The organism is Pseudomonas sp. MF6747, from assembly GCF_963890955.1.
Taxonomy (GTDB): domain Bacteria; phylum Pseudomonadota; class Gammaproteobacteria; order Pseudomonadales; family Pseudomonadaceae; genus Aquipseudomonas.
The window spans coordinates 57,340-172,682 of the sequence record NZ_CAWPSZ010000052.1 but is presented as its reverse complement, the minus strand read 5'-3'; the positions used below and the strand labels follow the sequence as shown (position 1 = coordinate 172,682).

The window sequence follows — 115,343 nt, the reverse complement described above, 5'->3', positions numbered from 1 at the left end:
CTGCACCTGCCCGGCCAACGCTTCGATCAAACTGCCGACTTCCGCCGAAGTACGCGAGTTTTCGTCCGTGGCCTGGCGAATATCCACCACCTGCTGCAACGCCGCCTGCATCGCATGGCTTTCGGCCTGGGCCTCATCGGCCATTTGCGACAGTGCCCGCAAGCTCTCCGCCACTTCATCGCGCTGCAAACCGGCCGCCGCATCGGCGCCGGCATTGCGCAACGTCATCGCGCCGATTTCCACGCCGGTGCGCTGGGCCACATCGCCGGCCTCGCGCACGATGGGCTGCAACTTATCCACAAAGCGATTGACCGCCGAAGCCATGTCGCCGATCTCGTCCTTGCTACTGATTTGCACGCGTTTGGTGAGGTCGCCCTCGCCCGCCGCCAGGTCATCCATGGCCGCAATCAGCAGCTTCAGACGATTGACCACGCGACGCCCAAGCACAACAGCGATCAGCAGCAACACGCCAAACCCCACAATCGCCAGCCCCATGCCGATGCGCCAACGCAAGGTGCCTGCAGCCTCCTGCACGGCGCTGGTGGTGTTGGCGGTCATTTGCGTGGCGGTGGCTTGCGCCGATTGCAGGCGCGCGCCCATGGCAGCTGCGCTGTCTGCGGCAGCGCCCTTGAGGCTGTCGCCCACCAGTTGATCACTGCTGGCGATCAGTGCGGCAAAACGTTTGTCCAGCGCTGCCAGGTCGGTCTCCACCGCCGCGGTCGATACCCCCATGCGGACCTTGCCAATCTCTACGCCATTGGGGCTGATCGACGCTTCGACGTAGAACACGGAAGGGTCGTTTTTCGCCGCGTCCAGGACCTTATCCAGCGCACGGTCGCCCTGACCTTTTGCCAGTAACGCCTGGTTGATCGGGTTGTCACGGTTCAGATAACGGGTCAGATGCTCGCCGGCCGCATCGTCGTAGACCACGAACAGCACGTTGGGATTGCGCTGAGCACGACGGGCAAACTCCGACAGCGTCGGCACGTCGCTGTCCCACATGGCGCGCGGCGCCACTGAGGCCAGCAGTTGCGCCATGTCGTTGGCAGAGTCTTGCAGGTCTTTTTCCAGGGTCGCACGCAGTTGCTTCTGCTCATCCTGCAAGCGCGTGGATAGCCCCGCCGTCAGACGCTGGCGCGTGCTCGAAGACAGACTGTCCAGACTGGAGGTGACTTCCTTGCCGGCTTGCGCCAGCTCGCCGGAGAGTTTCTGGCTGTCGATACCCAGGCGGTTGCCCAGATCAGCTTCCAATGCAGTGACCGTGCTCCGCGTCAGAGCGACGGCGACCAGCACTTGCACCAAAAGAGCGATACCAAGGGTAACGAACACCGGCCGCAACAGCCGGCTTTGTAACAATGAGAGAACGGCAGACACTGGGAATCCCTCCACCACGGGTGCCATTAATTTGATAGCACCGCGAAAGAAAGAACCATAGCAAGGGTCGTGCCGTTTACCAGACAGATACGACAAAGGGCTCCCGAAGGAGCCCTTTGCTTTTTACATCAACAGCTTATTAAGCGAACGGGTGACGCAGAACGATGGTCTCGTTGCGGTCCGGGCCCGTCGAAATAATGTCGATTGGCGCGCCGATCAGCTCTTCAACGCGCTTGATGTAAGCACGAGCGTTGGCTGGCAGCTCTTCGAGGGTTTTGGCACCCACGGTGGACTCGGTCCAACCCGGCACTTCTTCGTACACAGGCTGCAGGCCCACGTAGCTGTCAGCGTCGGTCGGCGCAACGTCCTTACCGTCTGCATCTTTGTAGCCGATGCAGATGTTGATGGTTTCCAGACCGTCGAGCACGTCCAGCTTGGTCAGGCAGATGCCCGAAATGCTGTTCACATCGATAGCGCGACGCAGGATAACCGCGTCGAACCAGCCGCAACGACGAGCACGGCCGGTGGTGGCGCCAAACTCATGACCTTGCTTGGCCAGGTGCGCACCGACTTCGTCGAACAGCTCAGTCGGGAACGGGCCCGAACCTACGCGCGTGGTGTAAGCCTTGGTGATACCCAGGATGTAGTCCAGGAACATCGGGCCGACACCCGAACCGGTAGCAACGCCGCCAGCGGTGGTGTTGGAGCTGGTCACGTACGGGTAGGTGCCGTGGTCGATGTCGAGCAACGAACCCTGGGCGCCTTCGAACATGATGTCTTTGCCGGCGCGGCGCAGGTCGTGCAGCTCAGCCGTCACGTCGAGCATCAGCGGCTTCAGCAGCTCGGCGTACTCTTTGCACTCGGCCAGGGTCTTTTCGAATTCAATAGCCGGCTCTTTGTAGTAACCAACGAGCATGAAGTTGTGGTAATCCACCAGTTCACGCAGCTTGTCTTCAAAGCGCGGCATGTTGAGCAGGTCGCCCACACGCAGGCCACGACGTGCAACCTTGTCTTCGTAGGCTGGGCCGATGCCGCGACCGGTAGTACCGATCTTCAGCTCGCCACGGGCCTTTTCACGGGCCTGGTCCAGCGCAACGTGGAAGGACAGGATCAGCGGGCAGGACGGGCTGATACGCAGGCGCTCGCGCACCGGTACACCCTTCTCTTCCAGCTTGGTGATCTCGCGCAGCAGGGCGTCAGGTGCAACCACCACGCCGTTGCCGATCAGGCACTGCACGCCTTCGCGCAATACGCCCGACGGGATCAGGTGCAAGACGGTTTTTTCGCCATCGATGACCAGGGTGTGGCCAGCGTTGTGGCCACCTTGGTAGCGCACTACGGCGGCAGCATGTTCGGTCAGCAGATCAACGATCTTGCCTTTGCCCTCATCACCCCATTGGGTGCCCAGGACTACGACATTCTTACCCATAACACTTGTCCTCATTCGCGCAAACTTGGTGCCGGCGATGGCCGGCAGGAAAACTCAAGAAGCCAGTGGCGATACTTGCCAAAGCCCGTTCTGCAGAATCAATTGCCGGTCGCAGTCCGCTTCACGGGCGGCGGCCAATGGCTGCCCAGGCAAAGCCTGGACGACACGCTGACCCTCACTGCGCAACTGGCAAACCTGCTGCCAGAGTGCTGCGTCCGTGCTGTCGGGCATCCAGACGCCACCAGACGGCAGCTCGACCTCAGCACGCCCCAGGGTCACCAGGGTTTTCAAATCAGTGGAAAAGCCGGTCGCCGGACGGGCGCGACCGAAGTCGGCGCCGATGTCGTCATAGCGACCGCCTTGGGCGATGGCCTGGCCAACACCCGGTACAAACACGGCAAACACCACACCGGTGTGGTAGTGGTAGCCGCGCAATTCGCCCAGGTCAAAATACAGAGGCAGTTGCTGGAAGCGCGCCGACAAACGCTCGGCAATCGCCAGCACGTCATCGAGCGCCGCCAACACGGGCGCCGGCGCATTGGCCAGGCGCTCGCGTGCAGCCGCCAGCACTTCACGACCACCGCACAGATCAACCAACGCGCGCAGCATGCCGGCGAGGTCTGCAGGTACACCCTCGGTAAGGGCGATCACTTCATCGATTGCCTTGCGTTGCAGAGCATCGAACAACTGCTGCTCAACTTCACCAGACAAGCCGGCCGCGCGGGCCAAGCCACGGTAGATACCGACGTGGCCCAGGTCCATGTGCACATCCGGCACGTCAGCCAGTTGCAGCATGGCCAACATCAAGCTGATCACTTCAACGTCGCTGCTCGGGCTGGCATCACCGTACAACTCGGCGCCCAATTGAATCGGGCTACGCGAAGACGACAAGGCACGCGGCTGCGCATGCAGCACGCTGCCGGCATAGCAAAGACGGCTGGGACCTTCGCGGCGCAGGGTGTGCGCATCGATCCGCGCCACTTGCGGCGTGATGTCGGCGCGAAAGCCCATTTGCCGACCCGATTGCGGGTCGATGACCTTGAAGGTGCGCAGATCCAGGTCCTGGCCCGCGCCGGTCAGCAGGGATTCCAGGTACTCGATATGGGGGGTCACGACAAACTCGTAACCCCAGCTCTGGAACAGATCCAACACCTGGCGACGCGCTACTTCAATGCGCGCAGCTTCTGGTGGCAGTACTTCTTCGATGCCATCTGGCAGCAGCCAGCGGTCTACCGTTGCCATTACGCCATTCCCCTATGATCCGGGCGGCCAGCCCTCGGCCGAGCCCTGAGTGAAGCAGAAAATGCCCGGTCCCTGCATAAACAACGCGCAAGAACGACGTGACGAAATGGCCTGCTAGCGGCCTCGTCGGGCACTTTCCTCGAAAAACCTGTGGCGCCTGCAACGCAGCACAACAATCAAACATGCAGACGCAAAAAAGCCGGGAATTTCCCGGCTGCCGCATCATACACCCGTTTTCTGAAAGGATCACCCCGCCAGGCATTTTAGCCGCCCGACGGAGTGTGCCCTACAGAATCACCGGCTGGTTACTTGGACTTTTCCAGGTAGCGGAAGAAGTCGCTGCTTGGGTCCAGCACCATGACGTCGGTTTTGTTCGCGAAGCTTTCACGGTAGGCGCGCAGGCTACGGTAGAACGCGTAGAACTCCTGATCCTGACCGTAAGCCTTGGCGTAGATCGCCGCAGCTTGAGCATCGCCATCACCACGGGCCTCTTCAGACTCGCGATAGGCTTCTGCCAGCAATACACGGCGCTGACGGTCGGCATCCGCACGGATACCTTCTGCCAACTCGTTACCTTTGGCGCGGTGCTCACGGGCTTCACGCTCACGTTCGGTGCTCATACGCTCGAACACGCTGCGGTTCACTTCCTTGGGCAGGTCGATCGCCTTGACCCGGACATCAACAACCTCGATGCCCAGTTCTTTCTCAGCCATGGTGTTCAGCGAACGCGTGATGTCAGCCATCAGCGCATCACGCTCACCGGATACCACCTCGTGCAGGGTGCGTTTACCGAACTGGTCACGCAGGCCCGATTCCAGACGGCGCGACAAACGCTCGTCGGCAATCTGCTTGAGGCCGGATGTCGCGGTGTAGAAGCGCTCGGCATCCTTGACGCGCCACTTGGCGTAGGCGTCAACCATCACGGCTTTCTTTTCCAGGGTCAGGAAGCGCTGTGTCGGTGCATCCAGGGTCATCAGGCGGCCGTCAAACTTGCGCACCTGGTTCACGTAGGGGACTTTCACATGCAGGCCCGGCTGGACATCCGCCTGGACCACACGACCGAATTGCAGCAACACCGCGCGCTCGGTCTGAGACACGATGTAGAAGCAGTTCCAGGCAGCGATGACCACGACGACGCCCACAATCAGGGCGGTCAGCGATTTATTGCTCATCAACGACTCTCCCTGGTACGTGTTTGCTGTTGCAGCAAGTCAGCGGCCGCACGGGCGCTCGCTTCGTTGGCAGCAGCGGTCGAACCGGTAGCCGGTGCGCTGGTGCTGCTACGACCACCTTCGATCATCTTGTCCAGCGGCAGGTACAGCAGGTTGTTCTGCCCACCTTTGCTACCGGTCACGAGAACCTTGCTGGTGTTGCTGAAGACTTCCTGCATGGTGTCCAGGTACAGACGCTCACGCGTGACTTCCGGAGCCTTGCGGTACTCGGCGACCAGCTTGGTGAAGCGATCCGCCTCACCCTTGGCGCGGGAAACCACTTCGTCGCGGTAACCATTGGCATCCTCGAGGATACGCTGGGCCTGACCGCGCGCTTCCGGCACGACGCCGTTGGCATAGGTCTCAGCCTGGTTGCGCGAACGCTGCTCGTCTTCACGGGCGCGGATCACGTCGTCAAAGGCTTCCTGCACTTCGCGCGGTGCAGCAGCGCTCTGTACGTTCACCTGGGTGACGGTGATACCGGTGCGATAAGTGTCGAGGAACCGCTGCAGGCGCTCCTTGATCTCGCTGGCCATCAATTCACGACCTTCAGTCAGCACCTGGTCCATGGCGGTAGAACCGACCACGTGACGCAGTGCACTTTCGGTTGCGTGTTGCAGGCTGATTTCCGGCTGATCAACGTTCAGCACGAAGTCCTGCAGGTTGCTGATCTTGTACTGCACGGTCAGCGGCACTTCGACGATGTTCTCGTCTTCGGTCAGCATCTGGCCCTGCTTGGTATAGGCACGCTCACGCGTGACGTTTTCCATGTACTTCTTGTCGATCGGGGGGAAGTAGATATTCAGGCCCGGGCCGACAGTCTCGTAGTACTTGCCGAAGCGCAGCACCACGGCCTGCTCCTGCTCGTCCACGACGTAAACCGCGCTGTACAGCCACACGGCTGCGAGCACGACAAGACCCAGGCCCAGCAGGCCATAGCCACCGCCCTTGCTTGTGCGACCGCCGTCGTCACCACCACGTTTTTTCCCACCACCGAACAACCCATTCAGGCTTTCCTGCAGCTTTCGGAAGGCCTCGTCGAGATCCGGTGGCCCCTTGCGGTCGCCATTATTGCGGCGCTTACCACCCCAAGGATCCTGATTATTCGAGTTGCCACCCGGCTCATTCCAAGCCATAGCGCTCTCCATCTGATAAAGCAAAGACGCACCCACGGCGCGCCGACCAATGCTACAGAATGCCTGCTACTGCGGCACAACCGCTTTCGGAGGCTTTTATTGCAAAGTGTGTTGTTCGATGAACTCCGTCGGCACCACACCTTCACGGCTGACCAGCCGATTCAGCTCCGAGCGCGGCAATCGAACGGCCAGCAAGCTGACACCTTCTTCGTCGTATTCTTCTTTCTGTACGGCGCCTAGCTCGAAAAACTGTGCACGCAGTCGAGCAAAACGCTGAGGCAAGCGCAAGGTGCCGACAAACAAATCGCTGCCCAGCAACTCGGCAATGGCTTGTTCAAGCAACTCCAAACCACTGCCATCGCGCGCCGACAGCCAGACCCGCTGGGGCTTGCCGTCTTCATCACGCTGAATTTGCGGCTCAACGCCTTCAAGCAAATCGAGTTTGTTATAGACCTCGAGGATCGGCAAGTCCTGTGCACCAATCTCGCCCAGCACCACCATCACCTGCTCGATTTGCAACATGCGATCCGGTTCGGCCGCATCGATCACGTGCAACAGCAGGTCGGAATTGCTCGACTCTTCGAGCGTAGACCGAAACGCCTCGACCAGCTTGTGAGGCAAGTGACGAATGAACCCCACGGTGTCGGCCAGGACAATCGGCCCCAGGTCGTCCAGTTCCAGACGGCGCAAGGTCGGGTCGAGGGTGGCGAACAGTTGGTCGGCCGCGTACACGTCCGATTTCGTCACGTTATTGAACAGGGTGGATTTGCCGGCGTTGGTGTAGCCCACCAGGGAAACGGTAGGGATGTCCGCCCGCATGCGGCCGCGACGCGATTGCTCACGCTGGCTGCGCACTTTTTCCAGACGGCCCTTGATCTGACGCAGGCGAACCCGCAGCAGACGGCGGTCGGTTTCCAGCTGGGTTTCACCCGGACCGCGCATGCCGATACCGCCACCCTGACGCTCAAGGTGAGTCCAGCCGCGAACCAGCCGGGTGCTCATGTGGTCAAGCTGGGCCAGTTCGACCTGGAGCTTGCCTTCATGGGTACGGGCGCGTTGGGCGAAAATATCGAGAATCAGACCGGTGCGGTCGATCACGCGACACTCGAAAACACGTTCGAGGTTGCGTTCCTGACTGGGCGTGAGGGTGTGATTGAAGATCACCAGATCGGCTTCTTCAGCATGGACCAGGTCGCGCAGTTCCTCGACCTTGCCGCTGCCGATCAGGAATTTGGCGGTTGGCCGATGACGCGGTACGTTAAAAAACGCAACGGTCTCGGCGCCGGCCGAATTTGCCAACTCCTGAAACTCCTGCGGATCTTCGCGCGCCTCAGGGTCCTGTCCATCCAAGTGAACGAGGATTACTCGCTCACCACCACCGTGGCGCTCAAAGAACAAAGGAGACTCCTATCAGGCGTTACCTGGCTCAGCGTCACCCTGTTCGGTATCAGTTGCGCTAGGCAGACGGATAGGACGAACGGGAACGACTGTCGAGATAGCGTGCTTGTAAACCATCTGGCTGACGGTGTTTTTCAGCAGGATCACGAATTGGTCGAACGACTCGATCGTGCCTTGCAGCTTGATCCCGTTGACCAGATAGATGGAAACCCCCACTTTCTCTTTACGTAAAGTATTCAAGTAAGGGTCTTGTAGCGAATGCCCTTTTGACATGTGCCGCACTCCTTTAAGGATCAATAATAAAATTCGGAAAATAGATAGCTTATGGCCGTCACACCCCCAAGGATAGACGGCAATTGCAAGGACTCAGCTCAATATGGAGACCGTTCCCAAGTATTTCAAGGCGCGTGACAGATTGTCGCTGTCCAGGCTGTCCAGCCAGTGCAAATCGCTCCAGCTGCGCAACCAGGTGAACTGGCGTTTCGCCAATTGGCGCGTGGCAATGATGCCGCGCTCCTGCATTTCGGCTGACGTCAGCTTGCCATCCAGATGATCCCAGACTTGGCGGTAGCCAACAGCACGTATCGACGGCAACCCAGCGTGCAGGTCACCTCGGGAACGCAGTGCTACGACCTCATCCACAAACCCCTGTTCCAACATAATTGTGAATCTTTGTGCAATTCGTTCATGCAGCACCTGACGATTTGCCGGAGCAATGGCCAGATTCGCCACAGTATAGGGCAATACTGCCTGTCCAGACGCGCCTGCGTCAGCACTTTGCGCAGTTTGTTTCAGCCGATGTTCAGTCATGGTCTGGCCGCTGACGCGCCAGACTTCCAGGGCGCGAGTGAGGCGCTGCGGGTCATTGGGATGAATGCGCGCCGCCGACACCGGGTCAACCGCCGCCAATTGGTCGTGCAGGGCTTGCCAGCCAAGGCGTACAGCCTCTTCCTCGAGTGCCGCGCGCACTTGAGCGTCAGCCGGCGGCATATCCGCCAGGCCTTCCTGCAACGCCTTGTAGTAGAGCATCGTGCCGCCCACCAGCAGCGGAATATTGCCCCGCGCGGTGATTTCGGCCATGACGGCCAAGGCATCGGTGCGAAAATCTGCCGCAGAATAGCTCTCGGCCGGGTCGATGATGTCGATCAGCTTATGCGGATATTCGGCCAGCAGCGCTTTTGAAGGCTTGGCCGTACCGATGTCCATGTCCCGGTAAACCAGGGCAGAGTCGACACTGATCAGCTCGCACGGCAACACCTTGGTCAGCTCAATGGCCAGGTCAGTCTTGCCGGCAGCCGTGGGGCCCATCAGGAAGATTGCGGGGGGCAAGGCGCTCATCAACGGCCGCGCAAGAACAGTTTGTCCAGATCGTCCAGGCCCATTTGGGTCCAGGTCGGTCGGCCGTGGTTGCATTGGCCGCTGCGCTCGGTGTTTTCCATGTCGCGCAGCAAGCCGTTCATTTCTGGCAAGGCCAGACGCCGATTGGCGCGGATCGCGCCGTGGCAGGCCATGGTGCCAAGCAGTTCGTTGATGTGGGCCTGGATGCGGTCACTGGTGCCGTACTCCATCAAGTCAGCCAGCACGTCGGCGACCAGACGGTTAGCTTCAGCTTGCTTGAGCAGCGCAGGAATCTGGCGGATCGCCAGGGTTTCCGGGCCCAGGCGCTGCAATTCGAAGCCCAGTTTCTGGAACACGCTGTGGTGCTCTTCAGCGCAATCGGCTTCACGCTGGCTGACGGCCAGTGACTCCGGCACCAGCAATGGCTGACCGCTGAGGCCTTCGCTGGCCATGGCGATCTTCAAGCGCTCGTACATGATCCGCTCATGGGCGGCGTGCATGTCCACCAGCACCAGGCCGTGGGCGTTTTCCGCGAGGATGTAGATGCCTTTGAGTTGCGCCAGCGCATAGCCCAGCGGCGGGATATCACCGCCGCCTTCTGGCAACGCGACAGCATTGGGCTCGGCACCCGGCAGCGGCGCAAAAAACTCGCGATAGGCCGCCTGGGCCTCTGCCACCGGCACTGCCGACTGCGGACGCGGTGTGTACTGATACTGATAGCCGGCACCGGAGCCGGAACCCGGTGCCGTATAGCTCGGCTGCGGCTGCGGCGATTGCAGCAGGTTGGCCGCCAGGCTCATTTCGCCTTGAGGGCCAAACTCACCGGCTTCCGGGCCGCTCGGCCGCACCACCGCCGTCACGATCGGCGCAGACAGCTGATCATCCGGGCGCACATCGCCCAGGGCGCGGTGCAAAGTGCCATAAAGGAAGTCATGCACCATGCGCCCGTCACGGAAGCGCACTTCGTGCTTGGTCGGGTGCACGTTGACGTCGACCACCGAAGGATCGACCTCAAAAAACAGCACAAACGTAGGATGCCGCCCGTTGAACAGCACGTCGCGGTAGGCCTGACGCACAGCGTGGGCCACCAATTTGTCGCGTACCGCGCGGCCATTCACAAAGAAATACTGCAAGTCCGCCTGGCTACGGGAAAAGGTTGGCAAACCCACCCAGCCCCACAGCCGCAAGCCATTGCGCTCGATCTCGATCGGCAACGCCTGCTCCAGGAAACCCGCGCCGCAGATTGCCGACACACGCCGAGCACGCGCCGCGTCGTCATGGGCTTCGTGCAGGCTGAGGATGGTCTTGCCGTTATGGCGCAAGTGAAACGCCACGTCGAAACGCGCCAAGGCCAGGCGCTTGATGACTTCTTGCAGATGATCGAATTCGGTTTTTTCAGCCTTGAGGAATTTGCGCCGCGCCGGGGTATTGAAGAACAGGTCGCGCACTTCCACCGAAGTGCCCACCGGGTGCGCCGCCGGCTGAACCCTGGGCGCCATGTCGCGGCCTTCGGTTTCCACCTGCCAGGCCTGCTCGGCGTTGCGGGTGCGCGAAGTCAGGGTCAGACGCGCCACCGAGCTGATAGACGCCAGGGCCTCACCGCGAAAACCCAGGCTCATGACCCGCTCAAGGTCTTCGAGGTCGCGAATCTTGCTGGTGGCGTGACGCGCCAGGGCCAGCGGCAGGTCATCGGAGGAAATGCCGCTGCCGTCGTCGCGTACGCGCAGCAGCTTGACGCCGCCCTGTTCCACGTCGACGTCAATGCGCTTGGCGCCGGAGTCGATGCTGTTTTCCAGCAGCTCCTTGATCACCGACGCCGGGCGCTCAACCACCTCGCCCGCGGCAATCTGGTTGGCCAGGCGTGGGCTGAGCAGCTCGATGCGCGAGCCACTGTTCAAGACTGATTCGCTCATTACTGCGCCGCCAATTCGGTGCCAGGGATGGTCAACACCTGGCCGACTTTCAACTCATCGGTCTTCAGGTTGTTGGCGCTGCGCAAGGTAGCGGCCGACACCTGAAAACGCACGGCCAGCATCGCCAGGGTGTCGCCAGGCTGCACGCGATGATCACGTGGGCCCTGGGCGATTTTCCCGGAGTCACGCAGCCAGGCGATGTAGGTGCCCGGCGGCGGGTTCTGTTGGAAGAACTGACGAATGCCCGCGCTGATCGAGCGCGCCAATGCCTGCTGGTGGCTCGCACTGGCCAGCTTCGAGGCCTCGTTGGAGTTGGAGATAAACCCGGTTTCGACCAGGATCGACGGAATATCCGGCGACTTCAACACCATGAACCCGGCCTGCTCCACGCGCTGTTTGTGCAGCGAGGTGACGCGACCGATGTTGCTCAGGACCTTCTGGCCAACGTTCAAGCTGGAGGTCAACGAGGCGGTCATCGACAGGTCGAGCAGTACGCCAGCGAGCATTTTGTCTTTGTCGTCGAGGGACACGTTGCCAGCCCCGCCGATCAAGTCGGAACGGTTTTCGCTGTCGGCCAGCCAGCGCGCGGTCTCGGACGTGGCGCCGCGATCCGACAACGCAAACACCGAAGCACCAAAGGCGGCGGCCGATGGCGCGGCGTCAGCGTGGATCGACACGAACAGGTCGGCGCCCTTCTTGCGAGCGATCTCGGTACGGCCACGCAAAGGAATGAAGTAGTCGCCGGTACGGGTCAGCTCGGCGCGATAGCCTTTCATGCCACTGACCTGACGTTGCAGTTCACGGGCGATGGCCAGCACCACGTCTTTTTCATGCTGGCCGCGCGAGCCGGAGGCGCCCGGGTCTTCACCGCCGTGACCGGCGTCGATCACCACAATAATGTCGCGCTTGCCCGCAGGTGCGGGCGGCGGCGGTGGCAGCTTGACCTGAGGCTGCGACGGATTGACCGGCACGGCCGGCACAGTCGCCACGCTTGGCGTCGGCGCAGGCGGCGGCGCGGCATCGGCGGCATTGTCGAACAGGTCGACCACCAAGCGGTTGCCGTATTGGGCGTTCGGCGCCAGCACAAAGCTTTTCGGGGTCACCGCCTTTTTCAGGTCGATCACCACCCGCAGGTCGGTCGGCGTGCGCTGCGCCGAGCGCATCGAGGTAATCGGCGTGTTGGCGGTGGAGACTTTCAACGGCGCGGCCAGGGTCGCACCGTTGATGTCGATCACCAGGCGATCAGGCGCCGTGAGGGTAAAGACGCTGTGCTGGACCGGGCCAGACAGGTCAAACACCAGTCGCGTGTTATCCGGCGCTCGCCACAGGCGAACACTTTTCACCTGTGAAGCAGCCAGAGCATTGAAAGTCATTGCCGCAAGCAACACCCCTACGACAGCAACCATCGCGCGAAAGCGCATACCTAACCCCACCAATTTTATTTGAATTCCAGTGCCAGAGCGGCGCACCACGACTCACCGCGCGCGCTCTGGGGCAACAACTTCAGCTGACGTCCGTGGTCATGCGGCGTAATGGTAATGGTCAGGTCCGGCTTTGGCAAAAAGCCTGTGCCTTTATCTGGCCACTCGATCAGGCACAACGCGTCTTCGTCGAAGTAATCACGGATGCCCATGTATTCCAGTTCTTCCGGGTCGACCAGACGATACAGGTCAAAATGGAAGGCGCGAACTTTACCGATCTCGTAGGGTTCGACCAGGGTGAACGTCGGGCTTTTTACCGCGCCCGTGTGGCCCAACCCGCGAATAATGCCGCGTGACAGCGTGGTCTTGCCCGCCCCCAGGTCGCCTTCGAGAAAGATCAGCCCCGCGCCGTTTGTGACGTGGGCGATGCGATTTCCGAACGCAACCATGGCGTCTTCATCGCCCAGAAAAAGCGTTACTTCAGACACGGTGACTGCTCCTCCAGCAATTGACGAATGGCAGGTATCAGGTCGCTGGCAGCCAGCCCGCGACCGAAAGTGCCTTGGCGATCCCCCGCCGTGGCGTGCAACCACACCGCCAGGCAGCTGGCTTCATAAGCCGGCATGCCCTGAGCCAGCAACGCGCCGACCAGACCACTCAACACATCCCCCAGACCCGCCGTGGCCATCGCCGGATGGCCCTGGTCACAGCGCGAAACACGCCCGTCCGGGCTGGCAATCAAACTGCCAGCACCCTTGAGAATAGCCACTGCATTGAATTTCTGGCTCAACGCGCGCGCCACCTTAAGGCGATCGGCCTGAACCTCGGCTGTCTTCATGCCCATCAAGCGCGCTGCTTCGCCAGGATGTGGCGTGATCACCGAGTTGGCCGGCAGGCTGACGCTGCCGGTAGCCAGTTGATTCAAGGCATCCGCATCCCAGACTTGCGCCTGTTTGGCGTTGGCGGCGACGGATAACAAACTTTTGCCCCAGGACGCCTCACCGAGGCCTGGACCGATGACGATCACCGAGATTTTTTCCAGCAGCCCCATCAACTGATTGGCCGAACTCACGCCAACGGTCATGACTTCCGGCAGGCGCGCCAGGGCGGCGGGAATGTGTTCAGGGCGGGTGGCCAGCGAGACCATGCCCGCGCCACTGCGCAAGCCGCTTTCGGCGCTCAGCAGCGCGGCGCCGCCAAAGCCGTGGTCGCCGCCGATGACCAGCAGGTGACCGAACTGGCCTTTATGGGCGTCCGGGGAGCGTGCAGTCAGTTGCGGCAAATGGCCGTGCAATAGAGGCTGTACGTCGGTTATTGCGTGTTTTGTCTGCGGCATGCGTCTTCAAGCTCCGATGTCTGGCAGAATTATACCTATCTAACCTGCGGTTTCCCTTGTCTCATGTCTGCCATCACCACGGATCTGCCCGCCCTCGCCCAATCGATCAAAGACTGGGGCCGCGAGCTGGGCTTTCAACAAGTCGGCATCAGCGGCCTGGACCTGGCCGAGCATGAGCAGCACCTGCAACGCTGGCTCGACGCGGGCTACCACGGCGAGATGGACTACATGGGCGCCCATGGCAGCAAACGCTCGCATCCCGATGAACTGGTGCCGGGCACTCTGCGCGTGGTCTCGCTGCGCATGGATTATCTGCCAGGCGACACCCAAATGGCGCAGTTGCTGGCCAAGCCAGAAAAAGCCTACATCTCCCGTTACGCCCTTGGCCGCGATTACCACAAGCTCATCCGCAAGCGCGTGCAGCAACTGGCCGATCGCATTCAAGCCCAGATCGGCCCGTTTGGCTTTCGCGCGTTTGTCGACAGCGCGCCGGTGCTGGAAAAAGCCATCGCCGAGCAGGCCGGTCTCGGCTGGATCGGCAAAAACACCCTGGTGCTCAATCGCAAGGCCGGCAGCTATTTCTTCCTGAGCGAGCTGTTTGTCGATTTGCCACTGCCGGTAGATCCGCCTCACGCCACCGAGCACTGCGGCCGCTGCACCGCTTGCCTGGACATCTGCCCCACCAACGCGTTTGTCGGCCCCTATGTACTGGACGCGCGACGCTGCATTTCCTACCTCACCATCGAGCTCAAAAGCTCAATTCCTGAAGACTTGCGCCCGCTGATCGGCAATCGCGTGTTCGGTTGCGATGACTGTCAGATCGTTTGCCCGTGGAATCGTTTCGCCCGACCTACCGCCGAAGGCGATTTCAAGCCTCGGCACAACCTGGACAACGCCGAGCTGGCCGAACTGTTTATGTGGGACGAGGATAAATTCCTCAGCAGCACCGAAGGTTCGCCGCTACGCCGCGCCGGTTATGAACGCTGGCTGCGCAACCTGGCCGTTGGGCTGGGCAATGCGCCGTCGAGCATTCCAGTGCTGGAAGCTTTAAAGGCGCGTCGGGATTACCCATCGGACTTGGTGCGCGAACACGTCGAGTGGGCGCTCAACCAGCACGCTGCACGCTAGTGCACGTCGTCGTTGTAGACGAATTTGGGCATTTCCCAGTGAAAACGGATGGCCAGCAGGCGCAACAGAAAGCCGCTGAACAAGGTCAGCAGGATCGCTTGCTCGCTGGGCAACTGCAGATAAAGGCACAGCATGTAGAACCAGGCGGCAAGGAACGACACGCTGGCGTACAGCTCACGGCGGAAGATCAGCGGGATGTCGTTGCAGAAAATATCCCGCAGGATGCCGCCGAATACGCCAGTAATCACCCCGCTCACTGACGCCACCAACATGCCGTGGCCCATTTCCAGGGCGGTCATGCAGCCGATCAAAGTGAACGCCACCAGGCCCACGGCGTCCAGCGCCAGGAACAGTGACCGCAGATGGCGCATCAACGGTGCGATAAAGATCGTCACCAACGCAGCGATGGAGGTCAACACCAGGTATTCCGGGTGTTTGACCCAGGTCAGCGGGTAATGCCCAAGCAATACATCGCGTACCGAACCACCGCCCAATGCCGTGACGCAGGCAATCAGCACCACCCCAAACCAGTCCATGCCCCGCCGCCCGGCGGACAGCGCGCCGGTCATGGCTTCGGCGGTGATGGCGATGAGGTAGAGCATCAACAGCATGATGGCGATCCTTGCAATGAGGCGCGCAGTCTAATCATTTGGTGATGGCACCAAAAGGGGGCGCCAGGCGAAAGACCGCGTCGCGCCCTTCGCGAGCAAGCCCGCTCCCACATTCGACCGCATTCCAAAGGTGGAACTTGGTTAAATGTGGGCGCGGGCTTGCTCGCGAAGGCGACAGGCCAGGCGAATCTTCAAGCCTTGATGAAATGCTTGCGGTAATGCTGCAACTCAGCAATCGACTCGCGAATATCATCCAACGCCAAATGCGTGCTGCCTTTATGGAAGCTGTCTTTGACTTCCGGCGCCCAGCGTGCGGCCAGCTCTTTCAAGGTGGACACATCCAGGTTGCGGTAGTGGAAGTAGCTTTCCAGCGCTTTCATGTGCGTATAAAGGAAGCGACGATCCTGGCAGATGCTGTTGCCGCAGATCGGCGACTTGCCCTTGGGCACCCACTTTTCAAGGAAGGCGATGGTTTCAGCTTCGGCGTCGCGCATGCTGATGCGGCTGTCACGCACGCGCTGGGTCAGGCCGGAGTTGCCGTGGGTGCGCGTATTCCACTCATCCATGGTGGCGAGGACGGCGTCGCTGTGGTGAATGGCGATCACCGGACCTTCGGCCAAGGTGTTGAGGTTGCTGTCGGTGACAATCGTCGCCATCTCGATGATGACGTCGGTGTCGGGGTTCAGACCGGTCATTTCCAGATCGATCCAAATCAGGTTCTGTGGGTTTTGCATGGCTTGATTCTCTTGGCACCTTGGCGTAGCTGCGCAGTTTAGCAGGCAGGGGCGTGCTAGACTCGCGACCGTTTTACCTAACTTTTGCATTATCGACACGGAACACCCATGGCCAAACGCCAGCTCAATCGTCGCCAAAACTGGCGCATCGAAAAGATCCAAGGTGAACGCGCTGCTCGCGCCGCCAAACGTGAATCCTCCGCCGTAGAGGCGCTCGAGGGCGGCGACCTGGGCCCCGAACAGACGGGTCTGGTGATCGCGCACTTTGGTGTGCAGGTCGAAGTCGAGGCGCTGGAAGGCGAACTCGCAGGCTCTGTTTCCCGCTGCCACTTGCGCGCCAACCTGCCTGCGCTGGTGACCGGCGACAAGGTCGTGTGGCGCGCCGGCAACCAGGGCATCGGCGTGATCGTCGCCCAGTTGCCGCGCACCACCGAATTGCGCCGCCCTGACAGCCGCGGCCAGCTCAAGCCGGTGGCCGCCAACGTCGACATGATCGTGATCGTGTTCGCGCCGCTGCCCGAGCCGCATGCCAACCTGATCGACCGCTACCTTGTCGCAGCCGAGCATGCCGGCATTCGCCCGCTGTTGCTGCTGAACAAATTCGACCTGATCGACGAGCAGAACGCCCCGGCGCTCAACGCGCTACTGGCGGTCTACCGCACGCTGGGTTACCCGGTGCTGGAAGTCTCGGCGCATCACGGCAATGGCATGGAACAGCTGCAACAGCAGTTGGACGGGCGCATCAGTGTGTTCGTCGGCCAGTCGGGCGTGGGCAAGTCGTCGCTGGTCAACAGCTTGTTGCCGGAAGTCGACACCCGTGTCGGCCCGCTGTCGGAACTGTCCGGCCAGGGCACCCACACCACCACCACCGCGCGGTTGTTCCACTTCCCGGGCGGCGGTGAGCTGATCGACTCCCCGGGTATTCGTGAATTTGGCTTGGGCCACGTCAGCCGCAGCGATGTGGAAGCGGGCTTCATCGAGTTCAACGACCTGATCGGCACCTGCCGCTTCCGCGACTGCAAACACGACCGCGAGCCCGGTTGTGCACTGCTCAAGGCGCTGGAAGACGGTCGCGTTCAGCAGCAGCGCATGAACAGCTACCGGTCGATTATTGCGAGCTTGCCCGAGAGCAGTTACTGAACCGTTGTGGCGAGCCCGCTCGCCACAATCGCTCTGTTACGACCCAGGCGCCGTAGGATCTTTCACCCCACCATCATCAAACAGGTTCAGCTTCTGCCGCAGCTCGTGGGCCGGCAGCGGTTCCTGCCCTGGCGGAATCGCGTTCGGGTCGGCCGGCACTTCGCCCGGTGCGCCCTCGCCTTGGGTCGGTGCCGCCGGCGCTGCGCCCTGATGGCCTTCGATCGCACGCTGGGCCTTTTTGGTCAGCACGACAATATCAATCCGACGGTTGATCGGGTTGAACGGATCTTTAGGATCAAATAGCTGCGACGACGCAAAACCCACCACACGTGCCACTTGCGGGTCCGGGTAGCTGCCCGCGACCAGCGCACGGCGGGCGGCGTTGGCGCGGTTGGCCGAGAGTTCCCAGTTGCCGAAGTCACCCTGGCCCGCATACGGCTTGGCGTCGGTGTGGCCGCTGATGCTGATCTTGTTCGGCACCGCCTTGATGGTGTCAGCCATGGCCAGCAGGATGTCTTCAAAATAGGGTTTCAGACGCGCGCTGCCAGAGTCGAACATCGGCCGGTTGGCGGCGTCGGTGATCTGGATGCGCAAGCCTTCCGGCGTGATTTCGAAAGAAATCTGATCCTTGAATTTCAGCAGCTGCGGATTCTCTTCAACCTTGGTCTGCAGTTCCTGCAGCAACAATTCCAGGCGTTCCTGCTCGACCTGCTCGGCCATGGCCTCGACGGTATCGCGCTCGATTGGAATGTTTTCCTGCGGCGATTCGGTCTTGACCTCCGGGTTGATGGTGCGCTCGGGCGCCAGCTGCGGCGAGCCGCCCAGGTCGATGACAAACGGTGTGCCGCTTTCCGAAAAGCCAATCGGGTCTTTGAAGTAACCGGCGATGGCGATCTTCTGTTCGGGCGTGGCGGTGGACATCAGCCACAGCACCAGGAAGAACGCCATCATCGCCGTCGCAAAGTCGGCGAAGGCGATTTTCCAGGCGCCGCCATGGTGCCCCGCAGCGAAGCGCTTGACGCGCTTGATGATTATCGGCTGGTTGTTTTCCATGACTTAGCGACCGCGAACCGCTTGTTCCAGCTCGGCAAAACTTGGGCGATGTTTCGGGTACAGCACCTTGCGCCCGAACTCCACCGCCAGCGATGGCGGCATGCCGGACGCCGAAGCCACCAGGCAGGCCTTGATCGCTTCGTACAAATTCACTTCTTCCTTGGCATCGTGGGCCAGGGAAGTGGCCAGTGGGCCGAAGAAACCGTAGGCGGCAAGAATACCGAAGAAGGTACCCACCAGGGCCGCGCCCACGTGCATGCCGATGGCCTTCTGGTCGCCTTCGCCCAGGGACGCCATGGTCACCACGATGCCGAGTACCGCCGCGACGATACCGAAACCGGGCATGCCGTCGGCGATGCCGGTCACGGCGTGGGATGGGTGTTCCAGCTCTTCCTTAAGGCTGAACAGCTCCATGTCGAACAGGCCTTCCAGCTCGTGCGGCGCCATGTTGCCGGAGGACATGATGCGCAGGTAGTCGCAGATGTAGGCGGTCATGCGCTCGTCTTTGAGCACCGCCGGGTACTTGGCGAAAATCGGGCTGGCGGCGGCGTCTTCAATGTCGCCTTCGATAGCCATCATGCCTTCGCGGCGACTCTTGTTGAGGATCTCGTAGATCAGCCCCAGCACTTCCAAATAAAAGGTGTGGGAGAAGCGCGAGCTGAACATGCCCAGCGACTTCTTGATCACGTGCATGGTCATGTAGCCGGGGTTGGCCTGCAGGAATGCGCCAAACGCGGCACCGCCGATGATCAACACTTCGAAGGGCTGGATCAGCGCGGCAATTTTACCGTGGGACAGGACGTACCCACCGAGCACACTTGCGATGACGACGATGATGCCGATAATTTTAGCCATAGGAGATTGGTACTTGCGCCGTCGGGTTCATGGACATATTGGGTGAAGCTGAAAACTCTTGTTCTACTTATCGGCAAAACTGCGCCAGACTATAGCCCGTTAAGGCGAAAAGCCAATTCGGCCCGTTCCGGGCGTGTAGAACGCAAGTGATGATCGCGCCCCAATCATGGCTAATGAAACGACAGCTCCAACGACAAAACCTACTACCCTCGCGGCTTGGATAAAGCGCCTGGACGATGTGCTGCTGCCTGTTCCTCAGGCTAGTCACGAACGCGTGTGCAAGGCCATCCGCGATAGCCGTAGTTCTTTACGGGATATTGCCGAGCTGATGCAACACAGCCCGGCGCTGGTGCTCAGCGTGATGCGCGAGGCTAACGGCCAGGCCCATGGCAGCCTGTCGGGGCCGGCGGAAAACCTCGAAGTGGCGCTCAACCGCCTCGGCCTCAAACGCGCCGAAGAGTTGCTGGCGCGCCTGCCCTCGGTGCCGGAAAAAGACATTCCGGTGGCCCTGCGCCAACTGCTGCTGGTGAGCCAGCACGCGTCCCAGCAAGCCAACGGTTTGTTCGCCAGCCGCCTCGCGCGGTTGTGGCAAGACATTCATTGGGGCAGCCTGCTGTTTCTGTCGCCGCTGTGGCCGATGGCCGTCGCGTACCCCAAGCTTCTGGAAGAATGGGAACTGCGGGTGATCCACAAAGGCCAGTCGGCACACACGGTCGAACAGGCACTGTTCGGTGTGCGCCTGCTGGACTTGTGCCGCGGTTTGACCGAAGCCTGGCACCTGCCGATCTGGGTCTCCCAAGGCTACAACCTGCTGCTGACTGAACAGCGCTTGCTGGTCAAGGCGCTGCGCATCGCCCGTGAAGACGACGCGCTGCGCCAACAGCAATTGCTCGACGCCGAACCCAACCTGCGCCGCTGGCTGAACCAGCCGGCCAACACTGTGCTGCTGGCCAACGGCCTGGCGATGTCGGCGCAGGAATCCTGGACTTGCCCGCACACCGAGCGTTGGCAGTACCTCACGGCGCTGTACCTGCAAGAGCCGCTGAGTGACGTGCAGCAACAGGTTCACCAGCAAGCGGTGACCAGCGCACGCACAACCTTGATGCCTGACCTCTGGCACCCGGCGTTGTCGCTGATCTGGCCGTGGCATGTGCAGAAAATCCATCGCGGCCTGTTGCCGGCGCCGCCGCCCACTGCCGAGGCACTCGCCGTGTGGCGCAAGCGTTGCACCGAGCTGCTGGTCGAACCGAGCCGTTTTGCCAATGCCATGCACCTGACCACCTGCGCCCGAGAAGCCTTGGTCGCCAGTGGCATGCAGCGCGTCTTGTTGTTCATGGCGGACCGCGCCTTGAGCACCTTGCGCGTGCACCAGGCTGACGGCTTGCCCAGGGACGCGGCGAACCTGAGCCTGGACGTGGTCAACAGCACGCTGCTGCAGCGCCTGCTGGAAAAGTCTGCCCAGGTACGCCTCACGCCAGACAACCACGCACAGTTCTCGGCCTTGCTGCCGCCGATCCTGCGCCGCCTGTTCAATGGCGAACACCTGTTGCTGCGTTCGTTGAGCTGCAACGGCAAGGTCGTGATGCTGATGGTCGCCGATCAGGGCGGTGGCCCCTTCTCGGAAACCACCGTGCAGGCCTTCGGCAAAACCGCTCAATGCATCGAGAAAGCGCTGCACAGCTTTACCAACCGCAGCGCTTGATGCTTGCGCTACAATCGCCCTCTTTTATCGCCAACAATTGTGCCCAGGAGACCTCACATGCCTGACTTCTCTGGCTTGCCGCTGGTGATCGAGTCCAGCGACCTGCTCGGTCAACTGGATGCCGAACACCTGATTCTGGTGGACCTCACCAGTGCCGCCCGCTACGCCGAAGGGCATATCCCCGGCGCGCATTTCGTTGACCCCAAGCGCACCCAACTGGGCCAGGCGCCCGCACCGGGTTTGCTGCCGCACAAGGCCGACCTCGAAAAATTGTTCGGCGAACTGGGCCACACCCCGGATGCCACCTACGTGGTCTACGACGACGAAGGCGGCGGCTGGGCCGGGCGCTTCATCTGGTTGCTCGACGTGATCGGCCACCAGAAATACCACTACCTGGACGGCGGCCTGCTGGCATGGCTAGACGGTCAGCACCCGCTATCCACCGAGGTGCCCGCCCCTGTCGGCGGGCCGGTGAGCCTGACCTTGCACGACGGCCCTACCGCCACCCGCGAATACCTGCACAGCCGACTTGGCGCGGCCGACCTGGGTATCTGGGACGCACGCGGCCCCCTGGAATACTCCGGCGAGAAAGTGCTCGCAGCCAAGGGCGGACACATCCCCGGCGCGGTGAACTTCGAATGGACCGCCGGCATGGACAAGGCGCGCAGCCTGCGTATCCGCCGCGACATGCCGCAGATTCTGGAAGACCTCGGGTTGACCAAAGACAAAGAAATCATCACCCACTGCCAGACTCACCACCGCTCTGGCTTCACCTACCTGGTGGCCAAGGCGCTCGGTTATCCGCGAGTCAAAGGTTATGCCGGTTCCTGGGGCGAATGGGGCAACCACCCCGACACCCCCGTTGAGATTTAAGGTTTAAGGACAGTTAATGAAAAAGCAGTTGTTTATCCTCAGCCAGTACTTGCTGCCGCACCACTTGCTCTCGCGACTGGCCGGCTGCATCGCCGAGTGCCGCGTGCGCTGGTTCAAGAACGCCTTCACCGCCTGGTTCGCCAAGCGCTATCAGGTGGACATGTCCCAAGCCCTGGTTGAAGACTTGACCGCCTACGAGCATTTCAACGCCTTCTTCACCCGCGCCTTGAAAGACGGCGCGCGCCCGCTGGATCAAACCCCAGGCGCGGTACTCAGCCCGGCCGACGGCGCCGTCAGCCAGCTTGGCCCAATCGAACACGGCCGCGTGTTCCAGGCCAAGGGCCACAGCTTCAGCGTGCTGGAATTGCTGGGCGGCGATGCCGCATTGGCTGCACCGTTTATGGGCGGCGATTTCGCCACTATTTACCTGTCGCCCAAGGACTACCACCGCGTGCATATGCCGCTGGCCGGTACGCTTCGCGAGATGGTCTACGTGCCAGGTCGAATTTTCTCGGTCAACCAGACCACCGCCGAAAACGTGCCTGAGCTGTTTGCCCGTAACGAGCGTGTTGTCTGCCTGTTCGACACCGAACGCGGCCCGATGGCGGTGGTGTTGGTGGGTGCGATGATCGTCGCGTCGATTGAAACCGTATGGGCCGGGCTGGTGACGCCGCCAAAACGCGAGCTGAAAACCTTCCGCTACGACGAGGCTGCACGCGCACCGATTCACTTGGAGAAAGGCGCAGAACTGGGCCGTTTCAAGCTGGGTTCGACTGCAATTGTGCTGTTCGGGCCGGATCAGGTTAAGTGGGCCGAAGAACTGGTGGCGGGCACGCCGGTACAGATGGGCCAGGGCATCGCCGCTCCTAAAGCCTGACACCAAACCCAATGCGGGAGGGGGCTTGCCCCCTCCCACATTTTCAACTGCGTTTTGCCAGTTACAACTGACCGTCGCGGTCGCGCAAGCCCAGCAGGTACAACACGCCATCCAGCCCCAACGTCGAGATCGCCTGCTTGGCCGATTGCTTGACCAGTGGCTTGGCGCGGAACGCCACACCCAACCCGGCGATTGCCAGCATCGGCAAATCATTGGCGCCGTCACCGACCGCAATGGTCTGTTCCAGACGCAAACCTTCCTTATGCGCCAATTCCCTCAGCAAATCCGCTTTGCGCTGCGCGTCGACAATCGGCTCCACCGCCACGCCCGTCACCTTGCCATCCACCACTTCCAGCTCGTTGGCGAACACATAATCGATGCCCAGCTTGGCCTGCAGTTGCTTGGCGAAGTAGGTAAACCCGCCCGATAGAATCGCGGTCTTGTAGCCCAGGCGCTTGAGCTCGGCGAACAGGGTTTCGGCGCCTTCGGTCAGGCGCAACGAGGCGCCGATCGAGTCCAGCACGCTCACATCCAGGCCTTTGAGCAGCGCCAGGCGCTCCTTGAAGCTGGCACGGAAATCCAGCTCACCGGCCATGGCGCGCTCGGTAATTTCAGACACTTGCTCGCCCACACCGGCAGCCTTGGCCAGCTCGTCGATGACTTCGGCTTCAATCAGCGTGGAGTCCATGTCGAACACCGCCAAGCGGCGGTTGCGGCGGAACAGCGAGTCTTCCTGGAAGGCGATGTCGACATTCAGCTCCTGAGCCACGCTCAAGAACTCGGCGCGCAGGGCTTGCGGATCCGCCGGTTCGCCGCGCACGGAAAACTCGATACATCCCTTGCCCTTGTCGGCTGGCGTATCAAGCGGCATGCGACCCGACAAACGGTCGATATGATCAATATTCAAACCGTACTGGGCGGTAATCGAGCTGACGCGCTGCAATTGCTCGGCGGTGACTTTGCGAGTCAGCAGCGTGACGATGTGGCGTTTTTTGCCCTGGCCTTCCACCCAATGCTGGTAATCGGCTTCGGACACCGGCGTGAAACGCACCTGCTGATCGAGCTTATACGCCGTAAACAGGATGTCCTTGAGCACCGAAGAAGCCTGTTCGGTATTCGGGATTTCCACGAGGATGCCGAACGAGAGGGTGTCGTGGATCACCGCCTGGCCGATGTCGAGAATGTTCACACCACCCTGGGCCAGCACACCGGTAATGGCTGCGGTGAGACCCGGTCGGTCAACACCTGTGATGTTTATCAGGACAATTTCGCGCAAAGCGCACCCCCAGGCTGGAAAAAAACCGCATTCTACCCACTTTCAGTGACCATCGGGCACAGCCAGCGCTTTGCCGGTCCCAGGCCTGTCGCTATACTGCGCGTCAACTTCACGGACTAAAGAGCCGAGCTCAAGTGAACCGGCCTACGCCAGTAAAAACCGATAACTTCTTCCTGCTGATCTTCCGGGCACTGCGCCACCGCCGTGTACCGATCGCATTACGCATCGCCAGCCATAACGTGATCCTGGTCGCTCTGGCCCTGGTGATCTATGCCTGCGTGATGGGCTTGCAGTTCAAGCAGGCCATGCACGAGCAAGCCGACGCCCTGGGCGAGAGCCTGACCACTCAGACCGCCACGTCGGCGACTGAGCTGCTGGTGTCCAACGACATTCTCAGCCTCAACGTGCTGCTCAACAACCTGACCAAGAACCCGTTGGTGGCCCACGCCGCGATTTACAGCGTGGACAACCGGATCATGGCCGAAGCCGGGCAACGCCCGAAAAACGGCCTGCTGGGTGAAGCCGAAGGTTTGTATTCGAGCAACATCACGTTTCAGGATGTGAAGGCCGGCCAACTGCGCATCAGCCTGGACATGCAGCAATTCCAGCAGCCGATGACCATCAGCCTGCAAAGCATGGGCATCCTCAGCGCGATCCTGTTGGCATTGGCCCTGGCCTTGAGCTTGCGCCTGGGGCGGCATATCTCCACGCCGCTGATGCAGTTGCGCATCTGGCTGCGCGATATTGACGAGCACACCCCGGCCACTGATCGCCAGGATGAGATCGGCGACCTCGCCCGCCAGCTTCACGCCAGCTTCGCGCCCGAGCCGGTAGTGCCCGAGGTCGAGCCCGAACCCGAGTACGACGACACCGATTACGACGACGAACCCGAGTTTGAAGTGCGCGACCTGCGTGATCCAGGCTTTGACGAAAGTGCGCCGGTGGCAGGCCTCAAGCCCGCGCCCCGCCAGGTCATCAAGGCGGAGGAAGATGAACTGGATGACGAAGACCCGTTCTCCGACCTGCGCGATACCTCGGCCGCCACCCCAGCCGTCGTGCCTAAGCCTGCGCCGGTGAAGAACACCGAGCCCCAGCACAGCGCCGTATTGGCCGTGCAACTGGGCGCCCAGGACCAACTGCGCCGCCTGCCCCGCGCCCGCCTGACGGAATTGCTGGAACGCTACCGCGACTGCCTGGATCAGGCCGCCTCGCTGTATCAGAGCGAACTGCACACCCTGAACGACGGCAGCACGCTGATGCTGTTCCACAGCGAAGACAGCGGCGAAGATTACCTGACCAATGCTATTTGCTGCGGCGAGTTGTTGCGCGCCCTGGGCCATGCCCTGCAGATCGAAGTGGCCGACAGCGGCATCACCTTGCAACTGCAGCTTGGTTTGACCGTGGGCGATGATCTGTTTGGCATGAGCCAGATCGACCTGCTGCTGACTGAAATCGCCCAGGATGCGCTGGCCTTGTCGCAACACAGCCGCAACCTGCTGCTGGTGGAGCGCAAGATCAGCGAAGACGCGTTGATTCGCCAACGCGCGCGTATCCGCCCGATTGCCAGCCCTGAAGGCGCCAGCTGTGTGGAACGCTTGATGGAGCCGTATCCGTCGATGCTGGAGCGGCAGTTGGCGCGGATGCATGAGACCCGTACCAAGTCCTGAAGACACCGCCCAGCCCACTGAGAAGTGGGCTCGTGAGGGAGCGGGCTTGCTCGCGAAGGCGGCGTGTCAGTGGCCAGGCTTATCGACTGATCCAACGCATTCGCGGGCAAGCCCGCTCCCACATTAATCTGCAGCGCAACTCAAATCCCGGACAAACAAAAAAGGCCTGCTGAATAAGCGGGCCTTTTGTTTGTCTGCGATTCAGATCAGAACCTGAACACTTCCATGTCCGTACGAATCGGCGTAGCCATCGGCATCTTCGGCTTTTCCGGCGCTGCGGGCTTGGCCTGAGCCGGGGCTTGCTTGCGCGGTGCCTCGGCAACCGGCGGCTGGTTGGCCAATGGCTTGAGCGCCACCGACAACTGCTGCGCCAGATGCTGCAACAACACGCCCTGGGCCTGGACCTGGGACGCGGTGGTGCCGCTGTGTTCTTCCTGCAAATGCACGATGCGGTTATCGCGCACCTGGCCACGGCGGTCGATCAGACGCCACTGCGCGTCGAGGATGGCCGGCTGCGAGGCGCCCGAGTCAAGCCGCGTAATGGTCAGTAACACCTGCACATCCGGAGTAAAGCCGGTTGGCGCAGGCGCGAGCACCACACGCTGACTGTCCAGATGACCGGCCACTTGGCGCAACATCAACTGGTTGATGTCGGACGACAAACTGCCCGCCCAACGGCCGTCAGTGGAACCTTGCAGGCTGCCGTCGTTCTGACGTTGCAGCAGGGTTTCGCGTTGCAGGTAATCGGCAACGACTACCGGGCCAAGCAATACGGCCATGCCAGCGGTTTGCGCTGGCTGAGCTGGACTTCCGCTGTCCAGCTGGTACAGCGACACCGGCTGGTGCGTGCTGCAACCCGCCAGCCCCAAAAGGCCAGCGAGCATCAAAAATAAAGGAAGGCGTGGAGCAGTCATCATCCCATCCAGGTGGCTGCCACAAGGCGAACCACAATGTAATACTAAAAATAACCTAAACACGCTCGGCCACGCCGGCGCTGGAAAGGCCATATCATCCGTGAATATGCGCCATGACTCCAGCGCGAAAGCGTCGATCTACGCGTTAAATCGTAGATCGAGGGCTCTAATACGCCTTAAACCGGCGTTTCGACCAACAAAGCATCCACTCGCTGGAAGCCCCGCGGCAGTTTGTTACCGCGCCGCCCACGCTCACCCTTGTAATGTTCCAGGTCGTCAGCACGCAGCGACAGCGTGCGTTTGCCAGCCTGAAGTACCAGGGTTGAGCCTTCCGGGATCACCGCAATGTCGGTCACGTACTCTTCGCGACTGGCCACCCGCTCCCCTGGAATCCCAATAATCTTGTTGCCCTTGCCTTTACCCAGCTGCGGCAAGTCACTGATCTTGAACACCAGCAGACGCCCTTCGGTGGTCACCGACGCCAGCCAGTTGCTCTCGCGGTCTTCCACTGTGCGCGGCAGGATCACCTTGGCGTTGTTGGGCAAGCTCAGCAACGCCTTGCCCGCCTTGTTCTTGGCCTGCAGGTCTTCACCCTTGACCACAAAACCGTAACCCGCGTCGGACGCGATCACATACAGCGAATCATCATCGGGCAGCAGCACGCATTCGAAACTCGCCCCCGGTGGCGGTGTGAGTCGCCCGGTCAGCGGCTCGCCCTGGCCACGCGCTGAAGGCAACGTGTGCGCCGGCACCGAGTAACTGCGCCCGGTGGAATCGATAAACACTGCAAATTGGTTGGAACGCCCGGCAGCCGCGGTCTTGAAGCCATCACCGGCCTTGTACGAGAGGCCAGTAGCGTCAATATCATGCCCTTTGGCGGAGCGAACCCAACCCTTTTCCGACAGAACGACGGTAATTTTCTCGTTAGGCAACAGCTCGGTTTCTGTCAGAGCTTTCGCTTCTGCGCGCTCGACGATTGGCGAGCGACGGTCATCACCATAGGTTTCGGCATCTTTGATCAGTTCGCTGCGCACCAGCTTCTTGAGCTTGGCTTCGCTGCCCAGCAGCGCTTGCAGCTTGGCTTGTTCCTTGAGCAATGCATCCTGCTCGTCGCGCAACTTCATCTCTTCCAGGCGCGCCAACTGACGCAGGCGGGTGTCGAGAATGTAGTCGGCCTGGATCTCGCTCAGCTCGAAGCGCGCGATCAGCTCGGCTTTCGGGTGCTCGGCGGTACGAATGATGTGGATCACTTCGTCCAGGTTGAGATAAGCAATCAGCAAGCCGTCCAACAGGTGCAAGCGACGCTCGACCTTGTCGAGGCGAAATTGCAGGCGGCGGCGCACGGTTTGTATGCGGAACTCCAGCCACTCCACCAGCAAGTTGCGCAGGTTTTTCAGCTGCGGCTTGCCGTCCAGGCCGATGATGTTGACGTTGACCCGGTAGCTCGACTCCAAGTCGGTACTGGCAAACAGGTGCTGCATCAGCACCTCGTGGTCGACCCGGCTGTTGGTCGGGATGATCACGATGCGGCATGGGTTCTCGTGGTCGGACTCGTCACGCAGGTCAGCCACTTGCGGCAGTTTCGACGGTTTGGCCTGCATCAGCGCGGCGATCTGTTCCAGCACCTTGGCGCCGGACACCTGGTGCGGCAGCGCGGTGACAATAATGTCGCCGTCTTCGATGTGGTACACGGCGCGCATGCGCACCGAGCCCTTGCCGGTTTCGTACATTTTCAGCAGGTCGGCGCGCGGCGTGATGATTTCCGCTTCGGTCGGGTAGTCCGGGCCCTGGATATGTTCGCAGAGCTGCTCGACCGTGGCCTTGGGTTCATCCAGCAAGCGTACGCAAGCGGTGGCCACTTCGCGCAGGTTATGCGGCGGCACGTCGGTGGCCATGCCGACCGCGATGCCGGTGGTGCCATTGAGCAGGATATTCGGCAAACGTGCCGGCAACACCAAGGGTTCGTCCAGGGTGCCGTCGAAGTTCGGGCCCCAGTTCGCGGTACCCTGGCCCAACTCGCTGAGCAGCACTTCGGAGTAACGCGACAGGCGTGCCTCGGTGTATCGCATGGCGGCGAAGGACTTGGGATCATCCGGCGCACCCCAGTTACCCTGGCCGTCTACCAGCGTGTAGCGGTAGCTGAACGGCTGGGCCATCAGCACCATGGCTTCGTAGCACGCCGAGTCGCCGTGCGGGTGGAACTTGCCGAGCACGTCACCGACGGTACGCGCCGACTTCTTGTGCTTGGAATCAGCGTCCAGCCCCAACTCACTCATGGCGTAGATGATGCGCCGTTGTACCGGTTTCAGGCCGTCGCCGATATGCGGCAAGGCACGGTCCATGATCACGTACATGGAGTAGTTGAGGTAGGCATTTTCGGTGAAGTCAGCCAGCGACCGGCGTTCTACGCCATCTAAGCTGTCTGCGAGGATGTCACTCATGCGGGCCTCATCATTGTTTGGTCTGGCGCAGCAGCAATGTGCCGCTGCGCTGGGTAAATTCAAGTTGTTTCAATGCGCTCATGCCCAGCAGCACCTGTTCCCCGTCCAAGCCCGGCGCCACGATCGCGCGGACGTCCTGCAGGACGATATCGCCCAGCTTCAGGCGGTCAAGGTGGGTGCGGTAGCCCTGAACACGGCCGTTGGCGGTGCTCAAGGTCACCGGCAGGCCACGTTTAAGCCCGAGGCGGTCGGCTAATTCGGCCGGCACCGCCACATCGGTCGCGCCGGTATCGAGCATAAACTCCACCGGCTGACCATTGATCTGGCCACTGGCAACAAAATGCCCTTGGCCGTTGCCCAGCAATTTCACCTCGATGTACCCCTCGTGTTGCTGCGAGGTCACCACCGCATTGGGATTTTCCTGACGTGCTTCCCACTGCCCAAAAAACCGTGTGGCCAAAAACAGCCCGGCGCCCCATGCCACAAACATCAGCACACGTCCGGCGCGCTTGCCAGGCGGCTGCCCGCTCATGGCTGGGCGCTCCAGCCGCCGGCAGGCGCGGCGAAACGATAGACCACAGGGCGTTTTTCACCATCGGCACGCGGGCCAAAATTGTTGTCGATCCCCAGCCAGGCGCCGTCTGCATCCACCACCAGGGCTTCGGCCAGACCGTAGGGCTGGGCATAGCGCCGTTTCGGCATCAGGGTTTCGTCGGCAAACGACCAGCACAGCTCGACTTTGGCGGTGACCGCATCGCGCCGGCAAATCTGAAACGCATTGCGCTCCAGGGTAAACAGCTTGCCGTCAAACAGCGCCAGGTCGGCAAAATCCTTGGACACAGCCTTGGCGTTGGTGAACTGCGCCGGTTGCACTTCCTGGCCAGCCTCGCTCAACAACACACAGGGACCGTCACAGTCCCATACGCTCTGCCCGCGCTTGATCGAGATTAAGCCACGCCGCTCACGCTCGGCCGCCAGCCAAATCTGATTACCAGCAGGATTCACCGCCAGGCCTTCGAACAAAGCGTTGAAGTGCAGCAACATGCCACTGGCGCGGGCTTCACGCACCATGCCAGGGGCGATTTTCAACCATTCAGGGGCGCCCGCCATCGGCACTTGCAGCACCGCAGCGTGGGCTTCGCTGACAATGTAGCGGTTGCCGGCGGCATCGCAGGTAATGCCTTCAAAATCCAGGTCGCCACCGCGGATGAACGACGCCGCCTTGGTGCGCGAGCGCAACCCCCAGGGCAACCCGGACTCGGGCACCGGCGGCACGTCAATTTTCACGGTTTCGGCCTGCCAGGTCGGCGCACTGATGTCGAGCCGGTAAATCTGGTCGTCATCGCGATCGGACACCGTCCACAGCTCCTGGCCACATACCGCCAGGCCCGAGAGGTTACCGCCGCGCATGCCGTCCACCGGATGCTCGGATATCAGCTTTAGCTCAGCCACGGGCTCGGCGACCACTTGGGCCGCCGCCAACCCGCTCAACATCAGGATCGCCAGGGCGAAACCTGTGCGCATCAGCCCAGAACCTCGGCCAGGTTGCCTTTGGACTCCAGCCAGGCCTTGCGATCCGGTGCACGTTTTTTCGCCAGCAACATGTCCATCATTTCCGAGGTGCCGGCGAAGTCTTCCAGGGTCAACTGCACCAGGCGCCGCGTGTTCGGGTCCATGGTGGTTTCGCGCAGCTGCGGTGGGTTCATCTCACCCAGGCCTTTGAATCGCGTGACCTGTGGCTTGCCGCGTTTCTTCTCGGCGACCAGGCGGTCGAGGATGCCATCGCGCTCGGCTTCGTCGAGCGCGTAGAAAATCTCTTTGCCCAAATCGATACGGTACAGCGGCGGCATGGCAACGTAGACGTGACCGGCATCCACCAATGGGCGGAAGTGCTGGACGAACAGCGCGCACAGCAGCGTGGCGATGTGCAAACCGTCGGAGTCGGCGTCGGCGAGGATACAGATCTTGCCGTAGCGCAGCTGGCTCATGTCTGCCGCGCCCGGGTCGACGCCGATGGCTACGGCGATGTTGTGCACCTCTTGGCTGGCGAGGACTTCGCTGCCATCGACTTCCCAGGTGTTGAGGATCTTGCCGCGCAACGGCAGGATCGCCTGGAACTCCTTGTCTCGCGCTTGCTTGGCAGAACCGCCGGCGGAGTCACCTTCGACCAGAAACAGCTCGGAACGCATCGGGTCTTGCCCGGCGCAATCGGCCAGCTTGCCCGGCAGTGCCGGCCCTTGGGTAATGCGCTTGCGCTCGACCTTTTTGCTGGCCTTCAAACGGCGGCCGGCGTTATTGATCGCCAACTCCGCCAGGGCCAGGCCCAGCTCCGGGTGCTCGTTGAGCCACAGGCTGAACGCATCTTTGACCACGCCGGAGACAAACGCCGCCGCTTCACGCGACGACAGGCGTTCCTTGGTCTGACCGGAGAATTGCGGCTCCTGCATCTTCATCGACAGCACGAACGCGATGCGCTCCCACACGTCTTCCGGCGCCAGCTTCACGCCACGTGGCAACAGGCTGCGGTATTCGCAGAATTCGCGCATGGCGTCCAGCAAACCCTGGCGCAAACCGTTGACGTGGGTGCCGCCCTGGGCGGTGGGGATCAGGTTGACGTAGCTTTCCTGCACGCTGTCGCCGCCTTCAGGCAACCACAGCAGCGCCCAGTCAACGGCTTCTTTATTACCGGCCAGGCTGCCGCAGAACGGCTCGTTGGGCAGGCGTTCGAAGTCGCTGACAGAGTCTTCGAGGTAGGAACGCAGGCCGTCTTCGTAATGCCACTCGACCTTCTCGCCGGTGCCTTTGTCTTCAAAGCTGACCAGCAAACCCGGGCACAGAACGGCCTTGGCCTTGAGCACATGCTTGAGGCGGCTGATGGAGAATTTGGGTGAATCGAAGTATTTCGGGTCCGGCGCGAAGTACACGCTGGTGCCGGTGTTGCGCTTGCCAACGCTGCCGATCACTTCCAGGTCGGTGGCTTTGTAGCCATCGGCGAAGGTCATCTGGTACTCGTTACCGTCGCGCTTGACCTTGACCCTGACCTGCGTGGACAGGGCGTTGACCACGGAAATACCCACACCGTGCAAGCCACCGGAAAACTGGTAGTTCTTGTTGGAGAACTTGCCGCCGGCGTGCAGCTTGGTGAGGATCAGCTCGACGCCCGACACCCCCTCTTCGGGGTGGATGTCCACCGGCATGCCGCGACCATCGTCGGACACTTCCAGGGAATGGTCGGCGTGCAAGATGACTTGTACCGACTTGGCATGCCCCGCCAAGGCTTCGTCGACGCTGTTGTCGATGACTTCCTGGGCAAGGTGGTTCGGCCGGCTGGTGTCGGTGTACATGCCTGGGCGTTTACGCACCGGGTCGAGGCCCGAGAGGACTTCGATGGCGTCGGCGTTATAAGAGCTAGCGCTGGGAGTGGCCATGGGGTCTCGTCGTGAGTCGTTCGATTAAAAAGTAACCTGCGGCTTTACAGGGCTGCAAAGTCGAAGGATTGATACTGATCTGCACCAATGCCGGCAAAGCTCAACATCGCCGGCAGTTGCTGGGCGAACCCTTGGTAGCCATGGTCGCCACCGGCCTGGATGCGCAAGGCACAGGCCCGGTAATACTGTTGGGCGAGGCGATAATCCAGGGTTTCATCCCCGGTCTGCAACCACACCTGATAACGCGCGGCGTCCTGCGGGGCTGGCACTTCCAGTTCGGCCAGGGCCGAGACGTGGTCGTGGGTCAGCTCCCAGGTTTCATCGGTGTAGAGGTTCTTCTGGGTCCCCAGGTAACCGTCAAACATCCGATGCGGGCTGACCGCCGGGTTGACCAGCAGCGCCTTGAGGCCATGGCGTTCGGCAAGATGGGTTGCATAGTAGCCGCCGAGTGAGCTGCCGACCAGCAGCGGCCGACCCAGCTGCGCAATCGCTTCTTCCAATTGAACAATTGCCTTGCGCGGGTGGTGATGCAGGGCCGGCACGCGCAATTGGTCGGCCAGGCCGAGGCTGTCCATCACGGTCATCAACTGACTGGCCTTGTTGGAGGCCGGCGCACTGTTGAAACCGTGGATATACAAGATCGAAGCAGACATGCCGGGCTCTCCGTGCGTCAGCCAAAGAGGCGCAGTTTACAGGGATCGGGGTGGTGTGTGAGTACCCTGTCGTCCAGCTACCGCACAACCCATGTGGGAGCGGGCTTGCTCGCGAATACGGCGCGTCAGTCAGTACAGCTGGCGACTGATACACCGCCTTCGCGAGCAAGCCCGCTCCCACATTTTTGATCAGTGTTTGCAGCGGTTAGTAGCCGTTGCTGCCGTAATCGATGGTAAACGCGAAACCTTCGACCCGCTCTACGCCGGTCTCCAACCGCCCGTCGGCGTGCAGGCGCAGCCAGCGGTAACCCGGCGCTTGCTCGCTGACCTTGAAGTCTTCGCTACCCGGCGCGAACTGAATGCAGGTAGACGGCGACGCCAGCAAGCGCACGCCGTTGCGATCGCGGTCGATTTCCTGATGCACATGGCCCCAGAGCAGCGCCTTGACCTGCGGAAAGCGGTCGAGCACCGCAAACAAAGCCTCCGGGTTGCGCAGGCCGATGGGCTCCATCCACGCACAGCCAATGGGCACCGGATGATGGTGAAAACACACCAGATGATGACGGGAAGGCGCCACGCTCAAGGCCTGGGCAAGCAATTGCAGTTGCTGATCTTGCAAGTAACCGGGCACCGAGCCTGGAACAGCCGAATCCAGCAAGGTGACGCGCCAGTTGCCGATGTCGACGACCGGCTCCAGCAAATCACTGTGTTCGGCGGCGTGGGCCATGATCTGCGGCTCGTCGTGATTGCCGGGAATCCAGCGCGCCGGAGCGTCGATCTGTCGGGTCAGGTCGCGAAACTGTTGATAGGACTCAAGCGTGCCGTCCTGGGACAGGTCGCCGGTGGCCAGCAGCAAATCGATCTGCGGCTGTTGCGAGCGCACCAACCCGATCACTCGCTGCAGGCTTTCGCGGGTGTTCATGCCCAGCAGCGCGCCGTCGGCCTCGGCATACAGGTGGCTGTCGGACAGCTGCACCAGCAGCGCTGGCGCGTCAGGGTTCACGGTGGATACGCTCGGCAAGGCGCTCTCCCAAGGCAATCACAGAAAAGGACATATGGGCGATTATGCTAGGGCAGGACGCAAAGAGGAAAGACGCAGTTCACATCTACCGCACGACTTCAAACTCATGGCCCAGGGCCAGGCAGTGGCTCAGCCATTCACCGAGGAACACATTGAGCTGTGCTTTCTCATCGGGTTGGTGCATGAACACGTTCGGGTAAGGATAGATGCTGCGAAAGCGTCGTGCATGTTCGGCGCTGATCACTTCGGCCATGCGCGCATCGTGGTAGACCTGCACCTCCAACTGCGGCACCGGCAGCCACGGCAGGCTGTGCTCCTGGCGCACGCGCAGGGTGGTGGTGTACGGGCAGTTGACGATGACTTCAAGGGTCAGCACGCCAAGCATCTGGTCGCCGTGGGTCACGGCAATACGCCGTGCCTCGGGGGTGTGGCGCATGTCGGGCAGCAAGCGCATCAGCCGCGCATAGTTGGCCTCGCAGGCGGCTTGCAACCCGATCAAGTCAACGCGATATCGTTCCCGTGCCTTTACTGCCATAACCCCCTCACTTCCGCGCGATTAAGCGCAAGCCATTGCAGGGCGATAATGCTGGCTGCGTTGGAAATTTTGCCGTCACGCACCGCTTGCAAGGCATCTTCAAAGGCCCAGGTGGTGACGCGGATATCTTCTGCCTCTTCTTCCAGTCCATGGACGCCACCGGCCCCGGCGCTGTCGCAACGGCCCAGGTACAAGTGGACAAATTCGGTACTGCCACCGGGCGATGGGAAATACTGGGTGATTGGCCACAGCGCAGAGAATGTCAGCCCAGCTTCCTCCTCGGCTTCTCGGTGTGCAACCTCCTCCGGCGCTTCATCCTTGTCGATCAGGCCGGCAACCATTTCTATCAGCCACGGGTTGTCGGTACGGCCCATGGCGCCCACGCGGAATTGCTCGATCAGCACCACTTCATCGCGCTGCGGGTCATAAGGCAACACGCACACCGCGTCGTGCCGAACAAAGACTTCACGGTTGATCACCCGGCTCATGCCGCCGTCGAATTTCTCGTGGCGCAGCTGCACGCGATCAAGCTTGTAGAAGCCCTTGTAGGCATTGTCGCGCTGAACAATCTCGATTTTGTTCGGCGTCGATTTGGCAATGTCCGTCATATTCTTCCTCGTTTACGCGGGTGCAATTCGCGCCATCCTAACGCGCCCTTGCCACTTGATGCAGCCCCTTTCCAGTTGCCGGGATAGACGGCGGAGGTCAAACTCACTCTAATCAGCTTAGTGGCGAACTGACGGCTCTGTTCGCAGTCGAAGCGCTACTCTTTTTCGCTTTCCATCGATTTCCGAAGGACGCACATGTCGCTTTTAAAAATCGCCTCCGTGGCTTGTATTGCCTTGACCCTGGGTGCCTGCCAGAGCCTGTTCCAGCCCAGCTACCTGAAGCCGCTGGACACCAAATCGGACGCCTCCGAACAGATCAAACCCGGCTGCGGCAGCCCTGACTGCCCGCTGGTGAACATTGATACCGTGCACTTCCCCAGCGAGCCGCAGCTCGACACGATTGTGGAGCAACGCCTGCTGCAAATGACCCGCACCACGCCCGGCGCCAGCGTGCCGCCGACGCTGAATGCCTACCGGGACAAGTTCCTGCGCGAATCGCCGGACCGTAACAGCATGTACTTGCAGGCCAAGGTACGTGACCAGCATGACGGACTGGTGATCATTGAAGTTTCGAGCTACCTGGACACCGGAGCCGCCCACGGTGAGCCCGGCCGTGGTTTCATCAACTATTCACGCCTGCAGCACAAAGAGCTGAGCCTGACCGACATGCTGCTGCCGGGCCAGGAACAGGCGTTCTGGAACACCGCGAAAGTCGCCCACAACAGCTGGCTGATCAATTCGCAGATGGACCGCGACCCGGAGTTCGTCAAGAACTGGCCGTTCCAGAAAACCCCGAACGTGGCCTTGACCAGCGACGGTGTGGTGCTCAAGTACAACGTGGCCACCATCGGCCCTTACGCATTGGGGCTGATCGAAATGACCATCCCCTATGCGCGTCTGACGGGCGTGCTCAAGCCTGAACTGATGCCCGCGCGCCACTGAAGACCCGGCCCAATATCAACTGCAACAGCCCTGCCAGCACCAGTGCCGGCAGGGTCGCGCCGATATCCGGATACAGGTTGGCCAGCACGTGATACGTGGCAATGCCACCCAGCCAGGCCACCAGCGCCGCCCAGTGCAGGTTGCCAACTGAACCCTGGCCACGGCGACGCAGGATAAAGTGATCCACCAGCACCACGCCGAACAGCGGCGCGAACACCGAGCCGATCAGCAACAGGAAGTTCTGGTATTGCGCCAACGGCGCGAAGCAGGCGATCAGCGTGCAGATAACGCCGATGGCCAACGCCAGGTGTTCGACCTTCCAACGCAGCAAAATCCCGCTGGAGACTGCCGCCGAGTGAATATCGGCAAAGGCGTTTTCCGACTCGTCCAACAGGATCAGCAACAGCGGAATGCCCAGACCTGCACCGGCCAGCGCCAGCAACAGCGCATTCACCTCACCACTGGGCGCAAACGCCAGGGTATAGGCCACCCCCAAACTCATCAGCCAGAAATTGCCGATAAAAAAGCCCAGCGCCGTGCCGCCGAATACATTTTTTGCGCGTTTGCCGAAGCGCGAGTAATCGGCAATCAACGGCAGCCACGACAGCGGCATGGCGATGGCGATATCGAAACCCACCGCGAACGGCATCGAGCCGTCACCGGGTGTTGCCCACAACGCGGCGAGGTCGGCCTTGGCGAACAGGTTCCAGGTCAGCCACAGGCAGGCGGCCAGCAGCAGCCAGATGCCCCACTTGCGCAGGATCTGGCGCACAAAAGTCAGCGGGCCACTGACGGCCAGTAACGTCGCCAAACCACCGAAAAACAGCGTCCACAGCAAAGGACTCGCCAGCAGGCTACCCTCGCTGAATGCTCGCGTGCCCAGCAAACTGGCGGCATCGCGCATCACGATGATTTCGAATGAGCCCCAGCCGACCAGCTGCAGCAGGTTCAGCAATGCCGGCAGGCTGGCGCCCTTGGCGCCGAGACTGAGTTTGAGCGCGGCCATGGCGGACAGGCCAGTGTCGCTGCCGATCACGCCGACGGCGGCCAGCAACAGCACGCCCACCAGCGTGCCGAGAAAAATCGCCAACAGCGAACCGGACAAGCCCAGGCCCGGAGCGAGCAACGCGCCGGTTTGCAGGACCATCAGGCCGATGCCGAGGGAAAACCACAGGGAAAACAGGTCGCGGGCGCCGAAGACGCGTTTGTCGCTCGGCACCGCGATATCAGGGGAGTAGGTACTCGGTTGAATGCTCAAGGGTGTTATCTCTGAGGGACATGTGTTGTTTGAGAGATTGCATTCGCGGGCAAGCCCGCTCCCACATTCGACCGCATTCCAAAGGTGGAACCCGATCAATGTGGGAGCCGGGCTTGCCCGCGAAGAGGCCCTTACAGGCGCCCGCAACCCCGGATCAGACCTTTCTTGTACAGCTGACTGCCTCCCACATTCGACCGCATTCCAAAGGTGGAACCCGGTCAAATGTGGGAGCGGGCTTGCCCGCGAAGAGGCCCATACAGGCGCCCGCAACCCCGGATCAGACCTTTTTGTACAGCTGACCGCCTCCCACATCCGACCGCACTCCAAAGGTGGAACCCGATCAATGTGGGAGCGGGCTTGCCCGCGAAGAGGCCCTTACAGGCGCCCGCAACCCCGGATCAGACCTTTTTGTACAACTGACTCCCTCCCACATTCGACCGCACTCCAAAGGTGGAACCCGATCAATGTGGGAGCCGGGCTTGCCCGCGAAGAGGCCCTTACAGGCGCCCGCAATCCCGGATCAGACCTTGTTGTACAGCTGACTACCTCCCACATTCGACTGCATTCCAAAGGTGAAACCCGATCAATGTGGGAGCGGGCTTGCCCGCGAAGAGGCCCTTACAGGCGCCCGCAATCCCGGATCAGACCTTTTTTGTACAGCTGACTGCCTCCCACATCCGACCGCATTCCAAAGGCGGAACCCGATCAAATGTGGGAGCCGGGCTTGCCCGCGATGACGGCAGTGCAGGCACCACCGTCTCTGGATCAGACCTTTTTGTACAGCTGACTGCCTTCCTGCTTGAACCGCTCCGCCTGCTCGGCCAAGCCCTTGGCCACGTCCACATCCACCGCTTCAATGCGCTGGTTGGCGGCGTACTCACGCACTTCCTGGGTGATCTTCATCGAGCAGAATTTCGGCCCGCACATCGAGCAGAAGTGCGCGACCTTGGCCGAGTCTTTCGGCAAGGTTTCGTCGTGATACGAGCGCGCGGTGTCCGGGTCCAGGCCGAGGTTGAACTGGTCTTCCCAGCGGAACTCGAACCGCGCCTTGCTCAAGGCGTTATCGCGGATCTGCGCCCCCGGATGGCCCTTGGCCAAATCCGCAGCATGCGCCGCGATCTTGTAGGTGATGATCCCGGTCTTCACGTCATCCTTGTTCGGCAGGCCCAAGTGTTCCTTGGGCGTGACATAGCAAAGCATCGCGCAACCGAACCAGCCGATCATCGCCGCGCCGATGCCCGAGGTGATGTGGTCGTAGCCTGGTGCAATGTCTGTAGTCAGCGGGCCGAGGGTGTAGAACGGCGCCTCGTCGCAGCACTCGAGCTGCTTGTCCATGTTCTCTTTGATCAGTTGCATCGGCACGTGGCCGGGGCCTTCGATCATGGTTTGCACGTCGTGCTTCCAGGCGATCTTGGTCAGTTCGCCCAATGTCTCCAGCTCACCGAATTGCGCAGCGTCGTTGGCGTCGGCAATCGAGCCAGGACGCAGGCCGTCGCCAAGGGAGAAGCTGACGTCATAGGCCTTCATGATTTCGCAGATTTCGTCGAAATGCGTGTAGGTGAAGTTCTCTTTGTGGTGCGCCAGGCACCACTTGGCCATGATCGAACCGCCACGCGAGACGATGCCGGTGACGCGCTTGGCCGTCAGCGGTACGTAGCGCAGCAGCACGCCGGCGTGGATGGTGAAGTAGTCGACGCCCTGCTCGGCCTGTTCGATCAGGGTGTCGCGGAACAGCTCCCAGGTCAGGTCTTCAGCGGCGCCGCCGACTTTTTCCAGGGCCTGGTAGATCGGCACGGTACCGATCGGCACCGGCGAGTTGCGGATGATCCATTCGCGGGTTTCGTGGATGTGTTTGCCGGTGGACAAGTCCATGACGGTGTCCGAACCCCAGCGAATGCCCCAGGTCAGTTTCGCCACTTCTTCTTCGATGGACGAACCCAAGGCGCTGTTGCCGATATTGCCGTTGATCTTCACCAGGAAGTTACGGCCGATGATCATCGGTTCCAGTTCGGTGTGGTTGATGTTGGCCGGGATGATCGCGCGGCCACGGGCGATTTCTTCGCGCACAAATTCGGGGGTGATGATTTTCGGCACGCTGGCGCCGAAGCTGTGGCCGGCGTGTTGCTGATCGAGCAGGCCGCTGGCGCGGGCTTCTTCAAGCTTCATGTTTTCGCGGATGGCGACGTATTCCATCTCGGCGGTGATGATGCCTTTGCGCGCGTAGTGCATCTGCGTGACGTTGGCGCCGGCCTTCGCGCGGCGCGGGTTCTTCACGTGGGCAAAACGCAACGCGGTGAGTTCGGCGTCGCTCAGGCGCTGTTGGCCGAAGTGCGAGCTCAAGCCCGACAGGCGCTCGGTGTCGCCACGCGACTCGATCCACGGCGAGCGCACATCGCCCAGGCCTTTGCGCACGTCGATGATCACATTCGGGTCGGTGTACGGGCCGGAGGTGTCGTAGACCACCACGGGCGCGTTGATTTCGCCGCCGAAGTCGGTGGGGGTCACGTCCAGGCTGACCTCGCGCATCGGCACACGAATGTCCGGACGCGTGCCTTGCACGTAGATTTTTTGCGAGCGGGTAAACGGCTGCACGGAGCCGGAGTCGACCTTGGCCGATTCACTCAAGTGCACGGTGTTTTTCAGTTTTGTACTTTTTATATCTGTGCTCATCACGGGCTCTCCAACTATCCAGGCGGTGGATTTTTGTCGGAGCGAACCTGTGACGGATGGACGCACTGAAACCAGTGCTGTGCAAGGCACGAGGGCTGTTCGATTGTCGAACAACATCCCGGACGAAGCACAAGAGGACTCGCCGGGTGACGAGAAATCTTGTTCCCTACGCAGGCGCTAACCTGATCAGGTTCAACGGGATCCGGTATTTACCGATCTCAGCCTTCCAACAAGGCACCCCGACAAGAACGCGGCCAGTCTAGACCATGCCGTGGGCAAATTGCCAATGGCGGTGCATTCAGCGTGATGAATGGCGTGATTGCGGGATTGTTGCGCCGAGTCAGCAACACTACACTCGGGTGCCGCCACAATGGCTTGACGCCAGAAATGGTCAGCCTTAGCCTTGGGCGCTAAATTATCGCCGTAATATTCACACTAGGGATCGCCTCATGCTGCGCAAACTCTCACTGGCTCTTGCCGTGTCTTGTGCGACCAATGGAATGGTCTGGGCAGCTGAAGCGCCCTTGTCCGCCAAAACCGATTTGGTCAGCGTCTACCAGGAAGCGGTGAACAACAACGCCGACCTGGCCGCCGCCCGCGCCCAATACGGCGCGCAGAAAGAAGTGGTGCCCCAGGCCCGTGCCGGCTTGCTGCCGAACCTGTCGGCCGGTGCCGACAGCAATAACGTGCGCACCCAGATCGACCAGCCGGCGGCCACCGCCAACCGTGATGCGCACTCCTGGCGCGCAACCTTGAGCCAGCCGCTGTTCCGTGCCGACCGCTGGTTCCAGCTGCAAGCCGCCGAAGCCGTCAACGAGCAGGCCTCGCTGCAGCTCTCGGCCACCGAACAGAACCTGATCCTGCAAAGCGCCGAGAATTACTTCGCCGTGCTGCGCGCCCAGGACAACCTGGCGTCGACCAAGGCTGAAGAAAATGCCTTCAAGCGCCAGCTCGATCAGTCCAACGAACGCTTTGACGTGGGCCTGTCGGACAAGACCGACGTGCTGCAATCCCAGGCCAGCTACGACACCGCCCGCGCCAACCGCATCGTCGCCCAGCGCCAGGTGGACGACGCGTTTGAAGCGCTGATCACCCTGACCAACCGCGAGTACAACGCGATCCAGGGCATCGTGCACACGCTGCCGGTGCTGCCACCGGCGCCGAATGACGCCAAGGCCTGGGTCGAAACGGCCGGCCGCCAGAACCTCAACCTGCTGGCCAGCAACTACGCGGTCACCGCCGCCGAAGAAACCCTGCGCCAGCGCAAGGCCGGCCACTTGCCGACCCTCGACGCCGTGGCGCAATACGAAAAGGGTGACAACGACGCGCTGGGTTTCAGCAACCCGAATCAACTGCCCATCCCTTACGGCGGTGATGTGTCGCAACGCACCATCGGCCTGCGCCTGAACATCCCGATCTACAGCGGCGGCCTCACCAGCTCGCAAGTGCGCGAATCCTATTCACGCCTCGACCAAAGCGAGCAACAACGCGAAGGCCTGCGCCGCCAAGTGGTGGAAAACACCCGCAACCTGCACCGCGCGGTGAACACCGACGTGGAACAGGTGCAGGCACGCCGCCAGTCGATCATCTCCAACCAGAGCGCGGTGGAAGCCACGGAAATCGGGTATCAGGTGGGCACGCGCAACATCGTCGACGTGCTGGATGCACAGCGCCAGCTCTACTCGTCCGTGCGCAACTACAACAACAGCCGCTACGACTACATCCTCGACAACCTGCGCTTGAAGCAGGCGGCGGGCACGCTCAGCCCCGGCGATTTGCAGGACCTGACGCGCTACCTCAAGGCTGACTACAACCCGGACAAGGACTTCCTGCCACCGGACCTGGCCAAGGCCGCTGCCGAACAGCTCAAGGCTCGCCCCGGTTACTGAGCACAGCACAAAACCAATGTGGGCGCTGGCTTGCCTGCGATAGCATCACCTCGGTCTACCTGATGGACCGAGGCGTTTGCATCGCAGGCAAGCCAGCTCCCACCTTTGGATCAGCGTTGAATCAGTCTGTCCAACCCATCCAGCAGGCGCTTCAGTGCGCCCTGGTTGGCCTGCATCACTGCCAGCCCCGCCTGCGCCATCTTGCGCGCATCCTGCGGCAGCTCGAACAGCTGCCGCACCGCCTCGGCCAAGCCCTCGGCGTCATCCACCTCCCGCAACGCCCCGGCCTCGCGCATCATTGCGCTGATTTCGAGGAAGTTGAACAGGTGCGGCCCCATGATCACAGGCTTGGCCAGCGCTGCCGGCTCCAGCGGGTTATGCCCGCCCGTCGGCACCAGGCTGCCGCCGACAAACGCGCTGTCGGCCAGGGCGTAGAGAAACAGCAACTCGCCCATGGTGTCGCCGAGCAGTACCGACGTTTGCGCCGTCACAGGCTCGCCACTGGAGCGGCGCACCGTGGTGAATCCTTGCTGCCCGCACAGCTCGAACATCGGGCCGAAGCGCTCCTGATGACGCGGCACCAGAATCAACAATGCATTGGGATAACTTTCGAGCAGCTGGCGATGCGCAGCCAGGACCACGTCGTCTTCGCCTTCATGGGTGCTGGCGGCGATCCACACCGGGCGTTCGCTGGCGCCCCATTGCTCGCGCAAGGCGGCAGCGCGCGCCGGCAGCTCGGGGTTGATGGTCAGGTCGAACTTGATCGAGCCGGTCACCTCGACGGTTTCCGGGCGCGCGCCCAGGCTCAGGAAGCGCTGGGCTTCGGTGTGTGTCTGCACGGCGAACAGGCTCATTTGCGCCAGCATCGGTGCGGTGAGCTTGGCGAATCGTGCGTAGCCCTTGGCCGAACGCGCCGACAACCGCGCATTGGCCAGCGCCACCGGAATACCGCGTTGGGCGCAGGCGTGAATATGGTTGGGCCACAACTCGGTTTCCATGATCACGGCGAGCTTAGGCTGCACGCGATCTAGAAAACGCTTGGCCGCGCACGGCAAGTCATACGGCAAGTAGCAATGCTGTACGCGCGGTTCATTGGCGAACAGCGCCTGGATGCGCTCGGAACCGGTGGGCGTCATGCAGGTGACGGTGATCGGCAGCGTCGGATGCCGCGCCATCAGCCCGCGAATCATCGGCGCGGCGGCGATGCTTTCACCTACCGATACCGCATGCACCCAGATCCCGCCCGGCTGCATCACCGGCAGGCCATAGGAGAACCGCTCGCCGACGCGCTTGGCGTAGGCCGGCGCCTTGCGCGCACGCAGCCACAGACGTAAAGCCACCAACGGCAGCGCCAGGTAAAACAGACAGCTGTAGAGAGTTCTATTCATGGCGGCGGAGTTTATCGGCTTTTTCAGTCGATCGCCTGCAAGCACTCGGCAAATCGTGCGGCCAGGAAGCGCGCTGCGGGACCGAGGTGCTCGTCACGGCGCCAGACCAGTTCCACCACCAGCGCGGGCGGTGTCCATTCGCTGTCCAGCTCAACCATTTGTTGTTGATAAGTCGGGTACTGCACGATGTGCCGCGGCAGCCAGGCCCAGCCCAGGCCACTCATCAGCCATTCGGCCAACACGTAAAAGCTGTCGGCGCGCCATACCAGTGGGCTGGCGGCTTCACTGCCGGGGTAGACGCTGGTCTGTGTCGACATCAACAGTTGGCGAAACTGCGCCAGATGCTGGCAGGTCACGTACGGTTGCTCGGCCAGCGGATGATTCACACCGCACACGGTGACCATTTCCACACTGCCCACCACCCGCCGCTCAAGCGCCTCAGGGATTTGGTCGTGGTAAAACAACAGGCCCAGGTCGGCCTTGCGTTCCACCAACTTGCGCGCCACATCGCCTTGAGCGGCGCTGGAAAGCTGCACCTCCAGCTGCGGGTATTGCCCGGCCAGCGCCTCAAGGCTGTCGAGTACCGGCTGGAACAGCATGGCCTCGTCCTGGGCCAGGCGCAGGCAGGCTTCCTCGCCACGGGTCAGTGACAGCGCGCGGCCATTGAGCCGTTCACACTGGCGCAATACCTCACGGGCTTCCTCCAGCAACACACTGCCGGCTTCGGTCAGGCGCGGCTGGCGGCCACTGCTACGCTCAAACAGGCTCAGCCCCAGGTCCGCTTCCAGCAGGGCGATACCGTTGCTCACCGCCGATTGCGCCTTGCGCTGGTCGCGGGCCACCGCCGAAAACGAACGCTGTTCGGCAACGCTGACAAACAGGCGCATCTGGTCCAGGTTCCACTGCACGCTCATGGTTCAACCCATCTTGAATTCGGATAGGTAATGACTTTATCCCATCTGCCGAAGCGTTAGAATGCTGACCTTATTCAAGTACGTCACACACCGAGGATTACCCCATGAATGCCGCCTACCTCTACCTGGCCATCGCCATTTGCTCGGAAGTGATCGCAACCGTATCCATGAAAGCCGTCAAGGGCTGGAGCACACCGCTTCCACTGGCGCTGGTCATCGTCGGCTACGGCATTGCGTTCTGGATGTTGACCCTGGTGGTGCGCACCGTGCCGGTGGGCGTGGCGTATGCGGTGTGGGCCGGCATGGGCATCGTGATGGTCAGTGTCGCCGCGCTGTTCATCTATGGGCAAAAGCTCGACCTGCCGGCGATGCTGGGCATGGGCCTGATTGTGCTGGGCGTGGTGGTGATTCAGCTGTTCTCGAAAACCGCCGGGCACTGACCGCCACTCAACAGCCTGTATACTGCGCCTCTTGTCTTGAACACTGAGGTCGCCGATGCCATCCGTTATTTCCACCGACGTTCTGATTGTCGGCGCCGGGGTTGCTGGCCTCTGGCTTAACGCGCGCCTGCGCCGCCAGGGGTTTTCCACGGTGTTGGTGGAAAGCGCCACGCTGGGCGGCGGGCAAAGCGTGAAGTCCCAGGGGATCATCCACGGCGGCGCGAAATACGCCCTGCACGGCGCGCTCACCGGCGCGTCCGAAGCGATTGCCGACATGCCGCGCCGCTGGCGCGAGGCGTTGGCGGGTGATGGCGAACTCGACCTGTCGGGCGTGCACCTGCTGTCCGAAGCCCATTACCTGTGGTCGCCCGGCACACTCGCCGGCAACCTCACCAGCTTCTTCGCCAGCAAGGCCGTGCGTGGCCGTGTCGACCAGGTCAAGGGCGACGAATTGCCGCCGGCCCTGCAGGACCGTCGCTTCAAGGGCAAGGTCTACCGCCTGGCCGAGCTGGTGGTCGACGTGCCGAGCCTGATCGAGCGTCTGGCCCAACTGGCGGGTGACGGTTTGCTCGCCGGCCAGCACATCGAACCGCTGCGCGATGGCGATAGCCTGGTGGGTTTGAAGGTTGACGGCCGTGAGATTCGCGCCCAGCGCATCGTGCTCAGTGCCGGTGGCGGCACGGCTGATTTGCTCAGCGCCCTGGGCCTGAGCCAGCCCGCCATGCAAAAGCGCCCGCTGCATATGATCATCGCCAAGGGCCCGGGCTTGAAGCCGCTGTATGCGCACTGCCTGGGCGGCGGCACCAAGCCACGCCTGACCATCACCACCCACCCGGCCGCCGATGGCAACTGGGTGTGGTACATGGGCGGCGATATCGCCGAGGCCGATGGCGTGGCGCGCACACCTGAAGAACAGATCGCCACTGCGCAAAAAGAGCTGGCGCAATTGCTGCCGTGGATCGACATGAGCCAGACGCAATGGGCGACCTTGCGCGTGGACCGCGCCGAGCCGCTGCAATCGGGCCTGACCCGCCCCGACAATGCGTTCCTTGCCGAAGAGGGCCGCCTGCTGGTGGGTTGGCCGACCAAACTGGCGCTGGCGCCAGACTTCGCTGACCGCGTACTCAACGCTCTGCAACGCGACGGTATCCAGCCGAGCGCCAACAACGACGCCCTGCCCGAGCTGCCAAAACCAGCCCTCGGCCAACCTGCCTGGGAGCACCTGTTGCCATGAGTCTGCCCACCCTGCACGACCTGCATCGCCCCTTGGGCAGCACCGGCCTGCTGGTGTCGCCACTGGGCCTGGGCACAGTAAAACTGGGCCGCGACCAAGGGGTGAAATACCCCAACGGCTTCCAGATTCCTGATGATGACGAGGCGCGCACGCTGCTGCGCCAGGCACGCCAGCTGGGCATCAACCTGATCGACACCGCGCCGGCTTACGGCCGCAGCGAAGAACGCCTGGGGCCGCTGTTACGCGGCCAACGCAATGACTGGGTGATTGTCAGCAAGGTGGGTGAAGAGTTTGCCGATGGCGTGTCGCAGCATGATTTCAGTGCGGCCCATACGCGGATGTCGATCGAGCGCAGCTTGAAACGACTTGAAACGGATTTTATCGACCTGGTGCTGGTGCACTCCGATGGCAATGACCTGCATATCCTCAATGATTGCGAGGTGTACCAGACCCTGGCAGCGCTGAAAAAAGAGGGCAAGATTCGCGGTTTCGGCTTCTCCGGCAAAACCGTCGAAGGCGGCGTGAAGGCTCTGGAACAAGGTGATTGCGCAATGGTCACCTACAATCTGAACGAACAGAGCGAGAAAACCGTCATTGATTACGCCGCTGCCCATGGCAAAGGCATCCTGGTGAAAAAAGCCCTGGCCAGCGGCCACGTGTGCCTGGAGCCTGGAATGGATCCAATTCACGCCAGTTTCATGTTGTTGTTTGCGCAAACGGGCGTCGCCAGTGCTATTGTCGGGACCATTAATCCGCTGCACCTGGCCCATAACGTGGCGACCGCTGCCAAGGTCATTCGTCAACTCTGATGCCGCCGACGCGGCCGACCCCGTCGCAAGAAGGAGCCGACATGCCGCGCACGCTTATTAGAAAAAACCCCAGCAACTTTAAAACACTGCCGCTGCACGTCGAAGCCACCCCCGAAGGCCTGAGTTACCAGAGCGTGGGCATGCCGCTCAACTTCGCCCAGACCCTGCAACGGCGCAAGCCGGTGGAGGTGGCGGACCCGGAGCGTTTCGCCCTGGAACTGGCGAATCTCGGTGTGTCGGTGCGACTGACCCTGCACTGGCAAAACAAGGATTACTGGGTATTGGTCCGCCAACGCCGCCAGGACCGTGGCGACGTGGTGCTCAAGCTGATCTCGGGCTATGTGCCGGCCCACGAACTGAACCTGCCGCTGCACACCGCCATCCAGGAAATTGCCGAAGAATGCCTGCTGGAGACGCCTGAAGGCTGGCTCGGCGGACGCTTCAACGACACCTGGCTGCCGGCGCCCTACTCCACCGCCCTGCATTACCGTGAAGCACTGCCATTTCGGTTGAGCCCTTTGTCGGGCGCCGCCCGCCCGGTGCGCTGCGCGACCACGCAATTGATCGAGCGGCCACGGGCCTACGTGCACCTGCCGACGGCGTCGCTGCAATTGATTTATGACTTGCGCCTTGAGGTGCCGAAGGAAGCCAAATCCCTCAGCCTGTTTCATGTGGATGAGCGACTTGAAGGCGACCAGTTGGTAGCCCGGCTGGACCGCAAGCGCCCGGATTTGTACCTGATGCCGCTCAAAGATGGCCAGCCTGTAGCAGAGCTGTACACCGTCAAGAAAGACCAGCTGTATCCCGCCAGCACACGCGGTTTATACCTGGCCGAAAGCTTTGCTCAGCAAGACGGCTGGTTGGTACGTGATGAGCGGATTCGCTGGAAGGATTGGCTCAGGCAGCAAGGCCTGGCCCAGCCTGAAAAAGAGTCGAAACTGAAGCGATTGACCGGCAAGGCGCGGCAGATGCTGCGCAAGATTGTGCCGAAGAAAAAAGCCAAGGGGTGAAACCGCTCTGATCCGGGCGCTGGCTTGCCCGGCTCCCAGATAAAGCGGCTCCTACAGTTGACGGTTCAGCCCGTGAGCAACCGCTCCAGGCCCACCTTCAACGGCGTGGGCTCAGGCAGCGTGAAACTCGCCAACAGCCGCTGGTTATTGGCCCGCGAATGCCGAATATCCCCCGAGCGTGCCGGCCCGTAAGTGATCGTCGGCAACTGACCCACCACTTCTTCCAGCGCCTGCAACACCTGCTTGAGCGTGGTGGTGCGGTTCCAGCCTACGTTGATCGCACCCAGCGGCGCGTCGGGCGCTTCGATGGCCTGTACCAGCACATCGACCAAATCTTCCACGTACATGAAATCGCGGGTTTGCTCGCCATCACCAAACACGCTGATCGGCACACCCTGCTGCACACGCTCGCTGAAAATACTGATCACCCCGGAATACGGCGAGGACGGATCCTGGCGTGGCCCGAAGATGTTGAAGAAGCGGAAGATCACCGGCTCAAGGCCATGCTGGCGGCGGTAGAAATCGAAGTAATGCTCACCGGCCAATTTGTCCGAGGCATAAGGTGTCAGCGGCGCCTTGGTGGTCTCTTCGTCAATCGACGCGCCCTCACCATTGTTGCCATACACCGCCGCGCTGGACGCAAACACCACGCGCTTGACCCCGGCCTTGCGCATCGCTTCGCAGACATTCAGGGTACCGACGAAGTTGCTCTGGTGAGTGCTCACCGGGTCATCCACCGACGCCTGCACCGAGGCCACTGCGGCCAGGTGCACCACGGCGCTCACGCCAACGGCGGCTTGCGCCACCAGCTCGGCATTGGCCACATCACCCTCAATCAGTTGCACACGCGGGTTGCCCAACGCCAGGTTGCTGCGCTTGCCGGTGGACAGGTCATCCAGCACCCGCACGGCGTAGCCTTTGGCAAGCAACGCATCAACCAGATGCGAACCGATAAAACCGGCACCGCCGGTGATCAGGACCCACTTATCAGCGTTACTCATTGTTGCGGATCTTCTCGACAATAGCGGTGGTCGAGCTGTTCTCGACCAGGCCCAGCACCTTCACCGTACCGCCGTAAGCGCCGACGATATCGGCACCCACGACCTGATCGACGGAGTAGTCGCCGCCCTTGACCAATACATCGGGCTTGACCTGGGCCAACAGGTTTTCCGGAGTGCCTTCGGAGAAGCTGATCACCCAGTCCACCGCGCCCAGACCGGCCAATACCGCCATGCGCCGATCAACACTGTTGATCGGACGGCCAGGGCCTTTCAGGCGGCTGACCGAAGCGTCGTCGTTGACCGCAACGATCAGGCGATCGCCTTGGGCTCGGGCCTGCTCAAGATAGGTCACGTGACCGGCGTGCAGGATGTCGAAACAGCCGTTGGTGAACACAATGCTTTCGTTGTGGGCCCGCGCATCGTCAATCGCCAGCAGCAATTGCTCAATGGTCAGCACACCACGCTCGGAGCCTTCGGAGCGCTGGATAGCCCGGCGCAATTCCGGCGCGCTGATGGCCGCGGTGCCCAGCTTGCCGACCACAATGCCCGCCGCCAGATTGGCCAGGGCCACGGCGTGGGGCAATTCCTCACCGGCTGCAATCGAGGCAGCCAGGGTGGAGATCACGGTGTCGCCGGCGCCGGTAACGTCGAACACTTCACGCGCACGCGCCGGCAAGTGCATCGCCGGGTGGCCCGGACGCAGCAGCGTCATGCCATGCTCGCCACGGGTCACCAGCAAGGCGCCCAGGTCGAGGTCGGCCATCAACGTGGCGCCCTTGGTCACCAGCTCGTGCTCGTCGGCGCAACCGCCGACGATGGCTTCGAACTCGCTGAGGTTTGGCGTGATCAGGCTGGCGCCCCGATAAATCGAGAAGTCCTTGCCCTTGGGGTCGGCCAGTACCGGAATGTTGCGGGCCTTGGCGGCCTGGATCAGCATCTGGTGGTTCTTCAGGGCGCCTTTGCCGTAGTCGGACAAGACCAGCACCTTGATGCCTTCGAGCAACGTGTCGACTTGCTCGCTCAGCGCCAAGGCGTCGGTGGCGAAGGGTTCTTCAAAATCAATACGCAGCAGTTGCTGGTGACGGCTCATGACCCGCAGCTTGACGGTGGTCGGCTGATGGGCGATGCGCTGGAACAGTGCGCGCACGCCGGCACCGCGCAGGCTGTTGGCCAGGCTGTCGGCGGCTTCGTCGTCGCCGGTCACACCCACCAGGGAGGCCGGGGCGCCGAGCGCGGCAATATTGAGGGCAACGTTGGCAGCGCCACCTGGACGGTCTTCGATTTGCTCGACCTTGACTACCGGTACCGGTGCCTCAGGGGAAATCCGTGAGGTACCGCCATGCCAGTAACGGTCGAGCATGACATCGCCGACCACCAAGACAGGGGCTTGATCGAATCGCGGCATGGACAACTTCATGGAGCAACCCACATACAAAATGAACAGGGGCGCGATATTAGCACAGGGTTACAGGAGGCTTGTGGAGGGCGTGACAGAAGATGGTACGGGAGACGGAGAGCGAATCCGCTGATGAAACAAATGTGGGAGCGGGCTTGCCCGCGAAGACGGCGTGTCAGTCGACATCTCTATGACTGATCTACCGCATTCGCGAGCAAGCCCGCTCCCACGCTGGGCCGGTGGCCCCTGACTCAGGTGATGTCGGCCGGTACCGGCGCATCCAGGCCCATGGCATGCAAGCGGGTGTAATAGCCGTTCTGGGCCAGCAGCTCGGCGTGAGTGCCGCGCTCGACAATCCGGCCGTCGTCCATCACCAGGATCAGGTCGGCCTTCTCAATGGTAGAGAGGCGATGCGCAATCACTAACGTCGTGCGGCCCTGCATGACTTTGTCCAGTGCGGCCTGGATGTGCCGCTCGGATTCGGTGTCGAGGGCCGAGGTGGCCTCGTCGAGAATCAGCAACGGCGCGTTCTTGAGCAACGCCCGCGCGATCGCCAGGCGCTGACGCTGGCCGCCGGACAACAGCACGCCGTTCTCGCCAACCTGGGTGTCGAAACCCTTCGGCAATTGGTCGATGAAGTCTTTGGCATAGGCATCCGCCGCCGCCGCTTCAACGTCCGCACGTGGCGCGCCGGCCAGGTCGCCGTAGGCGATGTTGTTGGTGACGGTGTCGCTGAACAAGGTCACATGCTGGGTCACCTGGGCGATGTGCCGGCGCAGGTTTAGTAGTTTGTAATCTTCGATCTCTACGCCGTCGAGCAGGATTTCACCACTCTCGTGATGGTAGAAACGCGGAATCAGGCTGGCCAGGGTCGACTTGCCGCTGCCGGAACGCCCCACCAGCGCGATCATCTGCCCAGGCTCGGCGGTGAAGCTGATGTCCTTGAGCACATGGCGCTCAGTGCCTGGGTAGGTGAAGTTCAGGTGACGCACTTCCAGGCGGCCGCTGACCTTGTCGCGCTCAACGGTGCCGCGGTCGATTTCCTGCTCTTCGTCCAACTGCTCGAAAATGCTCTCGGCACCGGCCACACCTTTCTGGATGGTCGAGCTGACTTCCGACAATTGACGGATCGGCTTGGGCAACAGCCCGGCCAATGTGATGTAGGCCACCATGTCACCCGCCGACGCATCACCGCGAAGGTAAAGCACCAGGAACATCAGCACCGCCATGGCGGTGTAGATCACCAGTTGCAGCAACGGAGTGTAGATCGCCCCAGTGCGGGTCATGCGCAGTTGCTTGTCGGTGTTGCCTTGGCTGGCCTTGAGGAAACGCTTCTCCTCGTAGACTTCGCCGCCGAAGCTGCGCACCACACGGTAGCCCTGAATGGTTTCCGAGGCCACGTGGGTCACATCACCCATGGCAACCTGGATCTTCTTGCTCTGCTTGCGGAATTTCTTGCTGGCCGTGCTGACCATCACCGCAATCAACGGCAGGATGGCGATCATCACCAGCGTCAGGCGCCAGTTCATGAACAGCAGCGAGGCGAACAGGAAGATCACCGTCATGCCTTCGCGGATCACCACTTTAATGGCATCGGTCGCCGCGCCCGTGACCATGGTCACGTTAAAGGTGATGCGCGAAATCAGGTGCCCGGAGTTGTGGTTGTCGAAGTAGCGGTTGGGCAGCGTCAGCAGGTTGTTGAACAACTGCACGCGCAGGTCGTGGACCAGGCCCAGGGAAACCTTGGCCAACAGGTAGTTGCCCAGGAACGAACCCAGGCCCTGCCACGCTGCGATCAGAATGATCAACAACGGCACGGCTTGCAGCAATTGCAGGTCACGCAGGAACGGTACGCTGGGAAACAGCACCGCTTCAGGGTTGGACAAACCGTCGACGAAGTACTTGAGGATGTACCCCAGCATGGGCTGGGTCGACGCGAAAATCAGAAATCCGACAATACTCAACGCGAACAAGCCGGCGTAGGGCTTAACGTACATGAGCAGGCGGAAGTATATTTTCAAGCTCGAAGGGCTTGCGCTCGGACTGGAGTCGGTCATATCACGCGGCGTTTTGAAAAAGGAGGCTGACTTTAGCACAGCTTCTCTGTTGTACTTGCACCCGGTATGACCCTCGGCCTGGTTGGATCCAGCCGACGACATTATATAGCCACTACTTTAAGATGGTCGGCTTTCTCTATTCTGGAATGGCTTTTCTGTATGCACTCCAAGCGCCTTATTTATGGCTCAAATCGCGTTTTCGACTTCCTGGTCCTATGGATTTTGCCCATTGGCTTGTTGTTGCTTCTGAGTTCATTGTTCTACGTCACCAACCGCAACGTCATGCACCGTCTCTACTACGGCTTTTTCAGTGTGCCGACCTTGTTCCTGCTGTGCCTGCGCCCGCGGGAAATCAAAGAACTGCTGCGCGAACCTTTGATCATTGCGCTTCTGGCATTTTGCGCCTGGGCGCTGATCACCGTGCTGTGGAGCCCGCAACCCACCGGCGACTCCAACCTGTTCAAGGTGCCGCTGCAAACCTTCATGCTGTTTGCCGGCTGTGGGCTGTTGCTGCACTACCGCAGCGAGCTGTTCAAACCGATCTTTTTCAGCGCCGCCGTCATTGCCCTGGTGGTGTGCCTGTTCAACCTGATGGCGTTCGCCAAAGGCTTCGTGCCCGGCGTGAGCATGCGCATGATCGGCGGCCTGGGCGCTCTCGATAACCCACTGCTGAGCTCCCATCTGTTCGGCTTTTTCTGCATCTATTGGCTGTATGTCTGCATCACCACCCAGCGCTTGCAGGTGTTGTTGTTCAGCGCGCCTGCGCTGGCGGTCATGACGCTTGCAGTCCTGGCCACCGGCTCTCGCACGCCACTGGTTGCGCTGACGCTGGCCGCCGTGTGGATCGCATTTGTCAGCCGCAATCGCCGTTCAGCACTGATGATCGCGGCCCTGGTGCTTGGCGCTGCAGCGCTGCTGCTGTTTTATCCTGAAGCGATTACCGAGCGTGGCAGTTCGTACCGTTTTGAATTGTGGGGCATGACCCTGCAGCGTATCGCCGACCATCCGCTGATCGGCCACAGCTACGACTCCGAACTGTCCTTGATCGTGGACGGTTACGAACTGATGGAACCGCACAGCTTTGCTCTCGGCGTGCTCTATTACGTCGGCATCATCGGCTTTATCCCGTGGATCTTCATGCTCGGCTGGGGCCTGTACAAAGGTTTCAAAGAGCGCGCACAACCGCTGTTTCTGCTGGCGTCCGCCCTGCTGGCCTATGGCATCGGCGCCGGTCTGACTGAAGGCGGCGGGATCCTGTCGCGCCCTAAAGAGCATTGGTTCCTGCTGTGGATTCCGCTGGCGCTGATCGCCGGCCTGAGTATCGCCAAGCGCCGTCGCAGCCTGCTCGGCATGCGTGTGCAAACGCCCGCACCGCTGGCGTTCGACGCCCTGCGTAAAGGCGCTGCCGTCATCGAGGAAGATGGTCTTGGGCCCAAGGTCCTGCGCCTTGAGGACGGCAGCTTCCTCAAGCTGTTCAGGGCGCGCCGCTGGTACACGTCCGGGGGTTTCAATCCGTATTCGGAACGCTTCGCCAGCAACAGCGAACACCTGCAGCAACTGGGTATCGCGTCACCGCGGATTCTGGATGTGTACAGCTTGCGCGATGGCAGCAGTGCCGTGCGCTATCAGCCCCTGCCCGGCCTGACCCTGCGCCAGGCGCTGCAGAGCCTGGACAGCAGCCTGCGAGAATCGCTGATAGAACGCTTTGGCAGGTTCATGGCCCAACTGCATGAGCGCGGCGTGTACTTCCGCTCGCTGCACTTGGGCAACGTTCTGCTGATGGACGATGGTGAGTTCGGCCTGATCGACGTGGCCGACATGCGCATTTATCCGTCGCCGCTGCGCAACACGCTGCGCCAGCGCAACGTGAAGCACATGCAACGCTACACGCAGGACCGCAACTGGTTGTTCGAAGCTCACTTTGAACAGTTGGCCAGTGGCTATGCGTTGGTTGCGTCGCCGCAAGCCACGGTCAAACTCCGTGAGCACGTGCTGACCCTGGCACGCCCGGCCGCTTGATACATGCCAAGTGCGCCCCGGCGAGGGGCGCACACTGGCGTGTCAGTCTTTTTCCAGCGGCGAAAAATACAGCCGCGCCAAACCCCGCCAGGTTTTCTTGTTCCAGGCCCGAAACGGGATCTGCGCCAACAACTCTCGCGCCAACACGCGATTGCGGTTGGAGGTCTTGAGGAACATGGAGCTGAGAAACTTGTAACGCACCTCGTCATAGAGCGGGTGGTCACTGAACAACGCGTAAGAGCGCAGGATATTGTCGATCATGAATCGGTGGTTCTTGTACGAGTTGGTGGCGTGCTTGCGGTAGCGGGCCATGACCACGTTCAGACCATCGATGAAGTACCCGGCATGGGTGATCTTCAACTCGATCAACAAGTCTTCCAGGCGAATCTCGGGGTCAAACCCACCGACCTTTTCCAGCGCCTCACGCCGAATCATCAGCGTGGGTGCCGGCGGATAGGGTTTGCGCTCCAGGAACATGTCGTCGAAGTCCAGGCGCCGAAACGGCACGTCGCGGCGCTGGCGCTTCTCGGGAAGCAGTTCGCCTCGCGAATCGATCAGCTCGATGTTACCCGCACAGATACCCACATCCGGCTTGCCGTCCATGTAAGCCACCTGAATCGCAATGCGCTCTGGCTTCATGATGTCGTCGGAGCCAAACGGCACGATCAGCGGGCCTTGGGAGCGTGCAATAGCGCCATTGAGCGTATTCGTCAGGCCTTGATTCTGCTGGACGCGAAAGTCGAAGGTGTGGCGCTCCTGCAGGCGGCGGATGCGCTCGACACTGTCGTCTGTCGAGCCGTCATCAATCACCAGCAGTTCGATGTTGGGGTAGGTCTGGTTCAGCACACTGAGGATGCTTTCCTCGATGTACGGGCCGTGGTTGTACGAGGCGATGATCACCGTGACCAAGGGCTGACTTGGGTTCATACATTGTTCCTGCGTGCTTGGGCCAACCCGGATTCGATCAGCTCCAGGTATTGCTGGCGGAACACCTCAATGTCATGTTGCGCCTGAAGGTACTGGTAAGCCTGCTCGCCCTTTTGTGCGAGCGCTTCATCGGACAGCGCCAGATACGTGTCCAGCGCCTGGGTCAATGCGGGCACGTTGGCCGGCTCCACTGCCAGGCCACCGGCGCCTTCAATCAAAGGCAGCATGGCCGGCACACTGGAGGCGATCACCGGCAGGCGACCGCTCATGCCTTCGAGCAGCGCCAGGCCCAAGCCTTCTGCCAGCGAGGGCATGGCCCAGATATCGAAAGCGCGCACGTACTGCAGGGCGTTTTCCTTGAAGCCCAGCAAGTGCACCCGCCCATCAAGGCCAAGGCTCTGGATCTGCGCGGCCAGGTTGGCCTGCTCGCGCCCCGCGCCAATGATGGCGAGTTGCGCCGCAGGGTATTTATCCTTGAGCGCTGCAAACGCCTGCAGCAAATAGGTGTGCCCCTTGACTGGAACCAGACGGCCCAGGGCGCCGATCAATCGCACCGAAGGGTCGATGCCCAGTAACTCACGCGCGCGTTCGCGCGAATGCTGCAAGCCTTCGGCCTGCTCGATGTCGATGGCGTTGGTAATCGCGTAGGTATTGCTGTCGGTAAACCCGCACTTGCAGTCCAGCAAGTACTGTTTGACCGCCGGCGACACCCCGACAAACCGCCAATGCTCGTCGATCCAGCGCTGCGCCTGTTTACGGCGGTAGAGACGGTCATACTCGCCAAAGCCGTGGGAGATCCCGATACACAGTGGAATCTTCAACCAGCGGTTGAGTTGCAACATCATGTTGACCGGCTTGAAGCGGTTGCACACCACCACGTCAAACTGTTCCTTGCGACAGAACTTATACATCTGCCACATGGCGCGCAGCCTCAAGCCCTTGAGCGCCTTGTCGGAGAAATCGAAGTAGACCGACGTTGCCGCCCGGCTGACCGGGTCCGCGGGCCCGGGTCGGCCACGCAAAAACGCGGCGGTGACTTCATAGCGGTCCGCAGGCAATGCCTTGACGATCTGTTCGGCCAGGTCGGCAAAATCATGGGATTTAACATTGTAGTCAGGCTGCAATTGCAGGACCTTGAAACGCCGACTCATAACTCTCCTCGATGGAAACCTGTGGCATCAACGACCCACGACGGTTCAGCCGCCAGCGCCTCGACGTACTCGCTGTCGGGCTCCGGTAACCGTGGCCACTGATTACGCTTCCAGCAGACAAAATGGAAATAGGGAAATTCGCGCTCGCCATCCCTGTCATTGGTCAGACGACCGTTATTCCAGAACCACTGATGCGGGAAGCGATCACTGCCGTCGTGCCATTTGATCACACCGCCCGGCGTACTGAACGCCTCGGTGAACTCACTGCGGCGGCGCCAGGGATTGAGCTTGCCGACCAACTCGAACAACGGTTTCGGAAAATTCTTGCGCCACAGGAAAATCCTGCTGAACGCGCCTTCATCCAGCGCATGATGCGCCTGATCAGTGAAACGCGCCTCCCAATCCTTGATCTGCATGAACACCTGGCGCTTTCTGGCCGTGTTGCGCATCAGGCACAAATGGCCGGCGACCCGTCGTTCGTGGGTCGAAAACAAATCATAGCCAGCCAGTCGATCGGGCGTGAAATAGCGACGCAGATTGCCGTAAACAAGGTCCAGGTCGCCAAACGCCCAGAAGTCGTAACCTTGGAGGCGATCAGCATGGATATGCCCCAGCGCAGGCTTGATGTCACACAACTTATAAGCCGCTTGCGGGGCAAACGGGATGTTCAACCGTTGCGATACCAACGCGCAGTAATCGGAGAAGGTAATGCTTTCAATCCTGACGTTGTCCGGCACATTGCTCGGTATCGGGCAGTCGCTGAATAACAGCCAGTCAATATCGGCATTGTGTCGGCAGCTTTCGAGAAAAAACGGCATCCAGAATGGCCAGCGGCCAAAGTAAGGAATGAGGAAGAGGATGCGGGGGCACTGATTGATCAAAACGGACTCACTGTCATTTTTTGCGGGAGCGCACTGCGCCCCTCCACGTTACGTAACCTTACTTGTGCTTGATGAACCAAAAAAGTTCATGTCGCCTTACAGCCTTGCGGTAAAACTCATTTCCCCCCCAGGGTGAAATGGCCCTTGCGGCCAGCAACCGTTGGATCGCACGCCGCACGCGCCGCTTGAACGGCATCCTGGGCTGCAAGTCATGCATCATGCCCAGCGACATGGCCTTGTCACGCTGTTGTTCGGCAGACACCGGCACGCAGAAGGGCTGCAAGGTGATGGTCGAATCAAAACAGGGCGGCAACGCGATGCCGTTGCCCGAATCGCCCATCGGCCAGCGGTCGTTGTCATGCAGGTGATTGGCGTAGCCGAGCAGCGTGGTCGGCTGCCACTCCAGCCCTTGCAGGGCTTGCAGCACGGCATGCTGTGCGCAGACATGGTCAGGGTGCGGGTCGAGCACCGGATGCGGCAGCACGATAACGTCAGGACGCGCCATCAGCAGCACCGCGCGCAGATCTGCCAGCAGATTGTTCCAGGTCGGCCGACCATCGGCATCCGCAGGCAAGGGGAACGGGTTGAATTGGCGAAACACGCGAATGTCGCTCAACTCGGCTTCTCGTGACGCCACCGCGCGATCAGGCTCGGCCCTCATCGCCGCCAGCTGCAGGCAGAAGTACCCCAGCTGCACGCAGTTTTCCTGCGGCACACCCGCCCAACGCGGCACGGCGATACTGTCCCAGGCGCGCAACCGGCCCTTGAGGCGTGCAGCCTCGGGCTTGCCCAGGCCCATCTGTTGATAATGCTCGGCTTCGATTTCGCCGGCCGTCAACGTCACGATCCAGGGCTGCGCCGCCTGACTGTACAGGCCAAAGGCGGCAAGCTCGGCATCATCGGCATGGGGCGCAATCACCATCACCCGCTGCTGACGCACGTCGGGCTGGCGAAATACCGACAACACCGGCGTGCCTTGCACACGGCAGAACCGGCCGCTCAGGCGCAGTTGCCCCGCGAGCAGCGCTTGCGCCTGGCCGGTGAGATTCAAGTAGCGCAAGCCGTTGACGCCGCGCTCGAACACCTGCCGATCGCCCTGTGGCAAGGCGATAAACGGATCAATAAAGCGCCCCAGCAAGCCGCTCTTGAGCCGCAGCGCAAGGATCAGCGTCTCGTCGCCCGACAGCTCCAGCGCCTGCTCCAGCAGCAATCGGCCGTTATCCAGAACAACCTTGGGTTGCTCGGTCTCCGCCGCAAAGGCGTACTGATAGTCGTCGCCGGGCGAGTAAAACAGATGGTCGGCAAACCAGGCTTCATGGGCCACCCAGGCCAGAATTGCCAGCAGCAGCGGCAGCCACCAGGCCACCGCCACGCCGACGCCGATCAACACCAGCAAACCGACCAGCAGCGCCGTACGCTTGTTGCGGCGATGGCGTTTGAGCAGGGCTTGCTTGCGGCTGGGAGAATCACTCATACCTTAAACACCGGCACCGGGTTGCACCAACGGTCTTTATACTCGCGGTCTGCCCGGCCAAACGAAAATCGCAGCGGCTTGCCGGCTTCCCGCGCCTGTTCCCAGGCACTTTGCGTGTTGAGGAAACTCAGCACGCTGCCGGGGCTGAACTCACGCGTCTGAGGGTCTACGCCGCCATTGACGTACTCGACGCTGACCCACTCTGGCGCTTCAACGCGGTAAACCAGCTGAATCGCGATCGGCGCATCGTTGAGGAAAATCACCGAGCCGATCAACCATTCACGCAGCAGTTCGATCACCTGCGCCATGCGCTCGGCGCCGGTGGCGGGAAAGCCCCAGCGGCGTTGGAACAAATCACAGTAAATTGCCGCCAGCTCGGCACTGGTGAACGTCTGGACCGCACGCACAACACCGCCCGCCTCTTCCAGCAGACGCAACTCGCGGCGCTGGTTATAGCGAAATTTCTTCGAGAGTTCTTCCGGGGTACGCGCCATGGCCAACTGCTCGGTCTGCAGCTTGATGCCGGCAAAACGGCCTTCATTCAGCGCCGACAGGTAGCGCGCGCGATGACGCAAAGGGGCTTGAGCATCGGCGGCGGCCGGCAGAATCAACTCGGCATTGCCCAGGTCGAACAAGCCCTTCTTGCCTTTGCGCTTGAGCACATCCTTGGATAACGCCAAGTCCTGGCCCCAGGTCGCAATACAGGCCTTGAGTTCGCCGCCGTGTTCCCACGCCAGGTAGCGCACAGGAATCTCGGCCAGCCCGGCAAGACGCTCAACCACCTGCGGATGGGTGGCAACACTGCCACCATAACGCTGCCAGGCGTCGCTGTAGGTGGACGCGTCAACGACGGACCAGCCACGCTCGCGCCAGCCTTGGAATCGATTGAGCATCACGCCCTCGCGGTCAGTTCAGTAACGTGCGGCAGCTGCCAGAAGGCAGCGCGAACCGCCTGGTCCGAGAACTGCTCGTGCAAGCGCTCCAGCATCATCTGGGCGCATTGCGCGTGCTGCTGACGATCCATTGCCGCCAGGTGCCGAAGCCCCTGGCCCAAGTGTTCGGCATCGCCGAAGGGAAACAGGATCCCCACGCCTTCGACCACTTCCCGGGCGCCACCACACGCTGTTGCCAACAGCGGCACGCCGGCGGCCATCGCCTCCAGCAGTACCATGCCGAAAGGCTCGTGATCGGAACTCAGGGCAAAGGCGTCGAAGGCTCGGAAGTAACGGCGCGCATCCGGCACCTGGCCAAGGAACAGCACCTGCTCGGCAATCCCAAGCTCACGGGCCAAGGCCTTGAGGTCTTTCTCCAAGCGGCCGGTGCCGAGGATGGCCAGACGACTTTGTGCCGGCAAATGCGGCAGCGCCAGGGCAAACCCTTTGAGCAAGGTCGCCTGGTCCTTGTCCGGGTGCAGGCGGCCAACGTTGCCGACCACCCACTCATCCGGCGACAGCCCCAACGCATCACGCGCCGCTTCGGCCGGAACCTGCAGGGCCTGCATGGCGTCGACGTCGATGCGGTTGTACAGCGTTTGAATCCGCGCTGCCGGCCAGGCCGGCAAGCAACGGCGTATGTCGTCACGCACCGCATCGGACACACCAAGCAGGCTCAAACGCTTGCGGAAAATCGACGCAAACAGCTTGCGGCTGCGGCGCTGATAATCACCAAAAGCGTGATGCACACCGATCACCGGCAAGCGCGTGCCGAGCAAGGCGATATAGATCGGCTTGAACCGGTGAGCAATGCAGAAACTGAAATTGCGTGACGCCGCGATCTTGCGCAGCTCACCGATGGCGCCCAGCTTCAGGCCACGAATGGCCTTGGAGCTGAATTCCATGAACAACACTTCATCAGAGGCACAACCGGCCGCCACATCGGGGTCGGCGACCCCGGTGAGAAACACCGTGGTCACCTTGTAGCCCGAGCCTGCAAACAGGCTGGCGTACTGCCGCGCGCAATCGAGGAACGGCCCGTCATAGCCGTGGCAGAACTGCAGGACGTGGCGATCAGCCGACCGAGTCATAAGGGTCCACGCCGTCTTTGACGACCAGGATGTCTTCCATGATCAGGTACTGCAGGTCGGAGCCGAAGAACATGTTCAGCGCGTCGGTCGGCGAGCAGATCATTGCTTCGCCGCGACGGTTGAGCGAGGTGTTCAGGGACACGCCGTTGCCGGTCAGTACTTCCAGCTCTTTCATCATGTCGTAGTAACGCGGGTTGTATTCGCGCTTGAGCACCTGGGCACGGGAAGTGCCGTCTTCGTGCACCACTTCCGGCACACGGGTTTTCCATTCTTCCGACACTTCAAAGGTGAAGGTCATGAACGGCGCCGGGTGATCGACCTTGATCATCTGTGGCGCAACGGTGTCGAGCATCGACGGGCAGAAAGGCCTCCAGCGCTCGCGGAACTTAATCTGGTGGTTGATGCGATCCGCCACGCCGGTGGCGCTTGGGCAACCAATGATCGAACGACCGCCCAACGCGCGCGGGCCAAACTCCATGCGGCCCTGGAACCAGGCCACCGGGTTACCGTCGACCATGATCTTGGCGATGCGCTTGGGCATGTTCTCGATCTTGCGCCACACCGGTTTGCTTGCGTGCTTGGCGCACGCGGCGATCACGTCTTCGTTGCTGTAGGACGGGCCGAGGTAGACGTGTTCCATCTTCTCGACCGGTACACCACGGGCGTGGGACACGTAGGCGGCGGCACCCACCGCGGTGCCGGCATCGCCGGACGCCGGCTGCACGAACAGCTCCTTGACGTCATCGCGGGCAATGATCTTCTGGTTCAGCTTGACGTTCAGCGCGCAGCCGCCGGCGAAGGCCAGCTTGCCGGTGTCTTTGAGGATGTCGCCCAGGTAGTGGTCGATCATCTGCAGGGCCAGCTTCTCGAACAGCGCTTGCATGCTGGCCGCGTAGTGGATGTACGGCTCGTCGGCGATATCGCCTTCGCGCTTGGGACCCAGCCACTCGATCAGTTTTGGCGAGAAGTAGAACCCCTTGCCCTTCTCTTTGTAGCGACGCAGGCCGATGACGTTGGCGTAGTCGGTGTTGATCACCAGCTCGCCGTTCTCAAACGAGGCCAGACGCGAGAAATCGTACTTGCTGGCATCGCCATACGGCGCCATGCCCATGACCTTGAACTCGCCGTCGAGCATCTCGAAACCGAGGAACTCGGTGATCGCGCCATACAGGCCGCCGAGGGAGTCCGGATCGTAGAATTCCTTGATCTTGTGGATCTTGCCGTTTTCGCCGTAGCCGAAGAAGGTGGTGGCGTACTCGCCCTTGCCGTCGATCCCGAGAATCGCGGTTTTCTCCTGGAAGCCGGAGCAGTGGTAAGCGCTGGAGGCGTGGGCCAGGTGGTGTTCAACCGGTTCGATCTTGATTTTCTTCGGATCGAAGCCCAGTTGCTCCAGGCACCAGACGATCTTGTTGCGGTAGCGCTTGTAGCGACGGTTGCCCATCAGGATCGCGTCAAGGGCGCGGTCCGGGGCGTACCAGTAACGCTTGGCATAGTGCCAGCGCGCCTCGCCGAACAGGCTGATCGGGGCGAACGGAATCGCCACCACGTCAACGTCGGAAGGCTTGATACCGGCTTGTTCCAGGCAGAACTTCGCCGATTCGTAGGGCATGCGGTTCTTTGCATGTTTGTCGCGTACGAAGCGCTCTTCTTCGGCGGCCGCGATCAGCTTGCCGTCGATATACAAGGCTGCGGAAGGATCATGGCTAAGGGCGCCGGACAGGCCAAGAATCGTCAATGCCACAGGGGTCTAGCCTCTTTTAGTCTGCATGCAGGCGGGTTGCGCCTGAAAAAAGTGTGCCTCTCGCCTGGACGAGAAACAGCTAAAGGGCGGGATTATAGCGTAAACACGCCACGTGATGATCTAGGGAATGTGGCGACCGGTTGTCACTGCGCCTAGCGGTAGATCTCAATGCTGCCGTCCTTGTTCTGGCGGTAGATCGTGTAGGGCAGCACCAGCGTGTCCATTACACCGGAGGCAATCGCCTCAATGGCAATGACCGGGAACGCATTGCTTTCGCGCGGCGCAAAGGTTGGGTTGTTAATGCCTTTTTCAGGCTGGGGCTCACTGTTCAAGTAACAAAACCCGTAGATCACGCCGCTGTAGATACGCGGCACGTTTTCGCAGTGGCTGTGCGCATCCTTGAGGCTCTGGCTGGCCACAGCGTCCGGGCGAAACACGGTATTGATGGTGCCGCAGCCGGTGAGCAGTGCGAGCGTCAGCATCCATGGAAGGGTGAAACCACGATTCATAGACAACTCCATTTGTCATGGCCAGCTTATGCACAGCCTCGCTCAAGAACCGCCAGGGCGCCAATAGACGCTGATGTTGCCGTCGTTTGCCTGGCGATAAATCGTGTAGGGCAACACAACGGTATCGGCAATGCCGGACGCTGCAATGTCCAGCAGCACGAAGGGTATCAGTATGCCGGTTGGATCGGGAGCCGCGTGCAGCGCGCAGAAATCAAAGGCCACGCCACTGTAAACGCGGGGTATGGACTGGCAGTACGTTTTGATAAGCCGCAGCTCACGCGCGGTGTCGCCGTCTTTGCGAATGACGCTGTTGACGGTCCCACAACCGCCCACCAGCAGTGCGGCAATACCCATTGCAGCCGTGATTTTCATTGTGATTGTCCTGTGATCGCCAACGGCCGGCCACGCTATCAGCGAAAGGTCGGATCCCCCACCCAAGCGCATCGCCAAATTGCGTGCGAAAAATCCGAAATGGCAAAAACTCAGCATTTCACTAAACTCGCGCCCTTTTGCGCGTTTATGTCTTATGCGCCACGGATTCGGGCTGCCCCATGAAAACCCTTGCTCGCCTCACCCTATTGCTGCCAAGCCTGTTCACCTTGTGCGACACCGCCCGGGCTGAAGACGCAGCGCTGGTCCTCGACCCCAGCGTGGTAACCGGTTCACGCAGCGCCAGCCCAACGTTCGACCTTCCGTATTCGGTCGACAGCATCAGCCGTGAGCAGATCAGCGAGGGCCAACTCGGCATCAATGCCTCCGAAGCCCTGTCCCGCGTGCCTGGCCTGGTGGTGCAGAACCGTCAGAACTACGCGCAGGACCTGCAGATTTCCTCACGCGGCTTCGGTGCGCGCTCGGCGTTTGGCGTGCGCGGCATCAAGCTGATCGCCGACGGCATCCCCGCCAGCACTCCGGATGGCCAGGGCCAGGCCGCCACGTTCAACCTCGACACCGCCGAACGCATCGAAGTGCTGCGCGGCCCGGCCGCCACGTTGTATGGCAGCAATGCCGGCGGCGTGATCCAGATGTTCTCGCGCGATGGCGAAGGCCCGCCGCGCATCGGCGCCGAAACGCTGGTGGGCAGTGACGGCCTGAACAAGAACCACCTGACGGCCGAAGGCGCGGCGAATGGCGCCGGTTTTGTACTCGACGCCTCGCGCATGGACACCGACGGCTACCGCGACCACAGCAGTGCCCGTCGTGACCAGACCTTTGCCAAGCTGAATGTCCAACCCGATGACGACAGCAAACTGGCACTGATCTACAGCAGCCTGGAGCAAAACGGCACGCAAGACCCGCTGGGCCAGACCTGGGCCGCGTACAAGGCGGACCCGCGCTCGGTAGCACCGGCCGCGCTGCAGTACAACACGCGAAAAAGCATCGATCATCAGCAATTGGGCCTGAATTACGAGCGCTATATCGGTGATGCCACGCTGCAGGTGAATGCGTATACAGGGCGGCGCAGTGTGATTCAGTACCTGTCGATTCCCGGCGGAACGGCGTCAGACAAACGCGGCGGCGTGGTGAACTTCGACCGCACACTCTACGGCGGCTCCGTCCACTGGCTGCAGCCGATCACCAGCGTTCCCGGCGACCTGACCCTGATCACCGGCCTCGACTACGACCGCAGCCAGGATGATCGCCAAGGCTACTCCAACACCCTCAACGGCGTGCACGGCGTCAAAGGCGCGCTGGGCCGCGACGAAATCGACACCGCCACCAGCCTCGACCCGTTCGTGCAGGCCAACTGGCTGCTGGGCGACTGGACCCTGCAAGCCGGCCTGCGTCACAGCACCATGAAGATGGACGTGGACGACCATTTCCTCAGCGACGGCGACGACAGCGGCAACAAGACCTACCAGAAGAACACCCCGTCAGTGAGCGTGATGTATGCGTTCACGCCGGACCTGCATGGCTATGTGAGCGCAGGCAAAGGGTTAGAAACCCCGACCCAGGCGGAGTCGGCGTATTCCAGCAGCTCGAACGGCTTCAATTTCGCGCTCAAGCCGTCGGTCAGCAAGCAGTATGAAATGGGGCTCAAGGCCCGGATCGGCCAGGACACACGCGTGAATGCTGCGGTGTTCCAGATCACCACCGATGACGAACTGGTCGTGCAGCAATCCAGCGGCGGTCGCACCACCTACCAGAACGCCGGTCGCACCTTGCGCCGTGGTTTCGAACTGGGCCTGGAAAGCCAATTGACCGAACAGTGGAGCACCCACCTCGCCTACACCCGCCTGCAAGCCACCTATGACAGCGACTTCGTCAGCGGCGCCAGCACGGCGGTCGACAAAGGCAACTACCTGCCCGGCGTCCCCCAGACCACGCTCTTCGCCGAGCTGAACTGGAAACCACGCGACTGGGTCAGCACGGCCCTTGAAGGCATGTACCGCAGCAAAGTCTACGTGGAAGACACCAACCAGCAACGCGCCGCGCCGGCCTACAGCGTGTTCAACTGGCGTGCGCGCTTCGAGCAGAAGGTCGAGCACTGGACCTTCCACCAGACCCTGCGCCTGGATAACTTGCTGGATCGCCAGTACGTGGGTTCGGTGATCGTCGGCGACGGCAACTTCCGCTATTACGAAGCGGCGCCGGGAAGGTCGTGGTACGCGGGGGCGGGGGCTGAATATCAGTTTTGATCAGCCAGCGCGGCGCCTGGGCGCCCGTCATCGCGGGCCAGCCCGCGCCCACATCAACCTGTAGGAGCGGGCTTGCCCGCGCTAGAGCCGAAGGCCCGTCTTAACTGGCGGCGCCGATCGCTTTGGGCAAACGCTGATCGATCAGTTGGTACAGCGCGCTGCTCTCGGGCCAGTTGCGCATAAACCGCGCGCGGTCCTTGGCATACGCCGGCGCGAAGCTGGCGAGTGAACTGTGCTGACACATGGCGTCCAGGTCGATCAAGGCCCAGCGGTCTGCATGCCAGAACAGGTTATGGCCTTTGAAGTCACCATGACTGATGCGCTCACGAATCAGCTCGGCAAACAGATGATCCAGCGCCAGCAGCTCATTTTCTGGCGCATCACCGCGCTCAACGTACGGCGCAAAACGCTCGATGATGTCCGGCCCCGGCAAGTATTCAGTCACCAGGTACGCCCGACTGCGCAGCCACAAAAACCGCTTCTCCAACACCGCCAGCGGCTTGGGCGTAGCAATCCCCAGAAACGCCAGGCGGTTGCCTTCGCGCCACGAATGCCAGGCGCGGCTCGGGCGCCAGAAGCGCTTGAGCCAATGGGCAAAACCCTTGATGTTGTAGCGCTTGATCACCAGCGGCCGACCGCCCACCTCGACCTTGCCCACGCTGGCGGCCCCGCCGGTTTTGTACAGGTGGCCCTGATCCAGCAATGCATCGGCCTGCTCCAGCACCGGCAGCATGGCGGCCTCTTCCTCACGGCGAATGGCGCGCAAGGCAAAGGCGCCACGCACGACACTGAACAGCGTGCAGTCGCGGCCAACCTTGTTCAAAAAGTCCTTCAAGCGCCAGGCGCTGACCTTGCGCACCTGCTTTTCGAGCGCTTCCAGCGGCACGGCGTGCTCGCCATTGCTCAGCAGGTAATAGACCAATAATTCTTCGGTAAAGGGTTCGAGTTTTTTCGGCAACTGTGCAAAAAACACCCCGAGGTTTTCCAGTACCCGGTTGCGCGACAGCGGCTTGCCTGCGGCTTCGACACGAATGCCGGCGCCGTCAATCAGGTACAGCTTGCCGTCCTGACGCAGCAGGTTGTCCAGGTGCAGGTCTTCCTGCCACAGCCCTTTGGCATGCATGTGGGCAATCGCCCCCAGCGCCTCGGCGAGCACGGCTGTTTGTTCGTCCGCCAGCGGCGGCAAGTCTTCAACTGCTTGCCAGGCATCGGCGAGGCTCTGGGCGCCTTCAATGAAGTCGAACAGCAGCCAGCCGCCCTCGCCTTCCTGCAAGCCATCGGCCAACAGCTGCGGCGTGGTCAGGCCTTGCTGGGCGAGCAAGCGTACGCCGCTGAGCTCGCGCTGAAAATGCCGCGCCGCCTTGCTGCCCACCAATAACTTGGCCAGCACCGTACGCCCGCGCCAGACGCCGGCGCCCACATAACGCTCGCCCGGCAACACACGCAACAGACTGAGCAGTTGCAACTGCCCCGGGCCGGCGGCATCTGCCAGTTCGATGGTCAGCGGCAGGCTGGGCGTGCGGCCGGCTTTTTTCAGCTCGGACAAACGCATCAGCGGTTCTCCTTGTGGCTGCGACGCGCCGTCAGCCGTTCAAACCAGGCGCCCACCTTTGCGCTGTTTTCAGGCTCTGCCAGGTAGGCCGCCAGCAACTGCCGCACCTGCGCGTCCGTCCACTGCGGCGCGCGGCGCAGCAGCGGCTCCAGGTCTTTGACCCGGTCACGCTGGCCGAACAACAGCGGGCGGGTTTTCTCCAGGTCGATCAGCTGCGCGGCGTAACCGTCGCCCAAGGTCTGCAGAAAAATATGCTTGGGATAAAAACAGCCATGTACCTGACCTACGCTGTGCAGATGACGGGCCAATTGACCGCAGGCCAGCAGAATTGCGCGGTGCTGGGCGTCAGTCAGTTGCGACCACTGCTCCAGCAACGAATCCAGGTCGTTCCAACCGTCCAGGGCACGGGTCAGCAACATCGCGCGGTGCTCGCCGTTGACCTTGCGCTCACCGAAAAAAGCGGCCTGCAACGCCGGAATACCGAGTTTCTGATAACGGCTGATATTGCGAAATTCGCGCGCAAAGGTGGGCTCGCCAAACGGCTTGTGCAGCGTGCGTGTCAGGTAGTTGCTCTGGCGCTTGAGGTAGTAACCCTGCCCTTCAAGCTCCAGGCGAAACACGCTGCTCCAGCCACCCTTGCTGGTATTGGGCTCATCCACCGCGTCCAGTTGCCTGGCCCACAGGGCGTCAAAGGTTGCCAGACCGTGGCGCTCCAGCAGAGCGCGGTCTTCGGCCGCCAGGAAATCACTCATTCGCGTCCCTCGAAAAACTTCACCACGTGGCGAATTCGCTGTTTGTCTGACGCCGTCAGGTGCGTGCGTTGGCGGTATTGCATGTAGAAGCGCAGGCGCTGCGTGGCCGACAAGTGATACTTGGCGACCTTGTCCAGGCAGGCCAGGTCCTTGGTAATTCGGTACTTGAGCCAGAAACCGCGCCAGAAATCACCGTTGGGGCAATCGATGAGGTACAGGGTCTGCTGGTCGTCGACCAGCAGGTTGCGCCACTTCAAATCGTTATGGGTGAAGCGATGCTCATGCATGGTGCGCGTGTATTCGGCGAGCTGGCGACTGATCACGCTGACCCAGTTGGGGTCTTTCAAGCGCGGATCTTTGCGATCAGCCAGCACCGACAAGTCTTCAGTCTTGGGCAATTCGCGGGTGATCATCGCGCCCCGCGCGTAGGCCAGGCCTTTGCGTTCCAGCCCCCAGGCCACCACGTCGGCGGTGGGAATGCCCCACTTGGCGAAACGCTTGAGGTTCTGCCATTCGGACTTCACCCGAGGCTTGCCCAAGTAGCGGCGCAGCCCCTTGCCGGCACCGACGTAGCGCTTGACGTAGTAATTGATCCCGCCGCGCGCCACCCGAATCACTTCCGACAACGGGTCGCGGGTCAGGCGCTCGCCTTGCAGGGCGAATACCGCTTCAAGGCTGCCGAAATCATCCGCCAGGGCGGCATAAGCAGGTTCCAGGTTCCAACCCGCCATCAGAGCGCATCCCCGTAGCGTTGTTTACGTGCATACAGCTTGTCGGCCTTGGTTTGCAGCCACTGCAACAAGGCATTTTCTTCAGCGAGGATCTGGCGCAACGGCTGCTGGAAGTAGCCTTTGAGGAAGCGCAACTTGTCACGACGCGTCAAGCCGATGTCCAGCGCCGAGAAGTACAACGCGGCCAGGTCTTTGTCGCGCCAGCGATGACTGATCTTGTCGCGGGTCTGGGCGCGGTGCAGGTCGATCACCGACAACTTGAAGGTGTCAGCCGTCACCGGCGTATCGGTGTGCAACAGGAAGTGGCAGATGTAGCAATCGCGATGGTTGACCCCACCGCGATGCATCATGCCGGTCATGCGCGCCACTTCGGCGATCAGCGCGTGCTTGAGGCGCGGCGCGGGCGGCTGCTTGAGCCAGTCGATGCTGAAATCTTCCAGGCTGACAGTCGGCGCCAGTTCTTCAGTGATGATGAACGAGTGCTGGTCGGCCGGGTTGCTGCCGCGCTCGCCGTACGCCACCGCGGTCATGGTCGGCACGCCGATCTCCTGCAAGCGCTGGATGGCCTGCCACTCCTGGCCCGCACCGAGCACCGGCAGCTTGGCGGTGACCAGATTCTTGACGATCTCGCCCCAGCCGATGCCACGGTGGATTTTCACGAAATAGCCACGCCCATCCACCTCGGTGCGCAAGGTGCGCCGGGCTTCAAGTTCGCGGTACACCTCGCCTTCCAGCCGCTCGACTTCGGCGAAGGCATCACGCCCGGCCCAGAGGGTCTTGAACGGTTCGGCAAGCATCAACTTCATCGTTTTGGCTCCGCCAGAATCACATCCGCCGCGTGCTGCGGCATGCTGTAGAGGTCGGCCGTCTCGGCGTACGCCAACCCATTGCGGCCCCAGGCCGCACGCTGTGCAGTGTCGGTAAGCATGCGTGTCAGGTAGTGGTTGAGCTGCGTTTGATCGAACGGCTCGTCCAGCACCAACCCACTGTCGGCCTCACTGATGTAATGGGCGTAACCACACACCGCCGAGACCAGCACCGGCAAGCCGGCCACCAGGGCTTCGAGCAACACGGTGCCGGTGTTTTCGTTGTACGCCGGGTGGATCAACAGGTCGGCGCCCAGCAGGAAACGCGGAATATCGCTGCGCCCTTTGAGGAACTGCACGTTATCGCCCAGCCCCAACGTAGCACTCTGCAATTGGAATACTTTGGGGTCGTCCTGGCCAATTACAAATAGACGCGTGCGTTTTTTCAGTTCCGCCGGTAAGGCGGCCAGGGCCTTGAGGCTGCGATCAACGCCCTTGGTCTTGAAGCCCGAACCGATTTGCACCAGCAGCAAGTCGTCGTCGGCGAGCTTGAATTCCTGGCGGAAACCTTCGCGGATTTCGGCGGCATTCGGCGGCGCGCGGCGGTCTTGGGCGATGCCCGGCGGCAGCAGGTGGAAACGTTCCAGCGGGGTGTCGTAATGCTTGATGAACAGCGGTTGCTGCACTTCAGAGATCATCAGGATTTCAGTCTTGGCGTCCTTGGCGAACACCGCGCGCTCGTACTCGGCAAAGTGGCGGTAACGGCCAAAGCTTTTGTACAGCGAATGACGCAGGTTTTGCGCCTTGTCTTCAAAGCAGCCATCGGCGGCGTAGTACACGTCCAGGCCGGGCATTTTGTTGAAGCCGATCAGACGGTCCACCGGGCGTTTGGCCAGGTCGGCTTCCATCCAGGCGCTGAGCTTTTCATTGCGCCGATGGTTGAAGAACGCCTTGACCGGCGCCACCAGCACTTCGAAGCCCGGCGGAATGTCGCCTTCCCAGATCAGCGTGTAGACACGAATCTGATGGCCGCGCTGCTGGCACTCCAGGGCGATGCGCATGAAGTCGCGCTGCAGGCCACCGAAGGGAAAATATTTGTACAGAACAAAAGCCAGTTGCATCAGTGCAGCTCCTCAGCCAGTAACAACGTGCTCAGTCGGCTTGCCACACGCTCAGGGTTCAGGCGCGTGAAGCACAGGGGCGACTCGCGCTTGATGTCGAACCGACGCAGGTCGTCGGCCGTTGGTTGATAGGTACAGTGTTTTTGCAGGCACGGCGCGCACGGGAAGTCGCTGGCCAGATGAATCTGGCCCTTGCCATAGGCGCCGGTCAGGCCGGGGTTGGTGGGGCCGAACAGGGAAATGGTCGGCACGTCCAACGCAGCGGCCAGATGGCCAAGGCCAGTGTCCACCGCCACGCAGGCACGGGCGCCGGCCAGCACGCGGGCCACGCCGGCCAGGTTGAGCTTGGGCAGCACTTCGGCGTTTTGCAGGCCATGGGCCAGGCGCTCGGCACGGGCTTTTTCGTCGGCATTGCCCCACGGCAACTTCACGTCCACACCCAGGCGGCCCATGCGCTCGGCCAGCTCGCGCCAATAGGCTTCGGGCCAGTGCTTGGTGTCCCAGGTGGTGCCGTGCAGCAACAGCACAAAAGGTTTTTTCGGCGGCAGGCCGAGCAGCTTGTCGGTGCTCAGGCCGTAGTCGCCCAACCCCTTGGGCAGGTCGTAGCCCAGCGCAACGGCGAACAGCTGGCGCAAACGCTCTACCGCATGCTGCCCACGGGCCACGGCCAGGCGGCGCGAGTAGAAACGCGCAGCGATGGGTTCGCGTGCAGAATGCTTGTCGAAACCCGCTACCGGAGCGCGCACGTAGCGCGTCAGCCAGGCACTTTTCAGCAGGCCTTGGGCGTCAATCACCAAGTCATACTTGGTCGACTGAACACGCTGCTTGAACCGTCGCCACTCGCCGCTCTTGATGGTTTGCCAGATGTTTTTGCGCCAGCGACGAATCGCCACCGGAATCACCTGGTCCACCGCCGGGTGCCAGGTGGGGATCTCGGCAAAGCCTTCTTCCACCACCCAGTCAAAGCGAATGCCGGGGATCGCCCGCGCCGCGTCGGTCAGTGCCGGCAAGGCGTGGATCACGTCGCCCAGGGATGAGGTCTTGACTACCAGTACTCGCAAACTAACGGACCTCGACCACAGAGCCTTGCAACCGCTGCAACGCGTCGCTGACCGGTTGCGGCAGCAGTTGGCGCAGGCAATTGTAGTGGCCGAAACGGCAGGTACGCTCAAAACACGGACTGCAATCCAAGCCCAGGCGCACCACTTCGACCTTGTCGGCCAACGGCGGTGTGAAGCCAGGCGAGGTCGAGCCGTACACCGCCACCAGTGGGCGATTCAACGCGGCAGCCACGTGCATCAGGCCGGAGTCGTTGGACACCACCGAGTCGGCGCAGGACAGCAGGTCGATGGCTTCGGCCAGTGACGTGTCGCCGCTGAGGTTCACCGCTTCTTCGCGCAGCCCAGGGATCAGGCGCTGGCGGATGTCCTCGCCCACCGAGTGATCGTTTTTCGAACCGAACAACCACACCTGCCAGCCTTCGCGAATCTTCATCTCGGCGACTTTGGCGTAATGCTCCGACGGCCAGCGCTTGGACTCGCCAAACTCCGCGCCTGGGCACAGCGCCAGCACCGGACGGTCGAGCATCAGGCCGAACTTGGCCAGGGCCGCGTCACGGGTCACCGGGTCGATCTGCAAGCTGGGGCGCGGGTACGGCGTCGGCAGGTCGGCACCTGGCTCGTAGGCCAGGGCCATGAAGCGCTCGATCATCAGCGGGTAGCGTGCTTTGTCGAGGGTGCGCACATCGTTGAGCAAGACGTAGCGAAACTCGCCGCGCCAGCCGGTGCGTTTGGGGATGCCGGCGAAATACGGCACCAGCGCCGACTTGAGCGAGTTGGGCAACAGGATCGCCTGGTCGTACTGGCCGACCATGGATTTGCCGATGCGCCGGCGCGTCGCCAATTCGAGGGCACCGTGGCCGAGCGGGAAGCTCAAGGCCTTGCGCACCTGGGGCATGCGCTCGAGGATCGGCCGGCTCCACTCGGGGGCGAGCACGTCGATTTGGCAGTCGGGATGACGCTGTTTCAGGCACTGGAACAGTGTCTGCGCCATCACCATGTCACCGACCCAACTGGGCCCAACGATCAGAATATTCATGTAGTTTCCACAAACGATGCGGGGAGGCTTATGCCTCCCCGCATCGATAATTATCCCAGGTTGCGGTAGCCACGGAACCGCTTTGTGTGAGAGCGGGCTTGCTCGCGAAAGCATCACCGCGGTCCGCCAGACAGACCGCAGCGTCTGCTTCGCGAGCAAGCCCGCTCCCACACAAGGCTGGTTTCCACATTAGATTGGCATCGCTCAATTAATCGAGTATCAGCTTAACCCCAGCGCCTGCCAGATTCGCATCACCTGGCGCCGTTCGTCGGCGAACTGATCCCCGGCTACCGTGCCAGCCTCATTTTGCAAGGCCTGGCGGTGCGCGGCGGAACGGTAGGCTTTATACACCTCGCGCAGCAGATGGGCATCGGCGGCGGGCATCAGCCCGGCCTGCTCCAGGCCCTCCAGAATGCGGATATTGTCGGTGTAGCGCAGCAACGATGGATGTTGCGCAGACCACGCCAAAGCCGCGTATTGCACCATAAATTCAATATCGACGATACCTCCGGCGTCCTGCTTGAGGTCGAACACCACCGTGGGCTCAAAGGCATTGGCGCCGGTGCCGGCCGCCGTAGACCGGGTGCCCAGGTTGTCGCGCATCTTGGCGCGCATCTCGCTGACCTCCTGGCGCAGCTTGGCCAGGTCACGCTCACGCCCCAATACCCTGGCGCGTACGTGCTCGAACGCCTGGCCCACATCCTGACTGCCCACCAGCACCCGCGCGCGGATCAGCGCCTGATGTTCCCAGGTCCAGGCCTCATTTTGCTGATAGCGCTCGAAGGCTCCGAGTGAACTCACCAGCAAACCGGACGCGCCGGATGGGCGCAGGCGCATGTCGACCTCATACAGCTGGCCGGAGTTGGTCTGGGTGGTCAGCAAGTGGATGATGCGCTGGCCCAGGCGCGTGAAGAACTGCGCGCCGTCGATCGGCTTGGCGCCGTCAGTCTCGGCCTGCGGGTCACCGTCGTGGATAAACACCAGGTCCAGGTCGGAACCATGCCCCAGCTCGATGCCGCCAACCTTGCCATAACCGACAATGATGAACCCCGGGTCGCACAGCGTACCGTCAAGCCGCTGCGGCGAGCCGTGGCGGGCCACGGTCTGGCGCCACGCCAGGGCCAGTACTTGTTCGAGAATGGCTTCGGCAAGCCAGGTCAGGTAGTCGCTGACTTTCATCAGCGGCAGGCTGCCGGCGATTTCCGAGGCGGCCACGCGCAGACGGTGAGCCAGCTTGAAGTGGCGCAGCGCCTCCATCTGCTGCTCAAGGTCATCCTCAGGGATGCGCGTGAGGCGCTCGCGCAGCTCGGCGGCGAGTTCCGGCGCCAACGGCGGCTTGAACAGGCGGCCTTCGTTAAGCAGTTCGTCGAGCAACAGCGGGAAGCGCGTGATCTGTTCGGCGATCCACGGGCTGGCGGCGCAGAGCGTGAGCAGACGGCGCAAAGCGTCGGGGTTTTCCGTGAGCAGCACCAGATAAGCGGAACGGCGGGCGACGGCTTCGACCAGCGGCAGTACACGTTCAAGCACCAAATCCGGGTTGGCATGTTCAACCGCCTGGGCCAGCAGACGCGGAATAAAGGCATCCAGCCGCTCCCGCCCCAGGCGCTGCATGGCACGCAATTGCGGGCTGCCGCGCAAGCCGGCCAGGGCTTTGAGGGCTTTGGGCGCGTCGGTAAAGCCACCTTCCTGCAATTGCAGGCGAGCGGCGTCTTCGTCCTGAGACTCTTCCCACAGTGGCAGCCACTCGCCGCCTACGACCAACTCACTCTCTGCGCCTTCTTCTTCGTCAGGGTCGGCGATGACCTGGCGGAAGTGCCAATCCACCCGACCACGCCAATACATCAGGCGCTCATGGAACGCGGACCAATCGGCAAAGCCCAGCATAAAGGCAATGCGCGCCTGATCTTCCGGGGTGTCCGGGAGCATTTGCGTCTGGCGGTCGGCGATCGCCTGGATCGCATGCTCGGTGTAACGCAAGAATTCGTAGCCGTTGCGTAACTCGGCAATCACTGCCGCAGGCAAATAACCCTGCCCTTCGAGCGTGCCGAGCACCTTGAGCAATGGCCGTTGTTGCAGGCTCAGGTCGCGGCCGCCGTGGATCAACTGGAACGCCTGGGCGATAAATTCCACTTCGCGGATGCCGCCCGAGCCCAGCTTGATGTTGTCGGCCATGCCTTTGCGCCGCACTTCCTGCTGGATCAGCTGCTTCATGGTGCGCAGCGCTTCGATGGCCGAAAAGTCCAGGTAACGCCGATAGACGAACGGGCGCAGCATATCCAGCAGTTGCGCACCGGCCACCTGGTCACCGGCAACCACGCGCGCCTTGATCATGGCGTAGCGTTCCCAATCACGGCCCTGGTCCTGGTAGTACTGTTCCAGCGCGTTGAAGCTGAGCACCAGGGCGCCAGCCGAACCGTAGGGGCGCAGGCGCATGTCGACGCGGAACACAAACCCGTCGACCGTCATCGGGTCGAGCGCCTTGATCAGTTTTTGACCAAGCCGGATAAAAAACTCCTGGTTATCCAGCGCGCGCTTCACGCCCACCGTCTCGCCGCCCTCGGGGTAGGCGAAGATCAGGTCGATATCAGAGGACAGGTTCAGCTCCACGGCGCCGAGCTTGCCCATGCCGAGGATGACCATGTGCTGGGCTTCGCCGCTGCGTCGGCCGGTGGGTGTGCCAAATTGCACGCAATGGCGTTGGTACAGCCATTGGTAGGCTTGGTCGATGCTGGCGTCGGCCATGTCGGAAAGGTCGCGACAGGTTTGCACCAGGTCGGCCTGGCGCGTCAGGTCGCGCCAGATGATGCGCACTTGCTGGCGGGTGCGCTGGCGACGCAGCACGCGACCCAGCTCATCTTCTGTTTCTGCCTGTTGCACGGCGCCGGCGATCTGACCGCACAGCTCGCCGGGCGCAAAGCCGCGGTCCAGCTCGCCCCAGGCCACCAGCTCGAGCAACATCGAAGGGTCACGCAGGCTCTGTTCAATGACAAAATCACTGGCGGCGCACACGCGGGCGAAGTCAGCCCACCGTTGCGGCGTCCATGCAGAAAGTCCATGATCGTCGTCCAGCGCGGCCACTGCGTCACGAAATGACTGCTCGGCCCGCTGGGCAAAAGGCAAGAGAATGGCCGGTAATGGGGCCAGTGTTGGAAGGCTCATGGTCTATCCTTGATCGGCGCGTAAAAGGCTTGTTGCTGTGAACGCAAGAACCACGCTCGGTGAAGGACTGTCGAACAAAGGTTATAAATAGCTGAAATTAAATTAATCTTGGCAGGCAACATCAAACTTTCACCTTTTCTTGTTCGCAAAAGATCAACAATAACGATTATGCTCACCAGCCAGACCGAGCAATCCACTCGGTCTTGTGTAGTTTTACTACTCGTATATACATTCGAAAGGCTGAAATGGCCGACGATTTGTAGTAAAACTACAGGACGCCGAAGCAACCTTCGGCCATCCAAGAATTTATGTCGTCTGCCCACAAGGCCAGTCGCAAACTTCAGGCAACCGATTCTGGTAGCCTTTCCGCCCTGGAGCAAGCCATGCAAGACCTCGATCCCGTCGAAACCCAGGAATGGCTGGACGCCCTGGAATCGGTTCTCGACAAAGAAGGCGAAGACCGTGCTCACTACCTGATGACCCGTATGGGCGAACTCGCGACCCGCAGCGGCTCGCAATTGCCTTACGCCATCACCACGCCATACCGCAACACCATCCCCGTTACCCACGAAGCACGCATGCCTGGCGACCTGTTCATGGAACGCCGCATTCGCTCGCTGGTACGTTGGAACGCCATGGCGATGGTAATGCGCACGAACTTGAAAGATTCTGACCTGGGCGGTCACATCTCCAGCTTCGCTTCCAGCGCAACCCTGTATGACATCGGCTTCAACTACTTCTTCCAGGCCCCGACCGACGAACACGGCGGCGACCTGATCTACTTCCAGGGCCACACTTCTCCAGGCGTTTACGCCCGTGCGTTCATGGAAGGCCGCATCACCGAAGAACACATGAACAACTTCCGCCAGGAAGTGGACGGTAACGGCCTGTCGTCGTACCCGCACCCTTGGCTGATGCCTGATTTCTGGCAGTTCCCGACTGTGTCGATGGGCCTTGGCCCGATTCAGGCGATCTACCAGGCACGTTTCATGAAGTACCTGGAAGCGCGTGGCTTCATCCCTGAAGGCAAGCAGAAAGTCTGGTGCTTCCTGGGCGACGGCGAGTGTGACGAGCCGGAATCCCTGGGCGCCATCTCCCTGGCTGGCCGCGAGAAGCTCGACAACCTGATCTTCGTCATCAACTGCAACCTGCAGCGCCTCGACGGCCCGGTTCGCGGTAACGGCAAGATCATCCAGGAACTCGAAGGCGTGTTCCGCGGTGCTCAGTGGAACGTGACCAAAGTGATCTGGGGCCGTTTCTGGGACCCACTGCTGGCCAAAGACGTCGACGGTATCCTGCAGCGTCGCATGGACGAAGTCATCGACGGCGAGTACCAGAACTACAAAGCCAAAGACGGCGCGTTCGTCCGTGAACACTTCTTCAACACGCCTGAACTCAAGGCAATGGTTGCAGACCTGTCCGACGACGAGATCTGGAAACTCAACCGTGGCGGCCACGACCCGTACAAGGTCTACGCGGCGTACCACGAAGCGGTCAACCACAAAGAACAACCGACCGTCATCCTGGCCAAGACCATCAAGGGTTATGGCACCGGTGCCGGCGAAGCGAAAAACACCGCGCATAACACCAAGAAGGTTGATGTTGAAAGCCTGAAGCTGTTCCGCGACCGCTTCGACATCCCGGTCAAGGACGAAGAGCTGGAGAACCTGCCGTTCTTCAAGCCGGAGCCAAACAGCGCCGAAGCCCGCTACCTCAGCGAGCGTCGCACTGCACTGGGCGGTTTCGTGCCACAGCGCCGCGCCAAGAGCTTCAACATTCCGACGCCGCCACTCGATACCCTCAAGGCTATCCTGGACGGCTCGGGCGACCGTGAAATCTCCACCACCATGGCCTTCGTGCGCATCCTGGCGCAGCTGGTCAAGGACAAGGAAATCGGCTCGCGTATCGTCCCGATCATCCCGGACGAAGCCCGTACCTTCGGTATGGAAGGCATGTTCCGTCAGTTGGGCATCTACTCCTCCGTCGGCCAGCTCTACGAGCCAGTCGATAAAGACCAGGTGATGTTCTACAAGGAAGACAAAAAGGGCCAGATCCTCGAAGAAGGCATCAACGAAGCGGGCGCCATGAGCTCCTTCATCGCTGCCGGTACTTCGTACTCCAGCCACAACCAGCCGATGCTGCCGTTCTACATCTTCTACTCGATGTTCGGCTTCCAGCGTATCGGCGACCTGGCGTGGGCAGCAGGCGACAGCCGTACCCGTGGCTTCCTGATCGGCGGTACTGCCGGGCGGACCACGCTGAACGGCGAAGGCCTGCAACACGAAGACGGTCACAGCCACATCCTGGCTGCCACCATCCCGAACTGCCGCACCTTTGATCCAACCTACGGCTATGAGCTGGCGGTGATCATCCAGGACGGCATGAAGAAGATGACCGAAGAGCAGCAGGACGTTTTCTACTACATCACCGTGATGAACGAGTCCTACCAGCAGCCAGCCATGCCGGCCGGTGTCGAGGAAGGCATCATCAAGGGCATGTACCTGCTCGAAGAAGACACCAAGGAAGCGGCGCACCACGTACAGCTGATGGGCTCCGGCACCATCCTGCGCGAAGTGCGTGAAGCGGCCAAGATCCTGCGTGAAGAGTTCAACGTCGGCGCTGACGTGTGGAGCGTTACCAGCTTCAACGAACTGCGTCGCGACGGCCTGGCAGTGGAGCGTAACAACCGCCTGCACCCAGGTCAGAAGCCAGCGAAAAGCTACGTCGAAGAGTGCCTGGCCGGCCGTAAAGGTCCAGTCATTGCCTCTACCGACTACATGAAGCTGTTTGCTGAACAGATTCGCCAGTGGGTCCCGTCCAAGGAATTCAAAGTCCTGGGCACCGACGGTTTCGGCCGCAGTGACAGCCGCAAGAAGCTGCGTCACTTCTTCGAAGTTGACCGTCACTTCGTGGTGTTGGCAGCCCTGGAAGCCTTGGCTGACCGTGGTGAGATCGAACCTAAGGTGGTGGCTGACGCTATCGTCAAGTTCGGGATCAACCCGGAAAAACGCAACCCACTGGACTGCTGAGGAGATTTTTTGTGAGCGAACTCATTCGCGTACCTGACATCGGCAGCGGTGAAGGTGAAGTAATCGAGCTGTTTGTGAAGGTCGGCGACACCGTCGAAGCCGACCAGAGCATCCTGACCCTGGAATCGGACAAGGCGAGCATGGAAATCCCTGCTCCCAAGGCCGGCGTGGTCAAAAGCCTGAAAGTGAAGCTGGGCGACCGCCTGAAAGAAGGCGACGAACTGCTGGAACTGGAAATCGAAGGTGCCGCTGACGCGGCCCCTGCGCCAGCGCCTGCTGCCGCTGCAGCACCCGCACCGGCTGCTGAAAAGCCTGCCGCCGCTGCCGAGGCGCCTGCAGCCCCGGCCGCTGCTCCGGCTGAGGCCTCTGTTCAGGACATTCACGTCCCGGACATCGGCTCGTCGGGCAAGGCCAAGATCATCGAGCTGCTGGTCAAGGTCGGCGACACCGTCGAAGCCGACCAGTCGCTGATCACTCTGGAGTCCGACAAGGCCTCCATGGAAATCCCATCGCCGGCGGCCGGCGTGGTGGAAAGCATCGCGGTCAAACTCGAAGACGAAGTCGGCACTGGCGACTTCATCCTCAAGCTGAAAGTACAAGGCGCTGCGCCGGCTGCTGCTCCAGCACCGGCTGCGGCCGCTCCTGCTGCAAAAGCTGACGCGGCTCCGGCTGCTGCTGCTGCCGCCCCTGCACCTGCTGCAAAAGCCGAGGCCGCTCCGGCCCCTGCTGCTGCCGCACCTGCGCCAAGCGGTGCCAAGGTTCACGCCGGCCCAGCCGTGCGTCAGCTGGCCCGTGAGTTCGGCGTTGAGTTGAACGCTGTGTCGGCCACCGGCCCGCACGGTCGCGTGCTCAAGGAAGACGTGCAGGTTTACGTCAAGGCCATGATGCAGAAGGCCAAGGAAGCTCCGGCTGCCGGCGCTGCTACCGGTGGCGCTGGTATTCCGCCGATCCCGGTCGTGGACTTCAGCCGCTTCGGCGAAACCGAAGAAGTGCCGATGACTCGCCTGATGCAAATCGGCGCGTCGAGCCTGCACCGCAGCTGGCTGAACATTCCGCACGTGACCCAGTTCGACCAGGCCGACATCACCGACCTGGAAGCTTTCCGCGTTGCGCAGAAAGCCGTGGCCGAGAAAGCTGGCGTGAAACTGACCGTGCTGCCTCTGCTGCTCAAGGCGTGCGCGCACCTGCTCAAGGAACTGCCGGACTTCAACAGTTCGCTGGCGCCAAGCGGTAAAGCGATCATTCGCAAGAAATACGTGCACATCGGTTTTGCAGTTGATACCCCGGACGGCCTGCTGGTGCCTGTGATCAAGAACGTTGATCAGAAGAGCCTGCTGCAACTGGCTGCCGAAGCTGCTGCACTGGCCGCCAAGGCCCGTGACAAGAAGCTGACCGCAGATGATATGCAGGGCGCCTGCTTCACTATCTCCAGCCTCGGGCACATTGGCGGCACTGGCTTCACGCCAATCGTCAACGCGCCGGAAGTGGCGATCCTGGGTGTGTCCAAGGCCACTATCCAGCCTGTGTGGGACGGTAAAGCGTTCCAGCCGAAGCTGATGCTGCCGCTGTCGTTGTCCTACGATCACCGTGTGATCAACGGCGCCGCCGCTGCACGCTTCACGCAGCGTCTGAGCCAACTGCTGAACGACATCCGCACCATCCTGCTGTAAGCCTCAAACGGGCCTCCCTTTCACCGGGGAGGCCTGGCTGCACCGATTTCCGAGCGCCACGCTCGTACCTCAACCCCGCCAACTGGCGGGGCTTTTTTTGGCCTGCTTTTTTGTCGGGGCAAGGGGCGTAGCGCCTGCGTCAATGCGCCACCCATCACCTGGATTGTAGAAACCGCTCCCGCGGCCGATAACAGCCATATAGCACTTAGCCTTCATCCTCTCTTGTCAGTGCGTGCTGCATGATGCAACCTTGCCGCAGGCGACAGTAAAGAGGGCGTGAGCCCGGCGCCGTGCGCATTTTTCCAAGCGAGTTTCCCCATGAAAAGCCAACCCGATGTCGCCCGTATGGCGGCCGAGGTAGTGACGCAGTTACCGGTGCCTTCGCGCCTCGGCATGCTGCGTTTCGAACGGCTTAATGAGGCAAGCTGGGCGCTGCTGTACCTCGACCCCAATTGCGAGCGCCAATTTGGTCTGCCGGCGGTTGAGCTGTGCGCCCTGGTCGGCACGCCCTATGCCAGCCTGATGGAACCGCAGGCGCGCTACCAACTGCACGACGCCATCCAGCAACAACTGACCCAGAGCCCGCATTACCTGGTGCGCTACACCTTGCATACCAGCGACGGGCCTTTGAGCCTGCTGGAGATGGGCGAGGCCTACAAACAACACAATCGTCACCTGCTGCGCGGCTACCTGATGGTGGTTGACGGGCTGTTCAGCGAAATCCCCACTGCCGCCCCGACCGCAGACCTGGAAAACCAGAACAGCCGCCTGCAGATCGCCCTGGAACTCAACCAGCGTGCCCAGCAGGAACAGTTGCAGCATCTGGAGCGTGTGCGCGCCCAACAGGAGCTGATCCTGCTGCTGGCACGCCAGCGCTACACCACGCCCAACTCGCTGCAGGAAGCCGCCGAGCTGATCACCCGCAGCGCGTGCGACATCTACCAGATCGATTGCGCGAGCATCTGGAACCTTGAAGGCCAGCGCCTGGTGCCGATTTCGGCGTACCACCGCGACGACCAACAGCATCACTTGCCTGAAGCGATCGACGCCAGCGGCTTCCCGGACTACCTGGAAGCCCTGCACTCGAGCCGCGCCATCGACGCCACCCACGCGTTGCGCGACCCGCGCACCCGGGAAATGGCCGAAAGCCTGCGCGCCAAGGACGTGCACGCGATGCTCGACGCGAGCATCCGTGTGGACGGCCAAGTCATCGGCGTGCTGTGCCTGGAACAAAGCGGCAGCTCGCGTGCCTGGCAGGCGGATGAGATCGCCTTCGCCGGCGAGCTGGCGGACCAGTTCGCGCAAGTGATCAACAACCACAACCGGCGCACCGCCACCAGCGCGCTGCACTTGTTCCAGCGGGCTGTGGAGCAAAGCGCCAACGCGTTTCTGCTGGTCAATTGCGACGGCGTGGTCGAGTACGTCAACCCAAGCTTTACCGCGATCACCCAGTACAGCGCCGAAGAAGTCCACGGCCATCGACTGGCGCAGTTGCCAGCCCTGGAAAACCTCAGCGAGTTGCTCTTCGATGCACCGTCGAGCCTGGCCAAAAGCAACAGCTGGCAGGGTGAGTTCAAGAGCCGACGCAAAAACCTCGAACCCTACTGGGGCCAGCTGTCGATTTCCAAGGTGTATGGCGACAACCGTGAGTTGACGCACTACATCGGCATCTACGAAGACATCACCCAGACCAAGCTGGCCCAGCAGCGCATCGAGCGCCTGGCCTACACCGACAACTTGACCAACCTGGGCAACCGCCCGGCGTTTATCCGCAACCTGGATGAGCGCTTCGCGCGCGACAGCGACAGCCCGATCAGCCTGTTGCTGGTGGACATCGACAATTTCAAGCGGATCAACGACAGCCTCGGCCACCAGACCGGCGACAAGTTGCTGATCAGCCTGGCCCGGCGCCTGCGCAACAGCCTGAGTGCCAGTGGCAGCCTGGCGCGGTTTGCCAGTAACGAGTTCGCGGTGTTGCTCGACGACACCGACCTGGAGAGTGGCCAACAGGTTGCCAGCCAGTTGCTGGCAACCCTCGACAAACCGATGTTTGTCGACAACCAACTGATCAGCGTCACCGGCTCCGTGGGCCTGGCCTGTGCGCCGCTGCACGGTCGCGACCCGCAAACCCTGATGCGTAACGCCGGGCTGGCCCTGCACAAGGCCAAGGCCAACGGCAAACACCAGGTACAGGTGTTTACCGAGGCGCTGAACGCCGAGGCCAGTTACAAACTGTTCGTGGAAAACAACCTGCGCCGCGCCCTGACCCAAAACGAGTTGGACGTGTTCTACCAGCCCAAGCTGTGCCTGCGCAGCGGCCGGCTGCTGGGCATGGAAGCACTGTTGCGCTGGAACCATCCGGAAAAGGGCATGATCCGTCCCGACCAGTTCATCAGCGTGGCGGAAGAAACCGGGCTGATCATCCCCATCGGCAAATGGATCGCGCGCCAGGCCTGCCGCATGAGCAAGCAATTGAGCGCCGCCGGCATGGGCAATTTGCAGGTGGCGATCAACCTGTCGCCCAAGCAATTCTCCGATCCGGACCTGGTGGCCTCGATTGCCACCATCCTCAAGGAAGAACAGTTGCCCGCGAACCTGCTGGAGCTGGAGCTGACCGAAGGTTTGCTGCTGGAAGCCACCGAAGACACGCGCCTTCAGCTGGACCAGCTGAAGAGCTTTGGGCTGACCCTGGCCATGGATGACTTCGGCACCGGCTATTCGTCGCTGAGCTACCTGAAGAAATTCCCCATCGACATCATCAAGATCGATCGCAGCTTTATCCACGAAATCCCGGACAACCAGGACGACATGGAAATCACCTCGGCAGTGATCGCCATGGCCCACAACCTCAAGCTCAAAGTGGTGGCCGAGGGCGTCGAAACCTCCGAGCAACTGGCCTTCCTGCGCCGGCATCGTTGCGATGTGGGCCAGGGCTATTTGTTCGACCGGCCGATCCCCGGTTCAGAGCTGCTCGAGAAGCTTAAACGTTACCCGCGCGGGCCAATCGCCTGACAGCGCTGTAACACTCGGGCACACTGGCTGTCTGAATCTTTACCGCTAACTCAACCTGACGAGAGGACTGATCATGGTCTTGCGCTCGGAAATTCTGGTGAACAAAAACGTGTTGCCCACTCAAGAACAAGCTTTGCCTGGCCGTGAAACCCCGATGGCACTGCCAGAGACGCATTTCGTCAACGGCAACCCGCTGCTCGGCCCCTTTGTCGACAACGTCGAGTTCGCGATCTTCGGTCTCGGTTGTTTCTGGGGTGCCGAACGCCGGTTCTGGCAGCGCGACGGTGTGGTCAGCACCGTGGTCGGCTACGCCGGCGGCTACACGCCGAACCCAACTTACGAAGAAGTTTGCTCGGGCCTGACCGGCCATAGCGAAGTGGTACTGGTGGTGTTCGACCAAGACAAGATCAGCTACGAAGAGCTGCTGAAAATGTTCTGGGAGCTGCACAACCCGACCCAGGGCATGCGCCAGGGCAACGACATCGGCAGCCAGTACCGTTCGGTGATCTACGCGGTGAAGCCTGAGCACCTGGAAGCGGCCAAGGCCAGCGCCGAGGCGTATCAGGGCGAACTGACCAAGGCCGGCCTGGGCACCATCACCACAGAAATCGAAGAGGCACCGACGGTGTACTTCGCCGAGGCGTATCACCAGCAATACCTGGCGAAGAACCCGCAGGGCTATTGCGGGATCGGCGGCACAGGCGTGACCTGCCCGATCTAAGCACTACGCAGATCAAAAAATGTGGGAGCGGGCTTGCTCGCGAATGCGGTATATCAGTCGACATATCTGTTAACTGACACTCCGCTTTCGCGAGCAAGCCCGCTCCCACATTTAGTTTTGTGCTTGGCTTGAGATCTGATTACTCAGCGATGAGCCAATCCATCTGCCACCCACCCTGGGTCTGGCCAAGTTTCTTGGACAGCCACGGCAGCAGCTCACGCAACTCCTCTTCCAAACCCCACGGCGGGTTGGCAATCGCCAGGCCCGAGCCGGTCAGGGTGTTGGGCGTGTCCAGCGGATGCACCAGCAACTCCACCCGCAGCAACTTCGGCGCACCCGTGCCGGCCAGGTCCTGGTAGAAGCGGCGCAGCATGCGCTGGTCTTTCACCGGGTACCAGATCGCCGCAACGGTCTGACGCATGCGGCTGACCGCTTCCTTGAGGGACGCTGCGCAGCGCTGCATTTCGTCGAGCTTTTCAAACGGCGGATCGATCAGCATCAACGCACGTTTTTCCGGCACCGGCAGCAAGGCGCGTGGCACATGCCAGCCTTCGCCCAAATGTACTTTGACGCGGCGATCGCCCTTCATGTTGTCTTTGAGCAGCACGCCGTCTTCCGGGTGTTTTTCATTCAGCAGCACACGGTCCTGAGGCCGCGTAAGGCGGCGCGCCAGCTCCGGCGAGCCCGGGTAGTAGCGCAACTGGCCATCCGGGTTCATCTCATGCAACACGCGCATGTAGTCGTCGGTCAGCGGCGGCAGGTCGCTCTCGCCCCACAGGCGCGCAATGCCTTCCAGGTATTCACCGGTGCGGTTGGCCTGATCACCTTGCAGGTCGTACAGCCCGATCCCGGCGTGGGTGTCGAGGTAGGCGAACGGCTGCTCCTTGCGCGACATCAGGGCGATGAGGCGGGTCAAGGTCAGGTGTTTGAAGACATCGGCGTGGTTGCCGGCGTGAAAGGCGTGACGATAATTCATGGTTGCTCCTGCGCAGGGGGCGAAGTTTACCTTCTACAGGCGCAAAGGGGCAGAGTGTGGCGAGCGGGCTCGCCTCGCGTTGGGCTGCGCAGCAGCCCTGATACGATCACCGCGTTCTTTTTTTGCCAGAACTCATTGACAGGTTTTGGGGCCGCTACGCAGCCCGACGCAGGGCAAGCCTGCTCGCCACAACCACCCCTCACACCGATGACTGTTTCCAGCAGGCGCTGCGTCAACTCAACTCTGAGGCCAGATAGTCGGCAAGCGCCCCATGGCTGACATCCGCCCCGCGCGCAAAGCAGGCTACCTTGTGGCGCAAGATCGCAGGCTTGAAAGCGGTCTGCAGGTCGGGGCGCTGCTCTTCGAGCCATTGCAGCAAGTTGTCGATCAGCACGTGGGGGGACTGCTCTGCCAGATGCTCCAGCAACGAGGCAGTCACTTGCCACCATGGGCTGGTGTTGGCGGCAGTGACCGGGCCAGTCGCAACCGTTAGCGGTTGGCCGTTGATCAGGTAACGCTGAAATACCGGCAACACCTTCCCCGCCTCATCGCCGATGTTTTGCACAATCGGCAGAAATTGACCGCCATCCCAGAAGCGCAAAAACACTTCCTGCCCCTCGGGCAACAGCACCTTGGTCAAGCTTCGCAGGTGCGCGACCACTGTTTCCAATGGGCTGGACGATACGGCCAGCCATCCCCACTCCGTAGATTCGGTGGTTGCTATCCAGTCGAGGAATGGGCTTTCGGGCTCGATGATGGCGACGTAAGGCATGACCTCAGTCCACTCAGCATAGGCCGTGCTTGCCCAGACGGGCTGGGGCGGCATGCCAGCTGCCATTTTTCGCCAGACATCTACCGGCTTTGCGTCGCTGGCGTTACTAAGAATGACGAACGCATTCTCAGTCGTCCGAAGGGGACAATGGGTTAACCAAGTTTTTGGTAACAACTGATTCGGCATTAGATACATTCCATTCAAAGGAGGACGCAAGCAATGATTCGTCGTTCAAAACAATTTCTGCCACAAACAAAGCGTCAACAATTTCATTTTGAAAAGCTCTCGCCTAATCTAGAGCCAATCAACATCCTCCCACCCCACAAGCTCTCCTATTACAAGCAGAATAAAAATGCCAAGGACGGAGGCCACTGAACAGACACCTAGACTTTTCAAAATAAATTTGAGCATCTTCGAAAACTCAGCGTAGTCCTCAGCACTAAGACGTCCGTGCTTAATAGAGTGTTCGTGAGAGGCGAAAGCACCGATCACATCTCTTATCGCCCACGACCGGCTTATAGGGCCCCAACCAATAGCTTCGATTTCACTTATAATCTGCCAACTTCGCTTTAAATGCACCCATATTACTTCAATCTTAAAACAAGCAAGATATAACGCCCACACAGGCACGATACACATCAATAAAAAAACAAAATCAAAAAAATAAAATAGACATCCTGCGCGCCACTTATATGCACCTTACCCCCTCACTCAAAAGAGAGTCACCCAAGCCAGCCAACATATTTACCTATACCCCACAATGCAACAGCGTACCCTCCCATGCCCATCAAAAAAAAACCCCACAGCCTTAACTCAAGCATTAGTCGACGAGGGACGTTATCCAACTCCTCACGCGTGACGGCGCCATCCTTAATGTGCAACTTTTGAAAGACAAACATTCCCGCGACAGTATTTACGAACAACATCTTGCTGAAAAAATCAGCACCCACAAAAATCTTACGATAAGAGACCAGTCTTGAAGTACCCAAACACTGCAATATTTCATCGATTTTACGATATGAAAAATATACCTGCCCTATTAAAACAAGAACACCCCATGCCGCCGCAACCAATAGGCAATACGAATATAAAACGCTAGCGTCTTCCATAATTACTTTATCCCTTCCTATACGATCTCCCCCAACTTCCCCCCCAGGCCAGACCCGGCACTCCCCCCGATTGCCGATGCAGCTCCCACCACCACCACGCCGCAAACTAACCCACCAACACCAAGCGTTCCTACACCTATAGCTATACACATAGAAGTGGCCCCTAATGCGCCCAAATACGCACCCGCCCCACTGCCTCCAACAGAACCTAAAAAGCTTCCGCCCTCCATGAGCTTCACTTTCTTACACTCTGCAGAACTTCCAACTCGACACGTTTCCTTCACCTTCAATGCTGACGCTGATCCCCCTAGCCCAATACCGATAAACCCGCCGACCTTCATATACTGGATACCGCCAGCCAGCCCCAATCCGTAGATTCGGTGGTTGCTATCCAGTCGAAGAATCGGCTTTCGGGCTCAATCATGGCGACGCAATGCATGACCTCAGTCCATTCGCTGTAAACCGTGCCTGCCCAGATGGGATGGGGCGGTAGACCGGCTGAAAGGGTTCGCCAAGCGTCCAAAGGTCTCGCGGCGCTGGCGCTGCTGAAAATGACGAAGAGTTTTTCGGCTGGTTGAATCGGGGAGTGGAATAGCCATGTGCGGGGTATGAACTGCATTAGCATAAAATAATGCTCCTTTACCACAAAATATGGCAAAACAACCGGCGAATAACCGAGCGTCTAAGAATGTTCATTAAGCCAACCCATATACTCACCCATACACAATAAAGCGATGCAAACCCCAACCAAAACAAACAAAACATACACCAGTGCTTTTAGTTTAAATCTAAGCCGATAAGGAACGCCTTCAAACTCCTCACGAGTAAACCCGCCGCCTTTTATATGCGTTTCAGGAAACACAAGCATCCCCGCAATCGACAGTACAAAAAACGACCTACTGAAAACCCCGTCCCCAAGAAGAAATTGACGACCCAATACACTATTTGACTGACCTAGGCATTCCAATATTTCATTAACTTTAGAGTAAGAAAAATAAACTTGAACCAAAAATGTAAAAAAAATTAACACAAATACGCCTAACCAGCACCACATATAAAATGCGTAAAATTCACCCTTCATTACTTCCCCACCTCATAAATAAAATCTCCGACCCTCTCTCCAGCAAGCGCACCAACGGCGCCACCGGCAGCAGTGCCTGCACCTACAACAACCAAAATACATAAAATGCCTCCTAAACCCGCAGTACCTGCACCTATAGCAACACACACTGTTCCTGCACCCGCTGCTGCGGAAGCACCACCTAACCAGCCAACCGCGGCGCTCCCGACAAAATTCCCTCCTTCTGTATATTTCACTCTTTGACAATTATCTTTACTTCCAACTCGACACGTTTCCTTCACCTTCAATGCGGACGCTGACCCCCTAGCCCAATACCGATAAACCCGCCGACCTTCATATACTGACTTGCCCGCGCCACACGTTGAATATGCGTCGCATATCCAGGAATCCCCCCTGACACACCCGCTTTGCTCCAATGATGAACCAAACTGCGACTGGAAATCCCCAATGCTTTTTTGAGCTTTGGGTGATCGGCAATGCCAATTCCTTTGCGTACCAGAGGCCCGAGCCTGTTATCCAGTTGAGTTAACAGCTTCTGACGTTTAGCGAAAAATTCTGCACCTTGCAAATTGCCATGAGCCTGGAAGGTTTTGACGTGCAACTTTTCAAGATCCACGAGGACGGACTTGGTCCGCGTTAAATGATTTTCCACCATGCTTGATCCCACCCCCAACGCCATCGAACTCTGCGCCAAAAAAAGCACCAACCTCTTGCTGGTGCTCAACCATAAACGCCGCCTCGTCATCGCTCATCGGCGTCAGTGCATCGTTCACCTCTTTCGCCGCCTCCATCAGCAATGCCTCTTCACGCGTGCATTGGCTGTTAAGCGGGTCGCTGAGGACGAGCATTTGCCCCGGCCTGGCGTACTGCGTGAGTTGTGGATTGAGGCTGCGAAACCGCTCCAGTACGATCGCACTGGGCGATTCGAACAGCGACTTTTCCAAGGCATCCCGAGACATTGCGCGCTGCACGATATGAAACCCCGGCTCGACGCCAGCAGCTTTCCCGGCAGAAGGTCCCGGACCTTTATTCCCATGCTGCGGGAGGTCGCACTGGTCGTTCTTGCAGCGCTCGCACTCTTCGCAAAAAGGTGCACTACGTTTCAGGCTGGCCACTTGCACGCGGCTTAACGGGGCAGGAACAACCGCCAGCAGCGTTTCCTTTATTCCCGGCATTAACGGCGCAGTCGCGGCAGCCGGCGCGCCGCCAAGCTGGATCGGCACGCTGCTGAAAATCCCACCCGCCGACAGCGTGATCGACTGCCCTCCGGCCTGGATTGTCACGCTCGCACCGGCGTCGATGACGATGCTCTGCCCCGCTCCGATCTGGATGGTGCGACCTGCACGCATCTGCTGCGAACCGCCAACCGTCAGGTGGTCATCCTGCTTGAGTTCGGTGAGGCGATTGCCATGGGTAATGCGCTGCTCTGCGCCTTGCAGCTCGTGATGCGACTCGCCGCCCACCTTCACCCGGCGCCCGTTATCGACCTGCACCTGCTGGTCATTCAGCACGTGCTGGGTCCAGTCACGCTGGGCACGCAAGTAGATTTCCTCGGCGCCTTTGCGGTCCTCAATGCGCAGCTCGTTGTAGCCGCCACCGCCCGGGCTGCTCTGGCTGCGAAAGATACTGCGGGTCTTGTCCGCTGGCAGATCGAGGGGCACCGGCGTTGCCGCGTTGGGCAGGCAGCCCATCACCAGTGGCATGTCCAGGTCACCATTGGCGAATCCCACCAGCACTTCCATACCGACTCTGGGTATCAGCACCGAGCCGTAACGATCATGCGCCCAGCCACTGGCGACACGCAGCCAGCAGCTGGAGTGCTCGTTGTGTTGCCCGTCACGGTCCCAGGCCAGTTGCACCTTGACCCGACCGTATTCGTCGCAATGGATTTCACTGTCGGCAGGCCCGGTAACCACCGCGTGTTGATAACCGCCGATGCTCGGGCGCGGCAACTCAGGCAAGGGTGGGCGGAAAATCACATCCCATGGCACGGCGATAAACGTGTTGTGGTAGCCCTGACGAAAATCTCCCCCTGCCACCTCAGTAACAGCCTCTTCCAGCACCTGGGGTTGTTTGCCCTGATGGGAGACCTGGGTGACCAGCCACAAATCATTCCAGCTTTCTCGCGGGTGCCCGCCAAGCCTGAGGAACCGACCACTGACCAAGGCAGGATCATCGCCTTCACCCCGGGCGGCTCTCGAGTCCGTGCGCAGGCGCTCCAAGCCTCGCTGCGCAAGGTATTTGCCATGGGGGCGATCGGAAAAGTGGCCGGGATACTGCTGCATTTCAAGGCTCGGAAGCTGCTCGCCAGCCACGGCACTTTCCAGCGTCAGGCGCGGCTTACGAAAATCATAATCGCGCAGGTTTATCCCTGTTGTGCGGGTTTCCAGTTGCATCGCAAAGCGCTTGATCGCCGGAGTCGCCGCCACCATCCCGGAACCGGGGCTGTAGGGAGTGGGCTGTTCGGCCCGGGCGAACACCGTCTGGTCATCACCGAATACCAGCAGGTGCCCATCGGGCGAATGCTGGAAGTGGTAGTGGATGCCCACCTCGGCGCACAGACGTTGAATGAACGCCAGATCAGTCTCGCCGAACTGCACGCAGTACTCGCGCGGTGGATAAGTACCGCTCAGGCGAAACTCAAAGCGGTCGCTCAGGATGCCTTGCCCGACCAACACCAGCGCCACAATCTGCGGCACACTTTTGTGCTGAAAAATACGCTGATGACTGCTGTGCGCCAGGTACTGCAGATGCGGCACAAGACGGATCTGATAACGCGTCAGGCGCCGCCCCGACTCGCCCTGCCCGACTCGATAGACCAGGCCATGCACACCATGCCCCTGCTCATCGAACCCCAGATAGGCCTGGCGATGCAGCAAGCTTTCCAAATCGAGATCGGGCTGTTCGCTGACCAGTTCAAGGTCGATACAGTAAGGCTGACTCAGCGCCTCCTCACCCTGGAAGCTGTAGACCTTGAGGTCGCTGGCAACCCCATCCAGGGTCAGGTTAAACGCACTTTGATTGGCAGGAGCGAACATCCGGTGTTTCTCTGCGAAGGGTAGGCGGCCGATTCTGCACTACGGGTGCGCCCTGCTGAGCACGCCCCAGACAAATCAGTAAATCCCTACACGCTCGCATCAGAATCTTCTTCGGACCAACCCAAATCACACGCAAAAAAAGGCCCGCCATCCGTAGGACGCGGGCCTTTTTCTAATTCAACGGGCGCTTATCACCCGACGAATTATTTGTTGAGGTTGTAGTCTTTTTCCGCCGCGTCAAAACGCTCGACCATACCGGCAGTCGGTGCGCCCAGCTTGCTGACGAAGTAGATCGCCAGGCTGGCGAAGATAAAGCCCGGAATGATTTCGTACAGGCCCAACAGCTCGAAGTGCTTCCACACAATCACAGTGACCGCGCCGACCAGGATGCCGGCCAGTGCGCCGTTGCGCGTCATCTGTTTCCAGATCACCGAGATCAGCACCACAGGCCCGAACGCGGCGCCGAAACCGGCCCAGGCGTAGCTCACCAGGCCCAGTACGCGGTTGTTCGGGTTGGCTGCCATGGCAATCGCGATCAGGGCAACCAGCAGCACCATCGCGCGGCCGACCCACACCAGCTCAACCTGGGAGGCGTTTTTGCGCAGGAAAGTTTTGTAGAAGTCTTCGGTCAGCGCGCTCGAGCACACCAGCAATTGGCAGCTCAGGGTGCTCATGACGGCAGCCAGAATGGCCGACAACAGCACGCCCGCGATCCATGGATTGAACAGCAGTTTGGCCAGTTCGATGAACACACGTTCGTGGTTCTCGTTGACCGGGCCGGCCACTTCCGGGTGCGCCGAGAAGTAAGCGATGCCGAAGAAGCCCACCGCCACGGTGCCGCCCAGGCACAGGATCATCCAGGTCATGGAGATGCGACGCGCCTTGGCAATCGACTTCACCGAATCCGCCGCCATGAACCGCGCGAGGATGTGCGGCTGGCCGAAGTAACCCAGGCCCCAGCCCATCAGCGAAATGATGCCGATGAACGTGGTGTTTTTCAGCATGTTGAAGTTGTCAGGGTTCTTGGCTTCGATCGCCAGGAACGTGGTGTCGATACCTCCGGTGGCCAGCAACACGATGATCGGCGTCAGGATCAGCGCGAAGATCATCAGCGTGGCTTGTACGGTATCTGTCCAGCTGACCGCCAGGAAACCACCGACGAAGGTGTAGGCAATTGTCGCGGCAGCACCGGCCCACAGCGCGGTCTCGTAGGACATGCCGAAGGTGCTTTCAAACAGACGGGCGCCGGCCACGATGCCGGAAGCGCAATAAATGGTGAAGAACACCAGAATCACCACCGCAGAGATGATTCGCAGCAGGCCGCTTTTGTCTTCGAAACGGCTGGAGAAGTAATCCGGCAGCGTCAGGGCGTCGCCATTGTGTTCGGTTTGCACCCGCAGGCGACCGGCCACGAACAACCAATTCAGGTACGCGCCGACGATCAGGCCGATGGCAATCCAGCTTTCCGACAGACCGGACATGTAGATGGCGCCCGGCAGGCCCATCAACAACCAGCCGCTCATATCGGAAGCACCGGCGGACAATGCGGTGACCACGCTGCCGAGGCTGCGACCGCCGAGGATGTAGTCAGAGAGGTTGTTGGTGGAGCGATAGGCCATGAAGCCGATCAACACCATTGCTGCGATGTAGATCACAAATGTGATCAGGGTGGGATTACTAACGCTCATAAGAGTGACGCCCTGGCTTTGTTTTTATGTAGCGACGGTCTGTGTCAGACGGCCACCCGTTGATAAGCGGATAGACGAGACTGCGTGCCGCGCATTTATGACTGGCGTTTCCCCAGGAAAGCCGCCAGCCGATGAACCGAACCTTGCAGGCGGTTGCACCTTGGGCGCGAATGCTATTCAACAAAGCAAATAAGGTGCAACCAGTTTCTTGAGAATAAGTTGCACCTAAGCGTGTTTACGCCCAAACAACGGTTTTTTGCTTCTTTTCGGAGCAAGAACAGCCGACCTCAGAAGCAAATGCACCAAGGGAGAGCGGATTCTGTTGAAGGCCGGATTTTTTCCCGATCGCGATCAAAAATTTCCTGAACAATTTGGGTTGCACCCGGTTGCACCTCTGCATGCGCAAAGCTAATCTTGCCGCCAGCAGATGCCACGCAGTAGTGGCACCCATGAGGATAAAAAGATGGCAACGACCACCCTTGGGGTCAAACTCGACGACCCGACCCGCGAACGCCTCAAGGCCGCCGCGACCTCCATTGATCGCACGCCGCACTGGCTGATCAAGCAGGCGATTTTCAATTACCTGGAGAAACTGGAGGGTGGTGCAACCCTGAACGAGATTAATGGCTTGGGCAGCAAGGACGCGGAGGACGCTGGAGAAATTCAGCCAGACCACGCCCACCAGTGCTTCCTGGAGTTCGCCGAAAGCATCCTGCCGCAGTCCGTACTGCGCGCCTCGATCACCGCCGCCTACCGCCGCCCGGAACCGGAAGTGGTGCCGATGCTGATCGAGCAGGCCCGCCTGCCGCAGCAGATGGCCGAAGCCACCAACAAGCTGGCCGCCTCGATTGCCGAGAAGTTGCGCAATCAGAAGAGCGCCGGCGGCCGTGCCGGTATTGTTCAAGGCCTGCTGCAAGAATTTTCCCTGTCGTCCCAGGAAGGCGTGGCCCTGATGTGCCTGGCCGAAGCGCTGCTGCGCATCCCGGACAAGGGCACTCGCGATGCACTGATCCGCGACAAAATCAGCACTGGCAACTGGCAGCCGCATCTGGGCAACAGCCCGTCGCTGTTCGTCAACGCCGCCACCTGGGGCCTGCTGCTGACCGGCAAACTGGTCGCCACGCACAATGAAGCCGGCCTCACCTCGTCCCTGAGCCGCATCATCGGCAAGAGCGGCGAGCCGATGATCCGCAAGGGCGTCGACATGGCCATGCGCCTGATGGGCGAGCAGTTCGTCACCGGCGAAACCATCGCCGAAGCCCTGGCCAATGCGAGCAAATTCGAAGCCAAGGGTTTCCGCTATTCCTACGACATGCTCGGCGAAGCCGCGCTGACCGAACACGACGCCCAGAAGTACCTGGCCTCGTACGAACAAGCCATTCACTCCATCGGCAAAGCCTCTCACGGCCGTGGGATTTATGAAGGCCCGGGCATTTCCATCAAGCTCTCGGCACTGCACCCGCGTTACAGCCGTGCGCAATACGAGCGGGTGATGGACGAGCTGTACCCGCGCCTGCTGTCGCTGACCTTGCTGGCCAAGCAATACGACATCGGCCTGAACATCGACGCCGAAGAAGCCGACCGCCTGGAGCTGTCGCTCGACCTGCTCGAACGCCTGTGCTTCGAGCCGCAACTGACCGGTTGGAACGGCATCGGGTTCGTGATCCAGGCCTATCAGAAACGCTGCCCGTATGTGATCGACTACGTCATCGACCTGGCCCGCCGCAGCCGCCATCGCCTGATGATCCGCCTGGTAAAAGGCGCGTACTGGGACAGCGAGATCAAGCGCGCCCAAGTTGAAGGCCTGGAAGGCTACCCGGTGTACACCCGCAAGGTGTACACCGACGTTTCCTACATTGCCTGCGCACGCAAACTGCTGTCGGTGCCGGAAGCCATCTACCCGCAGTTCGCCACGCACAACGCCCACACCCTGTCGGCCATTTACCATATCGCCGGCCAGAACTATTACCCCGGCCAGTACGAGTTCCAATGCCTGCACGGCATGGGTGAACCGCTGTACGAGCAGGTTGTAGGCAAAGTTTCCGAGGGCAAGCTGAACCGTCCGTGCCGCGTGTACGCCCCGGTCGGTACCCACGAAACACTGCTGGCTTACCTGGTGCGTCGCCTGCTGGAAAACGGCGCCAACACCTCGTTCGTCAACCGCATCGCCGACCACACTATTTCGATTCAGGAGCTGGTGGCCGACCCGGTGGCCAGCATCGAGCAGATGGCCACGCTGGAAGGCGGCTTCGGCCTACCGCACCCGCGTATTCCACTGCCGCGTGACCTGTATGGCAGCGACCGCGCCAACTCGGCCGGTATCGACCTGGCCAACGAACACCGCCTGGCGTCGCTGTCTTGCGCGCTGCTGGCCACCGCGCACAACGACTGGAAAGCCGCGCCGATGCTGGGCTGCGCCTCCAGCAACGAGCCGGCCGCACCTGTGCTGAACCCCTCCGACCTGCGTGACGTGGTCGGCCATGTACAGGAAGCCACCGTCGAAGACGTCGACAACGCCATTCAATGCGCGATCAATGCCGGCCCGATCTGGCAGGCCACCCCGCCCGCCGAGCGCGCCGCGATTCTGGAGCGTGCCGCCGACTTGATGGAAGGCGAGATCCAGCCGCTGATGGGCCTGCTGGCCCGCGAGGCCGGCAAGACCTTCGCCAACGCCATCGCCGAAGTGCGCGAAGCCGTGGACTTCCTGCGCTACTACGCGGTACAGGCCCGTAACGATTTCACCAACGACGCCCACCGCCCATTGGGCCCCGTGGTGTGCATCAGCCCGTGGAACTTCCCGCTGGCAATCTTCAGCGGTCAAGTGGCTGCGGCACTGGCTGCCGGTAACCCGGTATTGGCCAAGCCTGCCGAGCAAACCCCGCTGGTGGCGGCACAAGCCGTGCGTATGTTGCTCGAAGCCGGTATTCCGGAAGGCGTGCTGCAACTGCTGCCGGGCCAGGGCGAAAGCGTCGGTGCCCGCCTGGTGGGTGATGATCGCGTCAAAGGCGTGATGTTCACCGGCTCCACCGAAGTGGCGCGCCTGCTGCAACGCAGCGTCGCCGGTCGCCTGGATGCCCAGGGCCGCCCAATTCCGCTGATCGCCGAAACCGGTGGCCAGAACGCAATGATCGTCGACTCTTCGGCGCTGACCGAGCAAGTGGTCATCGACGTTGTGTCCTCGGCCTTCGACAGCGCCGGCCAGCGCTGCTCGGCGCTGCGCGTTCTGTGCCTGCAGGAAGATTCGGCAGACCGTGTGATCGAAATGCTCAAGGGCGCCATGGCTGAATGCCGTCTGGGCAACCCGGAGCGCCTGTCGGTAGACATCGGCCCGGTGATCGACGCCGAAGCCAAGGCTGGCATCGAAAAACACATCCAGGCCATGCGCGACAAAGGCCGCAATGTGTACCAAGTGGCGATTGCCGACGGCGAAGAGATCAAGCGCGGCACCTTCGTGATGCCCACCCTGATCGAACTCGAAAGCTTCGACGAACTGCAACGCGAGATCTTCGGCCCGGTGCTGCACGTGGTGCGTTACAAGCGTAAAGAGATCGACCAGCTCATTGCGCAGATCAATGCCTCCGGCTACGGCCTGACGCTGGGCGTGCACACCCGCATCGATGAGACCATCGCCAAGGTGATCGACAATGTTCACGCCGGTAACGTCTATGTGAACCGCAACATCGTGGGCGCCGTGGTTGGCGTGCAGCCCTTCGGCGGCGAAGGCCTGTCGGGCACTGGCCCGAAAGCCGGTGGGCCGCTGTACCTGTACCGTCTGCTGTCGACTCGTCCTACCGATGCGATCGAACAATCCTTCGTGCGCGGCGACAAGCTGACCGCGCCGGACGTGCGTCTGCGCGATGCCATGAGCCAACCGCTGACCGCCCTGAAAACCTGGGCCGACAGCAGCAAGTTCAGCGAACTGAGCGCCCTGTGCAGCCAGTTCGCCGCGCAGTCGCAAAGCGGTATTACCCGCCAACTGGCCGGCCCGACCGGCGAGCGCAACAGCTACGCAATCCTGCCCCGCGAGCACGTGCTGTGTCTGGCGGACGTGGAAGGTGATCTGCTGACGCAACTGGCGGCAGTATTGGCCGTCGGCGGTTCGGCGGTATGGCCGGAAACTGACCTGACTAAAGCTGTGTTCCCACGCCTGCCGAGGGAAGTTCAGGCGAAGATCAAGCGCGTGGCTGACTGGACCAAGGATGACGTGGTATTCGACGCCGTCCTGCACCACGGTGATTCCGACCAATTGCGTGCGGTGTGCCAGCAAGTGGCGCAGCGTGGTGGTGCGATTGTCGGGGTGCATGGTTTGTCGCAAGGTGAGACGGCGATTGCGCTGGAGCGTCTGGTGATCGAGCGGGCGTTGAGTGTTAACACCGCTGCGGCGGGCGGTAACGCCAGCCTGATGACCATCGGTTAACTGGCTAAATGCAGTAAAAATGTGGGAGCTGGCTTGCCTGCGATAGCGGCGAGTCAGTGACAGAAATGTCGGCTGGCACGGCCTCATCGCAGGCAAGCCAGCTCCCACACTGACCGCACCCCACCTTCGGCCCTTGTTCTGCCCTTCCATCACTTAGATCAATCTTGCTATCCAGCCTCTATTGGCGCACTTAGACTCCGGCCATTCCCTTAAAAGGTAAGCCGCCATGTCCGAGACGCTGCTCAGTTCCCGCAATCTGGCTTTCGAGCTGTACGAAGTCCTCGATGCCGAGGGCCTGACCCAGCGCGAGCGGTTTGCCGAGCACAACCGCGAAACGTTCGATGCCGCCATCAGCACCGCGCGCAGCATTGCCGAAAAGTATTTCGCGCCGCACAACCGCAAGAACGACGAAAACGAACCGCGCTATGAAGACGGCAAGGCGATCCTGATCCCGGACGTCAAACCTGCCGTGGACGCCTTCCTCGAAGCCGGCTTTCTGAACGCCGCGCGCAGTTTCGACGCCGGCGGCATGCAGTTGCCGACCCTGCTGTCGCAAGCCTGCTTTGCGCACTTCCAGTCGGCCAACGCGGCCTCGACCTCCTACCCGTTCCTGACCATGGGCGCCGCCAACCTGATCGAAAGCTTCGGCACCGAGGCGCAGAAGCAGCGCTTCCTGCAGCCAATGATCGAGGGCCGCTTTTTCGGCACCATGGCACTGACCGAGCCGCATGCCGGTTCATCCCTGTCGGATATTCGTACGCGGGCAGAGCCAGCGGCTGACGGCAGTTATCGCCTCAAGGGCAACAAGATCTTTATCTCCGGCGGCGACCACCCGCTGTCGGAAAACATCGTGCACATGGTGCTGGCCAAGCTGCCGGACGCGCCGGCCGGGGTGAAGGGCATTTCGCTGTTTATCGTGCCCAAGTTCCTGGTCAATGAGGATGGCAGCCTGGGCGCGCGCAACGATGTGCTGCTGGCCGGGTTGTTTCACAAGATGGGCTGGCGCGGCACCACGTCCACGGCGCTTAACTTCGGCGATAACGGCAATTGCGTCGGCTATCTGGTAGGCAAGCCGCATCAGGGTCTGAGCTGCATGTTCCAGATGATGAACGAGGCGCGCATCGGCGTGGGCATGGGCGCAGTCATGCTCGGTTACGCCGGCTACCTCTACTCGCTGGAATATGCCCGCGAACGCCCACAAGGTCGCCTGCCCGACAGCAAAGACCCAGGCACCGCGCCGGTTTCGATCATCCAGCACGCCGATATCAAACGCATGCTGCTGACACAAAAAGCCTATGTCGAAGGCGCTTTCGACCTCGGCCTGTATGCCGCGCGGTTGTTCGATGACACCACCACGCTGGAAACCGACACCGAGCGCAAGCAAGCCCACGAACTGCTCGACCTGCTCACGCCCATCGTCAAATCCTGGCCGTCGGAGTTCTGCCTCAAGGCCAACGAGCTGGCGATCCAGATTCTCGGCGGCCACGGCTACACCCGCGAGTACCCGGTGGAGCAGTACTACCGCGACAACCGCCTGAACCCTATCCACGAAGGCACCCACGGCATCCAGTCCCTGGACCTGCTCGGGCGCAAGCTGGCGCAGAATGGCGGCGCGGGCCTCAAGCAACTGATCCGCCTGATCGCCGAGACAGGCGCACGCGCACAGCAATACCCATCACTGACCGCACTGCGAGAACCACTGGAAGAGTTAGTGACCAACCTGCAGCGCGTCACACTCGGCCTGCTGACCGATCTCGCCCAAGGCAAGGTCAACAGCAGCCTGGCGAATTCGGCACTGTATTTGAAGGTGTTCGGGCACACGGTGATTGGCTGGCGCTGGCTGGAACAGGCAATTCGCGCCGAGGAAGGCCTGGCCAAGGGCAATGCGGCGGATGCTGCCTTCTATAAAGGCAAGCTCCAGGCCGCTCGGTACTTCCTGACCTGGGAAGTGCCGAGCTGCCATCATGAACTGGCGATTCTGGAGGCACGCGATGACACGTGCCTGGGGATGCAGGATGCGTGGTTCTAAGGCGTTCCGATCGCCTTGGAAATCACTTCGACCGTGGCGCTGACTTGCTCTTGGTAACGGTCGAGTTCCTGCTGGTGGTGCTTTTGCATTTCGATCTGCTCGGCGCACAGGTTCAGCGCAGCCAGTACCAATAATTTGTCACCGATCAGGGTCGGGTACTTTTTCTTGGTGGTGGCCAGGGAGGCCTTGAGCATGGTCACGGCGTGCATCAGGGTTTGATCTTCCCCGTCCGGCGCCTTGATCGAGTAATCCTCTCCGAGAATCGAAACGACCTTTATCCCTTCATTCATGCGCCGACAGGACCTGCGCTCACACGCTCAACCAGGGCCTGGATGCGCGCGGCGGTTGCGCCGTGCTTTTCTTCCTGTTCCATCAGGTTCAGTTGCAGGCTGTCGTTTTCATCCTTGGCGCGGGCCAGTTCGGCCTTGAGGGATTCATTGCTGCCCAGTAGGTCCTGGTTTTGCTGTACCAGGTCGCTGACCAGTTGTTCGAGTTGGCTGAGGGATGCTTCTAACATTTTGATTTCTCGGGCTTTTTCAAAGGGCGGTGACGATAAAGAAAATTCACCTCGGATGCCAGGGTTATCCCAGGCGCGCAGCCCGATATTTAAGGGCCGGGCCGCACTTTCGAGCCTTAGTGACTGCATTTACCCCATCTGGTTCCTGAATCCGCCCAACCCCTCGTCTGATGCGACAAAAGCGCGCGCCCCCTTAAGACTTTAGTCGCATGGCCGATAGCTGATGCACACCCCGTCTCATGGCCGCACGGATCGCGCTTCTCCCCAGGACTTCAGCATGTCTCTTCGTAATATGAATATCGCGCCGCGCGCCTTTCTTGGCTTCGCGTTTATTGGTGCGCTCATGTTGTTTCTCGGTGTGTTCGCCTTGAACCAAATGAGCAAGATCCGTGCTGCCACCGAAGACATCACACTGTCCAGCGTACCGAGCATTCGTGCCCTCGACGAGTTCACCCAGCTGACCCTGCGCCTGCGGGTGTTGTCGTATCGCTTGCTGACCAACCGTGAGCCAGACGTGCAGCAAAAGACCCTGGAAGCCTTTGAACTGCGCAACCAGCAGATCCGCACCGCCCAGGGCGTCTACGAAAAACTCATCGAGAGTGGCGAAGAACGCTCGACCTACGACGAATACGTGCGCTTGCTCGGTCAGTACCATCAGATCGAAGAGCGCATGAAGAGTTTGTCTCGCGCCAACCAGATCGACGACCTGCGCAACTTGCTCAACACCGAATTGCTGAGCAACTCCGAGCAAGTCAACGCGGTGCTGACACGCCTGCTGGACATCAACAACAAGATGGCCAACGCCACCAATCAGCAAGCCAAAGACCAATACGACATGGCCTTTGACCTGGTGGTGGGCCTGCTGATCATTGCCACGGCGCTGACCCTGCTGTTTGCGTGGCTGCTGACCCGCAGCATCACCCTGCCAATCGCCCAGGCACTGGAAGCGGCCGAAGAAGTCGCCGAAGGCAACCTCACGCGCCCGATCAAGGTCGACGGCAACGACGAAGCCGGCCGCCTGCTGGCCGCCATGGCCAAGATGCAGGAAAAATTGCGCGACACGCTGCAACGCATCGCCGGTTCCGCCACGCAGCTGGCCTCCGCCGCCGAGGAGCTGAATGCCGTCACCGACGAAAGCGCCCGTGGTCTGACCCAGCAAAACAACGAAATCGAACAAGCCGCCACCGCCGTCAACGAGATGACCAGCGCCGTCGAAGAGGTGGCGCGCAATGCGGTCAGCACCTCCGAGGCCTCGCGCAATGCCACCACGTCAGCGGGTGACGGCCGTGACCTGGTGCAGGAAACCGTCAGCGCCATCGAGCGCATGAGCGGTGACGTACAGGCCACCGCCACACTGATTGGCGACCTGGCCAATGAATCGCGTGACATCGGCAAGGTGCTGGACGTGATTCGCGGCCTGGCCGACCAGACCAACCTGCTGGCGCTGAACGCCGCAATTGAAGCCGCACGCGCCGGTGAAGCCGGTCGCGGGTTTGCCGTAGTGGCTGATGAAGTGCGCGCCCTGGCCCATCGCACCCAGCAGTCGACCAGCGAGATCGAGCGGATGATTGGCAGCATTCAGGCCGGCACCGAGCACGCGGTGGATTCGATGCGTAACAGCACCGAACGCGCGGAGTCGACACTCAATATCGCCAAAGGCGCGGGCCTGTCGCTGGATACCATCAACACCGCGATTGTCGAGATCAACGAACGCAACCTGGTGATCGCCAGCGCGGCAGAAGAGCAGGCGCAGGTGGCGCGGGAAGTGGACCGCAACCTGGTGAACATTCGTGATCTGTCGGTGCAGTCGGCTACCGGTGCCAGCCAGACCAGTGCGGCGAGCAGTGAGTTGTCGCGCCTGGCGGTGGATTTGAATGGGATGGTGGGGCGCTTCAGGCTGTAAGTCGATTCCTGTGGGAGCTGGCTTGCCTGCGATAGCATCTCCTCGGTGAACCTGACCCACCGAGTTGCCTGCATCGCAGGCAAGCCAGCTCCCACATTGGATTGATGTAGGCCGGCAAAAGCTTTTTGACAGCACAGCAATTCAACAGGTTAGAATCGCTGGCACGCAGACTGCATGGTCAGTTTGCGCCCTGTCTTCCCCGTTCTGGAGTACTGCCTTTGAATGCGACGACCATCAACAGCCTGTTCTTGATCGGCGCGTTGCTGGTGGGTGCGAGCATTCTGGTGAGTTCTCTTTCGTCCCGCCTGGGTATCCCGATTCTGGTGATCATCCTGGCCGTGGGCATGATCGCCGGCGTCGATGGCGGCGGCATCATCTTCGACAATTACCCGACCGCCTACCTGGTGGGCAACCTTGCCTTGGCAGTGATCCTGCTCGACGGCGGCTTGCGCACACGGGTGGCGAGTTTTCGCGTGGCACTCTGGCCGGCGTTGTCGCTGGCCACGGTGGGGGTATTGATCACCACCGGGCTCACCGGCATGGCCGCGGCCTGGCTGTTCAACCTTAATATCATTCAAGGCTTGCTGATCGGCGCCATCGTCGGCTCAACCGATGCCGCCGCGGTGTTCTCGCTGCTGGGCGGCAAAGGCTTGAACGAGCGGGTGACCGCCAGCCTGGAAATCGAATCCGGCAGCAACGACCCGATGGCGGTGTTTCTCACCGTGACCCTGATCGACATGCTCGCCACCGGCCAGACCGGCCTGCACTGGAGCCTGCTGACCCATCTGATCCGCGAGTTCGGCATTGGCGGCATCGTCGGCCTGGGCGGCGGCTGGCTGATGCTGCAGATGGTCAACCGCATCAACCTGGCCACCGGCCTGTACCCGATCCTGGTGATCGCCGGTGGCCTGGTGGTGTTCGCCCTGACCAACGCCCTGCACGGCAGCGGCTTCCTCGCCGTGTACCTGTGCGGTCTGGTGATCGGCAACCGCCCGGTGCGCAGCCGCCATGGCATTTTGCATATGCTCGATGGCATGGCCTGGCTGGCACAGATCGGTATGTTCCTGGTGCTGGGCCTGCTGGTCACGCCGCATGACTTGCTGCCCATCGCCCTGCCCGCCCTGGGCCTGGCACTGTGGATGATCCTGTTTGCGCGGCCGCTGTCGGTGATGGTCGGCCTGCTGCCATTTAAAGCGTTCCACGGGCGCGAAAAAGCCTTTATCGCCTGGGTCGGCCTGCGCGGCGCGGTACCGATCATTCTGGCGGTGTTCCCGCTGATGGCCGGCCTGCCGCACGCGCAGCTGTACTTCAACCTGGCGTTCTTTATCGTGCTGGTCTCGCTGCTGGTGCAGGGCACAAGCCTGCCGTGGGTGGCCAAGCTGCTGAAAGTGACCGTACCGCCGGACCCTGCGCCGATCTCCCGCGCCGCCCTGGAAGTGCACGTTACCAGCGAGTGGGAGCTGTTCGTCTACCGCCTGGGCGCGGAAAAATGGTGCATCGGCGCGGCCCTGCGCGAACTGAAAATGCCCGAAGGCACGCGGATCGCCGCGCTGTTCCGTGGCCAGCAACTGCTCCATCCGTCGGGCAGTACGGTGCTTGAAGTCGACGATTTGCTCTGTGTGATCGGCCACGAACACAACCTGCCGGCCCTGGGCAAACTGTTCAGCCAGGCGCCGCAACGCGGTCTCGACCTGCGCTTCTTCGGCGACTTTGTGCTCGAAGGCGACGCCCAGCTGGGCGCGGTGTCGGCGCTCTACGGCCTCAAGCTCGAGGGTATCGACCCGGATATGCCACTGAGTCGCTTCATTACCCAGAAGGTCGGCGGCGCACCAGTGGTAGGCGACCAAGTGGAATGGAACAACACGCTGTGGACCGTCGCGGTCATGGACGGGAACAGAATCGGAAAAGTCGGCGTCAAATTCCCCGAAGGAAGTCGTCCAGGCCCTGGACTCTTCCTCTAAACTGCGGGGCTACGGCGCCACGCCCCCACCTTTTTTACCTTGCTCGACCGGTATCCATGACAACTCTGCGCACCTTTTTAGCCACTGCCCTGCTGGGCCTGACCCTCTGTGTCGGCAGCGTTTACGCCGCCGACCCGCCCAGCGCCGAGTCCATCCAGCAAACCCTGGACAAACTGCCCGACCGCAAGCTGCCTGACGCCGACATGAAGGCGCTGCAAACCATCCTGCAACAGACCCTGACCTACCTGGGCAACAAGCAGGATTACGAGCAGCGCCTTGTCGACCTCAAGCGCCAGCTCGAAGACGCCCCGCGCCAGACCACTGAAAACCAGCGCGAACTGGTACGACTCAAGGCCACCAAAATCATCCCGGTGGCGCAGCGCTACGCCACCCTGCCGGTGCCGCAGCTTGAGCAGTTGCTGGTGCAACGCACCACCCAGCAAGGCGATCTGCAAAAAACCGTGGCCGACGCCAACAGCATGTCCGTTGCCGCCCAGACCCGTCCCGAACGCGCCCAGACCGAAATCAGTAACAGCCAGACCCGCATCCAGCAGATCAACTCGATCCTCAAGGCGGGCAAAGACAACGGCAAGACCCTCACCGGCGACCAGCGCAACCAACTGAACGCCGAACTGGCCGCCCTCAATGCCCTGATTCCACTGCGCCGCCAGGAACTGGCCGGCAACAGCCAACTGCAAGACCTGGGCAATAGCCAGCGCGACCTGGCAACCGAGAAAACCAGCCGCCTGGAGCAGGAAATCCAGGACCTGCAAACGCTGATCAACCAGAAACGCCTGGCCCAGTCCCAGCAGACCGTGACCCAACAGTCCATCGAAGCGCAGAAGGCCGGCGGCAGCAGCCTGCTGGCCTCGGAAAGCGCGGCCAACCTTAAACTGTCCGACTACCTGCTCAAGAGTACCGACCGCCTCAACGAGCTGACCCAGACCAACCTCAAGACCAAGCAGCAACTGGACGCAGTGACGCAAAGCGACTCGGCCCTGGACGAGCAAATCAACGTGCTCAAGGGCAGCCTGCTGCTCTCCAAGATTCTCTACAAGCAGAAACAGGCGCTGCCCCGTCTCACGGTCGACCGCGACCTGGCAGACGATATCGCCAACATTCGCCTGTACCAGTTCGAGATCAACCAGCAGCGTGAGCTGATCAACTCGCCCAGTGCGTATGTGGATAACTTGCTGGCCAACCAGCCGCCGGAAGACGTGACGCCGCAACTGCGCCGCACCTTGCTGGAGTTGGCGATCACCCGCAGCGACTTGCTTGAGCGCCTGAGCCGTGAGCTGAGTGCACTGCTGAACGAATCGATCACCCTGCAACTTAACCAGAAACAACTGCTCAGCACCGCCACCACCCTGCGCGCGACGCTGGACGAGCAAATGTTCTGGATCCCCAGCAACAAGCCGCTGGACACCGAGTGGCTGGAAACCGTACCGGCGCACCTGAACAAACAGATCACCACCCTGCCGTGGGCCTCCAGCGTCAGCGAACTCTACGACGGCCTGACCCAGCGCCCACTGTTGTTCCTGCCACTGCTGCTGTTGATCGGTGCATTGTTGTGGCGGCGTAAAGCGCTATACCAGCGCCTGAACAAGGTTCACCTGGACATCGGCCACTTCAAGCGCGACAGCCAGTGGCACACGCCGCAGGCCATCCTGATCAACATCCTGTTGGCGATGCCGGTGTCCCTGGGCCTGGCGCTGTGCGGCTACGCGCTGCAGATCGACGCCCGCGGGCAAAACGCCAACCTTGGCGATGCACTGCTGCAGATCGCCCAAGCGTGGCTGGTGTTCTACACCGCCTACCGCATCCTGGCGCCGGGCGGCGTGGCGGAACTGCACTTTCGCTGGGAGAAACCCCAGGTTGAATTCCTGCAAGGCTGGGTGCGCAAACTTGGCCTGGTAGTGCTGGCATTGGTGGCCGTAGTGGCCATCGCCGAGCACCAACCCGAGGCGCTGGCCGACGACGTGCTGGGCATCGGTGTGGTACTGACGTGCTACGCGCTGATGGCCTGGCTGCTGGGCCGCCTGCTGCTGAACAGCCCGACCCACGAGAAAGCTTCACTGTTTCGTAAAGCCGTGGGCCTGGTGTTCACCGCCCTGCCCGTCGCCCTGTTTCTGGCGGTGTGCTTTGGCTACTACTACACCGCGCTCAAACTCAGCGACCGCTTGATCAATACCCTGTACCTGCTGATGTTCTGGCTGGTGATCGAAGCCACCTTCGTGCGCGGCCTCGGCGTCGCCGCACGGCGACTGGCCTACGCGCGTGCACTGGCCAAACGCCAGGCCGCCAAGGAAGCCGGTGATGGCGAAGCGGTGATCGAAGAACCGACCCTGGACATCGAACAGGTCAACGAACAGTCCATGCGCCTGATTCGCCTGGCCTTGCTCGGCGGCTTTATCGCGGCGCTGTACTGGGTGTGGAAAGACCTGATCACCGTGTTCTCCTACCTCGACAACATCACCCTGTACGAGTACACCAGCGGCACCGGCGCCAACATCAGCATGGTGCCGATCAGCTTCGGCGACTTGCTGGGTGCGTCGATCATCGTCGGCATCACCTTCGCCCTGGCGCGCAACTTGCCGGGTTTGCTGGAAGTGCTGGTGCTGTCCAAGCTGGACCTGGCTCAAGGCAGCGCCTACGCCACAACCACCTTGCTGTCTTATGTGATTGCTGGGGTCGGCTTCGTCTCCACCCTGTCCACGCTCGGTGTGAGCTGGGACAAGCTGCAATGGCTGGTGGCAGCGTTGTCGGTGGGGTTGGGCTTCGGGATGCAGGAGATCTTCGCCAACTTTATCTCCGGCATCATGATCCTGTTCGAACGCCCGGTGCGTATCGGCGACACCATCACCATCGGCAACCTGTCGGGCACCGTCAGCAAAATCCGCATCCGTGCGACGACCATCACCGACTTTGACCGCAAAGACATCATTGTCCCGAACAAGACGTTTATTACCGGGCAACTGATCAACTGGTCGCTCACCGACACCATCACCCGCGTCACGCTAAAACTGGGTGTGGACTACGGCTCCGACCTGGACCTGGTGAAGGAACTGCTGCTCAAGGCCGCGCGAGAAAACCCACGCGTGCTGAAAGAGCCGGAACCCCACGTGTACTTCCTCAACTTCGGCGAAAGCACCCTCGACCACGAATTGCGCATGCACGTGCGCGACCTCGGTGACCGCAACCCGGTGATCGACGAGGTGAACCGCTTTATCAACCGCGAGTTCAAGAACCACCACATCAACATCTCGTTCCGCCAGATGGAGGTTTACCTCAAGAACCTCCACGGCCAGGAATACAAACTGGTGGAAGTCGACACCCCGGCCAAACCCGCCAACGACGGCGGCGTGCAAGAACCACCGCCGAGCAAACTCGACTAACGCGTCTATCCCCAGCAGAATGCTCGGACATTCTGCTGGAGATGGCCGGTGAAAGCCCTCGACGAACTGACCTTCGACAACCGCTTCGCACGCCTGGGCGACGCGTTCTCAACCCACGTATTGCCTGAGCCGCTCGACGAGCCGCGCCTTGTGGTCGCAAGCAATGCCGCCATGGCCCTGCTCGACCTCGACCCGGCAGTGGCCGACACGCCGGTGTTTGCCGAGCTGTTCAGCGGGCACAAACTGTGGGCCGAAGCGGAGCCGCGGGCAATGGTCTATTCCGGGCACCAGTTTGGCGGCTACACCCCGCAACTGGGCGACGGCCGCGGGCTGCTGCTGGGCGAGGTGTACAACGAGGCCGGCGAACACTGGGACCTGCACCTCAAAGGCGCCGGGATGACGCCTTATTCGCGCATGGGCGACGGCCGCGCGGTGCTGCGCTCTTCGATCCGTGAGTTTCTCGCCTCCGAGGCGTTGCATGCGCTGGGCATCCCCAGCAGCCGCGCCTTGTGCGTGATTGGCTCCAGCACACCCGTGTGGCGCGAGAAACAGGAGCGCGGCGCCATGGTGCTGCGCCTTGCGCACAGCCATATCCGCTTCGGGCATTTCGAATATTTTTACTACACCAAAAAGCCCGAGCAGCAGGCTGAACTGGCCGAACACGTGTTGAACCTGCACTACCCCGAGTGCCGCGAGCAGCCCGAGCCGTACCTGGCGATGTTCCGCGAAATCGTCGAGCGCAATGCCGAGATGATCGCCAAATGGCAAGCCTACGGTTTCTGTCACGGCGTGATGAACACCGACAACATGTCGATCCTGGGCATCACCTTCGACTTCGGGCCGTTTGCGTTCCTCGATGACTTTGACGCGCACTTCATCTGCAACCACTCCGATCACGAAGGGCGCTATTCCTTCAGCAATCAAGTGCCCATTGGGCAGTGGAACCTCAGTGCGCTGGCCCAGGCGCTCACGCCGTTTATCAGCGTTGAAGCCTTGAAAGAGGCACTTGGCCTTTATCTACCGCTGTACCAGGCCCATTACCTGGACCTGATGCGCCGTCGGCTTGGATTGACCACGGCTGAAGACGATGACCAAAAGCTGGTGGAGCAGTTGCTCAAGCTGATGCAAAACAGCGGCGTGGACTACACGCTGTTCTTCCGCCGCCTGGGTGATGAGCCCGCAGCGCAAGCTGTGGCGCGGCTGCGCGATGACTTCGTCGACCTTGCAGGGTTTGATGCCTGGGCCGAACTGTACACAGCCCGAGTTGCGCGCGACGGGGACTACAGCGAAGCGCAGCGCCGTGAGCGCATGCACGCGGTAAACCCGCTGTACATCCTGCGCAACTATCTGGCACAAAACGCCATCGCCGCCGCCGAGTCAGGCGACTACAGCGAAGTACGGCGGCTGCATGAAGTGCTGAGCAAACCGTTTGAAGAGCAGGCGGGAATGGAGCAATACGCCCAACGGCCGCCGGATTGGGGCAAGCATTTGGAGATCAGTTGTTCGTCGTAAGTTCGCAAAAGCGATACGTTCACGGTGGCGAGCGGGCTTGCCCCGCACTGGGCTGCGCAGCAGCCGCAAAATCTGCAATGAAGATCCGCCTGATACAACTCGGTTACTTTACTGGGGGCTGCTCCGCAGCCCAACGCGGGGCATGCCCGCTCGCCACAGTTATGTATTTGCCTTGATAAATAGCGGCGCTGGCTCCAAATAGAAACTATTGGCCATCTCCAGGAGCCCTCCATGTCCGAACCTCTCGTCATTCCCTGCCCCCATTGCAACGGCCTCAACCGCATCCCCGGCGAACGCCTGGGTGATGCGCCAAAGTGCGGGCGCTGTAAACAGCCGGTGTTGTTGAACAAGCCTTTTGAATTGAAACAGGGCGATTACGCCAGCCAGATCAAGGGCGACCTGCCGCTGCTGGTGGATGTGTGGGCTGAGTGGTGCGGGCCCTGCAAGTCGTTTGCGCCGGTGTTTGAGCAGGCGGCTGGGCAGTTGGAGGGCAAGTGCCGGTTGGCCAAGCTCGACAGCGAGGCCAATCAGCAGCTGTCGGCGCAATTGGGGATTCGCTCGATTCCCAGCTTGATTCTGTTCAAGAACGGCCGCGAAGTAGCGCGCCAGAGTGGGGCATTCCCGTTGCCGCAGTTGATGAGTTGGTTGCGTAGCCAAGGGGTGTAATCCAAACCCAATATCAACTCGGTCAAATGTGGGAGCTGGCTTGCCTGCGATGGCATCACCACGGCTTGCCTGACAGACCGAGTTGTCTGCATCGCAGGCAAGCCAGCTCCCACACTGACCGTGTTTTAGGCTTGGGCTACGGGGGTTTCGCGGTCCATTATCTGGCCTACGAGTTGTATGCCGAGTTCGCTTAATTGATGGATGGCCAGGGCGACGTCGCGGTGTTCGCCGGTTAGATCGTTGGACAGCTTGAGTAATAGCGTGCGCACGGAAGAGAAGGTTTCGTAGCTGTTGAGCACGAGGGTTTCGGTGGGGAGGCCGGGTGATACGCAGAACAGGTTGGTAGCGTTTGGCATAATCGACTTTTCCTGAATTTGGCTGCTATCACACCGCTACTAAACGGAGGGGTGGCAGCTGTACGCAGGTTAGTAGACCGGTGGAAAGCCGAAGACCGGCGCACCCGAGGGTGCCCTACGCACAGCCACCATCATGCTCAGACCAGAAGGTCCGATAGACGACACTTGTACGTTCGGCGATCACACTCGGGCTACTAAACCCGACCATTGAGAATTCAGCGGTCCGAGAACCTTAGAGACGCCCATCCAGACGCACAAGCCGGCGGATTCTGGCTTATCTGTAGGCAGCGAGACAAGGCGCAACCCCGCTTGCCAGACCCTTCCTACAGCCTCTGTGGGAACAATCTAATTCCCCCTGCAGGAATGCAAAACAAATGTGGGAGCTGGCTTGCCTGCGATGCAGGCAACTCGGTTTGCCAGTTAAACCGAGGTGATGCTATCGCAGGCAAGCCAGCTCCCACAGGGCCAGGCGGTGCCGGCAAGGATCACGCGCTTTCCAGCAAGTTATGCAACTCCACAAACTGCTGCGTCAGCTTGTGCCGTGGGTCCAGGTGGATCAGCGGCTTGCTCTCCTGGTGCGACTCGCGCATGCGCACGGAGCTGGCCAGGTACACCGGCAGCACCGGCAGGCCTTCGGCTATCAGCTCATCGAGTATCTGCTGCGGCAGGCTTGCGCGCGCCTGGAATTGGTTGACCACGATGCCTTCCACTTCCAGGCCTTCGTTGTGGTCTTCCTTCAATTCTTCGATTTCCGCCAGCAGGCCATACAGCGCCTGGCGTGAAAAACTGTCGCAATCGAACGGAATCAATACACGATCAGCGGCAATCAGCGCCGAAACCGCATAAAAATTCAGCGCCGGCGGCGTGTCCAGGTAGATCCGGTCGTAGTCCTCGCTCAGTTCATCGAGCAGCTTTCGCAGCTTGTTGATCTTGTGCTTGGCCTCAAGCTTGGGCTGCAGGTCGGCAAGCTCGGCCGTCGCGGTAATGACGTGCAGGTTGTCGAACGGCGTTTCGTAGATGTCCACGCGGTTTTTCTTGGAAAACGGCCCGGATGACAGGGTTTGCTTGAAGAATTCGGCGATGCCCATCGGGATATCGTCGCCGGTCAGCCCGGTGAGGTACTGAGTCGAGTTGGCTTGCGCATCGAGGTCCACCAACAGGGTTCGATAGCCTTCACTGGCGCTGACCGCCGCCAGGTTGCAGGCAATGCTGGACTTGCCAACGCCGCCTTTCTGATTGAACACCACACGCCGCATGGAAAAACCTCTGTGTATCAATGAATGTCCGAGTGTAGAGGGCAAAAGCGCCTGTTAGCTACCTCGTTCATCCATGCACTGGCGCATTGCGCGGCCGGATGCGCGATACGCGTAATCCAGCGCTCACAAACTAAAAGGAATACTCCGACAACCCCGCCAGTCCTCGGGTAAAGGACAATCTGCAAATCTTTCCCAGTAAATTGTAATCAGCCGTGAACAATTCTTTACCAAAGTTTGCTAGAAGCCCACAGCACCGGGATAATGCGCGCCATTCGGCCTGTGTTCCCTGTCCCGGTATTCGGGGCCAACGGCCGCACATGGAAGCCCGCAGGGGCGGGATAACTTCTCAGTGATCACTTTCAACATCGCCCAATGGCGCGCCTGGGCTCCCGGCCTGGAGAGTGCGCACGACTGGCACGCCTGGTGCCAGGCCCCAGTGGCGCTGCCTGGCAGCGATGCTTCGCCTGACGTGTCCTTTTTGCCTGCCATGCAGCGCCGACGCCTGAGTCGCCTGGCACGCATGGCGTTCAGTGTCGGTTGGCCCCTGGCCGAAGGCCTGCAAGACCTGCCGCTGGTGTTTATTTCCCGGCACGGCGAAACCCCGCGCACCCTCGACATCCTCAGTGATCTGGCCGATGGCCAACCCCTGTCGCCGACCCAGTTCAGCCTATCGGTGCATAACGCGGTGATCGGCCTGTGGTCAATCCTGCGCAATGAAACCAGCGAAATGACCGCACTCGCCGCCGCAGGCGACGGCCTGGAGCACGGCATGCTCGAAGCCGCTGCGCTGCTCAACGAAGGTGCCCCGGCGGTGTTGCTGGTGATCACCGAGGAGCAGCCCCCCGAAGCCTATGCTCGCTGGATTCATGACGTGCCCTTCCCTTACGCCCTCGGCCTGCTGCTGACACCGGGCGACGAGTGGCGATTGGAACTAAACAGCGGCGCTGTCCAACTCACTCAAACCCAGTGGCCCCACGCCCTGAACCTGCTACGCACCCTGCTCACCGAACAGGTTGCCTGCCAACATGCCTGGAAGAACCGTGTATGGAACTGGCAACGCAAGCCCTGACCGAAAAACCCCGGGACGCCTATTACTGGCGCCTGTTCGCCACCGCCGCGAGCTTTTTCTTCTTCGGCGTCGGCGGGTTGTGCCTGCGCTTGCTGGTGTTTCCGCTGCTCAGTTGCCTGCCAGGCAGCGCTGAAAAACACCAGCGCCGCGCCCGCCACACCATCAGCAAACTGTTCTGGTTCTTTATCCGCCTGATGCAGCGCGCCGGCGTGCTGACCTACAGCGTCGAAGGCGCAGAAAAACTCGGTCGCCCAGGCCAGATGATCATTGCCAACCACCCGTCGCTGATCGACGTGGTGTTCCTGATCGGCCTGATGCGCCAGACCAACTGCGTGGTCAAGCAGAGCCTGTTTCAAAACCCGTTCACCCGTGGGCCGGTGCGCGATGCAGGCTATATCAGCAATGACGGCAGCGCCGACATGCTCGACGCCGCCGCCGAGGCGTTGCGCCAGGGCCAGACCCTGATCATTTTCCCCGAGGGCACCCGCACCACACCCGGCGCTGCACCCGCCTTTCATCGCGGTGGCGCCGCGATTGCGCTGCGCGGTGCGACAATCATCACCCCCGTGGTGATCAAGGTCAGCCCTACGACGTTGACCAAGGCAGAACCCTGGTACCGCATTCCCAAACGTCGATTTCATTTCAGTTTGCGCGTGGGTGCCGATATAGAACCACACACCTTTGCCGCACTCGGGCCCGCGCCCCAGGCTTCACGCAAGCTCAACGATTACCTGCATCACTATTTCATTAAGGAGCTCGCCGAAGATGAGCGACCAACACCGCCTTGAGCACGACATAAAGATGCTGATCATCGAGGCCCTGGGCCTGGAAGACATCAGCGTCGACGACATCGGCAGCGAGCAGACCCTGTTCGGCGAAGGCCTGGGCCTGGATTCGGTAGACGCCCTGGAATTGGGCCTGGCGATCCAGAAAAAGTACGGCATCAAGATCGATGCCGACGCCAAAGACACGCGCAATCACTTCACCAACGTGGCCAGCCTTGCGGCGTTCGTCACGGCCAGACAGGCAGCTTGAGACCGGACCATGCAAACTCGTGACGATATTTTCAACACCCTGCGCGACGCCTTGGTGGAACTGTTTGAACTGGAGCCTTCGCGCGTCACCCTCGACGCCAACCTGTACCAGGACCTGGAAATCGATAGCATCGACGCCGTGGACTTGATCGATCACATCAAGCGCCAGACTGGCAAGAAGATCGCCGCCGAAGAATTCAAGGCAGTGCGCACCGTAAACGACGTGGTTGAGGCGGTGTACCGTCTGGTCGCACCTGCCGCATGAGCCGGCTGATCGGCCTTGGCCTGTTGCTGGCGGGGCTGTTGTACCCTTTTGCGGTGTATTACGGCACCGAGCACTTTGCGCCGTGGCAATTCGGCCTGCTGCTGGGCAGCCTGTGGTTGCTGCGCGCGCTGACCGGCGCACGCCGCCCTGGCAGCCGCTGGATGGCGATGGCGGTGATCGTGTTTTGCCTGCTGCTGGCCTGGTTCGACAACCCGCAGCTGCTGCGCTGGTACCCCAGCCTGGTCAGCGCATTTATGCTGGCGCTGTTCGGCTTGAGCCTGAAATACGGCCCGCCGATGGTCGAGCGCCTGGCACGCATCACTGAACCGCAACTGCCGCCCGAGGCCATCCGCTATACGCGCCAGGTCACCGTGGTGTGGAGTGTGTTTTTTCTGTGTAATGGCCTGCTGGCCGCCGCCCTCACCCTGTGGGCGCCGCTGAGCTGGTGGACGTTGTACAACGGCCTGATCGCCTATGGGCTGATGGGGTTGTTGTTTGCCGTGGAATGGCTGGTACGACAAAGGGTTCGAGGCCGCGTATGAATGGGTTGAAACTTGAGCACCTGCTGCTTGAGCCGCTGCAACAGCGCTTGGTCACCACCGAGCCTGAAATGAACCATGCCCAACTGTGGGCGCACTCACTGAGCCTGGCGGCGGGCCTGCAAGCGCGCGGCATCCGGCGTTTGGCCGTGCACCTGGAAGACGCCGGCCTGTTGGCCATTGCCCTGCTGGGCGCCTGGCGGGCCGGGGTCAGCGTGCTGCTGCCGGCCGACCTGCAACCCCAGACCCGCCAGCGCTGGGACGACGCTGTAGATGCCTGGCTGGTGGAAGCCGCTGACCTCGACGCGCTGTACCAGGCGCCGTTGAGCGCCGCCGCACTCGACCTGGACGCCTGCCACTTGAGCCTGTGCACCTCCGGCTCCAGCGGCGAGCCCAAGCGCATCGACAAGACCCTGCGCCAACTTGCCAACGAAGTGGAAGCGCTGGAAGCCTTGTGGGGCGCGGACCTTAACGACGCCTGCATCATCGGCAGCGTCGCCACCCAGCACATCTACGGGTTGCTGTTTCGGGTGTTGTGGCCGCTGTGCGCCGGGCGCACGTTTGTACGCAAACAACTGGCCTTCCCCGAAGACCTGCAGCGCGCCAGCCGCGAACACTCAACATTTGCCTGGGTGGCCAGCCCCGCGCTGCTCAAACGCATGGGCGACAACCTCGACTGGCCCGCCCTGAGCCACGTGTCGCGGGTGTTTTCGTCCGGTGGCGCGCTGCCCATCGAGGCTGCCGGCAGCCTGTACGACCGCCTGCAGCAATGGCCGACCGAAATCCTTGGCAGCTCGGAAACCGGCGGCATTGCCTGGCGTCAGGGCGCGCAGCCGTGGCAGCCGTTTGCCGAGGTAGAACTGAGCCAGGATGCCGACGGCGCCCTGCGCATTGCCTCACCTTATCTACCGGCCGGGCACATTGAACAAACCGCCGACGCTGCCCGCATCCACTCCGACGGGCGCTTCGAACTGCTCGGCCGCCTGGACCGCATCGTCAAGCTGGAAGAGAAACGCATCTCTCTGCCGATGCTCGAACAGGCGCTGATGGCCCACGCCTGGGTCGCCGAAACCCGCCTGGGCGTGGTGCAGGAAAACCGCGCCTCGCTCGGCGCGCTGGTGGTGTTGAGCGCCGATGGCCTGCATGCCCTGCGCAATCAAGGCCGCCGCGCCGTCACCCAAACCCTGCGCCAGCATCTGAGCCAGCATTGCGAAGCCCTCGCGCTGCCACGGCGCTGGCGGTTGCTGCGCCAGTTGCCGCTGAATGCCCAGGGCAAACTGCCTCAAGCCGACGTCACAGCGCTGTTACTCGCCCCACGGCCCAAAGCGCCGGACGTGCTGGCGCAAGTGCAAGCCAACGGCGAATGGACCGTGCAACTAAGCATCCCGCCAGACCTGGCCTATTTCAGCGGCCACTTCCCTGTCACG

At 61.1% G+C, this 115,343-nt stretch carries 91 protein-coding genes, 3 pseudogenes and 1 riboswitch (1 of these 95 running past the window's edge); of the genes and pseudogenes, 33 read left to right on the top strand and 61 right to left on the bottom strand.

Annotated elements, in window-relative coordinates; all coding sequences use genetic code 11:
* Positions 1-345: 345 nt before the first annotated feature.
* From AACW30_RS31680 to AACW30_RS29350, 12 genes and pseudogenes are all read right to left on the bottom strand, one after another.
* Positions 346-399 (bottom strand): annotated as a pseudogene (locus AACW30_RS31680) (hypothetical protein); the annotation flags it as partial.
* A gap of 1,114 nt (positions 400-1,513) precedes the next feature.
* Entirely contained in the window at positions 1,514-2,803 is a 1,290-nt protein-coding gene (locus AACW30_RS29400; RefSeq protein ID WP_106577628.1) for an adenylosuccinate synthase, read from the bottom strand.
* A 54-nt stretch (positions 2,804-2,857) separates the two neighbouring features.
* Positions 2,858-4,045, bottom strand: a complete 1,188-nt coding sequence (locus AACW30_RS29395; protein WP_200624032.1) for an ATP phosphoribosyltransferase regulatory subunit — start codon at positions 4,043-4,045, stop codon at positions 2,858-2,860.
* 305 nt (positions 4,046-4,350) lie between these two features.
* Entirely contained in the window at positions 4,351-5,217 is an 867-nt protein-coding gene (gene hflC / locus AACW30_RS29390) for a protease modulator HflC (RefSeq protein ID WP_017138460.1), read from the bottom strand.
* Positions 5,217-6,392, bottom strand: a complete 1,176-nt coding sequence (gene hflK, locus AACW30_RS29385) for an FtsH protease activity modulator HflK (protein WP_106577626.1) — start codon at positions 6,390-6,392, stop codon at positions 5,217-5,219. The genes hflC and hflK overlap by 1 nt, the downstream gene beginning before the upstream one ends.
* Before the next feature lie 96 nt (positions 6,393-6,488).
* Positions 6,489-7,790 (bottom strand): ribosome rescue GTPase HflX, encoded by a 1,302-nt coding sequence (hflX, locus tag AACW30_RS29380; protein WP_106577625.1) that lies wholly within the window; start codon positions 7,788-7,790, stop codon positions 6,489-6,491.
* 12 nt (positions 7,791-7,802) lie between these two features.
* Positions 7,803-8,063: an RNA chaperone Hfq gene (hfq, locus tag AACW30_RS29375; protein ID WP_083355553.1), complete on the bottom strand. Its 261-nt coding sequence runs from the start codon at positions 8,061-8,063 to the stop codon at positions 7,803-7,805.
* Between the two features lie 93 nt (positions 8,064-8,156).
* Positions 8,157-9,128, bottom strand: coding sequence for a tRNA (adenosine(37)-N6)-dimethylallyltransferase MiaA (gene miaA / locus AACW30_RS29370; RefSeq protein ID WP_200624031.1), 972 nt, complete (start codon positions 9,126-9,128; stop codon positions 8,157-8,159).
* Positions 9,128-11,041, bottom strand: a complete 1,914-nt coding sequence (mutL, locus tag AACW30_RS29365) for a DNA mismatch repair endonuclease MutL (RefSeq protein WP_434223079.1) — start codon at positions 11,039-11,041, stop codon at positions 9,128-9,130. Before mutL ends, miaA begins: the two co-directional genes overlap by 1 nt.
* The gene (locus tag AACW30_RS29360) at positions 11,041-12,462 is read right to left on the bottom strand and encodes an N-acetylmuramoyl-L-alanine amidase (RefSeq protein WP_106577622.1); all 1,422 of its coding nucleotides are present in this window, start codon (positions 12,460-12,462) and stop codon (positions 11,041-11,043) included. Before AACW30_RS29360 ends, mutL begins: the two co-directional genes overlap by 1 nt.
* Before the next feature lie 17 nt (positions 12,463-12,479).
* The gene (tsaE, locus tag AACW30_RS29355; RefSeq protein ID WP_106577621.1) at positions 12,480-12,950 is read right to left on the bottom strand and encodes a tRNA (adenosine(37)-N6)-threonylcarbamoyltransferase complex ATPase subunit type 1 TsaE; all 471 of its coding nucleotides are present in this window, start codon (positions 12,948-12,950) and stop codon (positions 12,480-12,482) included.
* Complete coding sequence (locus tag AACW30_RS29350; RefSeq protein ID WP_200624030.1) at positions 12,938-13,798, bottom strand: NAD(P)H-hydrate dehydratase; 861 nt, start codon at positions 13,796-13,798, stop codon at positions 12,938-12,940. Before AACW30_RS29350 ends, tsaE begins: the two co-directional genes overlap by 13 nt.
* Before the next feature lie 63 nt (positions 13,799-13,861).
* On the opposite strand from AACW30_RS29350, the gene queG reads away from it, so the two are divergent.
* The gene (gene queG, locus AACW30_RS29345) at positions 13,862-14,926 is read left to right on the top strand and encodes a tRNA epoxyqueuosine(34) reductase QueG (protein WP_106577619.1); all 1,065 of its coding nucleotides are present in this window, start codon (positions 13,862-13,864) and stop codon (positions 14,924-14,926) included.
* Here the strand turns inward: queG and AACW30_RS29340 are convergent.
* Together AACW30_RS29340 and orn are read right to left on the bottom strand one after the other, a co-directional pair.
* Positions 14,923-15,540, bottom strand: coding sequence for a trimeric intracellular cation channel family protein (locus AACW30_RS29340; RefSeq protein WP_177410090.1), 618 nt, complete (start codon positions 15,538-15,540; stop codon positions 14,923-14,925). The genes queG and AACW30_RS29340 overlap by 4 nt on opposite strands.
* Positions 15,541-15,728: 188 nt before the next feature.
* On the bottom strand, positions 15,729-16,271 hold the full coding sequence (gene orn / locus AACW30_RS29335; RefSeq protein ID WP_124416282.1) for an oligoribonuclease: 543 nt from the start codon (positions 16,269-16,271) through the stop codon (positions 15,729-15,731).
* Between the two features lie 108 nt (positions 16,272-16,379).
* Here orn and rsgA point away from each other — a divergent pair, with 108 nt between their 5' ends.
* Positions 16,380-17,411, top strand: coding sequence for a small ribosomal subunit biogenesis GTPase RsgA (gene rsgA, locus AACW30_RS29330; protein WP_003171340.1), 1,032 nt, complete (start codon positions 16,380-16,382; stop codon positions 17,409-17,411).
* Positions 17,412-17,447: 36 nt separating this feature from the next.
* Here rsgA and motB read toward each other — a convergent pair whose 3' ends face one another.
* Complete coding sequence (gene motB, locus AACW30_RS29325; RefSeq protein WP_200624029.1) at positions 17,448-18,464, bottom strand: flagellar motor protein MotB; 1,017 nt, start codon at positions 18,462-18,464, stop codon at positions 17,448-17,450.
* Between the two features lie 3 nt (positions 18,465-18,467).
* Positions 18,468-19,319, bottom strand: coding sequence for a flagellar motor stator protein MotA (gene motA, locus AACW30_RS29320; RefSeq protein ID WP_003217532.1), 852 nt, complete (start codon positions 19,317-19,319; stop codon positions 18,468-18,470).
* 166 nt (positions 19,320-19,485) lie between these two features.
* Between motA and AACW30_RS29315 the strand changes: the two genes are divergently transcribed.
* From AACW30_RS29315 to asd, 3 genes are read left to right on the top strand one after another with little or no spacing between them, the layout of a single operon-like run.
* The gene (locus tag AACW30_RS29315) at positions 19,486-21,021 is read left to right on the top strand and encodes an HDOD domain-containing protein (RefSeq protein ID WP_106577616.1); all 1,536 of its coding nucleotides are present in this window, start codon (positions 19,486-19,488) and stop codon (positions 21,019-21,021) included.
* 57 nt (positions 21,022-21,078) lie between these two features.
* Positions 21,079-21,894 (top strand): rhodanese-like domain-containing protein, encoded by an 816-nt coding sequence (locus tag AACW30_RS29310; RefSeq protein ID WP_200624028.1) that lies wholly within the window; start codon positions 21,079-21,081, stop codon positions 21,892-21,894.
* 16 nt (positions 21,895-21,910) lie between these two features.
* On the top strand, positions 21,911-22,771 hold the full coding sequence (asd, locus tag AACW30_RS29305) for an archaetidylserine decarboxylase (protein WP_106577614.1): 861 nt from the start codon (positions 21,911-21,913) through the stop codon (positions 22,769-22,771).
* Between the two features lie 61 nt (positions 22,772-22,832).
* On the opposite strand, the gene serB is transcribed toward asd, so the two are convergent.
* The gene (gene serB / locus AACW30_RS29300) at positions 22,833-24,047 is read right to left on the bottom strand and encodes a phosphoserine phosphatase SerB (RefSeq protein ID WP_200624027.1); all 1,215 of its coding nucleotides are present in this window, start codon (positions 24,045-24,047) and stop codon (positions 22,833-22,835) included.
* A gap of 134 nt (positions 24,048-24,181) precedes the next feature.
* Between serB and AACW30_RS29295 the strand changes: the two genes are divergently transcribed.
* Positions 24,182-25,714, top strand: a complete 1,533-nt coding sequence (locus tag AACW30_RS29295; RefSeq protein WP_169368075.1) for an AhpA/YtjB family protein — start codon at positions 24,182-24,184, stop codon at positions 25,712-25,714.
* Positions 25,715-25,920: 206 nt separating this feature from the next.
* Here AACW30_RS29295 and AACW30_RS29290 read toward each other — a convergent pair whose 3' ends face one another.
* The 9 genes from AACW30_RS29290 to AACW30_RS29250 all read right to left on the bottom strand — a co-directional run bounded on the left by AACW30_RS29290 (position 25,921) and on the right by AACW30_RS29250 (position 35,314).
* Positions 25,921-26,628, bottom strand: a complete 708-nt coding sequence (locus AACW30_RS29290) for a PqiC family protein (RefSeq protein ID WP_164487902.1) — start codon at positions 26,626-26,628, stop codon at positions 25,921-25,923.
* A gap of 176 nt (positions 26,629-26,804) precedes the next feature.
* Complete coding sequence (gene parC / locus AACW30_RS29285) at positions 26,805-29,069, bottom strand: DNA topoisomerase IV subunit A (RefSeq protein WP_106577610.1); 2,265 nt, start codon at positions 29,067-29,069, stop codon at positions 26,805-26,807.
* Between the two features lie 10 nt (positions 29,070-29,079).
* Positions 29,080-29,601 carry a retropepsin-like aspartic protease family protein gene (locus AACW30_RS29280; RefSeq protein ID WP_119737939.1) on the bottom strand — a complete coding sequence of 174 codons (522 nt, stop codon included), beginning with the start codon at positions 29,599-29,601 and terminating at the stop codon, positions 29,080-29,082.
* Positions 29,598-30,593 carry an esterase-like activity of phytase family protein gene (locus tag AACW30_RS29275; protein WP_106577608.1) on the bottom strand — a complete coding sequence of 332 codons (996 nt, stop codon included), beginning with the start codon at positions 30,591-30,593 and terminating at the stop codon, positions 29,598-29,600. Before AACW30_RS29275 ends, AACW30_RS29280 begins: the two co-directional genes overlap by 4 nt.
* Entirely contained in the window at positions 30,593-32,497 is a 1,905-nt protein-coding gene (gene parE / locus AACW30_RS29270) for a DNA topoisomerase IV subunit B (RefSeq protein WP_106577607.1), read from the bottom strand. Before parE ends, AACW30_RS29275 begins: the two co-directional genes overlap by 1 nt.
* Before the next feature lie 44 nt (positions 32,498-32,541).
* Positions 32,542-33,150, bottom strand: a complete 609-nt coding sequence (locus AACW30_RS29265) for a YqiA/YcfP family alpha/beta fold hydrolase (protein WP_200624026.1) — start codon at positions 33,148-33,150, stop codon at positions 32,542-32,544.
* Between the two features lie 205 nt (positions 33,151-33,355).
* Positions 33,356-34,171 (bottom strand): 3',5'-cyclic-AMP phosphodiesterase, encoded by an 816-nt coding sequence (gene cpdA, locus AACW30_RS29260; RefSeq protein ID WP_200624025.1) that lies wholly within the window; start codon positions 34,169-34,171, stop codon positions 33,356-33,358.
* 85 nt (positions 34,172-34,256) lie between these two features.
* Entirely contained in the window at positions 34,257-34,706 is a 450-nt protein-coding gene (locus AACW30_RS29255; RefSeq protein ID WP_003209507.1) for a DUF1249 domain-containing protein, read from the bottom strand.
* Positions 34,697-35,314, bottom strand: a complete 618-nt coding sequence (locus AACW30_RS29250; RefSeq protein WP_200624024.1) for an NUDIX domain-containing protein — start codon at positions 35,312-35,314, stop codon at positions 34,697-34,699. The genes AACW30_RS29255 and AACW30_RS29250 overlap by 10 nt, the downstream gene beginning before the upstream one ends.
* 195 nt (positions 35,315-35,509) lie before the next feature.
* Here AACW30_RS29250 and AACW30_RS29245 point away from each other — a divergent pair, with 195 nt between their 5' ends.
* Positions 35,510-36,256, top strand: coding sequence for an RsiV family protein (locus AACW30_RS29245; RefSeq protein ID WP_106577603.1), 747 nt, complete (start codon positions 35,510-35,512; stop codon positions 36,254-36,256).
* Here AACW30_RS29245 and cytX read toward each other — a convergent pair.
* Both cytX and thiC read right to left on the bottom strand, forming a co-directional pair.
* On the bottom strand, positions 36,225-37,514 hold the full coding sequence (gene cytX / locus AACW30_RS29240) for a putative hydroxymethylpyrimidine transporter CytX (protein WP_169368071.1): 1,290 nt from the start codon (positions 37,512-37,514) through the stop codon (positions 36,225-36,227). The two genes, AACW30_RS29245 and cytX, sit on opposite strands and share 32 nt — an antisense overlap.
* A 765-nt stretch (positions 37,515-38,279) precedes the next feature.
* The gene (gene thiC, locus AACW30_RS29235) at positions 38,280-40,184 is read right to left on the bottom strand and encodes a phosphomethylpyrimidine synthase ThiC (RefSeq protein WP_106577601.1); all 1,905 of its coding nucleotides are present in this window, start codon (positions 40,182-40,184) and stop codon (positions 38,280-38,282) included.
* A gap of 146 nt (positions 40,185-40,330) precedes the next feature.
* A riboswitch (TPP riboswitch) is annotated at positions 40,331-40,436 on the bottom strand.
* A 197-nt stretch (positions 40,437-40,633) separates the two neighbouring features.
* Here thiC and AACW30_RS29230 point away from each other — a divergent pair.
* Entirely contained in the window at positions 40,634-42,073 is a 1,440-nt protein-coding gene (locus AACW30_RS29230; RefSeq protein ID WP_106577600.1) for a TolC family outer membrane protein, read from the top strand.
* A gap of 110 nt (positions 42,074-42,183) precedes the next feature.
* On the opposite strand, the gene waaA is transcribed toward AACW30_RS29230, so the two are convergent.
* Together waaA and AACW30_RS29220 are read right to left on the bottom strand one after the other, a co-directional pair.
* The gene (waaA, locus tag AACW30_RS29225; RefSeq protein ID WP_200624023.1) at positions 42,184-43,461 is read right to left on the bottom strand and encodes a lipid IV(A) 3-deoxy-D-manno-octulosonic acid transferase; all 1,278 of its coding nucleotides are present in this window, start codon (positions 43,459-43,461) and stop codon (positions 42,184-42,186) included.
* Between the two features lie 23 nt (positions 43,462-43,484).
* Positions 43,485-44,375 (bottom strand): LysR family transcriptional regulator, encoded by an 891-nt coding sequence (locus AACW30_RS29220; RefSeq protein WP_200624022.1) that lies wholly within the window; start codon positions 44,373-44,375, stop codon positions 43,485-43,487.
* Positions 44,376-44,479: 104 nt separating this feature from the next.
* On the opposite strand from AACW30_RS29220, the gene AACW30_RS29215 reads away from it, so the two are divergent.
* From AACW30_RS29215 to AACW30_RS29200, 4 genes are read left to right on the top strand one after another with little or no spacing between them, the layout of a single operon-like run.
* Complete coding sequence (locus AACW30_RS29215; RefSeq protein WP_106577597.1) at positions 44,480-44,815, top strand: DMT family transporter; 336 nt, start codon at positions 44,480-44,482, stop codon at positions 44,813-44,815.
* Between the two features lie 55 nt (positions 44,816-44,870).
* Positions 44,871-46,049 (top strand): NAD(P)/FAD-dependent oxidoreductase, encoded by a 1,179-nt coding sequence (locus AACW30_RS29210; RefSeq protein WP_200624021.1) that lies wholly within the window; start codon positions 44,871-44,873, stop codon positions 46,047-46,049.
* A complete protein-coding gene (locus AACW30_RS29205; protein ID WP_200624020.1) occupies positions 46,046-46,858 on the top strand; it encodes an aldo/keto reductase in 813 nt (270 codons plus the stop codon). The genes AACW30_RS29210 and AACW30_RS29205 overlap by 4 nt, the downstream gene beginning before the upstream one ends.
* A 41-nt stretch (positions 46,859-46,899) precedes the next feature.
* Positions 46,900-47,868 carry a metal ABC transporter ATPase gene (locus AACW30_RS29200; protein WP_106577594.1) on the top strand — a complete coding sequence of 323 codons (969 nt, stop codon included), beginning with the start codon at positions 46,900-46,902 and terminating at the stop codon, positions 47,866-47,868.
* A gap of 65 nt (positions 47,869-47,933) precedes the next feature.
* On the opposite strand, the gene AACW30_RS29195 is transcribed toward AACW30_RS29200, so the two are convergent.
* From AACW30_RS29195 to msbA, 3 genes are all read right to left on the bottom strand, one after another.
* Complete coding sequence (locus AACW30_RS29195) at positions 47,934-48,869, bottom strand: NAD-dependent epimerase/dehydratase family protein (protein ID WP_145160105.1); 936 nt, start codon at positions 48,867-48,869, stop codon at positions 47,934-47,936.
* Positions 48,862-50,286: a bifunctional D-glycero-beta-D-manno-heptose-7-phosphate kinase/D-glycero-beta-D-manno-heptose 1-phosphate adenylyltransferase HldE gene (gene hldE, locus AACW30_RS29190; RefSeq protein WP_106577765.1), complete on the bottom strand. Its 1,425-nt coding sequence runs from the start codon at positions 50,284-50,286 to the stop codon at positions 48,862-48,864. The genes AACW30_RS29195 and hldE overlap by 8 nt, the downstream gene beginning before the upstream one ends.
* 230 nt (positions 50,287-50,516) lie before the next feature.
* Complete coding sequence (msbA, locus tag AACW30_RS29185; RefSeq protein WP_200624019.1) at positions 50,517-52,322, bottom strand: lipid A export permease/ATP-binding protein MsbA; 1,806 nt, start codon at positions 52,320-52,322, stop codon at positions 50,517-50,519.
* A gap of 159 nt (positions 52,323-52,481) precedes the next feature.
* On the opposite strand from msbA, the gene AACW30_RS29180 reads away from it, so the two are divergent.
* On the top strand, positions 52,482-54,341 hold the full coding sequence (locus AACW30_RS29180) for a bifunctional O-antigen ligase/aminoglycoside phosphotransferase family protein (RefSeq protein WP_179678329.1): 1,860 nt from the start codon (positions 52,482-52,484) through the stop codon (positions 54,339-54,341).
* Between the two features lie 42 nt (positions 54,342-54,383).
* On the opposite strand, the gene AACW30_RS29175 is transcribed toward AACW30_RS29180, so the two are convergent.
* The 9 genes from AACW30_RS29175 to AACW30_RS29135 all read right to left on the bottom strand — a co-directional run bounded on the left by AACW30_RS29175 (position 54,384) and on the right by AACW30_RS29135 (position 63,419).
* Complete coding sequence (locus AACW30_RS29175; RefSeq protein ID WP_200624018.1) at positions 54,384-55,268, bottom strand: glycosyltransferase; 885 nt, start codon at positions 55,266-55,268, stop codon at positions 54,384-54,386.
* Positions 55,265-56,419, bottom strand: a complete 1,155-nt coding sequence (locus tag AACW30_RS29170) for a glycosyltransferase family 4 protein (RefSeq protein ID WP_106577589.1) — start codon at positions 56,417-56,419, stop codon at positions 55,265-55,267. Before AACW30_RS29170 ends, AACW30_RS29175 begins: the two co-directional genes overlap by 4 nt.
* Positions 56,416-57,300, bottom strand: coding sequence for a DUF6625 family protein (locus AACW30_RS29165; RefSeq protein ID WP_200624017.1), 885 nt, complete (start codon positions 57,298-57,300; stop codon positions 56,416-56,418). Before AACW30_RS29165 ends, AACW30_RS29170 begins: the two co-directional genes overlap by 4 nt.
* A 58-nt stretch (positions 57,301-57,358) precedes the next feature.
* Positions 57,359-58,774 (bottom strand): PIG-L deacetylase family protein, encoded by a 1,416-nt coding sequence (locus AACW30_RS29160; RefSeq protein ID WP_200624016.1) that lies wholly within the window; start codon positions 58,772-58,774, stop codon positions 57,359-57,361.
* Entirely contained in the window at positions 58,771-59,667 is an 897-nt protein-coding gene (locus tag AACW30_RS29155; protein WP_106577586.1) for an antimicrobial resistance protein Mig-14, read from the bottom strand. The genes AACW30_RS29160 and AACW30_RS29155 overlap by 4 nt, the downstream gene beginning before the upstream one ends.
* Complete coding sequence (locus AACW30_RS29150; protein ID WP_200624015.1) at positions 59,667-60,797, bottom strand: glycosyltransferase; 1,131 nt, start codon at positions 60,795-60,797, stop codon at positions 59,667-59,669. Before AACW30_RS29150 ends, AACW30_RS29155 begins: the two co-directional genes overlap by 1 nt.
* A complete protein-coding gene (locus AACW30_RS29145) occupies positions 60,781-62,538 on the bottom strand; it encodes a carbamoyltransferase family protein (RefSeq protein WP_119737974.1) in 1,758 nt (585 codons plus the stop codon). Before AACW30_RS29145 ends, AACW30_RS29150 begins: the two co-directional genes overlap by 17 nt.
* A gap of 152 nt (positions 62,539-62,690) precedes the next feature.
* Positions 62,691-63,047 (bottom strand): YceK/YidQ family lipoprotein, encoded by a 357-nt coding sequence (locus tag AACW30_RS29140; RefSeq protein WP_200624014.1) that lies wholly within the window; start codon positions 63,045-63,047, stop codon positions 62,691-62,693.
* 42 nt (positions 63,048-63,089) lie between these two features.
* The gene (locus AACW30_RS29135) at positions 63,090-63,419 is read right to left on the bottom strand and encodes a YceK/YidQ family lipoprotein (protein WP_106577582.1); all 330 of its coding nucleotides are present in this window, start codon (positions 63,417-63,419) and stop codon (positions 63,090-63,092) included.
* 179 nt (positions 63,420-63,598) lie between these two features.
* Between AACW30_RS29135 and AACW30_RS29130 the strand changes: the two genes are divergently transcribed.
* Complete coding sequence (locus AACW30_RS29130; RefSeq protein ID WP_200624013.1) at positions 63,599-65,683, top strand: TonB-dependent receptor family protein; 2,085 nt, start codon at positions 63,599-63,601, stop codon at positions 65,681-65,683.
* A 100-nt stretch (positions 65,684-65,783) separates the two neighbouring features.
* Here AACW30_RS29130 and AACW30_RS29125 read toward each other — a convergent pair whose 3' ends face one another.
* From AACW30_RS29125 to glnE, 8 genes are all read right to left on the bottom strand, one after another.
* On the bottom strand, positions 65,784-67,235 hold the full coding sequence (locus AACW30_RS29125; RefSeq protein WP_200624012.1) for a lipopolysaccharide kinase InaA family protein: 1,452 nt from the start codon (positions 67,233-67,235) through the stop codon (positions 65,784-65,786).
* On the bottom strand, positions 67,235-67,987 hold the full coding sequence (locus tag AACW30_RS29120) for a lipopolysaccharide kinase InaA family protein (RefSeq protein ID WP_200624011.1): 753 nt from the start codon (positions 67,985-67,987) through the stop codon (positions 67,235-67,237). The genes AACW30_RS29125 and AACW30_RS29120 overlap by 1 nt, the downstream gene beginning before the upstream one ends.
* Positions 67,984-68,718, bottom strand: coding sequence for a lipopolysaccharide kinase InaA family protein (locus tag AACW30_RS29115; protein ID WP_119737986.1), 735 nt, complete (start codon positions 68,716-68,718; stop codon positions 67,984-67,986). The genes AACW30_RS29120 and AACW30_RS29115 overlap by 4 nt, the downstream gene beginning before the upstream one ends.
* Complete coding sequence (gene rfaP, locus AACW30_RS29110) at positions 68,718-69,524, bottom strand: lipopolysaccharide core heptose(I) kinase RfaP (RefSeq protein ID WP_106577577.1); 807 nt, start codon at positions 69,522-69,524, stop codon at positions 68,718-68,720. Before rfaP ends, AACW30_RS29115 begins: the two co-directional genes overlap by 1 nt.
* Positions 69,521-70,645: a glycosyltransferase family 4 protein gene (locus AACW30_RS29105; RefSeq protein WP_200624010.1), complete on the bottom strand. Its 1,125-nt coding sequence runs from the start codon at positions 70,643-70,645 to the stop codon at positions 69,521-69,523. The genes rfaP and AACW30_RS29105 overlap by 4 nt, the downstream gene beginning before the upstream one ends.
* A complete protein-coding gene (gene waaC, locus AACW30_RS29100) occupies positions 70,645-71,706 on the bottom strand; it encodes a lipopolysaccharide heptosyltransferase I (protein WP_106577575.1) in 1,062 nt (353 codons plus the stop codon). The genes AACW30_RS29105 and waaC overlap by 1 nt, the downstream gene beginning before the upstream one ends.
* A 1-nt stretch (position 71,707) precedes the next feature.
* A complete protein-coding gene (gene waaF / locus AACW30_RS29095; RefSeq protein ID WP_106577574.1) occupies positions 71,708-72,742 on the bottom strand; it encodes a lipopolysaccharide heptosyltransferase II in 1,035 nt (344 codons plus the stop codon).
* Between the two features lie 219 nt (positions 72,743-72,961).
* Complete coding sequence (gene glnE, locus AACW30_RS29090; protein ID WP_200624009.1) at positions 72,962-75,901, bottom strand: bifunctional [glutamate--ammonia ligase]-adenylyl-L-tyrosine phosphorylase/[glutamate--ammonia-ligase] adenylyltransferase; 2,940 nt, start codon at positions 75,899-75,901, stop codon at positions 72,962-72,964.
* 383 nt (positions 75,902-76,284) lie between these two features.
* Between glnE and aceE the strand changes: the two genes are divergently transcribed.
* From aceE to msrA, 4 genes are all read left to right on the top strand, one after another.
* The gene (aceE, locus tag AACW30_RS29085) at positions 76,285-78,930 is read left to right on the top strand and encodes a pyruvate dehydrogenase (acetyl-transferring), homodimeric type (protein WP_124416260.1); all 2,646 of its coding nucleotides are present in this window, start codon (positions 76,285-76,287) and stop codon (positions 78,928-78,930) included.
* An 11-nt stretch (positions 78,931-78,941) separates the two neighbouring features.
* Positions 78,942-80,600, top strand: coding sequence for a dihydrolipoyllysine-residue acetyltransferase (gene aceF, locus AACW30_RS29080; protein ID WP_200624008.1), 1,659 nt, complete (start codon positions 78,942-78,944; stop codon positions 80,598-80,600).
* 318 nt (positions 80,601-80,918) lie between these two features.
* Complete coding sequence (locus AACW30_RS29075; RefSeq protein ID WP_124416259.1) at positions 80,919-83,612, top strand: putative bifunctional diguanylate cyclase/phosphodiesterase; 2,694 nt, start codon at positions 80,919-80,921, stop codon at positions 83,610-83,612.
* 73 nt (positions 83,613-83,685) lie between these two features.
* The gene (gene msrA, locus AACW30_RS29070) at positions 83,686-84,333 is read left to right on the top strand and encodes a peptide-methionine (S)-S-oxide reductase MsrA (RefSeq protein ID WP_106577569.1); all 648 of its coding nucleotides are present in this window, start codon (positions 83,686-83,688) and stop codon (positions 84,331-84,333) included.
* A gap of 139 nt (positions 84,334-84,472) precedes the next feature.
* Here msrA and AACW30_RS29065 read toward each other — a convergent pair whose 3' ends face one another.
* Together AACW30_RS29065 and AACW30_RS29060 are read right to left on the bottom strand one after the other, a co-directional pair.
* Positions 84,473-85,309, bottom strand: a complete 837-nt coding sequence (locus AACW30_RS29065; RefSeq protein WP_106577568.1) for a 23S rRNA (adenine(2030)-N(6))-methyltransferase RlmJ — start codon at positions 85,307-85,309, stop codon at positions 84,473-84,475.
* A gap of 232 nt (positions 85,310-85,541) precedes the next feature.
* Positions 85,542-86,267, bottom strand: coding sequence for a DUF4123 domain-containing protein (locus AACW30_RS29060; RefSeq protein ID WP_200624007.1), 726 nt, complete (start codon positions 86,265-86,267; stop codon positions 85,542-85,544).
* Between the two features lie 33 nt (positions 86,268-86,300).
* Between AACW30_RS29060 and AACW30_RS29055 the strand changes: the two genes are divergently transcribed.
* Entirely contained in the window at positions 86,301-86,456 is a 156-nt protein-coding gene (locus AACW30_RS29055) for a hypothetical protein (protein ID WP_200624006.1), read from the top strand.
* Between the two features lie 347 nt (positions 86,457-86,803).
* Here AACW30_RS29055 and AACW30_RS29050 read toward each other — a convergent pair whose 3' ends face one another.
* The 5 genes and pseudogenes from AACW30_RS29050 to putP all read right to left on the bottom strand — a co-directional run bounded on the left by AACW30_RS29050 (position 86,804) and on the right by putP (position 92,997).
* Complete coding sequence (locus AACW30_RS29050) at positions 86,804-87,190, bottom strand: hypothetical protein (RefSeq protein ID WP_106577566.1); 387 nt, start codon at positions 87,188-87,190, stop codon at positions 86,804-86,806.
* Between the two features lie 682 nt (positions 87,191-87,872).
* Positions 87,873-88,271, bottom strand: coding sequence for a hypothetical protein (locus AACW30_RS29045; RefSeq protein WP_200624005.1), 399 nt, complete (start codon positions 88,269-88,271; stop codon positions 87,873-87,875).
* 283 nt (positions 88,272-88,554) lie between these two features.
* Positions 88,555-88,887 carry a hypothetical protein gene (locus tag AACW30_RS29040; RefSeq protein ID WP_200624004.1) on the bottom strand — a complete coding sequence of 111 codons (333 nt, stop codon included), beginning with the start codon at positions 88,885-88,887 and terminating at the stop codon, positions 88,555-88,557.
* Positions 88,888-89,305: 418 nt separating this feature from the next.
* A pseudogene (tssI, locus tag AACW30_RS29035) lies at positions 89,306-91,309 on the bottom strand (type VI secretion system tip protein TssI/VgrG); the annotation flags it as partial.
* Between the two features lie 203 nt (positions 91,310-91,512).
* Positions 91,513-92,997 (bottom strand): sodium/proline symporter PutP, encoded by a 1,485-nt coding sequence (gene putP / locus AACW30_RS29030; RefSeq protein ID WP_106577565.1) that lies wholly within the window; start codon positions 92,995-92,997, stop codon positions 91,513-91,515.
* Positions 92,998-93,460: 463 nt separating this feature from the next.
* Between putP and putA the strand changes: the two genes are divergently transcribed.
* Together putA and AACW30_RS29020 are read left to right on the top strand one after the other, a co-directional pair.
* Positions 93,461-97,414: a trifunctional transcriptional regulator/proline dehydrogenase/L-glutamate gamma-semialdehyde dehydrogenase gene (gene putA, locus AACW30_RS29025; protein WP_200624003.1), complete on the top strand. Its 3,954-nt coding sequence runs from the start codon at positions 93,461-93,463 to the stop codon at positions 97,412-97,414.
* Between the two features lie 226 nt (positions 97,415-97,640).
* Entirely contained in the window at positions 97,641-99,443 is a 1,803-nt protein-coding gene (locus AACW30_RS29020; RefSeq protein WP_200624002.1) for an acyl-CoA dehydrogenase, read from the top strand.
* On the opposite strand, the gene AACW30_RS29015 is transcribed toward AACW30_RS29020, so the two are convergent.
* Both AACW30_RS29015 and AACW30_RS29010 read right to left on the bottom strand, forming a co-directional pair.
* A complete protein-coding gene (locus tag AACW30_RS29015; protein ID WP_119738009.1) occupies positions 99,440-99,733 on the bottom strand; it encodes a cell division protein ZapA in 294 nt (97 codons plus the stop codon). The two genes, AACW30_RS29020 and AACW30_RS29015, sit on opposite strands and share 4 nt — an antisense overlap.
* Positions 99,730-99,960, bottom strand: coding sequence for a hypothetical protein (locus AACW30_RS29010; protein ID WP_038844376.1), 231 nt, complete (start codon positions 99,958-99,960; stop codon positions 99,730-99,732). Before AACW30_RS29010 ends, AACW30_RS29015 begins: the two co-directional genes overlap by 4 nt.
* Before the next feature lie 223 nt (positions 99,961-100,183).
* Between AACW30_RS29010 and AACW30_RS31675 the strand changes: the two are divergent.
* From AACW30_RS31675 to trxC, 6 genes and pseudogenes are all read left to right on the top strand, one after another.
* Positions 100,184-100,960: pseudogene (locus AACW30_RS31675) on the top strand (MCP four helix bundle domain-containing protein); the annotation flags it as partial.
* Positions 100,961-100,990: 30 nt separating this feature from the next.
* Complete coding sequence (locus tag AACW30_RS31670) at positions 100,991-101,863, top strand: methyl-accepting chemotaxis protein (RefSeq protein ID WP_371924132.1); 873 nt, start codon at positions 100,991-100,993, stop codon at positions 101,861-101,863.
* A gap of 218 nt (positions 101,864-102,081) precedes the next feature.
* Positions 102,082-103,824, top strand: a complete 1,743-nt coding sequence (locus AACW30_RS29000; RefSeq protein WP_106577559.1) for a potassium/proton antiporter — start codon at positions 102,082-102,084, stop codon at positions 103,822-103,824.
* A 56-nt stretch (positions 103,825-103,880) separates the two neighbouring features.
* On the top strand, positions 103,881-107,219 hold the full coding sequence (gene mscK / locus AACW30_RS28995; RefSeq protein ID WP_106577558.1) for a mechanosensitive channel MscK: 3,339 nt from the start codon (positions 103,881-103,883) through the stop codon (positions 107,217-107,219).
* A 48-nt stretch (positions 107,220-107,267) separates the two neighbouring features.
* Entirely contained in the window at positions 107,268-108,731 is a 1,464-nt protein-coding gene (gene selO / locus AACW30_RS28990; protein ID WP_200624001.1) for a protein adenylyltransferase SelO, read from the top strand.
* Between the two features lie 231 nt (positions 108,732-108,962).
* Positions 108,963-109,397 (top strand): thioredoxin TrxC, encoded by a 435-nt coding sequence (gene trxC / locus AACW30_RS28985; protein WP_017138537.1) that lies wholly within the window; start codon positions 108,963-108,965, stop codon positions 109,395-109,397.
* Positions 109,398-109,522: 125 nt separating this feature from the next.
* Here trxC and AACW30_RS28980 read toward each other — a convergent pair whose 3' ends face one another.
* Both AACW30_RS28980 and AACW30_RS28975 read right to left on the bottom strand, forming a co-directional pair.
* Positions 109,523-109,753 (bottom strand): DUF6124 family protein, encoded by a 231-nt coding sequence (locus AACW30_RS28980; protein WP_200624000.1) that lies wholly within the window; start codon positions 109,751-109,753, stop codon positions 109,523-109,525.
* Positions 109,754-110,238: 485 nt separating this feature from the next.
* Positions 110,239-111,009, bottom strand: coding sequence for a ParA family protein (locus AACW30_RS28975; RefSeq protein WP_200623999.1), 771 nt, complete (start codon positions 111,007-111,009; stop codon positions 110,239-110,241).
* Between the two features lie 349 nt (positions 111,010-111,358).
* Here AACW30_RS28975 and AACW30_RS28970 point away from each other — a divergent pair, with 349 nt between their 5' ends.
* The 6 genes in view from AACW30_RS28970 to AACW30_RS28945 are tightly spaced (at most 9 nt apart) and all read left to right on the top strand, a layout consistent with a single transcriptional unit that may run on beyond the window.
* Positions 111,359-112,078, top strand: a complete 720-nt coding sequence (locus AACW30_RS28970; protein ID WP_106577553.1) for a beta-ketoacyl synthase chain length factor — start codon at positions 111,359-111,361, stop codon at positions 112,076-112,078.
* The gene (locus AACW30_RS28965) at positions 112,054-112,866 is read left to right on the top strand and encodes a lysophospholipid acyltransferase family protein (RefSeq protein ID WP_106577552.1); all 813 of its coding nucleotides are present in this window, start codon (positions 112,054-112,056) and stop codon (positions 112,864-112,866) included. Before AACW30_RS28970 ends, AACW30_RS28965 begins: the two co-directional genes overlap by 25 nt.
* Entirely contained in the window at positions 112,844-113,113 is a 270-nt protein-coding gene (locus AACW30_RS28960; RefSeq protein WP_010213712.1) for a phosphopantetheine-binding protein, read from the top strand. Before AACW30_RS28965 ends, AACW30_RS28960 begins: the two co-directional genes overlap by 23 nt.
* 9 nt (positions 113,114-113,122) lie before the next feature.
* Positions 113,123-113,377 (top strand): acyl carrier protein, encoded by a 255-nt coding sequence (locus AACW30_RS28955; RefSeq protein ID WP_106577551.1) that lies wholly within the window; start codon positions 113,123-113,125, stop codon positions 113,375-113,377.
* Positions 113,374-113,919: a hypothetical protein gene (locus tag AACW30_RS28950; RefSeq protein WP_106577550.1), complete on the top strand. Its 546-nt coding sequence runs from the start codon at positions 113,374-113,376 to the stop codon at positions 113,917-113,919. The genes AACW30_RS28955 and AACW30_RS28950 overlap by 4 nt, the downstream gene beginning before the upstream one ends.
* A protein-coding gene (locus AACW30_RS28945) for an acyl-CoA synthetase family protein (RefSeq protein WP_200623998.1) crosses the window boundary here: on the top strand, positions 113,916-115,343 show its 5' portion. It continues 243 nt past the right edge of the window; 1,428 of the gene's 1,671 nt are visible here — the first part of the coding sequence; its start codon is at positions 113,916-113,918; the stop codon falls past the right edge of the window. The genes AACW30_RS28950 and AACW30_RS28945 overlap by 4 nt, the downstream gene beginning before the upstream one ends.

Excerpts from the sequence above, each read along its gene's own strand:
- rsgA (WP_003171340.1), top strand. The coding sequence starts at position 16,380 with ATGGCCAAACGCCAGCTCAATCGTCGCCAAAACTGGCGCATCGAAAAG.
- AACW30_RS29280 (WP_119737939.1), bottom strand. The coding sequence starts at position 29,601 with ATGAGCGGGCAGCCGCCTGGCAAGCGCGCCGGACGTGTGCTGATGTTT.
- AACW30_RS28975 (WP_200623999.1), bottom strand. The coding sequence starts at position 111,009 with ATGCGGCGTGTGGTGTTCAATCAGAAAGGCGGCGTTGGCAAGTCCAGC.
- motB (WP_200624029.1), bottom strand. The coding sequence starts at position 18,464 with ATGGAAAACAACCAGCCGATAATCATCAAGCGCGTCAAGCGCTTCGCT.
- AACW30_RS28980 (WP_200624000.1), bottom strand. The coding sequence starts at position 109,753 with ATGCCAAACGCTACCAACCTGTTCTGCGTATCACCCGGCCTCCCCACC.
- AACW30_RS29175 (WP_200624018.1), bottom strand. The coding sequence starts at position 55,268 with ATGAACCCAAGTCAGCCCTTGGTCACGGTGATCATCGCCTCGTACAAC.
- AACW30_RS29395 (WP_200624032.1), bottom strand. The coding sequence starts at position 4,045 with ATGGCAACGGTAGACCGCTGGCTGCTGCCAGATGGCATCGAAGAAGTA.
- AACW30_RS29135 (WP_106577582.1), bottom strand. The coding sequence starts at position 63,419 with ATGAAAATCACGGCTGCAATGGGTATTGCCGCACTGCTGGTGGGCGGT.
- AACW30_RS29360 (WP_106577622.1), bottom strand. The coding sequence starts at position 12,462 with ATGCGCTTTCGCGCGATGGTTGCTGTCGTAGGGGTGTTGCTTGCGGCA.
- rfaP (WP_106577577.1), bottom strand. The coding sequence starts at position 69,524 with ATGAAGTTGATGCTTGCCGAACCGTTCAAGACCCTCTGGGCCGGGCGT.
- AACW30_RS29220 (WP_200624022.1), bottom strand. The coding sequence starts at position 44,375 with ATGAGCGTGCAGTGGAACCTGGACCAGATGCGCCTGTTTGTCAGCGTT.
- AACW30_RS29140 (WP_200624014.1), bottom strand. The coding sequence starts at position 63,047 with ATGAATCGTGGTTTCACCCTTCCATGGATGCTGACGCTCGCACTGCTC.
- AACW30_RS29205 (WP_200624020.1), top strand. The coding sequence starts at position 46,046 with ATGAGTCTGCCCACCCTGCACGACCTGCATCGCCCCTTGGGCAGCACC.
- AACW30_RS29210 (WP_200624021.1), top strand. The coding sequence starts at position 44,871 with ATGCCATCCGTTATTTCCACCGACGTTCTGATTGTCGGCGCCGGGGTT.
- mscK (WP_106577558.1), top strand. The coding sequence starts at position 103,881 with ATGACAACTCTGCGCACCTTTTTAGCCACTGCCCTGCTGGGCCTGACC.
- queG (WP_106577619.1), top strand. The coding sequence starts at position 13,862 with ATGTCTGCCATCACCACGGATCTGCCCGCCCTCGCCCAATCGATCAAA.
- AACW30_RS29160 (WP_200624016.1), bottom strand. The coding sequence starts at position 58,774 with ATGAGTGATTCTCCCAGCCGCAAGCAAGCCCTGCTCAAACGCCATCGC.
- AACW30_RS29125 (WP_200624012.1), bottom strand. The coding sequence starts at position 67,235 with ATGCGTTTGTCCGAGCTGAAAAAAGCCGGCCGCACGCCCAGCCTGCCG.
- AACW30_RS29170 (WP_106577589.1), bottom strand. The coding sequence starts at position 56,419 with ATGAGTCGGCGTTTCAAGGTCCTGCAATTGCAGCCTGACTACAATGTT.
- AACW30_RS29315 (WP_106577616.1), top strand. The coding sequence starts at position 19,486 with ATGGCTAATGAAACGACAGCTCCAACGACAAAACCTACTACCCTCGCG.
- AACW30_RS29195 (WP_145160105.1), bottom strand. The coding sequence starts at position 48,869 with ATGAGTAACGCTGATAAGTGGGTCCTGATCACCGGCGGTGCCGGTTTT.
- AACW30_RS29105 (WP_200624010.1), bottom strand. The coding sequence starts at position 70,645 with ATGCAACTGGCTTTTGTTCTGTACAAATATTTTCCCTTCGGTGGCCTG.
- mutL (WP_434223079.1), bottom strand. The coding sequence starts at position 11,041 with ATGAGCGAATCAGTCTTGAACAGTGGCTCGCGCATCGAGCTGCTCAGC.
- AACW30_RS29200 (WP_106577594.1), top strand. The coding sequence starts at position 46,900 with ATGCCGCGCACGCTTATTAGAAAAAACCCCAGCAACTTTAAAACACTG.
- AACW30_RS29155 (WP_106577586.1), bottom strand. The coding sequence starts at position 59,667 with ATGCTCAATCGATTCCAAGGCTGGCGCGAGCGTGGCTGGTCCGTCGTT.
- asd (WP_106577614.1), top strand. The coding sequence starts at position 21,911 with ATGAAAAAGCAGTTGTTTATCCTCAGCCAGTACTTGCTGCCGCACCAC.
- AACW30_RS29015 (WP_119738009.1), bottom strand. The coding sequence starts at position 99,733 with ATGAATGAAGGGATAAAGGTCGTTTCGATTCTCGGAGAGGATTACTCG.
- parC (WP_106577610.1), bottom strand. The coding sequence starts at position 29,069 with ATGAGTGACATCCTCGCAGACAGCTTAGATGGCGTAGAACGCCGGTCG.
- AACW30_RS29230 (WP_106577600.1), top strand. The coding sequence starts at position 40,634 with ATGCTGCGCAAACTCTCACTGGCTCTTGCCGTGTCTTGTGCGACCAAT.
- AACW30_RS29065 (WP_106577568.1), bottom strand. The coding sequence starts at position 85,309 with ATGAATTATCGTCACGCCTTTCACGCCGGCAACCACGCCGATGTCTTC.
- AACW30_RS28950 (WP_106577550.1), top strand. The coding sequence starts at position 113,374 with ATGAGCCGGCTGATCGGCCTTGGCCTGTTGCTGGCGGGGCTGTTGTAC.
- AACW30_RS31670 (WP_371924132.1), top strand. The coding sequence starts at position 100,991 with ATGGCCAAGATGCAGGAAAAATTGCGCGACACGCTGCAACGCATCGCC.
- thiC (WP_106577601.1), bottom strand. The coding sequence starts at position 40,184 with ATGAGCACAGATATAAAAAGTACAAAACTGAAAAACACCGTGCACTTG.
- AACW30_RS29400 (WP_106577628.1), bottom strand. The coding sequence starts at position 2,803 with ATGGGTAAGAATGTCGTAGTCCTGGGCACCCAATGGGGTGATGAGGGC.
- AACW30_RS29250 (WP_200624024.1), bottom strand. The coding sequence starts at position 35,314 with ATGACGGACATTGCCAAATCGACGCCGAACAAAATCGAGATTGTTCAG.
- AACW30_RS29120 (WP_200624011.1), bottom strand. The coding sequence starts at position 67,987 with ATGAGTGATTTCCTGGCGGCCGAAGACCGCGCTCTGCTGGAGCGCCAC.
- AACW30_RS28965 (WP_106577552.1), top strand. The coding sequence starts at position 112,054 with ATGGAACTGGCAACGCAAGCCCTGACCGAAAAACCCCGGGACGCCTAT.
- AACW30_RS29050 (WP_106577566.1), bottom strand. The coding sequence starts at position 87,190 with ATGGAAGACGCTAGCGTTTTATATTCGTATTGCCTATTGGTTGCGGCG.
- msbA (WP_200624019.1), bottom strand. The coding sequence starts at position 52,322 with ATGACCGACTCCAGTCCGAGCGCAAGCCCTTCGAGCTTGAAAATATAC.
- putP (WP_106577565.1), bottom strand. The coding sequence starts at position 92,997 with ATGAGCGTTAGTAATCCCACCCTGATCACATTTGTGATCTACATCGCA.
- AACW30_RS29150 (WP_200624015.1), bottom strand. The coding sequence starts at position 60,797 with ATGACTCGGTCGGCTGATCGCCACGTCCTGCAGTTCTGCCACGGCTAT.
- AACW30_RS29350 (WP_200624030.1), bottom strand. The coding sequence starts at position 13,798 with ATGCCGCAGACAAAACACGCAATAACCGACGTACAGCCTCTATTGCAC.
- hflK (WP_106577626.1), bottom strand. The coding sequence starts at position 6,392 with ATGGCTTGGAATGAGCCGGGTGGCAACTCGAATAATCAGGATCCTTGG.
- motA (WP_003217532.1), bottom strand. The coding sequence starts at position 19,319 with ATGGCTAAAATTATCGGCATCATCGTCGTCATCGCAAGTGTGCTCGGT.
- AACW30_RS29130 (WP_200624013.1), top strand. The coding sequence starts at position 63,599 with ATGAAAACCCTTGCTCGCCTCACCCTATTGCTGCCAAGCCTGTTCACC.
- parE (WP_106577607.1), bottom strand. The coding sequence starts at position 32,497 with ATGGCCACTCCCAGCGCTAGCTCTTATAACGCCGACGCCATCGAAGTC.
- waaA (WP_200624023.1), bottom strand. The coding sequence starts at position 43,461 with ATGAATAGAACTCTCTACAGCTGTCTGTTTTACCTGGCGCTGCCGTTG.
- AACW30_RS29245 (WP_106577603.1), top strand. The coding sequence starts at position 35,510 with ATGTCGCTTTTAAAAATCGCCTCCGTGGCTTGTATTGCCTTGACCCTG.
- msrA (WP_106577569.1), top strand. The coding sequence starts at position 83,686 with ATGGTCTTGCGCTCGGAAATTCTGGTGAACAAAAACGTGTTGCCCACT.
- AACW30_RS29115 (WP_119737986.1), bottom strand. The coding sequence starts at position 68,718 with ATGGCGGGTTGGAACCTGGAACCTGCTTATGCCGCCCTGGCGGATGAT.
- glnE (WP_200624009.1), bottom strand. The coding sequence starts at position 75,901 with ATGAGCCTTCCAACACTGGCCCCATTACCGGCCATTCTCTTGCCTTTT.
- waaF (WP_106577574.1), bottom strand. The coding sequence starts at position 72,742 with ATGAATATTCTGATCGTTGGGCCCAGTTGGGTCGGTGACATGGTGATG.
- AACW30_RS28955 (WP_106577551.1), top strand. The coding sequence starts at position 113,123 with ATGCAAACTCGTGACGATATTTTCAACACCCTGCGCGACGCCTTGGTG.
- hfq (WP_083355553.1), bottom strand. The coding sequence starts at position 8,063 with ATGTCAAAAGGGCATTCGCTACAAGACCCTTACTTGAATACTTTACGT.
- AACW30_RS29055 (WP_200624006.1), top strand. The coding sequence starts at position 86,301 with ATGATTCGTCGTTCAAAACAATTTCTGCCACAAACAAAGCGTCAACAA.
- putA (WP_200624003.1), top strand. The coding sequence starts at position 93,461 with ATGGCAACGACCACCCTTGGGGTCAAACTCGACGACCCGACCCGCGAA.
- AACW30_RS29010 (WP_038844376.1), bottom strand. The coding sequence starts at position 99,960 with ATGTTAGAAGCATCCCTCAGCCAACTCGAACAACTGGTCAGCGACCTG.
- AACW30_RS29215 (WP_106577597.1), top strand. The coding sequence starts at position 44,480 with ATGAATGCCGCCTACCTCTACCTGGCCATCGCCATTTGCTCGGAAGTG.
- hflC (WP_017138460.1), bottom strand. The coding sequence starts at position 5,217 with ATGAGCAATAAATCGCTGACCGCCCTGATTGTGGGCGTCGTCGTGGTC.
- AACW30_RS29060 (WP_200624007.1), bottom strand. The coding sequence starts at position 86,267 with ATGCCGAATCAGTTGTTACCAAAAACTTGGTTAACCCATTGTCCCCTT.
- AACW30_RS29075 (WP_124416259.1), top strand. The coding sequence starts at position 80,919 with ATGAAAAGCCAACCCGATGTCGCCCGTATGGCGGCCGAGGTAGTGACG.
- AACW30_RS29180 (WP_179678329.1), top strand. The coding sequence starts at position 52,482 with ATGCACTCCAAGCGCCTTATTTATGGCTCAAATCGCGTTTTCGACTTC.
- AACW30_RS29290 (WP_164487902.1), bottom strand. The coding sequence starts at position 26,628 with ATGACTGCTCCACGCCTTCCTTTATTTTTGATGCTCGCTGGCCTTTTG.
- AACW30_RS29310 (WP_200624028.1), top strand. The coding sequence starts at position 21,079 with ATGCCTGACTTCTCTGGCTTGCCGCTGGTGATCGAGTCCAGCGACCTG.
- orn (WP_124416282.1), bottom strand. The coding sequence starts at position 16,271 with ATGCAAAACCCACAGAACCTGATTTGGATCGATCTGGAAATGACCGGT.
- AACW30_RS29265 (WP_200624026.1), bottom strand. The coding sequence starts at position 33,150 with ATGTCTGCTTCGATCTTGTATATCCACGGTTTCAACAGTGCGCCGGCC.
- trxC (WP_017138537.1), top strand. The coding sequence starts at position 108,963 with ATGTCCGAACCTCTCGTCATTCCCTGCCCCCATTGCAACGGCCTCAAC.
- AACW30_RS28960 (WP_010213712.1), top strand. The coding sequence starts at position 112,844 with ATGAGCGACCAACACCGCCTTGAGCACGACATAAAGATGCTGATCATC.
- AACW30_RS29045 (WP_200624005.1), bottom strand. The coding sequence starts at position 88,271 with ATGAAGGGTGAATTTTACGCATTTTATATGTGGTGCTGGTTAGGCGTA.
- hldE (WP_106577765.1), bottom strand. The coding sequence starts at position 50,286 with ATGAAGTTGTCCATGCCGCGATTCGATCAAGCCCCTGTCTTGGTGGTC.
- miaA (WP_200624031.1), bottom strand. The coding sequence starts at position 9,128 with ATGAGCGCCTTGCCCCCCGCAATCTTCCTGATGGGCCCCACGGCTGCC.
- AACW30_RS29275 (WP_106577608.1), bottom strand. The coding sequence starts at position 30,593 with ATGCGCACAGGTTTCGCCCTGGCGATCCTGATGTTGAGCGGGTTGGCG.
- AACW30_RS29255 (WP_003209507.1), bottom strand. The coding sequence starts at position 34,706 with ATGGCAGTAAAGGCACGGGAACGATATCGCGTTGACTTGATCGGGTTG.
- aceE (WP_124416260.1), top strand. The coding sequence starts at position 76,285 with ATGCAAGACCTCGATCCCGTCGAAACCCAGGAATGGCTGGACGCCCTG.
- AACW30_RS29020 (WP_200624002.1), top strand. The coding sequence starts at position 97,641 with ATGTCCGAGACGCTGCTCAGTTCCCGCAATCTGGCTTTCGAGCTGTAC.